Here is a 115,343-nt window from a genome sequence, read left to right as displayed (position 1 = left end):
AACGTTGGGATGCAGGCTACTTTCAACAGATTGGTCTATCTGAACTTGCCGATGAAAACTTCGCACGTATTGGTCAGCTTATTGTAGAACCAGGAACGCCTTGTGGTGAAGGCTTAACGGAAACCGCAGCCCAACAAATGGGATTACTAGCAGGGACACCTGTCGCTGCAGGCATGATAGATGCTCATGCAGGCGGTATTGGTACCGTTGGCGTAAATGGTGATGCAACCGCTAATATGGCATACGTATTTGGCACATCTTCATGCACGATGACAACGACTAAAGAACCCGTATTTATACCGGGTGTATGGGGTCCGTATTTCAGTGCAATGGTACCGGGCATGTGGCTAAATGAAGGAGGCCAAAGTGCGGCTGGTGCTGCAATTGACCAGTTACTTTCCTTACATCCCGCTTCAGTACAAGCAAAACTTACGGCAAAAGAGCAAGGTAAACCCTTGCCTGTGATGTTAGCGGATTTAGTATTAGAAAAATCATCGTCACCATCACAGTCTGTTGAACTAGCTGAAAAAATACATGTGGTTCCTGAATTTTTAGGGAATCGAGCACCTTTTGCTGACCCTCATGCCAGAGCTGTCATTGCTGGATTAACCATGGATAACAGCATGGAAAATTTACTTTCTTTCTATGTTGCTGGTCTGTGTGGAATTGGCTATGGATTACGACAAATCATTGAAGCACAAGCAAAATCTGGTGCTGCTATTGAAAATATTGTTGTTAGTGGCGGTGCAGGACAGCACCCGTTGATCCGCCAGCTACTTGCTGATGCTTGTGGCGTTCCTGTGATTTCAACACAAGCCAGTGAACCAGTATTGCTAGGTTCTGCTATCCTTGGTGCCGTTGCAGGGAAAGTCTGTGAAGATGTCTCGCAAGCTATGGACCAATTTAGTGCTATCGACTTAACCTACCAAACCAATGAAGCATATAAAAACCGCCATGATACAAGATTCGCCTCTTTCTTGCATTTGCAACAATGTGCTAGAGAATTAAAAGGTTAATCACGTTGATATGACACTCAAGTAATATTTGGACTAAAGAAAGCCGTAAACCGGCTTTCTTTAATAGAATTCGTTTTGCTTATCGAGCTTAATTTAATAGAAAAACCTGCGCTATAGCTCACTTTTAGAAGCAATATCTTGTCCATAACGAATCGACCATTTCCTTTGGTACCAAATCGTAATCTCCCTCGACCATTGGAATAGACAAGGAGACCTTCCCTTGTTTATCACTGTAAGCTTTCACAATGAATTTTTTATAGCCTTCTAGCCTTGCATTCTTAACTCGAAACACTTCGCCACATACATAACCTAAATCCCCTTTATCCGCAGTTTGGCGAATAAAATTATATTTCACATTTTTAAATGAAGCAGATTCTGGATAAGATAAATAGTCTTCAACGCTACTCTTAGCCATTTTCACAAGATCAGGTGTAGGGGTATAGTTCAATGTCACACCTAAGATAAAAGAGCCCCCAGTTAACAATAAAATTGTGAGCAACTTTATGATATTCATATTACTAAGCTCTCATTTATTCAATAACAAGCCAATTGACCAAAATGACCTAATAATTTCGCCCCAAAATATACTTAAGCAGTTATCTTCAGCCAATTGTAAATAAATAATAATTATTTTAATAACAACCAACCTTATCTATATAAGAATACCTTATTAGATAACTTGTTTTTCTAATTATTACCCCAGATAACTGCTACCAACAAAGCGAATAAGTACAATTAGATTGATATGGGCTATTCGTATTTATACTTTATTTTACACACCTAATGAGTAAGTATACCAGTATTAAACTAAGAATATAAATAGTACTCGAAACATTAACTGTTTCAATTTGTATTTTTTTAACTAAAATAGTTTCAATTACCCAAAAACAGAAACAATAATAAGCCTTAACTGTTTATCATAACTTAACAAAAATAAACAAAAATATGTAATAAAACAATTCAATTCAATAATAGTCATGTCTAAATGTTAATTAACCCACTTAATGAGTATTTTCACTCAATATAAGCGTAAAATAGAATTAATTAATAATAAATCCGTTATTTTCAATTAAAATTCATCTAGCTTATTTAGATATTATAAAAACAAAAAATACCTAAAATTCAATTCACTACGAAATAACATATTAATTTGCATCATCTCTTAGCTTAATTTTTAGCATATCGTTAACGAGTATCTTTATTTCAGGCTAAATTAGCAATTTTATAGTACCCGTTAAAATGCAACGCAACCTAATCAATTGATTAATAAAACAAAAATAACAAATAAATTGATTAAAACGACGTTAACCATATGATAAAAAATAGTTAAAACCATCAACCCACCTTAAGAAACATAAGAATATTTAACTATATGCATATTGTAATTTACCATTGAATGCCTCTATATCTCTTCTTTTACACAATTTTTGATATATCTGACCAATCAAAATTACAGAATATTCCTAGGATAATTGATGCATTTAACCAATACATAAAATTATCCGGCTAAATTTGACAAAATATTTTTTTTATCTCATGTAGCATTGCTTTCCAAAGAAAAAGGGTTAACCATGACAAATACTCAATTACTATTACTTGCAACTAATAACATCAGAAATAACGTAGATCTAAGCCACACTCAGGAATCTTATGTATACCAGTTTTACTATGCTAACGTCGTAGGTCACTTCGACAGCATTCAAAATTTTCTTACTGTATTTAAACAGCAGACGAGCGCAATATTAGATGCATCACAACAATTAGCAGAACAGCGGCAGCAGATATACTCAACAGTTGAGTATTATTTAGAAATAGCTGAAAAACGCTATATTGAAAGGAAAAAAATACTAGGCAATTAACTTAGCATTACAGTTGGAAAGGCCTACAAACCAAATGAGGCCTTTTATCGAAAATTTCTCTGTAAGTGTTTATTGCTCTTGTAGCTCTAATTCAGCAATTATAGGTAGGTGGTCGCTAACACTTGACCATTGAAACTCTTTACTATCCGTTGGAATTTCCATTTTTTTCACATCCCAAACTTGCCCTTTAAATGTAAAAATATGGTCGATGTCTATGGCTGGGTTTACCGCTGGCCAACTACGATAATCAACACCTTTAAACTCAACTGGGTTCCACATATAACGAATTTCTTGGATAGGCTGTTCATTAGCTGTTGAATTGAAATCTCCCGCTAATATTTTTATTGAGGCCGCAATATTATCAAACCCCGTATCTGTATCCCCAATACTCGCATCTAAAATATGGCGCACTTGCCCAATGCGAATGGTTGGATCTTTCTGCCAATCCAGATGTGTTCCCATCACAATAATTGGTGCATCAAAACCTGGCTTTGATATTTGAGATATTAATACAACCCGTTGTTCTGCATCACCAGAAGGTAAATTAATTACTTTAGATTTATCAATTTTATATTTTGATAAAATTCCTACACCGTACTCTCCACCATCAAAATCTAATGCCTTACCAAAAGCAAAATCCATCTTATTGGCTTTAGCTATTTCTTCTAGCTGGTGAACTTTTTTACTACGAGCGGTTTTATTATCAATTTCAGTTAAAACAATCACATCAGCATCTATTTTCGCAATCGCCTTATTTAGCTCATCAAGATTACTGACATCTGGTGACAACTCATTTTTACCAATGTTATACGTTGCGACTTTAATGGTCGGCTTGTTCGAAGTGTAAACTTTATTCGGAGTTCCTCCATCCTGTACTTTCAGAATTTCGGAACCCGACATTGTTGCCATCGCACCACAAGAAACTAGAATTGTGGTGGAAATAACTGTTTTTAGTAATTTCATTGTTTTCCCCTGTTAATGACTAATACAACAGAATAGTGCAAGTATTTAATAAAATTCTCGCGGAGCTAACCCCCGTTAACTTGCAGTTTTCATACATTAACAGAGAATAAAAAAGATATAGTGACCCAGTCTACAATCTTATTTCGAGAGAAAAAAAAACATCTTTTTGACCGTCAAAATAGAGAGCTATCGCACTCCTATTCACTTAAGGATAAGCAATAAATTCAAGAAAACGAGATCAACATACGATAAATTATATTTCACGCACTTTGTCTTGCTTCAAATTTATATGGGAAAACAACCCCTTCTTTACGTTCAACAAAGTCACAATCGACATCTGCAAGCCATTTTTGTAGCCTTTTCGCTGTTTCTCGTGCCATTTTACTGTAATCAATTCGCACAGATGTCAGTGACGGATGGATATGATCACAATTTGAAGTACCTTCAACACAAGCAATTGCTAACATTTTTGGTATCTGAATTAAACGTCTTTGGCACTCAAAAATGACACCAAGTGCAATCATTTCATGACTGCAAATCACAGCTTCAAGCTCAGGTTGGCGGGTCAACATCTCACTAATTGCCTGACGACCAAAATCCATCGTTGCGACATACGGAGTTGTAATACTTTGATCTGCACTTTGGTTATACGCCAGCATCGCTCGGTTCCAGCCACTTAATTGCTGACTTTGCATTTTACTGTCCATTTGAGCACCAATATAACCTATCTTCTTATACCCTTTTTGTAACATATAGTTGGTTAAAAAATTAACCGCATCTCCAACGTTACTTTTTATGTTCAACGTGACTGGATGATTAGATTCCCCCGCAACACTGACTACAGGGATATCTAAATTCTTCAAATAATTTGAAACGCTTTCTGAGTTTATCGCCCCAAAAACAATCAAAGCTGCGGGGTTACTCTGCAATAATGTCGATAAAACCTCAGACTCTTTTTTTTGCTGGTAATCATGGCTACCAATAACAACTTGATAACTATTTTTGTTCAGTGCTTCTTGTAAAGATTGCAGAAAAACTGAACTGGCATTATCACGCAAAGACGGAATTAAAACAGCAACGGTACGGCTTTGGCCTGACGCTAAAATACCTGCCGCGGAATTAGGTATATAACCAAGTTCTTCAACAGCAGCATTAATTTTTTCACGTAACTTATCAGACACTAATTCGGGTGTACGCAAAGCCCTAGATACCGTCATGGACCCAACGCCTGCGAATTTTGCGACGTCCTGCAACGTGACTCGCCCTGTATTTTTTCTTTTTCGTATTTTTTGCATGTAATACTTTTACTTAGCCTAAACTGATTATTAACCCTAAGGTTATTGATCTTTGATGGTCAATTTTCATTCGAATCAAGCATGTTTTTTGCTTTTTCTCATGTTCTAGATTAAATGCGCTAAAAATAGCCAATATGGTTCTATTAAATCTAAAGAAACAGTCAATATCACCAGTCCTAGTTAACTTACCACAGGTTGAATTTGTTAATCAGCAGAGAAGTGTGTTCATTTCATATTTGCTCGCTATATTTTTTTAAAATGATAGCGCTATCACGAAAATGAAAGATTCAACTAGATAGCGCTACCATAGAACACTACTATTCATTCAACCATTACAAAGATAATAATTTCACTCTACCAGGAGCAACCCGATGCTAACGACATTACTGACCCCTAACGTCATTCAAGTCGTCGACAGTGCCAATAATTGGCAAGAAGCGATAAAAATCGCCTGTAATCCATTAATTAATAATAAGTTCATCGAGCCAAGATATATTGATGCAATAATTCAATCACACGAAAAAATCGGCCCTTACTATGTATTAGGCCCAGGTATTGCCATGCCGCATGCACGTCCAGAAGACGGAGTAAACCAATTATCTCTTGGGTTAACCGTTATCAAACAAGGTGTTGAATTTGGCTCCGATGGCAATGACCCAATCAAATTGTTAATTGTACTGGCAGCAACTGATAGCAATAGCCATATTGGTGCTATCGCGAAACTCGCAGAACTATTTGATAATCAAGACGATGTAGATAACATCATGCAATCAGAAAACGTAGATGACATTCTAAAAATCATCGCTAAATACGAATAAGCTAAATATTAAGGTAAACATTATGAAAATTACTGTTGTTTGTGGAAATGGTTTAGGTACTAGTTTGATGATGGAAATGAGCATCAAAAATATCTTAAAAGATTTGCAAGTTAATGCAGATGTTGACCATGTTGATCTAGGCTCAGCAAAAGGCACTGTGAGTGATATCTTTGTTGGTACAAGCGATATTGCTGAACAATTAGTCGCTCAACAAGTTGGTGGCGAAATCGTTGCTCTCGAAAATATGATTGATAAAGTTGCAATGAAAGAACGTCTCACCATTGCTTTACAAAAACTCGGCGCGATGTAAGCGGAGGCACTATGTCATTTTTTCGTTTTCTGATGCAGGATGTTTTATCTGAACCAGCCATTCTTGTTGGTCTAATCGCACTTATTGGTTTGATCGCGCAGAAAAAACCCGTCACTGAATGCATTAAAGGCACCATTAAAACCATAATGGGTTTTGTGATCTTAGGCGCTGGTGCTGGCTTAGTTGTCAGCTCTTTAGGTGATTTTTCCGCTATTTTCCAACATGCTTTTGGTATTAATGGTGTGGTACCAAATAACGAAGCTATTGTTTCTATTGCACAAAAAAGCTTCGGTCGTGAAATGGCAATGATTATGTTCTTTGCGATGCTAATCAATATCTTGATTGCTCGCTTAACACCATGGAAATTTATATTCCTTACTGGGCACCATACGTTATTCATGTCCATGATGATAGCAGTTATCTTAGCTACCGCTGGAATGGAAGGAACTCTATTAGTCACTGTTGGCTCACTGATTGTTGGCTTTTGTATGGTATTTTTCCCAGCAATTGCCCACCCTTACATGAAAAAAGTGACAGGCTCAGATGATGTTGCGATTGGGCATTTTTCAACGATTTCTTATGTCCTAGCTGGGTTCATTGGAAGCAAATTCGGTAATAAAGAACATTCAACAGAAGACATGAATGTCCCGAAAAGCTTACTATTTTTAAGAGATACACCTGTCGCTATCTCTTTCACCATGTTCATTATTTTTATCATTACATGCTTATTCGCAGGCGGTGATTTCGTTCGCGAAGTCAGTGGTGGTAAGAATTGGTTCATGTTCTCATTAATGCAATCCATTACATTTGCTGCAGGCGTATACATTATTCTGCAAGGTGTACGTATGGTTATTGCAGAAATCGTCCCTGCGTTTAAAGGTATCTCAGACAAATTAGTCCCTAATGCGAAGCCTGCTTTAGACTGCCCAGTGGTATTCCCATATGCACCAAACGCCGTATTAGTCGGATTTTTAAGTAGTTTCGCTGCCGGTGTTTTGGGAATGTTCGTTCTGTATGCATTAAATATGACGGTCATTATTCCAGGCGTTGTACCGCATTTCTTCGTAGGTGCTGCTGCCGGTGTTTTTGGTAATGCAACAGGCGGTCGTCGTGGAGCTATCTTGGGTGCATTTGCTCAAGGGCTGCTTATTACCTTCCTACCAGTATTCCTATTACCTGTTCTTGGGGATATTGGTATTGCTAATACTACATTCAGTGACGCTGACTTTGGCGCAATCGGAATTTTATTAGGCATTATCGTCCGCTAAAACAGAACTCCCCATGGCAAATTTGCTAGTGGGGAGTTTTTTTACAACGCCCCTACTTTCCCAACCAAGCACCATCCCTAAATAAGAATTCCTGTAATAAAATTAAATCATCAGGTGTTACGTGGATCATACCTTCACCAGGAACATCAATTTCTGCAATCATAAATAGAGCCAACGTGGTTAATGACGGCAATATGAGTATCAACCAATTTTTCCCTTTTGTCCCGCGTATATTGTAACCAATAAGAATATTTGAACAGATAGCAAAAAAGATCAGTAAAAACCAAGTTGCATTTGGAATTTGGTGTCGCCAACTTGCCATCGTTTTTTGTTGAGAAAGATAAAGGTCGCTAAATGCACTGAGTACAGAAGCCACAATAGGGTTTGGTGTTTGACTTGCTTCTTTTACCGCGATTTCCCATAATTGACTCTGCTTTTCCAAAGAAGTCATCCGCCATTGGTTATTTTCGTCACTGATACCTGACTTAAAAAACTCAATCCGAGCTTCCAAGTATTGTTGAATAAGCTGAGAGGCTTTTCCTCTATCATCAGTGCTCAATAACTGTGCTCTCTGATATGCCGTACCAATAGCAATAGCTTCATTTTCTTCTGTTTGCTGACGGTTGTTATAGCCATTAATCGAAATTGATAAAACAAACCCTATCAATAAACCCAATAAAGATAAAATCGCCCCTAAAATAATTTTAGCTTCATCATCCGTCGCTTCTTCGTGGGCTGATTTACGCTTAAAAATATATTTACCAACGTAGGCAGAAATAACTAACAAGATAAATGTGATAACAAATAAAAGAATGGAATCGATTGGAGAATCATTGATCAACTCAGAAATATTAAACATCGTATAAACTCATGAAATTTATTTCCTGATGATATAACACAACTGCAATACAATTATCTAGACAGTACTATTTTTTTGCTAAATTTCAGATAATAACAACAATCAGGCATCATAATACGACATCCAATTAGCTAACAATAAAGCACACCCCCCCTAATACAGAATTCACTCACTATATTTACCTTAAGTTGATTATCAAAATATATTTTCATTACATTTTTTCGAAATAACCCCTAATTTTCATGATTAAATCAGGTGAGTTCTCATCCAATATATCAATATGGTGCCGTTTAAATAGTGCAGCACAGACCCCCATACCGACTTTTAAAGTGCCATCAAACTGACCATTATAGATATGCTGACTACCGCACGAGGGGCTATTACTTTTGAGTACAACCAATCTCACATTCATTAATTGAATTTTTTCTAAAGCAATATACGCACCACGAATAAATTCTTGAGTGACATCGATATTATCGCTTCCGACCACACTAGCTCGCCCAGCGAGTACATCATCACCATTTCCCCCCATTATTTCTGCAGATGCTCTCGGTGTTGGTAACCCGCCAAAAACTTCAGGACAAATACTGATGACCAGACCATCCTCATAGAGTTTTTTCAAAGGAGTATATAATTGATGCTTCCCATCATACCTTACACAATACCCTAACAAACAAGCGCTTACTGCAATCATAACTAATCCTATTAATAGACCTGACTTTTTAAGGTATTTTTCATGGTTATATTAGACAATAAGTTTACAAAATACTTCGCGCTAATAGTGCTCGTAGAACAAATAAAAACGCTTACAGCTTCATAGATCTGTAACTTGTGGCTGTTTACACCCATAACGCGGACTAAACTTATCTTAGTTTATTGACAATTAAAACGGAGACCTGTATTGTCCTTGTTTATAAATAGATGCTTAGGAAATTTAAATAAATGGCACACATTACTGTCAGTGTTGAATATGGTATCCATTGTCTACTTTGGTTTGTTGATAATCCCGAACGCTCTCTTAGCAGTAGAGAACTTGCAGAGCTACAAGGCATCTCTCCAAGTTTTCTAGCAAAAATTTTACCTCGGTTAGAAAAAGCAGGGATCGTGAGTTCGAATGAGGGAATTAGAGGTGGATATCGATTAGCATTACCCCCTGAAAAAATCACATTTCTATCTATAATTGATGCTATAGAAGGTTATAAACCGCTTTTCGAGTGCCAGGAAATACGACGCCGCTGTGCTGTTTTCGAAGAAAATGGTCTACCACAATGGGCCATTTCAGGTACCTGCTCCGTACATAAAGTCATTCTTCAAGCCGAAAATGCCATGAGAGATGTATTAGCTAACCAAACCCTCGCTGATGTGGCGCAGCGTCTATGTCAAATCGCCCCTAATAGTTTTTATAGAGATGTAAACTCATGGATGGATCAAAAAATTGAAGCTAGAACAGTGCGTTCGAGCAAAGGAGGTCGAGGTAAAACATAACATATAATCCGATAACCATAAATTATATCGTTTGTACCTAATTTTAATAACATCCTCACTGGTGCGGTTTTTTATTATTTAAAATTTGCAACTGAGCATTTAAAGTTAAACTCCAAAGGAATTCAATAATGACAGCTAAAATTGTTATTGCAGGATCTGGTTTTGCTGGCTTCTGGGCAGCTATTTCAGCAATGCGGGTAATTTCACAAGAAAATAAAGAAAATAGCATCAAAGTTATTTTAATTTCACCAAGACCGAATCTCACTATACGGCCGCGTTTATATGAAGCAAAGCTGGATAATATATCCCCTGATATTTCAAAGCAGCTAGCTGCCGTCGGTGTTGAATATATTGCAGGTGAAATCCAGAATATCGATACAGATGCAAAGTTATTAACCGTTAATCTAGCTAATGGCAACCAAACTACGTTAGTCTATGAGCGCTTTATTCTGGCAACTGGTAGCCAATTAAATGTACCTCCCGTTCCTGGATTTGATAGGTATGGCTTTGATGTTGATTCATTAGAAACTGCACATCGTCTTGAAACACATTTACAAGCACTAAAGAACAAACCGGAAACTTTAGCTAGAAGCACCGTTGTTGTTGTCGGTGGAGGATTAACAGGCTTAGAAAGTGCTGCTGAAATGCCAGCCCGACTAAAAGCAATTCTTGGTGAAACAACAGAGGGCCGAGTATTTATAATTGACTCAGAATCCACTGTGGGAGCAGGAATGGGAGCCGAAATTTCACCTGTAATTCAACAAGCTCTAACTGAATGCGGCGTTGAATTGCGCGCGGGATTACGAGTCGAAGCACTAAGCCATGATGGAGTTACTCTGTCAAACGGTGAGTACATCGAATCAAATACTGTCGTATTAGCGACAGGAGTAAAAGCAAGTTCTCTAACGGAACAGATTCGCGGTGAACGTGACGCTAGTAATAGGATTATCTCGGATAATTATTTACACGCACAAGCTGTCTCAAATGTTTTCGTCGCAGGAGATACTGTCAAAGCACCCACAGATGAACAAGGAAATCATAATTTAATGACTTGCCAACATGCCCTAAGTTTAGGCCGTGTTGCAGGGCATAATGCAGCCGCTGAACTGTTAGGGCTTCCTCTTCATCCTTACAGTCAGCCTAAATATGTAACCTGCCTTGATTTAGGGGCTTGGGGGGCTCTTTATACCGAAGGTTGGCAGAGAGAAATACATTATATTAAAAAGGAAGGGAAAAAAATAAAACAAGAAATAAATACTAAGTGGATATACCCGCCTGAATTAGAAAAAAATGAGCTATTTGCTATCGCCGCTCCAGATTATGTCATCGTTCCTTGAGGTAAAATTTAGATTTAATATATTCAAGTAAAATAAATCGGAATAACCGCATAAAAATACAATAAGTATGATTTGTATTGCTTTGTGTCGTTTATTTTTCAATACTGATAAATAACTAAATATTAATAAGGTTTAAATATGTATATTAAAAAAATTATATTTGCTTTTTCATTAATTACTTTTGGGGCAGTATCACAAGCCCAAGTTGTTAATAATAATAACCCTTTAAAATATAGGCATTTTAAAACAGATTACGCTACGATGGTCGAACTAGCGAATAAAGAACGTTTACCTTGGAGAGTCTTCTATGAAAGTCCTAGTGAAGGCGTCAATGCCGAATGGTTTGATGCCGTAAAGCAGGGAGATTTAGACAAAGTAAAACAAATGGTTACTGAGGGGCAAGATATAGAAGCCAAAGACACCGGTAGCTTAGACCAAACGGCTCTGGGATGGGCGGCCTTTATTGGTGATGAAGCAATGGTTGATTATCTTATATCCCAAAATGCTAATCTTTGGGCAACCGATACAGGTGACGTATATAACGTACTAAAATCCGCGGTACTCGGTAATAATGTCAATGTTGTAAAAAAAGTCCATCAGCTAATGAAAGACGAAGTAGACTTGAATAATCAGCAAATTGAAAGTGATGGTGAAACATTAGTCATGATAGCTGCAAGTAATAATAGAATGGAAACGGTTAAATACTTATTATCGCAAGGCGCAGATATTAACCGGAGCACAACGACTGATGATGTAACCATGTTTTCTTATGACCAAAGTGCATTAACTTATGCATGTAAGAATAATCTTCCAGAAATGCAAAAATTCCTTATTGATAATGGAGCTCTAAATCATCGTACTGGTAAACCATCTTGTGATTGATTTATAGAAATATAGGGTAATAACAGAAAATTTTGCGTCAATCATGTAAAAATTATTTTCAGTAGCTCAAGAAAAGTATGTATTGTTAACATTCCTATGCATTTAAGTGAATATTCTAAAAAAGATATTGTATCACTTAGCATAATAAAAAGAGAGTATTGAGCGTACCCTTCCATAAATTGAATGGCCTGATTCCGGTTCAATATCGAAATCAGGCCTTATAACCCGTTGACTAAAAGTGCATAACCTTATGTGGTCACCTCAAGCTTAATAGAACGAGTTTTAACTGTGGTAATTCTTTTAAATTAATATTACTGGCTATTACGCATATCCATAATCATTTTACCATCGTAATCTGCACCAACAACAATATTAGGTACCTCACCTTTATATTTATGAGCTTTAATCTGCTCAATCTCTAACTGTTTCCAATTGATCATTTCACGGGTAATAGTACGTTGTAATATCGCATTCGCTTCAGCTTCTTTCTGAGCAGCATACAATTTTGCATCTGCTTCTTGGCGCATCGCAAATGAACTTGCTTGTGCGTTACGTTCTCTGGCGATGGCTTGTTGTTCAGCAGACTCTCTTTCCGCTTCAGCAATAACAACCTTTTTCTGAGCTAATTCACGCTCTTTTTCTGCCTCTGCTTTTGCTTGGTTGATTTGCTCTTGGCGCATTTTGGTATTAACCACTTGCTCTTGTACAACCTCAGGCAAAGTAATATCTTGGATCATGATTTCTTTTATTGTATAGCCATAAGGGGAAGCATACCCTTGAATAGCATCACGAATAGATTCTTGTAATTTTCTTTGTGTATCTGCAGTATAAAGATCTTGTGCATTAGCAACATCTTTACCAAATTCTAAAATCGTTGAGATCAGCTTTTGGCGTACATATTTATCTAAAGCTTCGCTTTCTGTACCACCATTAATACGTAATACAGGAGCTTTCGCACCGTCAAATTGAAGCATTACCGTAATATCAACAATAGATTTTAATTTATCTTGCGAAGGTACTCTTAGCTCTTTTAGTGATACTCGAATATCTTTTGTTGAGTACGTATCAAATGTTGTAAACGGATTAATTGGAAAATGTAAACCTGCATCATAAGCAACTGGGTCGACTTTTCCTAAAAATGTCCCCACCTTAACCGAGCCATCTTGTACAATAGTATATGAATTGATCCCTACGAGACCAATAACTAGAAGTAATGCAGCACCGACAACCAATTTAATCATTGATTTAAATTGCATGAGTTAATCCCTATCAAATTAATAATTATAATAAAGCGCCTTATTGTCACCACTTATTTTCTAACTACAAGTCTAATAATCCTAAATTTAAAAGCACTAAATCTGCTGTTTCTATCTTGGTAAAAATGAATCGCTGACCCATTACAGATAATTTTGTTATAAACCTAGTTTTATCCTTTTAAATTATTAGTGCTTATTTTCAATCATAAAACACAGGTATGATTATTTATAATCACTCTCTCGATCAGTTTAAACAACATCCATTCCATCAAAAAGCCAAATTATCATTACTTTAAGCCAAATTAGTGATGAAAGTTAGAGTATAGTTTCAATTAATGGTAAATGGAATTATTGCGATCTTGATCACTGTTGTTTTTAATTGATTAAATATAATCATAATGACTAAAATAAATCATGGCGGAGAAAACCATGCAAATAAAAAAATCGATTGAACGTATACCTGGTGGCATGATGGTTGTGCCATTAGTACTCGGTGCCCTAATCAACACCTTTGCTCCTCAAGCCCTCGAAATCGGTGGCTTTACAACATCACTGTTTAAAAATGGTGCCCCTGCTCTTATTGGTGCATTCTTGCTTTGTATGGGTGCAGGAATTAGTTTTAAAGCGGCGCCACAAGCTTTATTACAAGGAGGTACAATTACCTTAACAAAACTAGTCGTTGCGATTGCTCTTGGTCTAGGCGTCGATTATCTCTTTGGAATGGAAGGGATTTTTGGTTTAACTGGTGTTGCAATTATTGCAGCAATGAGCAATTCAAATGGTGGCTTATATGCCGCTTTAGTTGGGGAGTTTGGTAATAAACGAGACGTTGGTGCTATCTCAATTTTATCTCTTAATGATGGGCCTTTCTTTACCATGATTGCGCTAGGCGCAGCTGGTATGGCAAATATCCCTTTAATGGCATTAGTTGCGGTTCTTGTTCCGTTAATTGTTGGCATGATCTTAGGAAATCTAGACCCACATATGCGCGATTTTCTAACAAAAGGTGGGCCAATATTAATTCCTTTCTTCGCTTTTGCACTAGGCGCAGGGATCAACTTAGAAATGCTATTACAAGGTGGACTCGCAGGTATCTTGCTCGGTGTGCTGACTACGTTTGTTGGCGGCTGGTTTAATATTCGAGCAGACCGTCTAGTAGGAGGTTCAGGTATCGCAGGCGCTGCTGCCTCAAGTACCGCAGGAAATGCTGTAGCAACACCACTCGCTATCGCACAAGCCGACCCATCCTTAGAGGCTATTGCGCTTTCTGCGGCTCCTTTGATTGCTGCATCCGTGATCACCACTGCTATTCTAACCCCTATCCTGACCTCTTGGGTTGCTAAACGTCAACAAGCAAGACATCCCCAACAAACTGAAGAGTAAGGAGTTATTTATGAAGCTATTAGTTATTGCGGATGACTTTACAGGGGCAAATGATACCGGTGTTCAATTTGCTAAAAAGCATGCGCGCACAGAGATACTTCTTGATAATACACAAAAACATTCTTGGTTTGCTGATGTCGTTGTGCTTAATACAGAAAGTCGTGCATTAAATGCACAAGTTGCTTCAGAAAACCTACGAAATAGCCTGAAACCTTTTTTATCTCAGAAGGATAAACCTGTCATTTATAAAAAAATTGACTCAACATTTCGCGGTAATATCGGGGCAGAAATAGAGACAATTATGTCAGAAACAGGCTTAAAACTTGCTATTGTTGCCGCAGCTATTCCTGCGGCAGGACGTGTAACGTTAAATGGTGAATGTCTCGTTCATGGAAAAGCACTTATTGAAACTGAATTTGCTTCTGACCCTAAAACACCAATAGTTTCATCACGTATCCAAACTATTCTCCATCAACAGACTACCCTGCCCGTTATTGAAGTGAATCTAGACCAAATACGTTCAGGGCGATTCGCAACATGGTTACAAGCACAAGCGCCAACGCAAGGCAGTATCATCGTCACGGACGCTGAAAATGATGAAGATTTAGCACTAATTGCTGAAGCCGTATTTTCAATAGATCAACCTTGCCTACTCGTTGGAGCTGCGGGCTTTGCAAATGCATTGCCTGAGAATATTTTCATGGATAAAAAGCAAGGGCTACCGTTATTTATTGTCGCTGGCTCAATGAGCAGCGCAACAATTGAACAGGTAAACTATGCACAAACACATTGTGATGCCAGTGTCATTGATGTTGATGTCACACAAGTACTTGCAGCCACTACACAAGATAACTACATGGCTGCGCTCATCAAAGAAATTAGTCAAACATTAAACCAACAAAAACACACCATCATACGAACCAGCCGAGATGTGCAAGATAGGCATCATATTGATGACCTATGCAATACCTACGGTATGACTCGTAATGAATTGGGGAAAAATATCAGCGACTTTATTAGTTTGCTGACCTTAAATACGCTGTCTGTTGCCAGCATCGGGGGACTTTTTTTAACAGGTGGAGATATTGCGATTGCGGTTGCCAATACTTTGGGAGCAAAAGGTTATCGAATTCAATCTGAGGTGCTGCCATGTATACCTTGCGGCACTTTTATTGACAGTGAAATTGATGACTTACCCGTGATCACCAAAGCGGGAGGGTTTGGTCAAATAACCACTTTATGCGAAGCCATCAAATATATTGAGGAAATTTATTGTGAAAAATAATGTTGTTGCTATTACCATGGGAGATCCTGCAGGTATTGGCCCAGAAATTATCGTCAAATCCCTTGCAGAAGGTGAACTGGCAGGAGCCTCTGCCGTTGTTATCGGTTGTGCATCAACAATGCAGCGATTAATTAAATCAGGGGTAGTTCCTCAGATAAAAATCAATGTGATACAAAATATCAAAGAAGCTCAATTTTCAGCGGATACCATCAATATTATTGATGAACCCCTAGCCGACCCTAGCGCACTTATTGCGGGGAAGGTCCAAGCTCAAGCTGGTGACTTAGCATTTCGTTGTATTAAACGTGCGACTGAACTAGCTCTCGCAGGTGAAGTGAAAGCGATTGCCACTGCACCTTTAAATAAAGAAGCATTGCACCTTGCCGGGCACAACTACCCAGGTCACACTGAACTACTTGCCCAGCTAACCAATACCAAAGATTATGCCATGGTGCTTTATACCGAAAAATTAAAAGTCATCCATGTCACAACACATATTGCATTGCGTAAATTTTTAGATACATTAAATAGCGAGCGTATCATAACCGTGTCTCGTATCGCATCAGACTTTTTAAAACGCGTTGGCTATGAAAAACCACGTATTGCGATCGCTGGCGTTAATCCTCATGCTGGGGAAAATGGTTTATTTGGTGATGAAGAAATCGTATATTTACAACCAGCTATAGAACAGGTAAGGTCTGAAGGTATTAATGTTTATGGCCCTTGTCCTCCAGATACTGTATTTTTACAAGCCTATCAAGGGCAATATGATATGGTCGTTGCCATGTATCACGATCAGGGTCATATTCCTTTGAAATTATTAGGTTTTTATGATGGTGTTAATATCACTGCGGGCCTTCCGTTCTTGCGCACTTCAGCCGATCACGGAACCGCATTTGATATTGCTTGGACGGGTAAAGCAAATCCTGAAAGTATGGCCATCTCACTTAAACTTGCGATGAATGTAGTATAACTAATGAGCACAATGGATAGATTAGATTTAATACTTGAGTATCTTAAACAGCATAACCTCGTCACTGTTGAAGAACTAGTACAAGCATTATCCGTGTCAGCGGCCACTATCCGGCGTGATCTCATTAAACTTGATGAAACTGGGGTTATCTCTCGCACGCATGGCGGTGTAACCCTAAACCGTTTCATTCCTGTTCAGCCCACTACGTCCGAAAAAAACCAGCGTAATCTAAGAGAGAAACGGGCTATTGCGAAAGCGGCAGCCCGTTTAATTGAACCAGGTAGCACGGTTCTACTTGATGCAGGAACAACCATGCTTGAGCTAGCGCGAGAGCTCACTCATATGCCCCTGCGTGTTATCACCTCTGACCTCCATATTGCCCTTTTTCTTTCTGAATTCAAACAAATTGAAGTCACAATTGTTGGTGGAAGAATTGACGATAGTAGCCAATCTTGTATTGGTGAGCATGGGCGTGTTTTATTACGTAGCATTTATCCTGATATCGCATTCATTAGTTGTAACTCTTGGAGTTTAGAAAAAGGAATTACAACACCAACAGAAGAAAAAGCAGGTCTAAAACGTGACCTAATAACAAATGCTACACGCTCTGTTATGCTTGCTGATAGTAGTAAATACGGTAAATGGTCATTATTTCGTGTCGCTCCAATAGACGAATTGACAGATATTATTACAGATAACCAACTTCCACTCGATATTCAGCAAAAATTTATAGATTCTTGTCGTACTAATCTAATATTGGTTTCCACAAATGCCACTTAATGCTATTGAACTTGATTTCTTTATAAAATAAAGTAGCTCAACCTTCCAACCAAACCGCACCAAACATTACATTTCATCTGACAACAAAATATGTAAGGAACCCCCATGAGCGAACTGAGATTAGCTTATAACAATTTATCACCTGAAGCGTATAAAGGGCTTATTGAATGCAAAAATGCATTGGATAAAAGCGGGTTAGGTAAAGAACTAATAGAGCTTGTTTATTTAAGAGTTTCACAAATCAATGGCTGTGCATTTTGCCTAGATATGCATGCAAGCTCATTACGTTCAAATGGTGTCAGTAACAAAAAAATAGACACACTCGCTGGCTGGCAGGTTAGTCATCATTTTAATTCATTAGAGCGCGCTGCATTAGCTTGGACCGAAGCTGTCGTTAATATAGCTACCAGTGGTACATCAGATGCTCTCTTTAATGAATTAAAACACCATTTTTCTGATGAACAAATTTCTGATTTAACTATCGCTATTGGTTTAATGAGTGCCTTTAACCGTATAGCAATAGCACTGAGACAATAGTAAAAATTTGTATAAAAAAAGCTTGCTACCTTTATGGCAGCAAGCTTGTAAATTCTACTTTTAACACTATTTTTCTTCATCACGTAATGTTAAAACTTCATACCCATCTTTAGTGACTAATACCGTATGTTCAGATTGAGCAGATAATTTTTTATCTCTTGTTACGACCGTCCAACCATCTTTCTTTGTTTTAATTTTCATCCCACCCTGGTTAATCATTGGCTCTATCGTAAATGTCATTCCTTCTTTTAATTCAACCCCTTTCCCTCGTACGCCGTAATGAAGAACTTGCGGATCTTCATGCATTTCACGGCCAATACCATGCCCACAATATTCGCGTACGACACTGTAACCTTTAGATTCCGCATAATGTTGAATAGCGGAACCAATATCACCCAATGTCGCACCCGGTTTAACTTGTTTTATTCCTTCCCACATAGCAGCATAAGTATCTTTAACTAATTTACGTGCTAGTGGTGAAGCTTCTGGCATTACATACATTTTACTTGAATCAGCGATAAAGCCATTTTTCTCTAGCGTAATATCAACGTTAATGATGTCTTTTGCTTTTAAAATTTCATCTGTTTTTGGAACACCATGACAAACGACTTCATTCAACGATGTATTCAAAACATATTGGTAGCCATATTGCCCTTTACTAGCAGGCCTTGCTTGTAATTCATTAACGATATAGCTTTCAACTTTATCATTAATCTCCATTGTGGAAATACCCGGTACAATAAATGAATCCAACATTTTAAAAACGCTAGCCAAAAGTCGTCCAGACTCACGCATCAGTTCAATTTCTTCTGCTGTTTTAATTGTAATATTATTCATGAACTTTTCCTTTTAATTCAATTGACTCTTTTTCTAACATTTCATTGACTAACATAGTAAATGTCTTATTCGGGTTTAGTTCAGCTTGCATACCAATTTTAATCCAAAACTCTGCCTGTGAATTAATCGAACGGGACATAACCTGGCTCGCATGGCGCAGATAATCATGCAATTCATCTGAAATTTTTACGATACCCAAAGCAACCTCAACAATATGATGTGTATACAAATCATGTATAGATCATATAACAGGAAGATGATGATTCAAAGCATTCACGTTTTGTATAGCACAAAGCGCATGAAAAACAGCCCATAAATACTACTTTAAGTTGCTTAAGTTGATTCCGCCGTCAAAGTATTTGAATCGTTGATCCGCTATCATAAATTCCGAAAAATGTAATGATTATACGTAAATTAGCATTATTTTGATTAACTCGGCCATGTGCTGGTTTAACTGCCGTACTATTAATAAACTAATGATCCGATTACAACATGAGCTCAATAAATAAAAGCTGGAGAAAAACATGTATAATAAAATTTTAGTTCCTATTGATATAACAGAAAAAAGCTTAGCACATTTAGTTATGGCTCATATTCAATACCTTGCTGAATATGAAAAAGCACATATTCATTTTTTGGCAATTATTCCTACTGTTCCTTTCTATACCACAATGGGATTTGGTTTTGCTGAAAAAGCGGATAGTGAACAAGAAAACGTCACGAAGCAGCTCGCTGAAATAATTAAAGAATTTAATATTCCAAATGATAAATACAGTGCTCAAGTTTTAATGGGAACACCAAGAGATGAAATCTTACGTGTTGCAGAGGAAATTTCTGCTGATTTAATCGTTATTGGGTCAAGGCGCCCAGGTATGTCCACATACTTTTTAGGTTCAACAGCATCAATGGTTATTCAAAATTCAAAAATTTCTGTTTTGACTGTCCGATAGCCGCTATTAATTATAGTAATCTAGGTAGCCTATTATTGGGTTACCTTGTTTTTTCGTGTTAATCTTACATACATGAATTATTCACTCCACTAAGCTATGTATTGCAGATTTATTTTTCACTCAAGGAATGTAATGAAAAAACACTTACTCTGGATCAGTATTAGTATCAATATAATTTTAGCTATCGCTTTAATTACAGTTATCTACTCGTTTTTAAATATGAAAAATCAGGTGATGACTATAGTTGAGCAAGCAAAGTCAGGAAAGTATATCGAGCAAGTACAACAGCATACGAAACAACTTATTCCAAATACTCTTAATGAACTAAAAATCTTAGAAACGGGTGGCAACTCGTGTGACCAGTTTTATCAAAAAGTCGATGGAGTTATTGAATACTTACATAATAATCCAGAGATTATTGGAGCACAAACCTACACCGAACAGTTATCTTCAGTAAAAATGGCCATTGATAAAACCCCGATTGTTTTAAAAAATAAAGCTTGTAAGAGTGGCGTTTCAAGTATTAATTATATCATTGAGGCACTACAACCGGATGAGCCATAATTGGCTCATTTATTAACAACATTAGAATGCTCAACATCCAACCAGCTGATAAACTGGGCTAAATATTTCAAAAATTCCTCATCAGCAAAAGGCTCTATACTTTGACGTAAAAAATAATTTATTTCATTTTGTCGTTCTGGATAATATTGAACGAATTTTTGTATATATTCAAATAATGTTTCTGGCCAGTCACTATCATTTTTCCAACGTAATATATTAGTGGAACGAATGAGCTTTCTCGATGCCGCCCGATATAATAACTTTAGCTCAGAGTCATCATGACAATGATTAATTTGATCGATATAATCATTCAATACATTAACAAAATCGCCATTAACTGCTTCTGCTATTTCTCGCGAAGGAACAAATTGGCTAAAATGTGTTGCTAAGTCATATCCATAAATGCAACGGCAATGATGCTTAATCCAATATCCCCAACTATATAGATTAGCCTCACTCATCACATCCGTAAGAATACCAATATCAAAATCAATTTTGCTGACCTCAATATGATTAACTGTTAATTGAACTTGTATTTCATTCAATCTGGTTGTTTCTAATTGAGTAAGGGCACCACATAATATAATGCATAGATCTAAATCCGATTGCTGTGGCTTCGCACAGCCTTTTGCAACACTACCATACACATAAATGCTATGGAGCTTGTCTTTTAATATGCAACTCAGCCAATAAATAGATTCTGTTATTATTGACTGAAATTCTGGTTGAAACGGCCTCTCTTCAGGAACAGGAATATACTTATAATCTTTTAACTTCATAACCACCTAACTCTCAAAAATAAGTGTTTCTGCTTGTACTAACCATTCATAGTAGCCAATAACCTCGCGACCATTTAACCAACGAGACAACATATCTAATATTAACATTACACTGACTTCTTGTTTTTCTTTCTGTGAATGATTATTTGGTAAATAATGAATTCTCTGCGCATAACACATATCTGGTGTTGATAGAGCAACGTTTAAATATTGCTCATTATATTCGCCAACCACTAAACCAATAGATAGAGGATGATTAATTGCTATATTTTGAGCTCTTTGCGCTAAAATTTTCAATGTTTGTTCCACGTCAGATGGCAAAATTTGACTGGAAGAAATAGCGATCCCCGCTGAATCTAATGTCCAACTTAACAGCCCTGCGCTAAATTGTTCACTGACTATTATTTGTAATTTCCTTTCTCTTAGGGATTTGCCAATTTTTTGCGCTAAACCTTCTGTCCCTTCAAATATCAAGTTGTCCCCTACTCCTTGCTTCACTAATTGCCAATCTCTTTCCATCAATTCTTTTTGTGACGCAGGTCCCGTTAGCTTTAATTCAATAATAGGCATTGAAGAACGATAGCCTAAAACACAGTTTTCAGGTAAAGGTAAGCTATCAAATTGCTTCGCAAGACTACTTTCACTACGGCCAAAACTGGTTAGGCGCAAACAAACTGGTGGCTCTGGCAATGTAAAATGTGCTCGTAACCTTGGCAAAATTTGCTCATTCACCATAACCTTAAATTCAGAAGGAACACCAGGAGTAAAAAAAATCAGACAATCATTCAAGACTAAAGAAAAGCCACAAGCCGTTCCTACAGGGTTATCAATTAATTCAGCATTTTCAGGGAGTAGTGCTTGTTTACGATTCGTTTCAGGCATAACCCGCCCTCTGGCAATAAAATAACGCTCCATGACTTCAACCCACTGAGAATGTTCAACTAATGGAACTCCCGCAGCTTTAGCCGCCGCCAAAGCGCTTAAATCATCACTTGTTGGCCCAAGCCCGCCGTTAACAATGAGAATATCTGCAGATAAACTACGCTCAAGGAAAGTAGCGACTAAACAATCTAAATTATCACCAACCGTTGTTCTGCTACTCAAAGGGAGACCTTGTTGAAAAAAACAGTCTGCCAACCAAGCGGCATTTGTATCAATTATTTGTCCGTGTAAAACCTCATCGCCGGTACTCAACATTTCAACAACTAACATCTATGACTCCCTGATTATATAAATCACATTAACTGACTAAATTACCTTATTATCAAGATGACTAACATCAATTTTTATTCACCTGAGTTCCCCTTTTAAAATATCCAGAACTCATTAAAAATAAATGGTTTAGGATAATTCTCACCCTATGTGGTCATAAAAAGGCTATAGTTTTATATGCAATTGAATCCATTATTTTTTCACAGCAATAATAGAGGCTACATGTTCAAACTAAAACCAATTAAATCTGTTGCATTATTTTCTTTAGTTTTATTAGTTTCTGGGTGCCAACTTGGAGGATCTCCAAATTCTAATTCAAACTCAGATTCAAAATTTGGAGATTTAAGTGAATTAAAAAGAATAGACTTTCCTTCCACAGAGGCACCTAAAGGTATTTCTGAAGGAGCATTTGAAGTTGAGTACGATAATGGTCAGCCAAAATTTAAAACATGGGTATCTAAAGGATGTTTTGATAAATATATCAAAACCTACTATGAAAATGGCAAGCCTGAATCCCATATTGAACTCAAAGACTGCAAGGTACATGGAACTGTCCGCACTTACCATGAGAGTGGCCGTAACGATATCGAAGTCAACACACTGCAAGGTAAATTATCAGGGCCATTTATAATTTATCACGACACACCTAGTAATAAACCCAATATTACGGGCACATTTAAAAATGAAAAACTCGTTGGAATAGTGACCGAATTTGATGAAAATGGAACGGTTATTTCTAAAGCTCTCATCCGCGATGGTGAAATTACCGTATTGCAATAATTCAACGAACAAGATAAAACAGATGCGTATGATTTACAAAGATAGCTAAAAATAGAAACCCGCAAGTAGCGGGTTTCTAATAAGTTGAAAATGAAGACGAATATAACTAAATTAGCTCTTTCACTTCAAAATTCACTTCACCGCTGAGATCAGCATCATAATCAACACCATTTAGGCCAAAGCCAAACAGACGGAGAAATTCAGCTTTATAGCCTTGGTAATCCGTTAATTCATTGATGTTGTTATCATTAAGCTGCTGCCAAATTTCACGGCATGTGTTTTGTACGTCATCACGCAATTCCCAATCATCTAAACGTAGACGATGTTTTTCATCGGTCTCTGGCACTGCGTCATTGAATAACTTAGTGGCAAATAAGCGTTGAATTTGTTCAATACAGCCTTCATGGATCCCTTTTTCTTTCATAATCTTAAAGACAATAGAGATATATAACGGCATGACAGGAATTGCAGAGGAAGCCTGTGTTACAACAGATTTTAATACAGCGACATACGCTGCCCCACCCTTAGCTTGCAATTTTTGATTGATTGCATGAGCCGCACGGTCCAAATCTTCTTTTGCTTTACCCAATGTACCATGCCAATAAATTGGCCATGTTAAATCCGTACCAATATAAGAATAAGCTACAGATTGTGCGTTATCGGCTAAAACACCCGCTTCATCTAACGCATTCATCCACAGCTCCCAGTCTTGGCCACCCATGACTTTCACTGTATCTGCGATTTCCTGTTCATTGGCGGGTTCAACAACAGCTTCAATCAACACATCTTTGTTGGTATCCAGCGCAACAGATTTGTACGGTTCACCAATAGGTTTCAAGGCTGAACGTACAATTTCACCTGTTTCAGGCATTTTACGCACTGGTGATGCCAATGAATAAACCACTAAATCAATTTGGCCTAAGTCTTGTTTAATCAAATCAATAACGGTTTGACGGCATTCATCAGAAAAAGCATCACCATTAATGCTTTTTGCATACAGGCCTTCTTCTTTCGCTGCTTTGTCAAAACCTGCGGAATTGTACCAGCCCGCAGAACCAGTTTTACTTTCACTGCCTGGTTTTTCAAAAAATACACCAATGGTAGCGGCTCCGCTGCCAAATGCGGCGTTGATACGAGAGGCCAGACCGTAACCGGTGGATGCACCAATAACTAAAACTTTCTTAGGGCCATTTTTCAGCTCGCCACGTGATTTCACGTAGGCAATTTGCTCACGAACATTGGCTTCACAGCCTGCTGGATGAGCTGTAGTGCAGATAAAACCACGAATTTTAGGTTTGATAATCATAGTAATTTTTTCTTGGTAGCTAACAATCAGGGTCTAATATACCTGATATTATCCATTTACTTAAGACAGAGTGAAAATAAATAGGGTGAACAGACCAGTTTATTGGTTACTTTCCCACTAATTACCTATTTTAAATCATTGAGAGTTTCAATAACACGGCGTAATAAATCTAACTCTCGCTCAAGGTTAGTTGCTTTCTCTCTAGAATAATGACCATATATTTTTGTGACGCCAAGGCGACTGTCATTATAGCACTCATCACCCCAGCAAATATAAGACATTGAAATATAATTTTTTAAATATCAGCTGTTGAGATTAAGGAACGTATCATCATGTTTCCAGAGCAATCCTATGACGCATTTGGGAAATACTGCAAGATATTAAAGAACTCACCCAGAGATAAAAAATATGCCTAAAACCATTACCAAGAGAAACAATAAACAACCATAACCTGTACTAAATAATTTACTAGCCGCTTATTGCGGCTTATTGCGGCTTATTGCGGCTTATTGCGGCTTATTGCGGCTTAGGGGGTATTAAATTATGTATAACCATCACTGAGTAAACAATATCTTTTTTATTGTGAATTTTGCGAAAATGGGCATTACTAACAATACCGACCATAATCTGCATGCCATCTTTCTCATAAACCCGCTTAAATGGTGTTGTTTCGTCATCAGATATTTTATCTAAGAAATAAACATTTCGTTTATAGCGTTCAATTGTTTGCTTTGGCAAACCATATACTTCAAACATTTTCTGGTTAATCGCATCATACTCAGCCAAAATGACTGATTGGTCACGGCTATCTTTTCCTTGGGAGGAAACGAGCATTAGAGTATTTTTTTCCCGAGAAAACATCAATAAAAACAGTTTATTTGCTATTTGAGGAGAGTTTGCTGATGAACATAACGCACCTCCTTCTTGAAACTCAGTACATTGCAATCCTTTTAACTGTAATTTTTTTATATCTTCAGGGGTTTGCCCCCACTTAAACCCATAAGGGGCATCTAGCTTTTTCGTTGTGCAGCCAGAAGCGAGTACGAGTATTAACGTAAACAAAATTCCTTTTATCATCACTTCTCAAATTCCAATTAAGTCATCTAATTTGATACTATCAAAAATGAATAATTAATCAAAAATTAACTTTTCTATCATCATATTAAATGACTCGATTGATTTCTGTACCGTTAAAGCTGCCTTACTCTTCTTTGTTCTCCTGTTGTTTAGCCTCTGCCATAGCAATTTCTTTCAACCAATCTGCTAATAACGGTTTTGTTTTTACTGTATCTAATAACGCTCGTTCATGTTTAGTTAATCGTACAACTACAACTTCAGTTTTCATGTTAGACATAGCCTGATCCTCTTTAAGAATCAGAATAGTGACACAAAACACTAACAGAACGGTCTGACTTACGGTTTTTTACACGAATTTCGCGTTAGTTGACACAATCAAAAATACTTATGCTATTTCAAAAGAAACACATTGAATATAAAGAATAAATACACCTAATTAAACGACATCAGTTCAGCAGATACTAAATATTTGAAGGGAGTTAGATACAAAAAAACCACCTAAAGGTGGTTAATTGCTAATTTTAATCATTTCTGATTAAAATTGAGATGGTGCCCAGGGCGGGACTTGAACCCGCACAGCCTAAAGGCCGAGGGATTTTAAATCCCTTGTGTCTACCGATTTCACCACCTGGGCTAAATTGTCTTTCTCAAAAACTTGGATAAATTATTAATCTACCCGACTAACCCATGCATTTAATAAAACACATCGTGATTAGCTAACTTAAAATAAAACACTTAATAGCGTTTAATTACTTTAAGATGGTGCCCAGGGCGGGACTTGAACCCGCACAGCCTAAAGGCCGAGGGATTTTAAATCCCTTGTGTCTACCGATTTCACCACCTGGGCTAAATTTTGGAGGCGCGTCCCGGAGTCGAACCGAGCTACACGGATTTGCAATCCGGTGCATAACCGCTTTGCTAACGCGCCTTATCCGAATTTCTTTCGAAATTTGGAGCGGGAAACGAGACTCGAACTCGCGACCCCGACCTTGGCAAGGTCGTGCTCTACCAACTGAGCTATTCCCGCGTAAAGCTTCACTTTTCAGCTTATGCTTTTCAAACTGGCTGATTTACTTATTTATTTTCGTAAACCATGTTGCCGTTCGATGCGTTGCATTCTACTGATTTCACCTATCGAGTCAATACAATTATTGAAATAATTGGATCGTTCGCTGTTTTTTCAATCATTTCGATCACGCTTCGCTCAAATCACCCCATGCAGCCTTTAAATATTGGAACATTGACCAGAATGTTAAGATAGCTGCAACATACATTAGTGCGATTGAAAGGTTTTCAATCAATGGCGTTGGACGCCACAATAAACCGACCAGTGACATCATCTGAGCAGTGGTTTTAAATTTACCAATCCAAGAAACAGACACACTACTACGTTTTCCTATCTCTGCCATCCATTCACGTAAAGAAGAAATGATAATTTCACGTGCAATCATGGTTGCTGCTGGCAAAGTCACATACCAAACATCGTAACTTTCAGTGACTAACACTAACGCTGTAGCAACCATAACTTTATCAGCAACAGGATCTAAAAAAGCACCAAACTTTGTAGTCTGCTTCCACAGTCTTGCTAAAAAGCCATCAAACCAATCAGTTACCGCTGCGATAACAAAAATAAGCGCGCATGCAAACGGCCCCCAAGTAACAGGGAGATAAAAGGCTAATACAAAAAACGGTATTAGGATGACGCGAAATAATGTCAACCACGTTGGTATGTTTAATTTCATCACGCTCACTAACTTTTTGACCAAGTTGGATATTATGAATATGTTGCCCTAAGACACTCACTGTTTCAATGCATTATAAATCTTTTCTGCAAGGGCGTATGAGATCGAGGGCACTTTTGCGATTTCTTCTATACTTGCATTACGTAAAGGTTGTAACCCGCCCATATATTTTAGCAACATCTGCCGACGTTTCGGGCCAACCCCCTCAATTGACTCTAATGCACTCGTACTTTTGACTTTTGCTCGTCGTTGTCGATGCCCCGTAATCGCATGATTATGTGATTCATCTCGAATGTGTTGGATTACATGCAAAGCTGGGGAATCAGGTGGTAATGAAAAACCTTCGCCTTCTGGTTTTAAAAATAAGGTTTCAAGCCCCGCTTTACGGTCGCTACCCTTTGCAACGCCAATCAGCAATGGGTGTTTTTTATCCCAATCAACCTCTAGTGAATTAAACACATCCCTTGCCTGCCCTAATTGGCCTTTACCCCCATCAATAAAGATAATGTCAGGAACTTTGCTTTCATCAATGTGTTTACCATAACGCCGTGTTAAAACTTGATGCATAGCCGCGTAATCGTCTCCAGGGGTGATCCCTGTAATATTATAGCGCCGATACTCTGATTTCACCGGGCCCGATTTATCAAACACAACACAAGAGGCGACTGTTTGCTCCCCCATCGTATGTGAAATATCAAAACACTCCATACGATTAATGTTTTCTAAATTAACCACTTTTGCTAGTGCTTCCATACGTTGTTGCACCGTCGAGTGTTGCGCTAATTTTGTTGAAAGCGCAATTGATGCATTCGTTCTCGCTAATTTTAAGTAACGAGCCCTCACACCACGTGGCTGACTTTGAATATGAATTTTACGTCCCGCGATCTCAGAAAGAGACTCAGCTAATAATTCTTTTTCTGTTAATGCAAAATCTAATAATATTTCGCCAGGTAGAGTTCTATTTTCACTTCCTTGCAAATAAAACTGACCTAAGAAGGTTTGAACCACTTCCTCAAGCTGTGTATCTGCTGGAATTTTAGGGAAATAACTGCGACTACCAAGGACTTTGCCTTGACGAATAAAAAGTACATGCACGCAAGCAAGACCAGATTCAAAAGAAACACCAATAACATCTAGGTCATCGCTATCACCAGATACATATTGCTCTTCCGTGACAGCTCTTACCGCTTGGATTTGATCTCTAAAACGCGCTGCATCTTCAAAGCGTAGTTCTAAACTTGCCTTTTCCATACGGTCAACTAAACCAGCCAAAACTTGTTTATCTTTACCCGTTAAAAATAAACGTACATATTCCACTTGTTGATTATAGTCTTCATCGGAAACCAATCCTTTAACACAGGGACCTAAGCAACGACCAATTTGATATTGTAAACAAGGCCTTGAGCGATTTCGATACATGCTATCTTCACATTGACGTATCGGAAATAACTTCTGCATTAACGCTAATGTTTCCCTTACCGCATAAGAACTCGGGAAAGGGCCGAAGTACTCGCCTTTGGCATGTTTCGCCCCCCGGTGCATCGAAATTCGAGGATGAGTTTCACTGCTTAAAAATAGGTAAGGATAAGATTTATCGTCACGTAACAATACGTTATAACGTGGCTGGTACAACTTAATATAGTTGTGCTCAAGTAATAGCGCTTCTGTTTCAGTATGAGTCACCGTCACATCAATAGAGGCGATTTGCTTTACCAACTGCTCTGTTTTGCGGCTACCCACATTTTCACGAAAATAACTTGCTAAGCGTTTCTTAAGATCCTTTGCCTTTCCTACATATATAACCGTTTCCCCAGCGTCATACATACGGTATACACCAGGTTGATTAGTAACTGTTTTTAAGAAAGCTTTCGGTTCGAACTGTTCTGACACTCGAGTAAACCCTGTTTTGCTGTGATTAAACCATAACTGATAGCTATATGAGTTAATTCTACATCACTACAGATATTAAGTTTACTAAACATTCGATATCGATAGGTATTTACTGTTTTAGGGCTTAAGGAAAGGGACTCCGCTACCCGTTTTATAGGCATTCCCTGAGTGATCATTAACATGATTTCTAACTCACGCCCCGATAATAAATCATATAAATCTTGTTGATTATTATAAACTAACCGCTGTAGAGCAAGGTCTTGGGCAATATCCGGCGATATAATTTTCCGTTTAACACTTACAATTTGTATAGCTTCAATAATGTCTTCTTCTGTCACATTGATACTCAATAAACCGAAAATGCCAATATCTAATGCTTTTAAAAAAAATGCAGGGTTATTTCTTACATTGTAAATAATGATCCCAACATCTGGTTGAGTTCGACGTAATGTCTGGATTGTTTTTAGTGAGTCATAACGAAAACTATCACTACTGATTAAAATCATATTTGCTTTTTGGCATCTATTCCATGTAATCACGTGTTCTAGTGATGAAAAAGAAGCAACAATTTTATAACGTATTTGACGTGAAAAAATAGCCTCAAAACCACGAATTGCAATATTACTGTCGTCAATTATTATAATATTAATCAATTAATACCCCTATTGGATTTTAAACCTAATAGTGAAAAATAATAAATGAATAAATAAAAAAGTCATATACACTTTTTTATTTATTTTTGTTTTATTAAAAATAACTAAATTATAATTTACATGAATGAATTATGGGTATTAATAATTAAAGGCCACCTTATTGAGTGGCCTTTATATTAAGAATAAAATGATATGTTATTTTTTTCCAACTAAACGACAAATGGTTTCTGATACTAAGTAGCTTTTCTCAAAAGAGCTGATTGGTAAAAACTCAAAACATGAGTGGAAATTAAGTGCACCAGTAAAATAATTTGGGGTTAAGATACCTCTTGCTGATAAAGCAGAGCCATCCGTACCACCGCGCATTGGGATCACCTTAGGTTCAACCTCTTGAATTTTCAATGCATCAAAAATTAAATCAATCGCTGTACGGTCATCTCCTAATGAGTCGCTAATATTGCTATACACATCTACAATGTTGCACTCAATTTTTGCACGCGGATGACGCGCCTTTATTAACTCAATCGCTTGTTTTATAAAGTTTTTTCGAGCTGAAAAACTATGACGGTCAAAATCACGGATCGCCATTTTAATTTTAGCATTATCAGGATTTGCTATTAAATCTGTCACATAAAAGTAGCCTTCGCGATGCTCTGTATGTTCTGGGGTATCAAAACGATCAAAGCAACCAATAAAATCATGAGCCACACGAATAGGATTCAACAATACATTCTTAGCTGACATAGGATGTGCGGTAATACCTTTAATTGAAACTTCAATAGAAGCAGCATTAAACGTTTCGTACACAACCTCACCAAGAGCACAACAGTCAATGGTATAAGCAAAATCAACGTTAAAACGAGATAAATCCATAATTTTAGAACCGCGTAGGCCAATTTCTTCGTCGGGTACAAACGCAACGTAGATATCCCCACAATCAAAATCGGCATATTGCAGCTTATTCATTAATTCCATGACAACCGTTACAGCGGCTTTATTATCTGCGCCAAGTACGCTAGTTCCATCACTAAAAATAATCTCTTCACCGATATAAGGTGCAGCTTCAGGGTGCTCATCTGATTTAAACCAAATATTTTCTTTTTCATTTAAACATAAATCTTTGCCTTCATATCTTAAGGTTTGAGGCTTAACGATGGGAGATAACCCAACATCAACAGTATCTAAATGAGTCACAAAACCTATTTTTGGCGCTGAAGGCTTATTGCCTGGGCGCATTGCATATAAGATGGCACGGTCATCGATATAAACATCTTTCAAGCCATAACTTTCAAGCTCTTGCGCTAATAATTTTGCCAGCTCACGTTGCCCTTCTGTGCTTGGAACAACCGTGCTTGCTGCGTCACTTTGGCTTTCAATAGCGAGATAGCGGTAAAAACGCTGCTCTAATTGCTTACCTAATTCGTTCATTTTATATTCCTTGCATTAACTATATTTACCCTACCTATTTAATAGATAGGGTATTGGCCCTACTTATGGTGCAGGATGCCAGGTGTAACCGCTGTCGAAACCAATTGGGATATCAAAAGCCCAGAATAAATATAATGTTGAAGTTAAAATAATTAATAGCCCAACGGTGAATGGGATCATCATTGAGCACAATGTTCCTATTCCTGCATTTTTATAGTATTTCTGGCAATACATCAGGATTAATGGATAAAACGGAAACATCGGTGTGCTCACATTCATTGCAGAGTCGCTGACACGAAATGCCGCTTGTGTTAATTCAGGTGAAATTCCGACTGCCATTAGCATAGGCACTAATACTGGCGCCATAATTGCCCATTTTGATGTCGCAGAAGTAATCATAATATTTAAGATAGCCGTTAATAGAATAACGCCAAAAACGGTCATTCCAGATGGCATATCAAGTGTACGTAATAACTCTGCCCCTGAAAGCGCTAATAATGTGCCTAAATTAGAATGTTGGAATGAATATAAAAATTGGGCAGCAAAAAAAGCAAAAACAATAAATGGGATAAGTGACTTAGTAATATTTTCCATTGCCTTGACAACATCTTTTGTTGATGTAAAAGATTTCGTCATATAACCATAAACAATGCCTGGCAAAGCAAAGAAAATAAATAATAAAGGCACAACAATTTGCATGATAGGTGCTTTAGGGCTAGTTAAGCTACCATCCGGCCCACGTAATGGAGAGTTCTCTGGCCATAATAGTGCAAATAATCCGATACCTAAAGCAATTAGTACTAAACCTGAAATACGAAAAGCACGATTCTCAGCAGCAGTAATTTTACCTAAATTTTTTTCAGAATCAGTATCAACTTCGTTTGAACTGATTGGGCAGTTTTTATTTAGCCATGGTTCAACAATCTTCTCAGTGATAAACCAACAGGTAAAAATAACCCCGAATGTACCACCCAAACTAAAGAAATAGTTACATAAAACATTTACGCTATAACCCGGCGCTAGCATTTGTGCAGCATCTTGCGTAAAACTTTGCATTATTGGGTCAATAATTGATGGCGTATAGCTTGCAGTAAATCCCCCCGCTAAGCCTGCAAATGCAGCAGCAATCCCAGCTAATGGATGACGACCACTCGCATAAAACATCATTGCTGCAACTGGCATTAAAATGACATAGGCAGAATCTGAAGCAATATGAGAAACAATCCCCACAAACACCACTGTAGGCGTTAACATTTTTGGTGAAATAAACGACAACATTTTTTTCAATGCGGTATTAATGAAACCACTGCTTTCAGCAATACCAATACCTAATGTTGCCACTATCGTGATACCAAGAGGAGGGAAATTAATGAAGTTTTTAACTGCCGCAGTGATAAATAATATGATTTCCTCATACTGAAACATATTAACTATAGCAATTTTTTCTTTTGAAATAGGATGGTAATAACTAAAATCTACGAAAGAAAGCAGATAAGATAAAAACCAACATATAATCAGGGCGTACACAAACAGCATAGTCACATCAGGCATAACATTACCGATGCGCTCGACACGGTTTAAGAACCCTTTTTTCTTGGGAAGTGTTTTTGTTGTCATATTTACAAGCTACTTATGTTATTAGAATAGAAACTTTATAACAGTAAATAACCTATATATAAAAGTAAAATATTTTTGTGATTAGTTTTTACAGGATAAACCAGTTACAAAATAAAATATTAGAATTATTTATATTAATTTTAATTACCAAAAATTACATATCTTAAATTTTATTAACTTATAGATTTAAATGCAGGGTATATCACTTAAGTATTTGACTTCGAGTCTGCGCATACAAAAAAAGGAATAATAATTACACTTTTTTTGTATGCAAGTAAATTACACTAATGTATGTTATTCACGCTTTAATTTTTCAGTATTTGCAATATAAAGTGCAACGACTAGTACCAAAATCGCCCCTGCATGCAACAAAGTTGTCATAGGGTCACTATGATCAACGATAATTAAACGAATAATCGCAGTAATACCAATATAGATAAAATACCTTAACGGGAAATGATAGCCCGACATAAAATATTTTATTATCAAGGCAATAAACTCAAAGTATAAAAAATAAATGACAATGCCTTCTAACAACTCATAGGCCGTCGCCCCTTTTGAGCTACCAAACATTAATGAAGCCATTGTCACCGTTTCTTTAGCTAAAAAGAATACAAGTACGGCAGCGAGTGAGATCAAGCCAATATTTAATATCCATTGTAGTACCCACGCGATATTACTCGCATGACGCATTCCTTTCATACTATTCATTTGTTATTCCTCTGAACAACTTCTAAACCTAGTCATTACCTTAATTGTAAAACAAATTTAAGTCGACCGCATGACAAATAAGAGGTCAATTTAACGAATAGAATCAAAAAATATAGTCTGATCGACTGCCACTGCATTCCTTATTACTTACTATTAAATCTATAGCCACAGAGTTTAATCCGATGATGGGGACATCATTTCCATAATATCTTTCTCTGTCAACATGGGTGTTCTTTCAACAAAGTTATAATATTTGGGCTTACTATCTATGTAAATTTGCATACTCATTTGCGCATCTTTACTCTCTTTAAATAAAGCTGCTGATGCATAATATGTTGAAGGTGTGAGTAAATGATAAAAAAGGTGTGAACCACAATTCTTACAAAATGCACGTTCTCCCCATTGAGATGATACAAAAATTGACACAGACTCTTGCCCCTCTACCATTAAATCGTTACCACAATCAACACTAAAGCCAGGGCCGCCATTCCATTTTTGACACATTCCACAATGGCATACACTGACATGACTAATATCTTTTGCTGTTGTGATTTTTACAGAACCACACAAACATTGGCCTTGATGCATAGAATTTCCTTTATGTAGGTCGTAGATTTATTACTCAATATACGCATGTTTACAGCAAAAAATTCAGATATGACTTACTTTTCCTGTATTCTGAATTGTCGGCCAGTAAAACGTTTATCGTTAACAATATTACGCAACTGAGAACTATCAAGTTCTTTCGCTTCCCGTTCAAACTCTATATCTGCTTCATTTTGATCTGTATTTTGTAACACATACTCATACGCTACTTTATTGTGCGCTATAATTTCTGTTAATACTGTATTATTCGCAGCTTGAGCCGCTATTGAAAAGCCAGTCAAAATAACGATCATAATAAATATACGAGCTAGTAATGTTTTTTTCATCATTATCTCCTATTCCGTTATGACTGTTTTAGCGCAAATCCCTGTCAGAAAAAACAGGCTATAAGTAAGTGTTCTCATGATTAAGTAAAGAGACGTCAGAACTGTCAATGACGTAAATCGAAACCAAATAGGGTACTATTCCCTATTTGGTTAATACCAATATCTAGTTATAATTCTTCATGATTCGCCTTATCTGTAGAATTGACTTCTCTTAACAAATACCAGCAGAAATATATTAATACTAATATTCCAACAAATAACAATACCCATAAGGTAATCGTCAACCAGTTAAAACTACCGTCAACCACTTCCGTTATAGTTAGCCTATCTACACCACCCAACTCAATGATTGTATTATCAAGAAATAGCTGAGGATAATTTGTCATTAACTCATCAACGCTATCTGTTTTCCCTACAAGCTGGCTTGTGGTCAATTCATCAAAACTAGCTTGTTTATTCCCCCAAACAAGTAAATACGGAGCGGGACCTTGCAAATTAAAAATAAGGTTATAAGCATCTCGTTTTCCCGTTAGCCTTGGTGGCTGATCTTCCCAACTCCCTTTGAGGGCTGAAATTCTTACTTTCCCCACCATTTCACCATAGAGCGCTGTGCTCGGATTGCTAATTAAATCACCATCTATTGTTTGATTATATGCAACAATGTTAGTGAGTAATTTCCAGCTTTCACCTCTATCAGATGAATACTCTATTTTTAGTGGGATCACGCGGTTTGATTGTTGCAATTGTATTTGTAATTCACTCAGTGGCTGTGCTCTTGGTAATTGATAGATTATATGATCTTTTGAAACACCATCATTCGTCATCTCAAAATGAAATAGTTCTTGACGATAAGTTGAATTAAGCACGCTAGAGGTCGCATTGACCTTTAATAAGTCAGGTATAACAATATCTGGACCACTTACTATTACAGCCATAAGATAAGGTGCATTCAATGCCTTTGAGTTGCCATTTAATAACTCAATATTATTGCTTGCAATAGTTTCTGAATTTAACTTCAAATTCATAATCGGCTGATTTGTTGCTATATTTAGCCAATTTTCTTTGTCGTCACTGGCAAAAACAAATACCTTTGCCTGCCATTCTTTCTCGCTTTTAGCCCAGTCTAATACTAGGTTTTTAATTGGCGTATCTTTAGTTTGACTTTGATTTTTCGTTAATAAATAAGCCTGATAAGCCACGTTGTCTTTAACTTGCATACTAGGCAACTCAATTCTATTCACTTTGCCAGGGATAGATTCTACTAATAGATGTTGCTTTTCTCTACGCACATCATCATGGGAGTTAACGCTATCAACCTGAGTGACCAAACGCTGTGGTGTAAAAATGATCTTTTCATTTGAAACGGATTTTTCCGTATCAGAAAATAATACTGAAGGTATTTCATTACCAGTACCATTAAAGACTCGAACATCTTGCAACGTTTTGGGGTACGCTGAGTTCATATACGCATTTACGGGAAGCTCTAACCAGTAAAAAGGAGCCGATGAATCAAGCACATTTATTTCTGAGCCTTGATAAAAACTATAAGGAGTAACCTCTTCTACTGCCTCTGCATTCAAATGACTTGAGAACAATAATGACAATGAGAAGACTGCAATGAGCCTTACTAGTCCTGTATTTTTAATTAAACTCATGGTTGTATCTCCTTTTCAACTTTCCCTTTTGTATCTTTTGGTGGTAATGGCGAAAAATACCCAACAATTAAAATTAATAATGCAACACCAATAAAAGAAATTGCACGAGAAATACCACCTTGCCCGTATATATCAATTAAGAATAACTTGGCAATAACACAAGCAAAAATACCAGCCCCCATAAACCACCAAATTCGATTTTTCTTAATAGAGGCAATAATAATGCAGGCTAAGGCAGCCAGTGCCCAACTGATAGAAAGTACAGTTTGCACTAAGCGTGAATCATAAAGTGTGTCATAGCTCCAATTTAGCTCAGCAAAATCTGCTATTGCACGAATTAAAATACCGTTAAACCAATAAGCAGAAAGTGCAATTGTGACTACTAACAAACTACGTAAAACCCAAAAGTTAACCGCTGTTACTTTACGTATTTTTTGAGAAAGCCCTTTACGTATTAAAACTAACGTAGCGATACTAAATAACCCAGCTTCATCTAATGGATTGATTAACGGTATATAATTCCAAAATGTCAATTTACCATCTTCTAAATTAGCATAGCCGGATAATATAATTAGCCCGATAGCAACAGGAGTCATCGAATACCAATAAATCAGTCCATTACGTTTCATCGGTGGCATTCTATTTTGTTGTAGCCAATAGAGAACAATAACAGTTAGCGTTATGGCCATGACATAAATAAAATATCCCATTTCGTGCATGCCCCAAGGTAAAATGGAGACGAACCAATTTACTTGGGTAGCAATGAACGCAAGAATTAGCCATAAATTGGCGCTATGGAGTATTCTTTGCATCCAACGGTCACGAAGCTTATATGCATGAATAACAAATAAAACAGAACTACCTAAAACAACTGGCCATATGAGAGAACCTTCACCACGCCCCATTGGGTTTTGGTCGTTTAAGAAATCTAAACCAAGATAATAATAACCTGCAATCCATAGAATAGACTGGCAAAGAAGCAAAGGAACCCAATTAATATAGATAGCATATAAACGCCAGAACCAAACCGAAATAACAACCAAGACTAGAATAATAAAGCCTTCAGACTCACGACTCCATGATAAAATATCAGTAAATAACGGTAACCAGCACAACCAAGTCACCAAACCAATAATTAAGAATCCATAACTAAATAAAGTAAAGTTACTGTCTTCTTTACGACGAATATGGAAAAGCCCACCAGCCATAAAACAGGCTATTAATAGCACTGGAACCATATAAGTACTACTACGACTCCAATATAAATAAGGATAATCACTTAACAAAGTGATTGCGCTAATAACAATTAATAACGAGCCGATAGCCGCCATTTTTTTCTGGTTTTGCTGTAAACCGAACCAGAGGATTAACAACCCTTCTAATGACCAAATAATCGAGGTCCACTCAAATGTTAGCGCTAATGGAATAGCTAAAGTGATAAACCCAGCACCGATAATAATATTTGCTAACGCCATATTCTTGCCAGCGGATTTATAGCGTTTATGCACTTGTAAACCAGTAATCAGATATAACAAACCTACTATCAGTGAAATAAAGGCTGGCAGTAAACCTTCCCCTTCTGAAATAAAGAATTGAAGTGCAATACTGATAAAAGGAGGGACAAATAGAAGTGTATTATCAACAACCAATTGCTTACTGTGTTCAAAGCGTAGTGAGAATAGCTGTGTTAAGGCATTAAATACCACTAAATTAGCGATAATAAAAAGTTGGCAAGATAAATAATAGTCTGACTGGTAATTATCTAACCCCCATAAAATGGCAACACCATAAGTCATCACCATACCAACTAAATTTAAAGGTCGCCAAGCTTGCAACACACTAATAACTAAGATACCAATTGATAACATCAAATAATAAGAAAATAAAACAACATGGCTTCCACCGCCAGTCGAAAGCAATATAGGTGCTAAATACCCACCTATCGATGCAAGAACAGCTAAACTAATTGTGCGTTGCAATAATGCCAAAGCAATACTTGCCGCGCAAATAAGTAACATAAAAGCAAATGCCATCCCATAAGGCATCATCGTATACAGTTTAAATGCAGCAAAAATAGTAATATACAAGCAACCAATTGCCCCCCCTTGTAAAATCAACCCAAATAATGCCTTTTTATTCCGTAGCCACCAGCCAGTACCTAATAAAGCTAAGCACCCTACTGCGCTGAAGATTAAACGCATTTGAGGTGAAATAATTTCATTTTGCACACTGTAATTCAGCAAATATGCGACACCTAGGAATAACAGTAGGATACCAATTTTAGCAACCGGGTTTCCTTTCATTAACCAACTAAAGAAATGATTGAATATTGATTTATCGTCACTGGCAGTATTTTGCTTTGTCTCAGGTTGATTTTGATTAAACCGATTTGCGTCTACTCGCTGTGCTTGCGTGTTATCAAACCTATTCGGATTGATACTTTCATTACTTAAAGGATGATTAAGGGAATTTTCATGGGTAGTTTGTTCCCTAATGAGAGGCGAGTTTTCTGTATCCGATAAATCATGCTCTTTTTCAACTGGCAGATAAGTCACATGGCTCATTGAGGAAATTTCTTGCTGTTTGTCTTGTTTAGCATCAACACCCGAAAGAGATTCGCTCCCCTCTTGCTCTATGTGCGTATTTTGTATTTCATCTAAACCTGATTGGGAAGACGTCACACTATCGACAGATATACTTGGCGTGTATTTAGCGTTTAAAAGCTGGGCTTCTAATGAAGAAACCTTCTGATTTAACAGCGAAATTTGGTACTGCATCCGACCTGTTCGATTGATGGCAATGATAGCAAGTATCGGAGCTAGCACTAGCAGGAAAACGAATACAAGTCCTATTAGTATCCAAGTGTCCACAAATAGGTTTCCTCATAAAAAAATTCACAATTTAGAATCTGGAAAATAAAGGCTGTGATTACTGCTAGTGTAGATAGCATTGATCCCCTTGCCAACTGAATGTAATAAACTGTTACAAAATAATTCATTACATCCTGCTTTAGGTATACTCCTGATAAAAGAAACAATACCTTTCTTTGATGATTTATTAATACTCTCGTCAGTCATTTTAGTAACTAAGAAAACCCTTAATCATCGTTTAATGACTATTTTTCTCATAAAAAAAACAAACAATTGATTAAGCGCCTATATTTTTTGATGCTCTGTTTTTGATGATCATAATAGTACTAATAAAATTTTATTAGTACTATTATTTTTATTATGTTATGTATACAACACCTTTAACATCAATATATTAATCTAATAATTACTATCCTTAAATGACTATGATTATTTAAAATCACATTAATTAGTTTCTTTATTAAACACTGCTAAAAATATATATTTTTTAATTTAAATAAAAGTAACCACAAGGGAAAATATTAACTGTCATTTCACTGACTTTTATAAAGCAAAACCTACCGAAAAATATCAGGAGAGTTTTTAATGCTAATTCACATTATACTTGCCGCTTTAGGGCCCATAGTTCTTGGATTAGCCGTTGGTTGGCTATCGGGTAAATATGGGTTTATCAAACGAGAGTATTCCCAAGCCTTTGCTGACTTTGTGGTTAAAATAGCATTACCGTTTGCATTATTTCTTGCAGCCGCACAAGCACCACCTTCAGTATTGCTCAATATTGACTATTTATTAGCACTAGCCGTAGGACTAATTGCAACGTATGTGATTGGTTTTATTTTTGGTAAGTTTATTTTTCGCCACACTAAAAAAGATGCGGCTATGCAAGCATTATCGGTGTCTTTTCCTGATATGGCCTACTGTGGGCCACCTGTATTACTTGCAACTGTCGGGTCATCAGGCTTGATAGCTATGGTATTAGGTAACCTGATTTATACCGTTATTATTATCCCATTTACTCTATTAATGATCAGCGGATCACAGCAAGGTAACAGTATCTTAAAATCAGTTGGTAAAGCCATTGCTCAACCCTTAGTTTTTCTCCCTATTCTAGGCGCAATACTAGCTATTTTAGGTGTTAAATTACCTGAAATATTACAAAACTCGGTAAACGAATTGGGCAAAACCGCGGGCGGAGTCGCTCTATTCTTTCTTGGTCTGCTCCTTTCAGGGATCAAACTTACAATTAGTAAGGAAATTATATTTAACGTCTTTATTAAAAATTTTGTTCAAGCCGCACTCATTTTAGGCACTGGACTCGCCTTAGGTTTACAAGATGATTTACTTAAAGCCGCGTTTATCATTGGTGTACTACCCACGGCGACCGCAGTTCCCGCATTGGCTATTAGCAACCAAGCCTATACTGAAACCTCAGCAGGAACCGTGTTATTAAGTACATTAGCCGCATTAATTTCGATTATCGGTGGTATCACTATCGTCGAAATGCTTTAATTATCAAATAAATAGTTGCCTATATTTAGGCGACTATTTCATTATGGCACCAAATTCTCTGATGATTTAATCACCCATTATTTGCCAGACAGATCACAAAAAACGTATCATAGTGATAAGTACTTTTCTTTTATACATCTGGGATATGAACAAAAAATGAAAATTAGTGATGAGTTAGCTTCTGCTATCGCTTCCGTTACCGAGGTTGCAGCAGTGGCTGCCTTCGATTGGGTGGGAAAACAAGATAAAAATGCCGCAGATAAAGCCGCTGTAGAAGCGATGAGAAATCGCCTAAATGAAATTGATTTTCACGGTAAAATTGTCATTGGTGAAGGTGAAATCGACGACGCTCCCATGTTATATATTGGCGAACAAGTTGGCAAAAAATCAGGTTCTATTGGCTTAGATATTGCGGTAGATCCTATCGATGGAACACGTATGGTAGCGTGTAATGAAAAAAATGCCATTGCCGTACTTGCCGCGGCTCCAACAGGAACACTACTTCAAGCACCTGATATGTATATGGAAAAACTTGTTGTTGGGGCTGCCGCTAAAGGGGCCGTTCATCTGGCAAATCCCCTAGAAAAAAATTTAGAATTCCTTTCTTCTGCACTTAATAAACCCATTTCAAATCTTTCAATCGCAGTGCTTGATAAACCTCGCCATCAACATATTATTAAAACTATCCGTAGTTTTGGTGCTAATGTGATTACCATCCCTGATGGTGATGTCCTCGCCTCATTACTTACTATCCTTCCTGAACATCCCATTGATATGATGTATGGAACTGGCGGCGCTCCTGAAGGCATTATCAGTGCAGCTATCGCTCGTGCTTTAGGCGGTGATATGCAAGCAAGACTAATTTCGCGAGATAAAGCCAAAGGAAATAGCGAAGAAAACAAACAACTCGCGGCACAAGAAATATTGCGCTGTCAACAAATGGGGTTAGAAATTGGTGAAGTGCTATCTTTAGACCAGATGGTGAGTACTTCTGATGTCATATTTGCCGCCACAGCTATCACACCAACCATCTTGATGGATGGTGTATCAATAGATGCGTACAGCCGTATTTCAAATACCATTTTGGTTAATGGTAGTGACCGCTCGCTAAAACTGATTAATAATCGCTATTTTAATTAATACGTCTATTACCGTATGTCACATATATCAAAAGGGCTTTTTAGCCCTTTTGATTACTGCGATTTAAGATGAAAATTAACGCTCAAGAGTCATACGATTTAACATCGGAGCGGTTAAAACCATCACAATTGCAATCACACCAGTCACTAAACCAATCTTCAAGAATACGTCACTGTACACAGCCAAAGATTCGACTTTGCTGGTAAGTTCACCTTCTGGTGCTGCTGCCATTGAAGCAACGTACCCTGCAATAAATGCGGCCGCTGAGTTTGTTAAGAACCATGCGCCCATAATAAAGCCCATTAAACGCTGTGGAACTAACTGAGCTACCATCGCAAGACCAAGGCCTGAGATCATCAGCTCACCAATACTTTGGAAACCGTAACAAATAACCAGCCATTCAACAGAAACAATCCCCGCTTCATTTGCAAATTTTGCACCTAATGGCAAAACTAAGAATGCAGCAGAACATAACAACATACCAATCGCGAATTTATGTGGCATTGGTAAGTTATCGCCCATTTTATTATAAATCGCGGCTAAAATTGGGCTTCCAATCATGATCCATAATGGATTCAGAGCTTGGTATTGTGCGGGTTCAATAGAAAAACCAAAAACTTCATGTTCTACGTTATGTAATGCAAAAAAGTTTAATGATGTCGGCATTTGACTATAAAGAACGAAGAATACTATCGCTTCAAGCATTAAAATTAATGCAACAATCATTCGACGGCGAGCCGTACCTTTCAGTGCTAATGTTTCTTTGATAAAGATAACTAGAATACCCAAAGAAATAATCGCTAATGCTGTACGAGCGATACCGAGGTTATGCAATAGCCATGTAGAAATCGCGATTAATGCAATAACCCCTGCTACTGTAGCAACTAATCTTGAAAGAACAACAGGAGCAAAGTCAGGTTTTGAGCCATGTTGAGAAACCCATTTTTTACACATATAGAAGTTAATCAATGTGATAATCAGGCCCACAACACTAAGAGAGAACGCGACATCCCAACCATAATGTTTTGCTAACCATGGCGTTGCAATCATTGAGAAGAATGAACCAATATTAACGGACATATAATACATGGTAAATGCGCCGTCTAACCGTGGGTCATCTTTTTCATAGCAGGTCGATAAGAGTGATGATGGATTCGCTTTAAATAAACCATTACCAACTGCAATGGTTGCTAAACCAACATAAACCATCGATACATCATGCCCTGAGAAAGCAACAAATGCATACCCTGCAATCAGAGTGATTGTTCCAAGGACAATGACACGTTTTGTTCCAAGGACTTTATCCCCTAACCAACCGCCAACTGCAACAAAGCCATAAACTAATGCTGCAAACGCTGAGAAAAGTGTAATTGATTCTGTTTCTGACATACCCAGCACTTGGCTTAGGTATATTGGAAGGATCCCTTGAAGACCGTAGTAACCAAAACGTTCCCAGAGCTCGATAGAAAAAATAAGATAGAATGAGCGAGGTTGCTTAAACGCGTTAAGACTAACTTCCTCTTTGTTATTTGTTGTGGACACAAGTTACCTCTAGTACAACCTGTACATATGCAAAAAAACCACGGAACGCTCTATGCGCTCTCGCATTGTTATGATCTCAAGAATTCAAAGTTGAAAAGATTCACTTTTGGTAGGAGGAGTATCATTCCCTGACCTCAAAACAAACAAAACTGTGTGTAGACTTGTTTATGGATCTCAAACATAAATTCAATGAGTTAAAGCATATTTGATTATTTATTCAACATTAACTGGCAGATAACCCGCCAAGAACGCAATAATCAATTAAGCCATATACGTTATTTATGCACCAAAATTAAAGAATTAGCTAGTATTAATTGCTACATCAATTGAATTTAATCGTGATTTACTTCAATTTTTTACAAAATTGCCAAATTATTATCGATTACTAATTAGTCATTTGTTTATTAAATGTTAAGAATATTGTTCTATAGTGAAACTATAACGCCCTATTTATAACCCTATGATTTATTGCTGTAAGCGTTATGGGAAACTAAAAATATCCATAACAAATGAGCACTTTTTTCTTTTATGATAAGAAAGGATTTAGAGAATAGCAGCTGAATAGACATTCAAACTGGAATTTTGGATAAAAAAAAGCCCAGTAACAAACTGGGCATAATGCATTCTACTCAAGGATCTTTTGCTAAATTCAAACTATCACTACGTAGGTGCATTATTACATTACTTCGTGTAAAGAAATGAATGATGAGGGTAAATATATGAATGTTTACGCAAGCAAACAGTATATAGATACTAATAAGACTGGCTAAGAAGGAAAAAAGTTCATCTTTTTTTTAAAATTTTTATCTATTCTTTGCCTAATGTGCTAATAGCAACAATTAACCATTTGATTTATTAGAATTAATATAAAATGTTTTTCATATCATTGCAGGAACTTATCTAACAAGATAACTTAGCCATTAAGAGCTTAGTCCAAAGGATGTCATGTGAAAAAAATATTTTTATTGTGTTTTATCTTTATTAACGTATTTTGCCCCCCTGCTTTTGCAGAAGAAACAACGCCACTAATAAATGAAAAAACACTAATTGCACTTGCGGAACAAGGCCAAGCCGAAGCTCAATTTAACTTAGGAATGTTTTATCAGTCTCATCAACAGTTTGACCAAGCTTTACACTGGTACCTTCTTTCTGCCAATCAAGGTTTTACAAAAGCACAAATTAACCTTGGCCTGATGTACCAGCAAGGAACTAGGGTAGAGCTAGATGAAAAACAAATGCTGCATTGGATGAAAATAGCAGCCGAAAGTGGTGACCCTATTGGCCAGATGAATATGGCCGAATATACCTTATATGGCATCAATGATTTATTAGAGAAAAACCCAGAAAAAGCTGAACGGTGGCTAAAAAAAGCGGCTGAACAACATTTTCAACCTGCGATGCTCACCCTCGCCTATTGGTATGAAGAGGGAAAAGCTATCACAAAAGACCCTCAAAAAGCCCAAAAAATATATCTTGCTCTTGCTGAAGAAAACCATCCACAAGCTCTGTATTTATTAGGCTACCAAGCAGCAGTAGGTATGTATGATAAGGTAAACTACCCTCTCGCGTTTCAATATTTTACCCGTGCCGCAGAATTGGGCTTTTCCCCCGCCCAAAACAGCTTAGGTATGTTGTTCTTAACTGGACAAGGTACCAAAAAAGATATCCAATCAGCTATAAAGTGGCTAACCCTAGCAGCTGAACAAGGTGAAGCTTCAGCTCAATTTAATATCGCGCTTATCTATGCGCGCGGTGATGGTATCAAAGCCGACCAAGCAAAAGCCTGTCACTGGTTTATCAAAGCCGCTCAGCAAAATAGTGCCGATGCGCAATATGCAGCAGGAGCTTGCTACCAATATGGTATGGGTGTTGAGGCCGATGATAAAAAAGCCCTACGCTGGTATCAACTCGCAGCCGCTAAAGGCCATGAGCGGGCTGAAAAGAAAGTGTTAATTTTAAAAAACCAGCAACAATAAACTCTATTTTTTCAACTTACTGCTGTGCCACTGATATAAGTAAGATAAAGAAAATCTGCATTGTTTATAACCAATGCAGAGCTTCTATCGATATATACTATTAATTCAAACACTCACAACTTGGCACGGTAAATCCGTTGCGGTCGGCCAACTTTGCCATACTCAATTTCAGCTTCAATTTTATCTTTCGCTAAACAATACTCCAAATAACGTCTTGCTGTAGTACGACTAAGTTTGATGGTTTCAGCAATACTTTCTGCCGTATATTGCACATCAGGTTCAGTAAATAACGCGAGTATTTTTTCAAGTGTAATGATATCAATACCTGTTGGAAGTTCTTCCTTTGATTCCCCTCTCGCATAGGTATTAAACATATCGTCAATTTTACTTTGATTGGTTTTGCTATTTTCCTGTACAACAGATTTACGTTGAATATACCTATCCAATGTTTGGCCTAAACGTTCATAAGCAATTGGCTTCACTAAATAGTCAAAAACACCTAAACGAATAGCTTCAGAGACTGTGTCCATATCACTTGCGGCCGTCGTAAATACAATGTCTGCATTATTTCTTTCTTGTATTAACTCATGAACTAGGTCAATGCCTTTTCCATCAGGTAAATAGTTGTCTAACAAGATAAGATCTGGCTTCATGTATTCAATCATTTTTCTCGCTTCCGCAAGATTACCTGCAAGCCAAACTTTGTCACATGCAGGATAGGCTTTTATATATTCGCTGTGCATTTCGGCAAGCAGCAACTCATCTTCCACTATGAGGATTTTTATCTTGATCATTTTATATCTTCACTTTCGGAATAAAAATTGAAAATACTGTACCATGCGGTTGATTTTCTTCAATAATCACTGCACCATTACAGCGTTTAACATAAGATGCAACGAGATATAACCCGATACCATGGCTATCTGCTATATCTGTTTTCGTTGTGACACCACGCTCAAACCATTTGTCTTGAATTTCTGACGGGAAACCACATCCCTGATCAGCGACTTCAATGACAATCTCCTTTCCTTCATCTGAAAGGTATAACTCAACTTGCTTATTACCCTGATTATTTTTCAAACTTGCTTCAAACGCATTATCGAGTAGATTACCCAAAATGGCACAAAATTCAGTACTATTTAATGAATCAGGTAATTCATGTAACTGACTACCCGCAGTAAATTTTAATTGTAAGCCTAGTTCTTTGGCTCGGTGGTGTTTACCAAATAATAAACCAGCAACTTGCTTATCAAAAAACTGCCCACGGAGTGTATCAATTAATTGTTGCTGAGATTCTGACTCCCCTTTAATTAGCGCCAACGCTTGGTCATATTCTTTCATTTGCAATAAACCGCTTAATGTTGACATCCAATTAAGGTGCTCGTGCCGTAACGTACGTAAACTTTCTATATATTGGCGAACTTGAGTCAACTGAGAGTTTAGCGATTCAATATCATTTTGGCTACGAAAGCTAATGACCGCCCCCACAAGATGTTCCCCATCACGAATGGCCACCCGGTTTGCAATCACGTTTAGACCATTAAATTCGCAAATCACATCATGCTTAGTCGTTTCAATATCGGTAATAAAAAAGTCAGCTGGCGAGATATGCTCCGACACAAAAGTCCCTGTTAACTGCCCTAGCGGCTTGCTTAGAGATAACATTTTCCGGGCATTAGAGTTAATATTAATAATCTGCCCTTGTATATTCACTGCGATAACACCTTCAAAAACAGCTTCAAATATCCCTTTTTGTACTAAGACTAATTGGGTTATTTCCTCAGGTTCCATACCCAACATTTGTTTTTGAATTAAACGTGAAAATGCCCATGATAAGAAGAGCAATATAATCAGTATCCCTAAAAAAGTGGCTCCTGTTTGTACGAATAACTCACTGAGTGATGTTTCTATTTTGTTGGATAGATAGCCAATAGAAACAACACCGATCACTTTACCTTGCTCATCAAAAATGGGGGTTTTTGCTCTAACAGCATTCCCCATTGAACCTTCGCCATTGATAAAATAGCTTTCCCCTTTCTCTAAGGCTCCTGGTTTGTTCCACTGCATTTGAAAACCAATTTTTTGACTATTTGGGTGATACAAACGAATCGAATTTTCATCACCAATAACAACATAATCGTAGTTAGAATCTTGGTTTAGTTTGTCAGCGATAACCTTCAACCCAGGAATATCTCTATACTTTACGGATTGAACAACACCATCAATAGAAGCAATCAGCTTTGCTTGGCTCATTGCTAACGATTGAATGTTCGCAATCAATCGATTTTCAGCTGTGTCCGTAAAATATTTACCCAGCCCGAGAGTTAAAAAAACAGAAACTATTAATAACAGAAAAAATACTCGTACTGAAAATGAAACTGAATTTACTTTTTTCAATGAGGAGAACGTATATTCTTTTTTCATGTTATATCTCGTTACTGGCTGAAAAGTAAAAATTTTGTTAACTCAAAAATGGTAGAATAACCGATAAATCGGATTCAAGCCAAAGATATAATACACATATTAATAATTAAACACATTAAAACCAAGCAATAAAAAACATATTCAATAATTAAAAACTTTAAAACCATTAAACAAATACAATCTCATTTGAGAAACATGAAATAGGTCAAATATATTAAATACAGTATCTTTAATATAAATATCAGAGAGGGTAATTAAATAAAAATTTATATTTGTTTTTATAAAAACAACCTAAGAGAATTTATTTAATTAACTTTAACATTAGCAACATTTTAAAAACATCTCTAAATGAGATGCAGGATACTATTATGTTCGAAAACATAACGTTTAACCAAGTAAAACGTCATGAGAACAGGAAACTTGCTGAAATAACTCAGTTTTTAAAGGAAAACGATTTAGAACTTGATTCAAGTATTGACGTTTTCATTACGATTTCTCGCAATGAAAAATTAATTGCGTGTGGAGGATTAGCAAAAAATGTTATTAAATGCGTTGCTATTAGCGATGATGCTCGAGGTGAAGGCCTTGCATTAAAATTAGCAACAGAACTGGTTAATCTTGCTTACGAAAATAATACAACTCATTTATTTATTTATACCAAATTTCAAAATGAAAGCTTATTCCAACAATGTGGTTTTCATACCATTGCCACAGTTCCTGATATTATGGTATTGATGGAAAATAGTTGCTGTTATCTAAAACGTTATATCGAAAGTTTAAAAGCACAACGTAAGGAAGGAAAAAAAGTTGGCTCAATCGTTATGAATGCCAACCCCTTCACTCTTGGGCATCGTTATTTAATAGAGCAAGCTGCGAAGGCCTGTGATTGGCTACATCTATTTGTTGTCAAAGAAGATACCTCACGTTTTCCTTATAAAGTTAGATTAAATTTAATTGAAGCAGGAACCAAAGGAATAGAAAATCTTACTATTCATAAAGGTTCGGAATATATAATTTCTCGAGCGACTTTTCCTTGTTACTTTATTAAAGATAAAACAGTTGCTAATAACTGTTATACCGAAATCGATATTAAGATTTTTCGTCAATATATTGCCCCTGCTTTAGGGATAACCCATCGATTCGTAGGCTCGGAACCTTTTTGCCAAGTCACCAACCAATATAACCAAGACATGCGCTTTTGGTTAAAAACCGATGCTATGAATTTTCCACCTATAGAACTCATTGAATTTCCGCGAACAATCATCAATGGAACGGCTGTTTCTGCCTCACAAGTTAGACGATTGCTCGCTAAAAAAGATCTTGCGGCGATTAAGCCGATTGTGCCTGAGGCAACCTATCAATATTTACAAGAGATGGTCGCCAATCAAGTCGCATCTGCTCAAAGCCACACCGAAAGTTCTGAATTAGCCATAGGTGAAATATGAAGATAAAGCATGCAGCAGTAGCTGGCACACTTGAATCAAGTGATGTCATGGTTCGCATAGAGCCACTAGAAGACACTCAAGAGGTCTCAATACAAATTACCAGTAGTGTTGAAAAACAGTTTGGGGATGCTATCGCAAAAATCGTACAAGAAGTTATCCAGCAACATGATATTCAAGGGGCACAAATCATTGTAGATGATAAAGGAGCACTAGAATGCGTACTCAAAGCCCGCTTAGAAGCCTTATTGGCTCGCGCTTGTGATATCGACTATCTGCCTTGGGAGGATAAATAATGACTCCAGAACAAAAATCACGCACACGCAGAAGTATGCTGTTTGTTCCCGGTTCCAATGCAGCTATGTTGAGCAACTCCTTTATTTATAAAGCAGATGCTTTAATGTTCGACCTTGAGGACTCCGTCACTTTGCGCGAAAAAGATACGGCTCGTCGCTTGGTTTACCATGCATTGCAGCACCCACTTTATCAAGATATTGAAACCATTGTACGGGTCAATGCATTAGATTCCGCTTTTGGTGTTGCTGACCTTGAAGCCGTTGTTCGCGGTGGTGCGGATATCGTCCGCCTTCCTAAAACGGATACGGCACAAGATGTTATTGATATTGAAAGTGAAATCTTGCGTATAGAAAAAAGCTGTGGCCGCGAAGAAGGCAGCACAGGTTTGCTAGCCGCTATTGAATCACCAATGGGCATCACTCAAGCTGTGAATATTGCTCATTCATCACCAAGACTTATAGGCATCGCATTAGGTGCCGAGGACTATGTCCGCAATTTGCGCACCGAGCGGTCTCCAGACGGCGTAGAACTCCTCTATGCTCGGTGCGCCATTTTACAAGCCGCTCGATCAGCAGGTATTCAAGCGTTTGATACCGTTTATTCTGATGCTAATAATGAAGAAGGTTTCCTACGCGAAGCCGCTCACATAAAACAGCTCGGCTTTGATGGCAAATCATTAATTAACCCAAGACAAATTGAGTTACTTCATAATTTATATGCACCAACTCAAAAAGAAGTCGACCATGCGCAGCGTGTTGTTGAAGCCGCTGATGCCGCAGCCCTTGAAGGTAAAGGCGTAGTTTCATTGAACGGAAAAATGGTCGATGGCCCAGTTATTGACAGAGCTCGCCTCGTATTATCACGAGCAGCATTATCAGGAATTAGGGAAGAGTGAGGCAATAAAAATGACAAATAATACTCAGCGCCAGGCTCGCGTATCCGCCTACTTACAACCATATACTGACGATGTACTACGTGAATTTAAAGATATTGGTAAAGTACAACAGCAGGTACAAAAGCCGAGAAATCGCAAATTGTGTGATGACTTGCAAGTCGCTATTCGCCGTTCTGGTCTTAAAGACGGTATGACCATTTCTTTCCATCACGCCTTTCGTGGTGGAGACCTTACGGTCAATATGGTGATGCAAGTCATTGCAGAGATGGGCTTTCGCAACTTAACACTTGCATCCAGTTCATTAAGTGCTTGCCATTCACCACTTGTTGAACATATTCGTCATGGGGTTATTCGTAAAATTTATACCTCTGGTATCCGAGGCCCGCTCGCTGAAGCCATTTCACGTGGTGAGTTAGAAGAACCCGTACAAATCCATTCACATGGTGGAAGAGCAAATCTAATTCATAGCGGTGAACTAGTTATTGATGTGGCATTTATTGGCGTGCCATCATGTGATGAATACGGTAATGCAAACGGATATACCGGAACGGCCTGCTGTGGCTCTTTAGGTTATGCCAAAATTGACGCTGAAACTGCGAAAAAAGTGGTAATGTTAACGGAAGAGATACGCGATTACCCCCATAACCCATCCAGTATTAAACAAGATGAAGTCGATTATATCGTCAAAGTTAAACGCGTGGGTGATGCGGATAAAATCGGGGCAGATGCAACTCGTATGACATCGAACCCTCGTGAACTTCTGATTGCGCGTACCGCAGCGGATGTTATCGAAAAATCCGGTTATTTCAAAGATGGTTTCTCATTACAAACCGGTACTGGTGGCGCCTCTTTGGCCGTTACTCGCTTCCTTGAAGATAAAATGAGACGCCATAACATTCAAGCTGGTTTCGCACTTGGCGGTATTACCTCAACTATCGTTGATTTACATGAAAAAGGGTTAATTCGCAAATTATTAGATGTTCAAAGCTTTGATAAAGCGGCAGCTGAATCACTTGCTCGCAACCCGAATCATATTGAAATCAGTGCTAACCAATATGCCTGTTTTGATTCGAAAGGTGCTTCCGTTGATATGCTTGATGTCGTCGTACTCAGTGCGTTAGAAATCGATACACGCTTTAATGTCAATGTGTTAACAGGGTCTGACGGTGTTATTCGTGGTGCATCTGGAGGTCATAGTGATACTGCTGTAGCCTCAAAACTGTCAATTATTGTTGCTCCGCTTGTCCGAGGACGTATTCCAACGTTAGTGGATGAAGTTCTCACTTGTGTTACACCAGGTTCCAGTGTCGATATTCTTGTCACTGACCATGGTATTACGGTTAACCCTGCACGCCCTGAATTAAAACAGCAACTTGAAAGCCAAGGTATTAAAACCGTTTCAATGAGCTGGTTAAGAGAGCGAGCACAATTATTAACCGGTACTCCTAACCCAATTGAATTTACAGATAAAGCTGTTGCGGTTGTCCGTTATCGTGATGGTTCAATCATTGATGTTGTTCATCAAGTGAAGGAGTAAATATGTTTTACCCACTGCCTGATACTCAAGAGCAATTTGAAATTTCTTTACCTGAACTGTTGGATAGCCGTGATGCCCGTCAGGCTCGCCAACAAGCGTGGATTGGTCTCCATCAGGTAACCTTGATTTCATTTACTGTCGTTTTTCCTGGAGCTGTCAAAGACAATTCTCTTGTTAGACATGTGTTTAATCAGGGCTTAAATGCGCTTGAACAAATTGCTTCATGCGGGCAGTGGGTGTTTTTATCACAACAATCTTGGGCATTCAAAACGGGGCCGGAATGCTTGGTCGCCGTTGATGGTGATGCTATCGAGATAAAAAAAGCGTTAATTCACCTAGAAGGATCGTCTGCTGTTGGTCGGTTATGGGACTTTGATGTGTTTGATGCGAATGGACAGCAATATTCGCGATCTCAATTAAATTTGCCACCAAGACGATGCTTAATTTGTGAAAATGAAGCAAAAATTTGTGCTCGTCAACGGACACATTCATTGGTTGAGATACTTGATCGTATCGAGGAGTTAGCAAATGCAACCTATTAAACAACTCAGCCATATCAATGAAAAATTAACTCGCTATTACAGCCAATTAGCATGGCAAGCGATGTTGGCCGAAGTGAATTTAACCCCTAAGCCCGGGTTAGTTGATAAACACAATACCGGTGCCCATAAAGATATGGCATTGACTGACTTTCATTTAAGTGCCAATGCCATCGCGACACATTTTCCACGATTTTTACAGGCAGGCGCTCAATATAAAAATTGCCCTATAGCGCAACTATTACCTTACATTCGCCCTATTGGAATGGATTGCGAAAGGTCGATGTTCCGTGCAACAAAAGGCGTTAATACCCATAAAGGCAGTATTTTTTCCTTAGGTTTAGTCTTAACCGCAATAGGTCGTTTGATTGCACAACAACAATGTGTCTCACCGGAAAATGTCAGCTTATTGGTTGCTAGTATGTGTAAGGGAATTACCAATGAACTTAAACAAAAAACCGAAAAACCCACCGCAGGCCAGCGTTTATACCAGAGCCATGGGCTAACGGGTGCAAGAGGTGAAGCCGAAGGCGGTTACTCGTTAGTAATCAAACATTCACTTCCTTATTATTTACAGCAACTTGCTAAAGGCAAACTAGCCGATATTGCCCTACTTGATACCTTGATTCTATTAATGAGCCTGAATGACGATACGAATATTGTCAACCGTGGGGGTGTCAACGGCTTAGCATGGGTAAAACAACGCGCGGAACAGTTATTAATTGCTGGTATCAATACCTGTGATGACTTAGTTAAAGTTAAACATTTTGATAATGAATGTATTCAGCTAAATGTGAGCCCAGGGGGAAGTGCAGACTTATTAATTCTGACTTGGTTCTTTGCACGATTACCCAATCATTCTTTTATTTAACATTAAGTAATTTTTTAATACTAATAAAATAGGAATAATTTAAAGAATAAAAAAATTTAACCAAATAAAAACCAATTAACTATTTAACTAAATTATATACCTTAGGGTGAATTACTAATGAAGAATTAAAATCATTTTATTCACTCAAGATACAGCCATATTTAAAATATCGTCATTTTAACAAATTCCTAATATTAAAGTTCATTCAATTTAATATTAAATAAATTTAATATTGATTTAATCAAGGAAATTGGCTTATGCAAAAAGAAAAAATATGGAAGCTATTCGTGTTAATAGCCATTCCAATTATTATTGCTTTAATACCAACACCAGCGGGTCTACCACATATTGCGTGGTTGCTATTCGGTCTTTATCTTGCCGCTATTGTTGGGCTGGTACTTAAACCATATTCAGAGCCTGTTATTTTATTAGCCACGATTGCTGCAAGTGCGGTAATTATTGGGGTAACGGGTACTAAAGATGTCAAAGCAAGCGAAGTTTTAAGCGGATATGCATCCGGTACGACATGGCTTGTATTTGCTGCATTTACTCTGAGTGCTGCCTTTGTTATTACCGGTTTAGGTAAACGTCTTTCTTATATTTTGATTGGTAAATTAGGCGGTACAACATTAGGCCTCGGTTATGTAACCGCAATCCTTGATTTAATTATCGCTCCTGCGACGCCATCGAATACAGCACGTGCTGGGGGAATTGTTTTTCCAATCATCAATAGTGTGGCCGTTGCTTTAGGGTCTGATCCAGAAAAAAGCCCACGTAAAGCAGGTCACTACCTCCTCGTCAACGTGTATATGGTGACCAAAACCACCAGCTATATGTTCTTGACAGCAATGGCGCCGAATGCACTCGCCCTTGCCATGATGAGTGACATTATGGGCATCCATTTAAGTTGGGGCGGATGGGCACTTGCCGCCTCTGTACCGGGTTTAATCATGCTGATTTTGACGCCGTTAATGATCTACAAACTGTATCCGCCTGAGTTGAAAAAGGTGAATAACAAAGAGATCGCAGCTAAAGGTCTTGAAGATTTAGGCCCAATGACTATGCGTGAAAAATTGCTGGGGATTGTCTTTGTTATCGCGCTGTGTGGCTGGATTTTCTCTGACCTTATCGGTGTTAGCGCGTCTAGCGTCGCGATTGCGGTCATGGCATTAACCCTGATCCTCGGTGTTGTAACTTGGGATGACGTACTGAAGAATAAAGGCGGCTGGAATACCCTGATTTGGTACGGTGGTATTATCAGTATGTCAGGCGTACTCACAAAAGCAGGCTTCTTCAAGTGGCTCGCAGATACCATGAGCCAATACCTTTCTTTCGGTGACCAAGCGATGCTGGCGTTCTTTGTCATCATGTTCATCAGTGTTGCCATTCGCTATTTATTCGCCTCTGGTGGTGCCTACGTTGCAGCCATGGTGCCGGTATTTGCCACTGTAGGTATGGTTGCAGGGGCTCCTCCGATGTTGCTCGCTCTGGGCTTGCTGTTCTCGAATGCTTATGGCGGAAGCGTAACGCACTATGGCGGTGCAGCAGCACCTATCGTATTCGGTGCAGGTTATAACGATATCCGTTCTTGGTGGATCATCGGCGGGTTAGTTGCCTTCATTAGTTTATTCGTTCACATGACTATCGGTTTAGGTTGGTGGGAAATTTTAATTAGTACTGGATTAATTTAATTCTTCGTTAATAAACCGACACGACGGGCACAATCATGATTGTGCCCTATTTAACAACAAAATTATTAATTTCTCGCTGTTCCAGAGTTATTTGCAGTCTTGGCGCTATAACGTGAACTTTATTGGAGCAACCTTAATTCAGACTTAAGTTTACCCTAATAATATGAGTTAAGTTTACCGTAATAATACTTGACGGGTTTAACCTAATCGAATTCATAGGGTTACCTAATAATATTAAGTCAGTTTACCCTAAATAGTTCGCGTTGTAGCAAGGCGGCAAAACGAAGGCATCCCGAGGAGCATACATCAGTATGTGACTTGGGGGGCTGAGTGCAGCCAACACAGCTACAGCGTGAAATATGACGGGTAAACAGATGAAAAAAATTCCTTGTACACTAATGCGTGGCGGCACCTCGAAAGGCGTATTCCTTTTAGCGGACTCTCTCCCTAAAGACACTCAACAACGGGATGAACTGATCCTTGCTATTATGGGTTCTGGTCATGCTTTGCAAATTGATGGTATTGGTGGGGGTAGCCCACAAACCAGCAAAGTCGCTATTATTAGCTCTTCAACTCATCCTGATGCTGATATTGATTATTTATTCGCTCAGGTTTCTATTACTGAACGTATTGTTGATACCGCACCAAATTGCGGAAATATTCTTTGTGCCGTGGGTTCTTTTGCGATTGAAAAGGGGTTAGTTCCTATTACTGGTAAAACAACCACTGTCAGGATCCGTAATGTCAATACGAACACTTTCGTCAACTCTACGGTGCAAACACCTGATGGTCATGTGGATTATGATGGTGATACCGAAATTGCTAGTGTACCCGGCCATGCCGCGCCTGTTGCCCTGACATTTTTAAATGCGTGTGGAACAAAAACAGGAAAATTGCTTCCTACTGGTCATGCTATTGATACCATTGAAGGCATTGATGTCAGTTGTATTGATATGGCAATGCCTGTGGTATTAATTGATGCTCCTCAGCTCAATAAAACTGGTTATGAAACTGCGGAGCAACTTGAATCCGATACCGAATTTATGCAAAAGCTGGAAACTATTCGTATAAAAGCCGGGGCAGCGATGGGACTTGGTGATGTGAGCAAAAAAGTTATTCCTAAACCCATATTGATTTCACCCGCCATTCACGGTGGAACCATTAATGTCCGCTATTTTATGCCGCATAAATGCCATGGCGCTCTTGCCGTGACTGGTGCTATTGCCATTGCCACAAGTACTATTGTTCCTAATAGTATTACCCAGCAATATGTTCACTCTGTTGATATGAAAAACATTGCTATTGAGCATTTAAGTGGCAAATTTGATGTGTCGTTAAACCAACAAGGCAACTCACCGGAAGAGCTTCAAGCTTCAATTATTCGAACTGCAAGAAAACTCTTTGAAGGCGATGTCTACGTTCCTTAAAACTAATATCTTGGCCTGCCTCTTATCTAGAGGCAGGTGATTAATTTTATTTTTCTGCAAATAACGGTTCAAAATTACCATCAATATAATAGGAAACTTGATGTGCCTCATCTGGCGTTGGCAACTCCAACTTCCCTGCCATTTTTTCCATAACTTGCTCCGGCACTGCATACTTACGTTGTTGATTTTGTTGCCGCCACTGTTTAAATGGCACTTCCAAGTAAACTAAATGGATTTTGGCTTGATAACGTTCAAATAAGCTGATCATGGTTCCCCGTAAAGAGGCACTTAATGATGTTGCATTCCAAATAAAATGTGTTTTAGTGCGTAACAATCGTTTTGCTTGCTCTTTAGCTTGCTGAGCCACCCACCCTTGTGCATTTTTATCTGCTGGGTTGATTTTATGTTCTCGGCGAATATCATCTAAACACACGACTGCCGTTTGTGGGTAAAACTGTTTGCTAAAATGGTCTTTTCCCATCCCCGGCAAACCACATAGCATAATCACTTCGCTCCCTATCTCTTCAAAAGGTTGGTAATCCGTAGTGCCTTTTTGATGATGAAAATAATGGAAGCGCCCAGCTGGTGAAGCGAATGATTTAGGTTTGTCCCAACAGCCCTGCTCACGACAAAATAATTCAAATAGCTCGATTCTAACTAATAATTCCGCTTTATCTTCACATGTACGCCCTATCGCATCAGCTTTCGCTAACATGCACAATAAAGGCATTTCAACGCGCAATGATGCCGCAAATAATGTACGTTCAGGATCTGGCTTTTCCATTAACCAAAGCGGTAGACCATGAAATCGAACTAAAGCCGCAATCTGTTCACGAATAGCAAAAGGTGTTTCTATTTGTCGAAATAATATATTTCGTACAGATAATTCACCTTTTTTAGCATGTCCAGGCGAATGAATCCGCCCCTCTTCATCTTCTTTTGTCGTACTGCGTTTTTCAACATCATGTAGCAACGCTGCCGCCCAAACGATTTGTTGTTTAAGTTCTGGAAGCTGTTGATATTCAGGTAAATCTTCCAAAGCCGCTAACACCATTTGAGTGTGAATGGCCACATTACCTTCCGCATGGTGCAAACGGTCTTGCGGCACATATTGCATATCACGCACAAAATCGAACTGTTTTTCAAGCTGCGCCCAATCACGACATTGGGTTAATTGCCAACTCATGGTTGTTCTCCTTGTAATTCAAAGGCCAACTTGGCTCTCTGCCAATGCCGTTTCCAGTGGATATCTGTTTTGACATGGTTTTTACGCACATATTTAAAAACATGCGCCATAAAATCATCCACATGAAATCCTTGGCTATCACGGCTCACAATCCCTTCCATGCTACAGGCTTTCCCTGTATGTGTATCACGCGCAATAAATTGACTATCTAATGATGCCGCAGTAATTAATGAACTTGCATACTCTTGCTTATCCATCTGTTTACTGAGTGATAAATCTAATTGTGGGACAGTTGGAAAATCAAATAAAGCCGCATAAAATTGCACCTCTTCCCAACTAAGCCAATACTCCCCTTGCCTAACAGCAAACACATAGAAATAATCTTCAATATGTTGATATTCAATGGAATGTATTGCATAAAGGTTTTCGCCGAAGAGTTCGATATCCCCTAAATCATCTTTAATCAGCTGCCAACGTTGGCGAATTTGCTGGCTCCATGCCGATTGGGTTGGGGCACCATGAGAGCGTGCAAAAACTCCATGGCGGTTTAAGCAATTATTTTCACCATCCAGTTTTTCTGTGTGAATCAGTTTGTTTATATTTTGGATGTGCGACCACCAATCGCTATTGATGCGATCATCACTAGTCGTACCAGGGGAGAACGGATAGTGATACGTTCTACCATACTTTCTTGATTGCATATTCATCATGCTTTCTCTAAAGAAATAGAAATAACCACAAATCTTTTGTTAGATTTGCGTCTTTAATTGTTGAGAAATCAAGAGTAGGTATTACATATCTATTCCGAGTAACGGCCTCATTTTTGCTTGGCTAATAGTTAAAATTAGCGAAATTGAAGGAAAACAGTTGAATTTTAGTCTAATTGTCAAGAAAAAGGCTATCAATTTATTCCTAATCTCATTACTAACGCAACTATTCAACTGTTATACAATTTTCATCTAGGGAATATTTCACTACCACTTTATTACGATACAAACAATTATCCTGCAGAGTGATAGGTTCTTGTCCTTTGGTTGTTACTTTTTGCCAAATTTCATTATGACGGTATATAACTTCATTCTCTCGGGTAAATTTATGGTTTTTCTCATAAATATGGTATTTGTGTTCACGAGGAGTGCAGCTCAATAACTCCCCTTCGAGTTGATGTTCTGCAATATTAAATACCAACTGAAAAGCACTTTGTGTCGGATTATAAAAAAACAAATCGATATAATTATAAAAAATTGCCGCCCCAGAACCAAAAGGCAATACCCGCCCTTCATCTGGAAATGGATCAAAACTATGATTAGCACGCTCAACCACTTGTAATGGAGAATGCAATACCATCCAATGAATTAAATTACTCAGTTGACAAATTCCCCCGCCAATCCCTGAACGAGCCTCACCAAACGAAAGTTCCATACCTTCAAGAAAACCTCTGCGCGCAGTTGGTTTTCCAACGAGCCGACAAAATGAGAAGTATTCCCCTGGGTAGATGATGACTCCATTCATCGCTTCTGCAGCAATACGTAAGTTTGTCACTTTGTTGTATTGTAAACGTAGGTCTGACTCACCTAATTTACGGATCAGCTTAGATGTGTGTTTGTTGTAGCGATACTCAAGACGTTCATTGGATTTTAATTTCGCATAATATTTGGCGGAAAATGCCCAATGCAATCGTCGAGCTAAACGTTTTTGGGTGACACGCAGCCAATAGAGAATAGGATGATAAGAAGAAAGCGGCCTACGCATAACAAACCTTATTGATATCATTAACCAATAAATCATGTCATAGCCCTTTGCTTTACGACATAGTAACTATCTGATAAACCCAATAATTGATAAAAGGAAATAATCCAGCACGCAAAATAAAAACCATTTGTTCTAAAGATTTCATGTCCCAGCTAGGCGGCAAAAAAGTAAATCCCTAGGCGCATACACAAGTATGTGACTAGGGTTTACTTTTGAAGCCAACAACGCTATGGCGTGTAGGATGACAATAATTTTCCCTTCTGAATAGACCATTTGCTCTAAGGATTTCATGTCACAGCTAGGCGGCAAAAAAGTAAATCCCTAGGAGCATACACAAGTATGTGACTAGGGTTTACTTTTGAAGCCAACAACGCTGTGGCATTAAAGCCGACGAGCAAATTAATACAAGCCGATTAACGCCCCAGCAGCTAATAAAAAGAAACTAAACAACCAAATCCAGCCAAACGAATAACGTAAGTGGCGGCCCATATCAATTCCAGCCAACCCCATAGCTAGCCATGCCGCTGGAGAAAAAGGACTCACGAAGGTCCCTGCGTTGTTACCTATCGCCATGGCGTAAACAACAGAAGATGGATCAACACCAGCTGTGGCGGCAATTTGTTGAATTATTGGTAGTAAGGCAAAATAGTAAGCATCGGTACTGGTAAAAATATCCATCGGCACACCTAAAATACCAACAAAAATATGGACTTTAGAAACCCATTCGGTTGGTAAGATAGCCGTTAAGTCTGTTGCGATTGACTCAAGCATGCCACCTTCCGATAAAATACCCAAAAATGCTCCCGCCGCTAATATAATAGCAACCATTCCCAACGCTTGTGGTGCATGGGCGGCCAAAATTTTCATTTGGTCTCTAGGATTAGGGAAATTCACCATCAAGGCAATGGAAAGTGCAATCATAAAAACATAAGGTGCAGATAATAAACCAAATGCTAAACACACAACGGAAGCAACAATTAACCCACCATTGATGAGTGGTTTTTTAGGTTTTTGAACCGTTTCTGTTATATCTGCAGTGTCGTCACTGACAGGTAACAAAGAATCCATTTCATATGGCGTAGTTCCTTTCAAACTTGCCGCTGCAATACGTCGTTTCTCACGTAACCCCATCAGAATAGCAAATACCACTGCGCCACCCATACCAATTAGTTGTACTGGGATCAAATGTTGCCAAAGGGTCGAAGCATCAATTCCGGTTACAGCTGAAGCTCGGCCTAATGGCCCGCCCCAAGGTACCATATTCATGACACCCATACTGGCGCACATCAGTAGCAACATTAAATAGGGGCTCATACCAAGTTGACGGTATAAAGGTAACAATGCAGGAATAATAATTAAGAATGTCGCAGCGCCTGACCCATCGAGATGGACAATACCCGCAATTAACGTTGTCATAATACAAACAACAATAATATTCCCACGAGTCATTTTAACCATTAAACGGATCAACGGGTCAAAAATATGCAGATCTTTCATTAAGCTAAAGAATAAAATCGCAAATAAAAACATAGCTGCGACTTTTGAGACTTTATTAATGCCGCTTTCAAAGAATACTGAAATTTCAGCAACAGAATAACCGGCAAATAAAGCACCAATAAAGGGGATACAAGACATTGCGATAATTGGGCTAACTTTTCCCATCATCAATAATGTTACTATCGATATAATGATTAAAATACCAATAATTGTCAGCACATCAATTTCCTTCTTAGAATTATATTTTTCAGGTGAACACAAAGCTTAGGATTAGCTAGTATCAGCTTAATAAGCTTGTTTCTTATATAAACCATTTAATATAACCGCAAGGAATATTTTATATTTTTGCCTCACAAACAATGCATTAACGCTTATTTAAATTATCATTTAAAATAAAAAAATAGTTTTATTCACTATTAGAACCATTAAAACCATAAGCAGGCATTAACGCCATTTTATATTGGTGATTATTAATTTTATTTATAAGTTACAGAATTATAACAATCAAAAAATAATAGTTATTATTATATTTTATTTTTTATCTCATTTTTTTATATTTTTTCCCTCTTTTTGCATCATATTGCTAGGGAAATATACTTTTTATGGTATTGATCAAATCTGTAAAAATTTACTTGATTTTCCTTCAATAATTCGCTGTAAAACAAATTTTCCCCCTTAATACCACACCATCTCACAAAAAAATTTTGGCTAACTGGATATAATATTAAAATAATTTAAGTTTGCTAATAAGGAAAGTTCCAATGAGCCACCTTTTTTCACCCGCATCAATAGGCCAAGTTTCGCTGAAAAATCGTATTATTGTTCCCCCAATGTGCCAATATTCTGCAGAAAATGGTATGCCAACAGCATGGCATAAAGCCCACTACATGAACCTTGCTTTATCAGGTGCCTCTTTAGTTATTGTAGAAGCCAGTGCTGTTGTTCCTGAAGGTCGTATTACCTACAAAGACCTAGGCTTATGGAATGAAGAGCAAATGGCAGCAATGCAACAAATGCTCAGCGATATCCGGCAATATTCAGATGCACGCTTAGGAGTACAAATCGCTCACGCTGGTAGGAAAGCATCAACAGATTTACCTTGGTTAGGAGGTAATAGTATTCAGTCCACACAACCTAATGGCTGGCAGACTGTAGCACCATCAGCACTGGCTTTTGGTAATAATACAATTCCACATGCATTAACTATTGAAGAAATTTCGCAGCTCAAACAGCAATTTATTGAGGCAGCAATTCGGGCAGAAAAAGCAGGTTTTGACGTTATTGAGATCCATGCTGCTCATGGATATATACTGCATGAATTCCTATCGCCAGTTTCAAACTTACGACAAGATGAATATGGTGGATGCTTTAAAAATCGTACTCGCTTACTGATTAATATTTTCCATGAGATGAGAGAAGCCATTAGCCCTAATGTTGCAATTGGTGTACGGATCTCCGCAACAGATTGGCTTGAATCGGGTTGGAGCGTACCTGAATCAATTGAGCTAACAGAATTATTAGAAGATTTAGGTTGTGACTATATCCACGTCTCATCTGGCGGGTTATCAACTGAACAACAGATACCATTGAGCCCAAATTACCAAGTCCCTTTAGCACAAGCTATTCATGAGAATACTATGATGCCTGTCATTGCTGTCGGTCTTATCACTGAACCTTTACAAGCAGAAGCCATTGTGGCAACTCACCAAGCAGATTTTGTGGCAATCGGTAGAGGTATATTATTTGAACCACGCTGGCCTTGGCGAGCAGCAAGTGAATTGAACGAACAAATAGACGTTGCACCGCAATATCTACGCAGTGCCCCACACCAATTCAAACACTTATTTAAGTAAAAATAATAAATTCGCAGCTATTGTTGCTTGATAATCAATAGCTGCGAGTAATAAATAATTAACGTGCGTTAGTCGAGCACTGCTGAACAAATTCAATCATGGTTTTTTGGAATTCAGGCTCTGCAGTACCTGATTTTTCTAATTCCGCATCCATACGTTTAAATTCAGCCAAACCATATTTTTCAATTGTTTTATCATAGGCACAGCCACAAATTGCGGTAACTGCTTTTGCTGTTTCACCTTGAGGATTACCAGATGCAACGACACAGGTATTAACAAAGTTGTCTTTGTATTCAGCAATTTCTGATTTTTCATCAGAACATGCAGACAACACAACCATTGCTCCTGCCATACCTAACATTAATGCTAATTTTTTCATTTTATGCCCGTTTCCTATTCAGCTTTAACTAAGGTGATAATATTAAACCGCTATTATTCCTAGTTCACGCTATTTTGGATATATCGTTTATGTTTTCAATACCATTAATCTTAATATGCTAAATAAGAGGTTCTTATTAAGATTAACATCCCTATCACTGACTATGCATATTAATCATAGCTGTTTTCTTATAAAAAATCTGTATTGACCCATTGTTTATTATGTGTATTTTACCTTGGTAATGAATTAGAACAACGCCATCGGTAATAGAATAATGCCGATAAAATTAGCACACAACCAACAATTTGGACAAAAGGCATTCTTTCATTGTACCAAATAGCCGCTACAAATACGGTCATAACAGGTTCAAGGATCATAATAATTGCAGCATTGCCGGCAGTGGTATTTTTTTGACCAATAAGTTGCAATACAAAGCGTAAACTCGTTGCTATTACAACACTAGCAATAAACCACATCATGGTAGGTACGGTGATGCTACTTGGCCACTCTTCTAAAAAAAATGACAAAACTAACCCAGTCATTCCTGTACAAGCAAGCTGAATGGTCGTTAACGGCAAAAGAGGGATTGTTCGAGTATATAAACTGGTATAACAAAAATAGATAGCTTGGACAATTGCCGCACCAAGAAACCACAGTTGGCTTGCTTTAAATTCAAGCTGTGCCTTAAATAGTGTTAAACATGCCAACCCTAATACAGCGACCGGAAGTGCCTCCCAGAAATAACGTACAGGTTTATTTTTTAAAATAACCCATGCGACTAGCGGGACAAACAACATAGCAAGGCTCATGATAAAAGCCCCTTCACCAATTGAATCTGTTATCGCAACTGCGTGGATCCAGAGCACCATATTTAATGACATCCAACCGCCTGTCATTAATATTTTTGGTAATTGCTTCGCCGTTATTCTATTTTTTTTCCCTCGACAAAAAGGGGCTAAAATGATGGCTGCAAATAAAAAACGGCTACCAAGAAAGGCAAAAATAGGCATTCCCTGCACTGATTCTCGGGAAAATACCCACCCCCAAGCCGCGATTATCGTGGTAAGCACCAAGAAAAATTCTGCCTTTCTTTGTGAATACATGTGTTCCTCTGGATAAATTAACTGACTCGCAGATACATCATACTGGCTTTTGTATGTAAACCAATCACATTTATGGCCTTTCTCTCCGACTTCCCTAAATAAAAAATATCTCGCCAAAGAACGATAAATATGCCCTTAAATTAAGAGCCATTTCCTCTTAATAAAGATAATTTTACTTCTTGGCTGCTTTTTTCTTATTAACTAGACTAAGTCTGATTTTAAACGCGATAAATGGGGAAGTTTGCATAGAATCTCATCAATTTATCTTCTTACATAGCCTGAGATAATCAAGGGCAGACAAACAATGCACAACTTGATGAAAGGTTATATCATGGTTATTCAAAAAACATTACTGATAGATAATGATAAAATCAAAAAAATTAAGACTGCGATCAATAAGAGAAAATATGCACATGCCGATGAAATAAGTTTGTTATGGCAGCACGCTTTAAAATCATCGTCAGTCTTCAGTTGGGGAAAAGTGATGCTAATTTCTATCATTAGTGGTCTTGTTATCACAATAGCCACTTATTTGTAGGATGAGCTTTTAAAAAGAAGAAATCGAGCCTATCGCCCGATTTCTATTAACTTTCTTTGATATAGCTAAAATAGCTAATTCAACTAATTACCAGTAACCTAAGAATTTCCACCAAACGCTACCAATAAAGAACCAAATGGCTAAGTTAACTACGCTCATCACGAAACCTGTTTTCCACCATTCCGCAAGGGTTGCATAACCCGAACCAAAAATAATAGGTGCAGTACCCGTACCATAGTGTGTCAATGACATCATTAGTGATGATGAGAATGCTAATGTTAGAGCTAATAACATTGGTGGAGCACCAAGGGCTAAACCTGCCGAGAAAAATGCTGCATACATCGCCGTAATATGCGCAGTTGTACTCGCAAAGAAATAGTGAGAATACACATAAATTAAAACAAGAATTAGCATTCCCCATACCCAGCTAATGCCTAATCCATCAATAGTTGCACCGACGGTTAATGACATCCACTTTATGAGACCGAGCTTACCTAAAAAACTCGCCATCATGACTAAGGCAGAGAACCAAACGACAGTATCCCATGCCCCTTTGTTTTTCAGAACATCATCCCAATTAATAACCCCTGTCGCTAATAGAACACTCAACCCAATAAACGCCGCGGTGGTTGCATTAACACTATATGCAGGCCCAAAAATCATGGCAGGAACACCAGCCCACAACAAAAGTAACAACCCAAAAACACCGAGAGTTATTTTTTCAGGTAATGAAACTGGGCCTAATTGTTGTAAACGTTCTTTGGCAAAATTTGGCGCATCCGGTGTTGAAGTAATTTCCGGCTTATACATCAAATAGATCACCAAAGGCATTAATATTAATGACACGATGGCAGGAACAAACGCCGCAATCGCCCACATACCCCAAGTTAATTCATTTTCTTGGCTTGTTTCACTAATAATCAAACTGACAATTAATGGGTTTGGCGCTGTCGCCGTAATAAACATTGCAGAAGTGATTGGGTTAATATTGTAGTTAACGAGCGATAAATAACGCCCTATCTTACCTGCGGTTCCATCTTCAGCCTTTGACCCAAAACTATCCGAGATCGAACGCATAATTGGGTGAATAATTCCCCCACCTCGAGCAGTGTTACTTGGTGTCACAGGTGCCAATATTGTTTCTGCTATTGCCAATGAATAAGCAATACCCAATGTTTTTTTACCGAATAAAGAAATGACATAATAACCTATCCTTGCCCCCAGGCCTGTTTTATTCAAGCTCATGGAAACCATGATAGAAATACCAATTAGCCAAATTAGATCATTAGAAAAGCCACTTAAAGCATCCGCAATTGCCCCTTTAGTTGATTCAGGGTTAGTGACCCCGGTTACTGCAACTAATGAAATAGCGACAATAGATACACCTCCTATTGGTAAAGCTTTACCAATAATAGCAGCGATAGTACCTACAAATAATGCTAAAAGATGCCACGCATTTGGATTAACACCTTCGGGAACAGGAATTAAGAACCAAATAATTAATGTTATTGCAACTGCGATTAGAGTTGGTACAGGTTTTAAAGGTGTTAGTTTATTCATAAGGTTATCCATACACGTATAAAGATGGAAATACAGAGTAATTTCAGTTATATATTCTAATTTTATCTTTAGATTAACAATATATAGCTCAAAAACCTTGATATTTATCAGTACGTGAATTCTTTTATGATAAATTTTAAGCCAGTTTGTAACGATGTGTAATATATTATTTCAGATATCAATCGTTCCATATTTCTTGCACAAAAAGATAAGCCTACACTTACATTAATAAGAGTAAGAATAAAACTGGGATTATTATTTGCTCTGTTACTAGGTTAACAGCACACAATCACATTTGTCACATAATCAAATTTGGTTAGTAATATACTAAAATTTCAATTTTTTTTATAGTTCATCCTCAATTTATGATTGCTGAATCGAATTAATAAAATAAAACCAAGAAATATTCAAAATTATATTGAATATATAAAAAATTATAACAATGACAACATTGATTAAAAAACACGCATATTACTATTAAATTAATACCTCTGCTTAATTAACATTAGTTATTATCTTATCTGATAATTTAAAAAACACTTATAGTGATTATGCTCTGTTCTCAATACCATTTTTATCTCTAATCTAAATGTGAGTAATCAAACTTATCAAAATATGACTAATAAGGAAACGAAATGCCCACTGATAACATTTACATCACAAATTCTCAACAACCATGTATTGTATTATGTACAACCAATAGCCATGAAAGTGCAATTAAAATTACCCAACACTTACTCGCTAATCGCTTAGCAGCATGTGTTTCCCTACTGCCTGAAATAACATCTGTTTATCTATGGCATGGTAATATCACGCAAGATAAGGAGGTTTTACTCTTGATCAAAACGACCCAAGGAAACCAACTTAATCTATTTAATGCAATAAAAGAAATACACCCATATGAAACCCCAGAACTCATTCGCTTAGACCCAAGCCAAGTTGAAGACAATTATCTGCAATGGCTGATTAACTCTGTCAAATAATAGGTATTAATCTGAATTTAATAACTATAGCGTTATAAATTGTGAGCTAATATCATTTTTGTATAAATTAATTCAACTGGTCGGCTATGGTTTACCGTAAATTAGTGCTATATAAATAAGCTCGCTTTATATTTATTTTCCCTCCTTAATATTTGGAGGTTTTTTTTGTCTAAAATTGACTAGCGTATATTCCTTCAACCTGCTAAAAGTCCGATTTATTCGCCCCTTTGGCATTACATGGTTAGACAGCTATTATTATTATCGGCATTCTCCTTAAAGAAAAAAGCGACTGATATTAATATCAATCGCTTTGTGTATAAAAAATAGCCTGAATAAGCTAGTCTCGTAATGGCGGGTTTCTCACTTGCCTATCACCTGCTACATAATAATCTGCATTGCTTGTGGGTAACGAAGGACGGTTTCGAATTTTATCGGCAATTTTCTCTGCAATCATGATGGTCGTTGCATTTAAATTCCCTGTAATGATCAACGGCATAATCGATGCATCGATAACCCGTAGATTTTCAATACCGTGAACTCGCCCTGCACCATCCACGACTGCCATATCATCGTAACCCATTTTACAGGTTCCACACGGATGAAAAGCGGTTTCTGCTCTCTCGCGCACAAATGCATCTAGCTCTTCATCAGTGCTAATCTGTTTGCCAGGGCTTATTTCATCCCCACGATATGGGTCAAGTGCTGGCTGAGCCATAATTTCACGAGTAATACGAATGGCGGCACGAAACTCTTCCCAATCTTGCTCCGATGACATGTAATTAAACAAAATACTTGGATGCTGCTTTGGGTCTAGGGATTTCAAGCGAACACGCCCTCGACTAGGCGATCGCATTGAGCCTACATGGGCTTGAAAACCATGCTGATTGACTGCATTACTACCATTATAGTTAATCGCCACAGGCAAAAAGTGGAATTGAATATTTGGCCATGCGAATTTTTCACTAGTGCGGATAAACCCACCTGCTTCAAATTGATTACTTGCGCCAACTCCAGTCCCTTTAAATAGCCATTCAGCGCCTATTTTGGGTTGGTTTATCCATTTTAAGGCTGGATATAATGAAACTGGTTGTTTGCATTCATATTGCAAATACATTTCAAGATGATCTTGCAAGTTTTGCCCAACACCAGGTAAAACGTGCACAGCTGGAATATTGAACTCAGCCAAAACATCCTCAGGCCCAACTCCAGAACGCTGCAAAATTTGCGGTGAGGCGATCGCACCTGCACATAAAAGAACCTCTTTACTCGCCTTCACCACCGTAGGCGTAGTGCTATTACCTTGATAATATTTAACACCAACCGCTTTTTTCCCTTCAAACTCAATGGTATCTGTCGTGGCATGGGTAAGAATAGTCAGGTTATTACGCTTTTTCGCTTGGTCCAAATACCCTCTTGCTGTACTTGCTCGTCGCCCTTGCGGTGTGACTGTACGGTCCATTGGGCCAAAACCCTCTTGTTGAACCCCATTTAAATCATCTGTTTGCGGGTATCCTGCTTGTACTCCAGCTTCCACCATCGCATGAAATAGCACATTATTGCCATTTTTCGGTGTTGCCACACTAACGGGGCCATCTCCGCCGTGATAATCATTCGGGCCAATATCACGTGTTTCCGCTTTTCTAAAATAAGGTAAACAATCAAGGTAACGCCAGTCTTCTAACCCAGGCGCTTCCGCCCAACCATCAAAGTCTAGAGCATTCCCTCGGATGTAACACATCCCATTAATTAATGATGAGCCACCAAGCCCCTTTCCACGACCACACTCCATACGGCGGTGGTTCATATGCGGTTCAGGGTCAGTTTCATAAGCCCAATTATAACGTCGCCCTTGTAATGGGTACGCTAATGCCGCTGGCATTTGTGTGCGAAAGTCGAACCGGTAATCCGGTCCTCCTGCTTCAAGGAGCAGCACAGTAACATCAGGATCTTCTGTCAGGCGGGTAGCAAGAACGTTACCGGCTGAACCAGCACCGATAATAATATAGTCATAGACCATTGTTATCTCCTCTGTTTCAGTCAAATTAAAATGATGTGATTAAAAAACGGATGCAAATTCCCCCAGTTCCACTTGAATGGATTTCACTTGTGTATAATTTTGCAGTGTCATAACGCCATTTTCGCGGCCAACGCCGGAATGCTTATATCCGCCCACAGGCATTTGTGCTGGTGATTCACCCCATGTATTAATCCAACAAATCCCAGCCTCTAATTGATGAATAACACGGTGTGCACGTGTTAAATCTTGTGTCACCAATCCTGCTGCTAACCCGTACACACTATTGTTCGCACGAGCAATCACTTCGTCTTCCGATTGATAACTCAAAATACTCATAACAGGGCCAAAAATTTCTTCCTGTGTGATTTGCATTTCATCGTGGCAATCGGTGAATACGGTTGGTGCAACATAAGCTCCCTGTGCAAAATCGCCATCCATTAAGCGTTCACCACCGCACAATAACCTCGCGCCTTGTTGTTTGCCTAACTCAATATAACGCAACACGTTTTCCATATGAGCAAAACTAACTAATGGCCCAAAGTTGGTGTTTTCGTCAACGGGTGAACCTATTTTAATGCGAGCCACACGTTCAGTGATCTTGTCCTCAAACTGTGATTTAAGCGATTCAGGCACAAAAACCCGTGTTCCATTGGTACACACTTGGCCTGAACTATAAAAATTCGCCATCATGGCAATATCCGCGGCTTTATCTAAGTCTGCATCATCAAAAATAATTAGAGGCGATTTACCGCCTAGTTCCATCGTCACCTCTTTTAAAGAAGAAGCTGATGCATTCGCCATCACTTTTTTACCGGTTGCGATCCCCCCTGTGAATGAAACTTTGGCAATATCAGGGTGCTCTGTTAACCATTGCCCCACTTCACCGCCTTGGCCTGTCACTACGTTAAATACCCCTGCTGGCACGCCCGCTTCAGTGTATATTTCAGCCAACTTTAACGCTGTTAACGAAGTAACTTCACTGGGTTTGAACACCATAGCATTACCTGCTGCTAGTGCAGGAGCTGATTTCCATAACGCAATTTGGATAGGATAATTCCATGCACCAATACCTGCCACAACCCCAAGAGGTTCACGACGAGTATAAGCAAACGAGCTATCACGCAAAGGGATTTGCTGCCCCTCCAGCATCGGAATTAAACCTGCATAGTATTCAAGAACATCCGCCCCTGTAACGATATCCACATAACGAGTTTCAGAAAGCGGTTTGCCCGTATCAAGGGTTTCGAGGTAAGCCAATTCGTCGTTACGTTCCCGTAAAATATCCACTGCACGGCGTAAAATACGTGAGCGTTCCATCGCAGTCATAGCCGCCCAGACTTTCTGGCCTTGTTTGGCGCTTTCTACCGCCCATTGGATATCTTCAAGGGTCGCAGATTGCAGATCCGCGATAGTTTCCCCATTGGCAGGGTTGATTGCAGGAAATCGCCCGCATTCAGGTTGTGAACTGTCGACATAACCACCATGAATATAAAGCTTATGTATCGGTGGATGTTGCATATTATCTCCTCTGAATTGGTTATTAGGTTCCTAAAACCTCAGCACGTTGTAGTTGCATATCGATGTATTCGTTAGTGATTTTGAGTGCATCCTTAACAGGAAATTGTTCATTACTCAAAGCACTACGTAGCCATAGGCCATCAATTAAAGCAGCCAGCCCCTTCGCTGCCATCCGCGCATCTGCCTTGTTTAATACCCGCCCAAACTCATAGCTTAAGTTTGAATACAAACGCCGGTCATTAACCTGTTGTAAGCGGTTTAAATTCGGTTGATGCATACTGCTAGCCCAAAAGGCTAGCCACGTTTTCATCGCGGCCTCACTGGTTTGCGTTGGATCGAAGTTGCCTTCAACAATCGCCTGAATTCGTAGTTTTGCCTCCGCCCCTGTTAACATGCGTAAACGTATTGCCACCGCAAAACCCAACTGGTATTGAATATGGCGCATAGTGGCTTCAAGCAAGCCATTTTTATCACGAAAATAATGGCTGATGATCCCTGTAGAAACCCCGGCTTTACGGGCAATTAACACAAAACTGGCTTCCTGCATTCCAACTTCATTAATCACAGCCAATGTGGCTTGAATTAACTGTTGTTTACGTATCGACTGCATTCCTATCTTCGGCATGGTATTTGAACCTAAAAAATACATTGATCCCTTTTATTAAACGTTTTTTTGATTGAATGTTCAATCAATATTAACTATTGTTTACAACAATTCATTCACAATCAATATAAGAGAGAAGATAACAAAAACCAAATCTTGGCTAATAAATCAATAGATTAGCTTAGAAAGTAATTTTAACCTGTTAAATAAATAAAAATGTGGAATGTCCAATGACAACTCAAAATAGCCCAAAAAATAAGCAGAAGGATAAATTGAATTCTGTGGTTTTTTTTACTTCCGCCGGTCTTATTCTGGCGTTTTCTTTTTTCACCATCTTGATGACTGAAACAGCAAATCAGTGGATCGTTGCCGCGCTTGGGTGGGTATCTAAAACCTTTGGTTGGTATTACCTGCTAGCAGCAACGCTTTATATTGTTTTTGTCATTTTCGTTGCTACCTCACGCTTTGGTAATATCAAACTCGGCCCTGAACAATCTAAACCTGAATTTAGCGTGCTCAGCTGGTCTGCGATGCTATTCGCGGCAGGAATTGGTATCGATTTAATGTTTTTCTCCGTCGCTGAGCCGGTCACCCAATATATGCTGCCGCCAACGGGCGAAGGCGAAACCTTAGAAGCAGCTCGTCAGGCGATGGTGTGGACACTGTTCCACTATGGCCTAACGGGCTGGTCTATGTATGCCTTAATGGGGATTGCACTGGGTTACTTCAGTTATCGTTATAACTTACCGCTAACCATTCGCTCCGCACTCTATCCTATTTTTGGTAAACGGATTGACGGCCCAATTGGCCATACAGTAGATATTGCGGCAGTACTAGGGACGATTTTCGGTATTGCAACAACTCTTGGGATCGGGGTTGTTCAGCTGAATTATGGCCTCAAAGTATTATTCGACTTACCTCAAGGGCTCCCCGTGCAAAGTGGGTTAATTCTGCTATCAGTGATTATGGCCGTGATTTCTGCCACATCTGGGGTAAATAAAGGTATTCGGGTGTTATCCGAGCTCAATGTGCTTTTGGCATTTGGCTTGATTTTATTTATCTTATTTGTCGGCGATACCGAGTTCTTACTCAATGCCTTAGTACTGAATGTGGGGGATTATATCAACCGCTTTATGGGTATGACCCTCAATAGCTTTGCCTTTGACCGCCCAACGGATTGGATGAATAGCTGGACGCTGTTTTTCTGGGCGTGGTGGGTAGCATGGTCGCCATTTGTTGGGTTATTCCTCGCTCGTATTTCTCGTGGTCGGACCATTAGACAGTTTGTGATCGGTACTTTAATTATTCCGTTTGTTTTCACACTATTGTGGTTATCTATTTTTGGTAATAGTGCATTGTATGAAATCATTCACGGCAATAGCGAACTTGCCAAAACCGTCCTCGACGCCCCCGAAAAAGGCTTCTATTCACTACTTGAGCTTTACCCTGGCTTTGGCCTAACCGCTTCTGTTGCAACCATTACTGGGCTGTTGTTCTATGTCACCTCTGCTGACTCCGGCTCATTAGTATTAGGTAATTTCACCTCAAAACTCAGTGATATTAACAACGATGCTCCTAATTGGTTGCGAATTTTTTGGTCTGTCGCAATTGGTTTACTCACCTTAGGGATGTTAATGACAGATGGCGTCGCTGCTTTACAAAATACAACGGTGATCATGGGCTTACCATTTAGTTTTGTGATCTTCTTTATTATGGCTGGGCTATATAAATCATTAAAAGTTGAGGACTTTAGACGCGTTAGTTCGCTAAATACCAATGCGCCAGCACCGCTGTATGGCAATGGAACACTCAATTGGAAACAGCGTTTGGGACGAGTGATGAATTTCCCGGGAACGACTTATACCCAGCGGATGCTTGATTTGGTGTGCATTCCTGCTATGCAAGAAGTGGCAAAAGAGCTCAGTTTAAGGGGAGCGAAAGTGGAATTTAACACCTTGCCACCCATTGCTGATGAGCGCTTAGACCATTTAGAGCTAACTGTTGACCTTGGTGAAGAACAAAGCTTTATTTACCAAGTGTGGCCACAGCGCTATTCCGTTCCCGGTTTTACCTATCGCGCACGTTCAGGGAAATCCCATTATTACCGCTTAGAAACCTTCTTATGGGAAGGCTCACAAGGGAATGATTTAATGGATTACACCAAAGAACAAGTGATTAGCGATATTCTAGACCAATATGAAAAACATATGAATTTCATTCATTTAAGCCGTGAAGCTCCCGGTGCAACCTTAACATTCCCTGAATCTGTATAATTTGACCTCTAAGGGGGCGATGCTCCCTTAGAGTCAACAAATGAACAACTTATCAATAAGGGCGGCCCGCTTGCTCTAACATTTTTTTCATTTGCTGGCGATCATTCATCCAAGCCATTGAATTAGGGCACCCTGCTCCCGTCGGGTTAACATCACACACATTAAAATGTTTTGAAAACGCATTTTCATCTGCATTTCGCTGCTCTAACAAAGCTTGATAACTTTGTTCTTCTTGTGGAAGTTTCTTTTTGGGATCAAAGACAAACTTTTGTTGTATCTGTAATTTTTTAATTCCTTGGTAGTCTTGATTAAACTCGCGATCAGCGGGTGACTTTTCTTTAAATGTAAAGTCGCTGGCAAAGCCATAAGAAGTAAAACAAAGAAAAATAGCAATAATAACCTTTTTAAACATATCAATTTCCTGCTGTATCCATAAGTAAATATTATATGTCAGCAGAAACACATGGTGTTGAATAATAATAAGTGAAATTTATAAAATCCTTAATATTCAAATAAATAATTTACATAGGTTATTAAATCAATTGATTGATACATCATTGAAATTGGCTTAGTCTTGTTATATCAACCCTATGATGGATATTGGTGATAGCCCATTTTCTCTGAAATATTACGCCCCGCCGTTTTCAGTAATTGGACATAGTCATCAATACGCTGCTCATCAAAACGAATCGTTGGGAACGAAATCGATAGCCCTGCAACCACATGACCTAAGCGGTCATACACTGGCACAGCAATACAGCGCAGTCCTAACTCTTGCTCTTCTCTGTCTTGTGCATAATGGCATTCACGAACGGTGGCTAATTCCGCCAGTAGGTCTTCTATCGTTAAAATTGTTGTTGCCGTTTTTTGACTAAAAGTTTCATCTTTCAATGCCAAACGAATGGATACTTCATCTTGCCAAGCGAGTAAAATCTTACCGATTGCGGTGCAATACAATGGGTTACGACGCCCAACCCGTGAATACATGCGTAAATTATAACTCGAGTCGATTTTATGGATATAAATAATGGCATCTTCATCTAATGCACCCAAATGCACCGCTTCATGGGTTAATTGGCCAATACGGCGCATTTCTTTATCTGCAATTTCTATCAGGTCAACATACTCGAGGGATTTTGCCCCTAATTCGAAGAGTTTTAAGGTCAGTGAATACTTATCTGCTTCACCTTCTTGATCCACATATCCTAACTGTTTCATCGTTTGCAGAAAACGAAATGTCGTGGCTTTTGACATCAATAAACGCTGTGAAAGCTCAGACACACCAATCTCTTTTTGCTCACCAAGGGCGCTAAGAATGCTAAATACCTTAACCACTGCTGAAACAGCATCCGTTTGAGTCGTTTTATCCATTATTTTTCCATCATCCTATAATCCTATAATCCTATAATCCTATAAATTGATATCGACATTACACCCTAACTAATAGCATAAGTGGCTATCATGATAAAAACAAGAACGACGATTCGATATTTTTAAAACGGCGTTTCATTTTTATTGAAGTTCTATTTAAAATGGGTTTTAATAGCATCATTAAGTAGCAATAGTTTACTAAGTCGTAATCGCGCAGGTGGTGAAAATGAATACACATCCGCAAGTTGCCGTTATTGGCGAATGCATGGTTGAGTTGCAAAAATCGGGTGAACTTTATAGACAAACATTTGGTGGGGATACACTCAATACCGCGCTATACCTGTCTCGTTTAACTAAAGATCACGGTGTGACAACCCGTTACATCACCGGTTTAGGTCAGGATCCATTCAGCCAGCAAATGCTAGCAAGCTGGCAGCAAGAAGGCATCAATACCGATGAGGTATTTATTTCTGATAAACACCTACCGGGTATGTACCTAATTGAAACCTCAGCAGATGGCGAACGCCGTTTTTTCTATTGGCGCGATAATGCCGCCGCAAAATTTTGGCTTGATGCCGTTTGTCTTGACCACAACAGCAAAGCCCACACACAGCAAATCCTAAATTCGCAACAATTTATCTATTTAAGTGGCATCAGCCTAGCCATTTTACCTAGCGCTTCACGCCAGTTGTTATTTGAAATGTTACAGCAAGCTAAACAGCATGGTGCCCAAATTGTGTTTGATAATAACTATCGCCCCGCACTTTGGTCTTCCAAACAAGCGGCACAACAGGCTTATCAGCAAATTTTAAGCTTAACCGATATCGCTTTTCTGACCTTTGATGACGAACAACTGCTTTACGATGATATTGATGAAACTGATGCAATTGCACGTACCCAACAATATGGTGTGAACGAAATAGTGATCAAGCGCGGTGCTGATGCCTGCTTTGTGATTATCGATAACGAACGTATTGAAGTCCCTGCGAATAAAATCAACCACGTGGTTGATACCACTGCAGCAGGGGATTCTTTCAGTGCCGGCTACCTTGCTTGCCGTATTTTAGGTGGCAACCCATGCGAAGCGGCAAAAACAGGTCATTTACTGGCTGGAACCGTCATCCAACACCGGGGAGCGATTATTCCATCCGAAGCTATGCCAACCACTGCTTTAGAAACATGTTAAGAGGCTTTAACCATGAATCAATTACTTGAAAGAATTAAGAAACTCAATGTTGTTCCTGTTATCACCATTAATAATGCAGAGCATGGTGCGCCATTAGCAAAAGCTTTAGTGGAAAATGGCCTGCCATGTGCAGAGGTCACCTTCCGCACCCCTGCCGCGGTACAAGCGATTAAAAATATGCGTGCTGCTTACCCTGAATTATTGATTGCCGCAGGCACGGTATTAACCACAGAGCAAGTTGACCAAGCCATTGAAGCGGGTGTAGATTTTATCGTCAGCCCGGGTTTTAACCCAAAAATTGTGGCTTATTGCCAACAAAAGAACGTGATTATTATTCCTGGGGTGAATAACCCAAGCTTAGTGGAGCAAGCCCTTGAATTTAATCTCACCACATTGAAATTCTTCCCAGCCGAAGCCTCTGGCGGGGTTGCCATGCTCAAAGCACTCAGCGCCGTTTACCCGGTTAAATTTATGCCAACTGGCGGTATCGGTGTGAAAAATATAAAAGAATACACCGCATTACCATCTGTATTAGTGTGCGGCGGTTCATGGATGGTACCGAATGAATTAATTGACAGTGAAAACTGGCAAGAGCTCGGCAAACTCATTGCCGAAGCCGCAACCCTTTAATTAACAATAAAAATCTCGTTGTTGTTATTGTGCCCTTACTGGATGGTAAGGGCTTTTTTGTTGTTCGTGTTTATTAAAATATTGTTTCATTATTAGCTTTATCAAATTAATCAAAGAATATAATACAATTTACTAATAACTTAGCTTTTAGATTTATTTAAATAACTGACAAATAAATAAGAATTGAATGAAACTGCATACATTTTATTTTCGCAGAAGAAAACCAATAAAGTTTATTTTATTAATACTACTTATATACCCCATTAAAAATCTTATTAACTATCTAATAATATAAAATTCAAATAACACTTCGGCAACGAGATATAACTTCCTTTATCGCTTCACCAAGTTCTTCATCAGAAATACTATCCGGCAAAACAATATAGTCATCCTCAGTAAATCCATCCCCCGTCCATGTTTCTAGTTTTTTATGGAGTGTTGGCGTAATTATTATATGATCACCCTCTCGACAAATGTGGCATAACATCATTTTTAATAAAAAACTTTTACGGTTTTTCGACTTGCATATTTTTTTCCCATCATCAATCCATTTTTGATAGGCCAAAGATACACCATCACGACTAAAAATATCCTCGGGCGTATTTATATCAATTATTCTACTATTATCCAGCGCTAAAAATATTGTTTTGCCTAACTCCCGCGTATCAACCTCTTTCGAAAGATGATAAATAGGCATTTTATAGTCCAAAACACGGAGATTATAACGCGAAATGGTATGTATAAAATAATACTCCTCATTAAAGTAAATGCTTACCCAAGACTCTTTAGTAGAAGAATTACTCATCTATCCTCCTTGCTTTACAATTATTACTCTAAGACTTATATTCTTTTCTGCTGCATATATTATTGACTGATTGATTTCCAGCCATTGTGATGCTGTTGTTTTATCTAGAACTCCTAGCTCTATTGTTTTAGTTTTTATATCTGAGCTTTTCAATTCAACGCCGGACTTACTAGCACCTTTAAAATCATTTACTTTATTAATGTAACTGTTAAGTACTCGATTTATTTCATTCTGCTTTTGGTGTGTCTTTGCACTGGTATTTAAGGTTTTCACACTTACAGCTTCTCCCTTTGAAAAATAATCGAAAGTTTCAAACCCATATGACATTCTTTCTGCTTTCTTAAAATTTCTATGTACACCAATATAATCTTCAAATGGATAGCCTTGCTTGTAAACGCCTTCACTACAGCCTAGACATTTTACTTGACCACACTTCGGCAACGAGAAAGCACTTCCTTTATGGCTTTACCTAATTCTGCGTTTGTTACTGTATCCGGTAAAATAATATCATCATCATCACTATATCCATCTCTCGTCCAATCTTTTAGTTTTTTATGCAAACTAGGTTGCAATATAATGTTACCATTAATTCGTTTAATACTGCATGACATCATATTTAAAAAAAGTGATTTTATACTTTTAAACTTACATTTAATTAACACATCACCAACCCACTCTTTATAGTCTTCATCAATCCTCTTCCTATCAAAAAAATCAGAATTTTCATACGGATCTATAATTCGACACTGACTTAATGCTAACTTTAACATTTCACCTAACTTTTCTTCAGCAGTATTTTTTTCCAAACAATAAACGGGCGTCTCATTATCTCTAACAAAAAAATGATATCCCGAAAGAACAAATATAAAATAAAATCGTTCGTTAACTCGGATTGATACATTATCCCCAGAATCATAATCAAGCATATATTGTTCCTTACTTAACAACCGTTATATTAAGTTTTATGTTTTTATCATTAGCGTAAATTATTGATTTATTAATTTCAATCCATTGTGCTGGAGTAGTTTTACACGGTATAGCTAACTCTATCGTTTTATTTTTTACACTTGACTTTTCAAGCTTAAATTTAATGCTGTTTATTCCTTTGAAATTAACCACATCATTTATATATCCGTTTATTTTTGAACTGATCTTAACTGGGTTTTGATATGTTTTAGCTCCCGTATCTAATGTTTTTACACTTATCGCTTCTTTATTTTTTGTAAAATAGTCAAATGTTTCCGTCCCCGCAGGTAACCTTTCACTATCCGCTAGTTTTCTAGATTTACCAATATAATCTTCAAATGGATAGCCTTGCTTGTAAACGCCTTCTCCAAAAGCCATATAGGTTTTTCTACCGTCCGGCTCAATTCTATATATTTCTTTGATATCTATAATAGGCCAAGATTTTTTACCATTCAATAGCGCATCAACATATCGGCCTGAATTCGCTGATATGCTAGCAGCACTTTTAACAGTAACAATATATCCTGCTACCTTAGTAAATAGTTGACCAGTTTCTAAACCCGCATTAAACGCACCATCAGCTCCAGCTTTCTGATATTCGATTTCAATTTTATTAATTCGATTTAGAATATCTTGTTTTTCACCCTCAGCTATATCACTGAACATTGTTTCACTTGTTAATAAAGCACGTATCCCATCCCATGTTTCTTCATAATTTATTGTTCCATTTACAACATCTTTTAATGTATCCCATAACTCTGCAGGAACTCCCGCAACGAAACCGGCAGCAAAAATACCATCCTGATGACTACTGGCTAATCCCCATTTGATATGGATCCCAGCACGCTTAAAAAGATTAGGCTCAGCAGCTAGCTCTTTTTCCATTAACTCACGTTACTTGTGAGATAAATAGTTATAACGAAAAGTATTCTCAGCACTATTTGCTGCGCTATAAACCCCTCCGGGTTCGCCAGTAAATATCGCACCTGAAAATCCGCCAAAAGCTTTCGCCATTTGAGCTTTTTGTTCTGCTTTCTTTTTCCATTCATGCGCCTGAATTAAATTATCATCTAGAGCAATCGCTGCAAATTCCGCAGCGAGAGCACCAACAACAGCACCTTTTGTATTGTTACCTGAAAGCTCAGCAGCAAGCCCGCTCACAGCAGCGTGACTGAGCATTTTACCTGATTGACCTAAAATTTGCCCATTATCGCCAATTAGCCTAGCACCCTCTGCATTCAGTTGATTAGCGACATTACCTAAAAATGCATTTTTTAAATTTTGAGTAAAACTGCCACCTTGAATTGATGTATTAATGCTTGAACTAACAACAGATTGTGCCGCAACACGTTGTGCCACATTACTCCAATCACCATCACTCAATAAAGGTAGCTTAGCTTCAGCCCCAGTTCCTGCTCCCCACTCCATATGAACATCTAAACCACTGAGTGCGCCGGAAACAGCCATCTGGGTAATAATCGATTTAACCGTTTCGCTCCGGCCTAATGCATTAAATGTTTTTGTTAAATCTCCTTTATTTTCAACCAATGCATTAGCTGTTTGAGCTGATAAAGCCATCACGCCACTATAAGCCGCTCCGGATATTGCACCTCCTGTCACACCACTAGATCCGGATGATGCCCAAGCTGCAAACTCGGTTGCCGTTCCGTGAGTCATTGCTGCAATTGAAATCATAATCAATGCTGACACTACAGGGTTTAAATGCTGACTTTCATAATCCCATTGCTCATAAGCATCTTTAACAATATCCCATTGGATATCTTTACGATCTTTTAAACTGGCTAGCCATTTAGTTTCATCCCTTTTCCCTAATTCATTAAGGACACTTTCTAAATTTTGAGCATTTTTAGCTTTAACATCTGCACTCACACCATTCGCGGCACCAACAGTCAACGCACCACCAATATGTAATGAGGGTAATACCCATGAGTCCTCTTTATATCCCTTATCCCGGTGAGTAATATAAAAGCCAGTTGAATTAGAAATGACTTGCTCAAACTTACTATTTTTAACTGCTTTAAAATTCACCTTACCAGTCTGGCTAGTTATCTTTGCATTTTGTCTGGTGTTGAGTTTTGTAGCTTCTAATGTGATATCGTCTTTGGCAAATAAGTTGATATCTTTATTTGCGACAAATTCAGAGACTTTATTCGTAGCAGATTGAAAGTTTTTTATTTCATGGGTCGAACCCCAGAAGCATGATTTTATACCTAAAAAACGATTGCAATATTTGCGCTCTTCCTCCCACTTAGTCGTTTCAATCATAGATTGTGCGTAAAGGATCCCCCCCTTAGCTGCAATATCAATAAAGCCTTTCGCTGCAAGTTTTGTTGCTTGAAATAATGTACTACCATTTGACAATAAAGTGATATTTTTCCCGCTATGAATTTCTGATCTACGTTGTTCCCTTTTATCTGTATTATTTTTTCGACTTTCCTCTGTTAATGCTTCAAACTTGATATTGTTATCACTTGTAATTGTGATATTTTTACCTGCTTCTAACTTAGCGCCTCGACTAACAAAATCTCCAGCAGAACTTAAAACAATATCTTTACCACTCTCTATTGAAGTGACTAAATTTTTCCTTTCATAAAAATTCCTAGTTGGAAAGTCAGTCAAGGAATATGATGTAGAATCAAGAGTAAGTTGTTTGCCCGCTGATAGTGTGATGTTTCCCCCACTCGAAAGGTTAGCTGAAATAATCCCCATATCTTCACCACTCATCATAGTGAGATCTTTTTTAGCGGAAATGGGAGCAATTAGTTTCTGTATTTGTGAATGAGATAATACTCGCGTTAATTCATTCGCTTTTTCTGGTAAAAAATATGCATCTAGTGTGTCCGTAAGAACAGCATCATATTCACCAGACGAGAATCGAGGTCTAATTGAAAGCTCAGAGCCATTTATAAAATTAATGTTATTATTAGAATAAAAACCATAACCTGATGAAAATAAATTATCACCCGCTTGAAGCAATAAGTCTTTATTTGTTTGTATTTTCCCTCTATTGTTAAGAAAGTTATTAAAATTAGTTTTATATTTTTCACTATCCCATAACTCTTTAACTCGTATCTTAGGGGTATTTATATCGTTTTCCAAAAACAATATATTTTCACCTGCATTTACAGAGAAATTATTTAGAGGTTTTATCACTGAATCGAGGAAAATTACATTTCCTTTTGCTTGCACTAAGATATCATTTTTAACTGAAATATTTCCTTCATATGCTTTCCCATTTTTATTGTAATATCTTTCAGGCGTGTCATTTGAAATCAACACACTGCCTTGTAAAGATTTTATAAACGCATTATTTGCATTTACTTGACTATTTTTCCTTACTTCTATATTTTTATCAGCTGAAAGAATAAAATCATGCTTTGTATCTATTTCTGCATTTTCTAAATCAATATTTGTATTAGAAAATATGTATACATCCTGTTCGGATTTTAACCCATGATTAATTTTAACATTTCCCCCCTTGATAAAAACATTTTTAGCAGTAACAATATTAGGTACATCCTGAATGATTTCTTTATCTTTTGGTAGAACGATGAAAGGTTTATCATCATAATAATCAAGGTGAGAATAGCGATTAGATGGATATAGCTTACTTGCTTTTGAGTTGCCATAATCAGGTTTATTAATAATGCCTTTAACAAAGCCATTACCTAGTGATATTCTATCATTGGATGTATATCTAAAATCCACATCCTCTAAGAAATCACTCATAAAATTATTACCTGCGAAAATACTGGCAGGAGCATAAATAGGGTAGTCTATTTGGCGTAATGCAAAAGTCTCATCAGGTAGTCTATACCCAGTAATACTATAATCTATAAATTGATTGCTAATGGCAGGGCTATCTGTGAATGTTAATTCATTCCGCATGGCATTTGGTGTAAACCTATAATAACGCTCATGTTCGTTTTGAACTAATAAACTACTATTTATGAAGCTCCTCCCTGTCAATATCATATTTTCTTTTGATTTTATATTACTACCATAGTTTAATAATTCATTAGCGGATATATATAAGTTCTTACCAGCCAAGATATCACCTGTTTTACCAATGGTTTTATAGGCATATTTATAATTTCCTAGGTTAATAACAGGTAGGGAAGAAATGGGAACTGTACCACCAAGCAATCTATTTAAAAACTCCAAGTTTCTTTTTGGGTCACTAATCCCAGAATTGACAAAATAACTATTTTGCCAGTCTCTAAAATCATAGGCGGGCACATCATAATTATGTGTCAGAAAATAAAGAACTCCATCATCTGTTATTCCTTCTTTTATCGGGTTTAAAATAATGGGATTTTTAAATTCCTTACCCACTGCATCATTGGAAAAAACAGATTTTTTATCATCACTACCTTGAGCGGTAAAATATAGTCCCTCTAAGCTTCGGTTATTTGCAACCTCTTTCGCTCTAACAACCAAGTCTCCCTTTTCTGTTTTAATCGTTGCGGACTTGTTTACGATAGATTGACTTAAATCTCCAATTGCATTTTTCTGTATCCACAAATTTTCTTTCGCTTGAACAAGTGCTTTTTCACCCGTATTTTTAATTGTATTAGAAAAAATACGCATGTCCTTACCTGCTATAATCTCGCCTTCATTGATTAAAGAATTTGTCGCAAGGGTAATATCATTTTCCGCATTTAATTTTGCATTTTTCTTAATATAGAGTTCTTTACCACTAACATTAATTTCATTTTTTGATTGAATATTACCATTTGTTGTAATTTTCCCATCAGCAGTTAGTATTAAGCTTCCTTGAGTGGTGTAAATGTTATTTAAATTGACTCCTATACCTGATGCTGTACTCGTTAATTTTATTTGGCCAGCATACATGCCTCCAAGTGCTTTTGTATCAATAGCAATAATAGGGCTTTGTATTTCGCCATTAATTGATGTTACAGTTCCTTTTTGGAAATCAATACGATTATTCCCATGCATCAATGAGACATTTTTCCCTTTAATTTGTCCATTAAGAACCATTGCTTGGCTAATAATATCCGTATAATTTGGGGTTTCGGCATTCATTCCTTTATTGCCAATGGTGATCGTCCCTTTTTTTACTTCAATAGCAGATAATTGACCGTCGCTACCAAGAAATGGTTTTCCTGTTGTTAGGGTGAGCGCGGGAACATTGATAAAGCTACATCCATTGCACGTTATTCCATTTGGATTTGCTATAATCACATTCGCAGATTTTCCCGCCACTTCCAATTTTCCAAGTAACTGGGACTGACTATCACCTACAACTTCATTAATAATCAGTTCTGCATTAATTCCTCTTAACTTATTGTTTCCATTTATGTCCCCTGCGAGTTGAGTTTTTACTGTATTCTTTGAATTATTTAATATAATACCTTTTTCAAGTACATTAAATTGTTGGTATTTATTATGCGAAATACCATTTTCATTTGGAGTAGCTATATTAACAATAGTGGTGCTGTTTTTTTGATAAACTGAAGAGTCATTCCCTGAAATTAAAACATTACTACCCCAAGATGGATTAATCGAAAATAATATAAATAAACACATCAGATAGTAGATAATAAAACGCTTCAAACGTGGTATTTTATGTTCAACCATAAACTTCTCCTACACAGATTATGGGTTAGCTTGAATATTCCAATGTAATGACCAATTATTTACCTTTAATTTCGATGGGTAATACAAAGGAGTGCTAGAATTCCTTGTGTTCTAACTTCATTAACTAAAACATATGATGAGTTTGATTCCATTTTTCTAATACTATTTTCATTTCTTCCTTATTTTTTAACGGCAGGTTTTATAATTCTTTTCTTTGATTTAATTCTGATATCAATCTTTGATTTTTCTCTTGAGCATGGATATCCCTGAAAATTGATAGTGATGTCAAAAAAGAATAAGCACATTTATTAAAATGTGAATACCAAGCCAATTATTTTCATGAAAATGATAATAGTATTTTTCATGTATATATCCCTATGTGTTCCAACATGAAAAAAAAAATAACAGTGACATATATATCCAACAAGCATCAAATTTATTATATGTCTTATAAAAATTAAAAACATGATTAGTTTAAAAAACAAATAGCAACTATAACCACCACAAACCTAATTTACTTATTAAGGCTTGTGGTGGTGAATAATTAAATTATTGGCTAACTAACCAATAAAACGTTTTAACTGTAAACGCAACATCTCATTTTCGCGTCGGAGTATTTCATTTTGATCCATTAGGCTCATAGCCATTGCGATGCCCGGCCAGTCAATTTCTAATTCATGGTAAAGACGCACGGCTCTTCTCACAATGACTACCGCTTGGTCGTCAAACAACCATTCATTAGTAGTTTCAATAGGTTGAATTATCCCAAGGCCGACAATTTCCTGTAATTCATCTTCAGCAATACCGGTATGAACGCAAAAATCAATAACGGTTAATGTGGTTAACTGTTCCATTATTTTCCTCCCCAATTTTTACGCGGGTCAAAGTGCGTATGGCTCTCAGCCAACTTCTGCCATAGTGCATCCGACTCTGCATTACTGCTATTCGGCATCACGATTTTTATAATCGCATACAGATCCCCAGCTGTGCCTTTATGTTTCAGCCCTTTGCCTTTAAGGCGTAATTTTTGGCCAGCTTGGCTATTAGCAGGAACGGTGATCACAATCGGGTCTTTTAATGTTGGAATGGTGACTTTAGTTCCGAGGGCTGCCTCCCATGGCGCAAGCGGCACGACCACTTCTAAATCATGGCCTTTGATATCAAATAATGGATGTGGTGCAATGCGGATGGTTATCCATAGATCGCCATTTTCACCGCCATTTTCCCCCGCTGTGCCTTGCCCTTTTAAGCGAATACGTTGCCCATCAATCACCCCTGCCGGGATAGTCACATTAAGTGTTTTGGGAACTTCATTTTCGATAAAACCAAAAGCGTTATAGACGGGTAAGTTATAGCTAATGGTACGTTTATGTGGTTCTTGGGTTTCTTCAAGGAAAACAGCCAGTTCAACTTCTAAGTCCTGCCCGCGGTGACTGCGTGCTTGCCTTGTGCCACCACGTGTACGTTGGGAAAACATCGATGAAAAAATGTCATCAAAACCACCCGCATCAAACCCTTGCTGAGAATATGTGTGGCTTTGTTGACCTTGGTTGGCTTGGTTAAAATAGGGGTCATTTCTGTGCTCCCACATTTCATCGTATTCCGCGCGTTTTTCTTTGTCGCTGAGTACCGCCCACGCCTCTGCAATTTCTTTAAATCGCGCTTCTGCATTTGGCTCTTTACTGACATCTGGGTGATATTTTCGCGCTAAACGGCGATACGCGGTCTTAATGGTTTTTAAATCATCGGTGCGCTTAACACCCATGATGCTGTAATAATCCTTTAGTTCCATAGTCATATCTCGTTCACTTATCTGTTGAATAGAATTCTTATGGTATTTACCCAATTGGGTTAAACATCACAACGACCTTGAATTTAACTTAGGACATTTACGCAGTAATTGGAATAGCTAGGCCATGATAAAATTCCACAAAAAACAGGAAATTTACGCTATTTCAGGCTAAACCTATAAGAGTGCCGTTTGATTAATAGGGGAACTCTATGGATGCTCTTGCCAATCGCCTGAACTATAAAGTCAATTTTGCCATATCTATTGAGGATTTTATTCGATTAATTCGCCAGTCACCATTTAAAGAAATGGTGCCAACCGATAATCTCACTCAATTAGATGCAATGTTGAATAACGCGGATTTATTGGTTAGTGCATGGGATGAGGAACAGGTGGTCGGTTTTGTCCGCACGGTGACGGATTTTAGTTCTTGCTGTTATATCTGCGAACTGGCCGTTGATATGCATTATCAAAAACACGGTATCGACCGCCAATTAATGCGCCTCGTCGCTGAAGAACTCCCCGCCGACTGCCAGATTTTATTTTTCTCCACCGACAGCAACCTCACCGAATATTTAAAACTGGGGTTCTCCCAATCCCCAAGAGCATGGCACACCACGGCAGAGAATTTTTTGGTTAGATCGGCAGAGCTGGATGAATAATAGAAAGTAAAATTACTAAAAACGTAGAAAATGATAGAGTGATAAGCAACTCATCTCGTTAGTAAAAGACTGACATAGACACATAAAAACAAATTTAATTTAAATGAGTATTAAAATATCTCAATACTGATGCTCTAAATAATTCGTGCTACAGCTAGGCGGCAAGCTAGTTTAGCCCTAGGAGCATACATCAGTATGTGACTAGGGTGAACTAGTGAAGCCAACAACGCTGTGGTGCGAAGTATGACGAGCATCTATCTGAGGCGGCCGCGGAGGCGCTTAATAGCCTGACTATGCAGCTGACTCACCCTTGACTCCCCCACCTCCAACACCGCGCCAATCTCCTTCAAATTCAGCTCTTCTTGGTAATACAGCGTCAGCACCATTTTCTCGCGCTCAGGCAGCTGCTCAATCGCCGCCGCAATTTGGTCACGCAAGCTGGAGTCCAGCAACAAGCTCAACGGGTTACCGCCGTCATCTTCATCCATTTGTGGCTCACAGCTTTCCCCGTGAATTTCATGCCACTCATCATAGGAAAACAGTTGGCTATTATTGGTGTCTAGTAGCGCTTGGCGATACTCAGCAAGGTCAATATCCAGCGCTTTGGCGATTTCCGGCTCAGTCGCACTTCGCCCTAAAGATTGTTCCAGCACACCAATGGCTTTGGTCATTTCTCGTGCTTGGCGGCGCACACTACGCGGCACCCAGTCACGACTACGCAATTCATCTAGCATTGAGCCACGAATACGCTGCACCGCATAGGTAGCGAACGATGCCCCTTGAGTCACATCGAAACGTTCCAATGCATGCAATAAACCAATGCCCCCCGCTTGAATTAAGTCGTCGATATCAACACTGGCGGGTAGTCTGACTTGCAGTTTTAGGGCTTCATGGCGTATTAGAGGGTAATAACGCTCCCATAGGCTATTTTTATTAATCACACCTTCGGCAGTATACAAATCACTCACAACCTGAATCACCCTTCAAGCTCTATAAAAGTTATTCATTATCTGTGTTGGTTTTGAATTCAATCCGTAGAGTAAGGCACTAAATGTGGCTTTATTTGCCTTATCCTAAATAGGTAAAATTTGAATGATTGCAATGTTAACGATTGTTTTAACACAATTTTTAGGGAATTTTACTGGTAATACAAGAGGGAGTAGTTGTTTTGTTGAGATGTGATTTTGTCATTAAATTGCAGATTTGGGCTTTAGACTTTGTTATTGACTAAATTAGCCTTCTTAAAGCAAGTAAAGTTATCGGTAAGCAGCAAGCTAGCTTAACACTAAGCATGAGAACCAAAGTAAACATAGCACTAGATATGGAAAATAATGACAATGAAAATAATCAGATTAATGGATTATATATAAATAATATCATTATTAAATACAATTAATATTAATTAAACATTAAGTTAATTCGGACTAACAAAGTAAACAACTTATTATTTGACAGATTTAACTTATATAATGTATTTTTACATTCACTAATGTAATAGCATATTAGTTTAATTAAAAAGTAAAATGACATATAGATATTTTGAAGTTATTATCTTTTAATTTAAACTTAAATAATTAAGAAGAAAAATGATATACAAAATATATTTCTTTTATTTTTTCTTTCTTTTCCCGATGTGGATATCCAAAACATTACAACCCATCTATTGGGAACAGCAAGCGCAATTGAAGTTATTTTCAATTTCATACGTAATGATGGCGGTTGCGGGGGCGTGCTCACTACTTTATGCCAAAGGGCTATCCCGATTTGGTACTAAGACTGGTTTAATTGTGGGCTTTTTACTGTATGGGTGTGGCCTTGTTCTTAGAGCCTATCCCACAGGGATGGCTATCGCCGTGACTTCAGGTTTGATGGCAGGGATGGGTGCAAGTATTATCGCTATTGCGCTAAAATCACTGATTTTTAATATTGATAAACAGGAACAAAATAAAGTCCTGTTGCACACTGATAATTTAAGCACAATTGCACAAAGCCTTGGGGCTTTTATTGCAGGAGGGCTAGTGACGATTTTATCAATTATCGATCAAACTCCATATCGTTCCGCCTTATTGATTAGCGGGGTCATGGTATTAATCGCCATTGTAGCCATTCCTTCATTAAAAATACCAAAAACTGAGAAACCATTAGTAAAAAAAGGCTCCCAAAAAGGCACTTCATTTTTTCATTTTCTCAATAAAGCAGATTTAGTTTTATTTATTGCATTTATTCTCAGTGGCACCAGTTGGGCGTTGATCTTACCCATTATTCCGGTGTATTTAAAAAACATGCACTTTTCAGATACAAATGTTGGCCTAGTGCTATCATTAGGTGTGATCACCGGGCTAGTACTCAAGAACCTTTTTATGTTTATTTTTTCTGACAAAGATAAACCTATCTCATTACTCGTTTTTTCTGGTTTATGCATGCTGATGCTCTATGGTATGTTTTGGTCAATAAAATTTAGTTCCCCGATTGTTTTCGCCATCTCGGTTATTGCCATGTATATGTTTAGAACCGTTTGCTCACTATTAATTAATTTGGTTGAGATGGAGATTGCACGCAAAAGAAATGCCGAGCATATTTTTGGTTTAATACAAACCGCATTTTTGACAGGGGATATCTTTGGTGGAATTGCCCTACCCTATGCTTATGAGTCTGGTTTTCTGGTCAACACCCCTCTCGCTATTATTATTTTTATTCTGTTATCAAATATATTAATTTACAGCTGTGCCAAAACCAGCGCTAAAAGCCATACAGAACTTGTCTGAAAATGCTTAAGCGAGCCCTAAATAATTCGTGGTGCGGCTAGGCGACGAAGGAGATTATCCCGATGAGCGTACATAGGTACGTGATTCGGGTGAGCGACTGAAGTCAACAACGCTGCGGCGCGAAGTATGACGGGCAAAGAAAAGGCCAGCATTGCTGGCCTTTAATCAGGAATACAAGTCTAAATTAACGTAACAGACTTAAAACACCTTGTGGAACTTGGTTAGCTTGCGCTAACACAGCAGTACCTGCTTGTTGCAGGATCTGACCACGGCTCATGTTAGAAACTTCTGTCGCGAAGTCAGCATCTTGAATACGACTACGTGCTGCGCTCAGGTTGTTAACAGAGTTGTTCAGGTTGTTGATAGTAGATTGGAAACGGTTTTGAATCGCACCTAATCTAGAACGGCTTTCATCAACTTTATTGATTGCGTTGTCTAACGTTGCTAAAGCATCATCTTTAACATCTAAAGATTTTACATCTTTACCAGCACTTGCTGTAAATTCACGAGCAGTAACTGCTACACCAGTTTTTAGGTTTACTTGAGTTGCAGTTGTACCATCAGCCTCAAAATCTGCATCAGTTACTAAATAGCTTTTGCCACCCTCTGTTGCAACATATTTACCAGGTACTGCTTTACCATCTTCAGTGTATTCTTTCACTGTCAAACCAGTTTTATAAGTAGTACCACCAGCAACACCAACATCTTTTGCATCGATATTTGCTGAGCCTGCCGCGGTTACTCCTTTCTTAGTTGTGGTTTCAGTAAACAGTTTATCACTTGTAACTTCTAATTCAGTTGTATCAACTTTATCTAATTTAAATTTGATAACTTCGTTATCATTCGTACCTACTTGGATACTCATATCTGTTTTTTCGCCGCTAAGCACTTTAACGCCGTTAAACTGGGTTTCTTTAGAGATACGGTCGATTTCAGCTAAACGCTCTGTCACTTCATTTTGAATTGAAGTTAAGTCAGAGTTAGAGTTAGTCCCGTTTTTAGCTTGAACAGTCAGTTCACGAATACGCTGTAAGTTATCATTGATTTCGTTCAATGCACCTTCAGTGGTTTGCGCGATAGAAATACCGTCGTTAGCATTACGAGATGCTTGGGTTAAACCTTTAACGTTTGAAGTGAAACGGTTAGCAATCGCTTGGCCTGCTGCATCGTCTTTAGCGCTGTTGATACGTGAGCCAGAAGATAAACGCTCAATCGCAGAACCTAATACGCCTTGTGAACGGTTTAAGTTGTTCTGAGTAGTCAGAGACAGAATGTTAGTGTTGATAACTTGTGCCATGATGTGATCCTTATTATTCAAATTAATGCGTTAAGCCAAAATGCTTAACTTGATGAATTTCGTCAGCAACTAAGTTATCGGCTACAAAAAAGTCCCCTTTAGGCTTTTTAATGAAAATTTTTATCCGCAAGGGGGCAAATGGCTTTACAGCCCGCTTTTAATACCGTTTTTTTAACAAACTTATTGGTTTTTATTAATTTTCTTATTATTTAATTTCAATAGTGATAATTAACGGCTTTTACCTCATCAGTTCTCGCCATTACTCTTTTTCAGAATAGTCTAAAATTTTGCTCCGTTTTGCCGATAGCACTCTAAATAAATTTTATTTCAGAGTTTATGTCACAGACATAGAATAGGAGAAAATATGGCAGGAATATCCACTCTCGGTATCGGGGCAAACTTAGATTTAAATGTGCAAATGGACCAAATTGAGGCAATGGAGCGTCGTCGCCTTGACCCATTAACTACACAAAAAGCCAGCTATGATGCGCAAATTAGCGCCTATGGCAAAATGCAGTCATCATTAGAGAAACTGAAAAAAGCGGCCGAGGACTTAAAAAAATACGGCGATATCAGCACCACCAAAGTCACTGGTGAATATAAAGCTTTTGACGTAAAAACCGATGGTAAAGCCGTAGCTGGTGTGCATGATGTGTTAGTGACGCAACTTGCTAAAGCACAAACTATCGCCACTAAAGGCCACGCTGATAATAAAGAATTGCTCGGTAGTAGTGCCAAAGAACGGACTATCACTATTACCCAACCCTCACAGAAAGAAGAAAAAGATAAAATCGTTATCAAATTGGATAACCAGAGTACTTCTTTAATTGAGCTGGCAGAGGCCATTAATAAAACCGATAAAGGCGTGACAGCCTCCGTCATTAAAGATAAAAATGAACAATATCACCTTGTTGTAACATCTAAAAAAGAAGGCACAGATAACCGTATTAGCATTAATGTTGAAGGTGATGATGAACTGGCTGCAATCTTAAACGTTGAATCAGAGTTAGATGCCAGTAAAAATGTCGTGCTGAAAAACCCTACCGGCATTGGTATGGAGCAGAAAGTCGCCCCCCAGAATGCACATTTAACTATTGATGGATTCGAACTTGAGTCTCAAACCAATGAAGCCAAAGATTTGTTCCCTGGCTTAACGCTGACACTGAAAAAAGAAAGCGAAGACAATAAAGCTGACCATTTAATGGTTTCAGAGGATATCGAGCCCGCTAAAGGTAAAATTAAAGCATGGGTAGATGCCTATAATGAATTCCAAACTTTAGCCAAAGAACTCACCAAATATACACCAAATGAACGCGGCACAACCCCAGATAAAACCAATGGGCCATTAATCGGTGATTCTACTCTGCGCGTTATTCAAAGCACCCTACGTACACAAGTTCGTTCACCACAAAATAGTGGTGAAATCGATACGCTCAATAAAATGGGGATCAAACAGAAAACAGATGGCACCTTAGAAATTGATAACAAGTTGCTGGATAAAGCCCTCAAAGAGAACCCATCGAGTGTCAAAGTTTTTTTTGCCGGTGATGGTGAAAAAACGGGTTTTGGCACTGAAAATTTTAACTTTTTAAAAGGGACTTTAGATACAAAAGATGGCTCATTACACAATGCCACTGATGGTATTCAGAAGAAAAAGAAAAGCTTAGACAAACGTATTGAGCAGACCAATAAACAAATCGAAAACACCATGGATATGCATCGCCGTCAGTTCCAAAACCTCGATAAAATGATGAGTTCGCTCAATAGTACAACGAATTCTTTAGGCCGGTTATTAGGCTAATAAATACTTTTAGGTTAAAAACATGTATCAACGACACGCACAGCAAGCTTATCAACAGGTCGATTTAGAGAGTGAAATCACCAATGCGACCCCATACCAACTGATCCAAATCCTGTTTAAAGGGGCCCTTAGTGCCCTAAAACGCGGGGAGATTTTTATGCTGCAAGGTAAGGTGGCGGAAAAAGGTAAAGAAATCTCAAAAGCTATCGACATCATTGACACTGGGTTAAAGCAGTCGTTAAATTATGAAGCTGGCGGCGAACTTGCAGAAAATTTAGCAAGTTTGTATGAGTATATGACTATGCAGCTACTCCGTGCCAACCTCGAAAACAACGTGGCTTATGTCCAAGAAGTTTACCAATTACTCTCCGATATCGCCTCTGCGTGGCAACAAATCGGTGCAAATGTGGATGAAAGATAATCAGGTGGACAATAAAAATCCTATCGATTTACATGAAATATACCGTAATGTCTTAGTATTAAGTGAAAATTTAGTTGCCTTAGCGCAATCCGGGGAATGGGAGACGTTGGTCTCCCGAGAGACAGAATATGTCCTTGCGGTGGAAAACCTCACCAAGTTAACGCAAGCGTTCGAAAAACAGCAGCCAATAACTGAAGAGTTTATTCAGTTATTGCATAAAATTATTGAAAATGAACGCGTTACTAAAGAATATTTACAACAGCATTTAAACTTTTTAAGCAAAGAAATTAAGCAATTAGACCAAAAACGGGTACTCAATAATAGCTATGGTCAATTTGATGAGCCAGACACCCCGTTAGTCGTTCGCCCCATGGAATGAATTTAAGTGTCAGGCCAACAAGCCTGACACTCTCTTCCCTTCGGGATTACAGCCTATTGTTGCTGCTTTAAACGTTGCTGCTTTTTCAGTTTTTTCAACAGCATATTGCGTTTTAACGGCGATAAGTGGTCAAGAAACACTTTACCGTGTAAGTGGTCAATTTCATGTTGCATGACAATTGCTAAAAACTCGTCACTATCCACTTCAAACGCTTTACCGTGCCTATCGTACGCTTTCACTTTAACGCGCAGGAAACGGTCTACATCCGCATAGATTTCCGGCACAGACAAGCACCCTTCTTGATAACTGGTTTCCCCTTCACTTTCGACGATTTCAGGGTTAACAAATACCATGGGCTCATCACGGTTTTCTGAAATATCAATCACCATAATGGATTTAGTTTCAGCAATTTGCGTGGCAGCGAGGCCAATGCCGTTATCCGTGCTGTACATGGTATCTAACAAATCGTCGATTAAGGTTTGTACCGCAGCGAAATCCGTCACTGGGCTGCATTTAATACGCAGTCGTTCATCTGGAATTTCAATAATTTCTCTTACTGCCATAATTTAAACCCTATAAATTCAATTACTTTTATTCAAATATCAATAATTCAAAATATTTTAAGCGGCAGTAGCGATATTCGATAGCCGCTAACTGCCATCACAACTCTGCCAGTGATGTATGACGAACAGATAAAATATTATCGTCTTTCTATTTCATCAACAACATGCAAAAAATGGCATTGTTAATCAGAAAGAAAATTTCACTTTAAACATCAATAAATTATCACTAAGCTGTTTAGTTTAAACCCTTATGCCACACAAGGTACATAAAATTTCACAGAAAAATAACACGTTATTTGGAAAAAAACATCTAAAATAGAAAAATGGTGCTCCTTTGTAGGTTTCCAACTGTTTTTGTTTTTATCGGCTAGTCGCAGTTATTTGCCTATAGATATTTAATTTTATGTTTTTTCATCATAAAAATTCAGTTAGGCCACATTCAAATTATTTTCAAATTAATATACAATAAATAATAAGCAGAGTATCTTATAATTTAATTAATTTAAAAATTCAGATGTATTTATAATAAAAATTTCACCGCCTTTATTCCAATCAAACACGAATATCCCGAATAATTATAATTTAAAAAATCGATTTTACCCGCCAGAAAAATGACCCTATTATAAATAAGTTGAGAAAAACAAATCCCCTCTTCATTATTCTTTAGATAATATTTTAAATAATACGGAAATTAACACATGGAAAAGAAAGCATTAGCTCGTTATTTAGCTGCTATATTACTCAGCGGTTTGTCTTACACTGCAGTAGCCAACACTACACATTCAAATCCCGCACCAATATTAAGTGATATCAATGCACAAGGGATTAGTAATAATACTAAAGGTATTCATAATAATACTAAAAGAATCATTTATATCAATAAAAAAATCGGTGAGATTGATAGCGAAATTAACCAGATGACCTCAAATTTTAGTAATGATATTGAAAAATTAAATATAAGGCATCTTAATCTTAAATTAGAAACGGGAGATATACGAAATGAGTTAGTGGAGTTACAAAACACCGTAGACAGCTCTATACTCACTTCTTACAACATAAACGCCGAAAAAATACAAGACAATACTGATTTAATTAATGACCAAATCACATCAATACAAAAAGATAATGAAACAGAACACCATGCGTTTGACTCAAAATTAAAAGAAGTCGAATTATATGTACAGGGTGCGTTAATTGGTGTAAATGCGGCGGACCAAGTCACCGAACAATTAAATACCAATATTCAGAATCTTGATAAAAAAGTTATTGGAAACACCTCGTCAATAAAAACCCTAAAAAGTGACGCGGCCAAAACACAAAAAGCGAACGAAGTTAAATTCACAAAGTTAGAAAATAAATTTGACCATGGGGTCAACCAGCTTGATAGCAAAATAGATAAACGAGCCCAAGAAGCCAATTCTGGTATCGCATCCGTTGCTGCAATGAGCAATATCCCTTATGCAACAAATACCCGTTTTAGTGCCGGTGTTGGCGTAGGTAATTACAAAAATGGTTCTGCGATCGCTGCTGGGGCTCAATATCAACTAAAAGAAAATATCAACTTACGCAGTTCTGTTTCTTGGAATAACTCTGATTCTGCCGTTATCGGAGCGGGCGTCGCCTTCGGTTGGTAACTATCTAGCCCCTATTTTTCATATAACCTTTATAAATAATTTATAAGCATTAACCAATAGTACCAATGATACATTGGTACTATTTTTAATCGCCCTAATCGGCCAATATCTAAATTAACTAGCTCTGCGTTGTAATTAATCTTGGTGATAAGTCACAATCGCAATTGGTGTTGGATTAATGGTAACCCAAAGATTAGACATACCGACATGAGTTAGCGATGACTCACTTACTTTATTACAACTGGTTTCAGATTGGCATTTCGAGAGAAATCCACTGGCAACTTGCGGGCTAAGCCCTTGCTTTGTCAAATAACCCATTTCATTTTCTAACTTTTGTTGGAAGTCCGTAAAATCTGGTTTTGGCGAGGTATAATCTTCAACCCCAACAAGTGTAGTGGCAACTTGAATGAGTGCACCATCATCAAAAGTTAGTTGGTTTTCATAGCTCCAATCATTAAAAGGTTTTTGCTGCCCAAAAGTACAAACTGTTTTACTGCCATTTGTTTGGCATTTCCCCGCCTTAATAAAACTGATGCTATCCATACTTTGCCCCCAGTTTAGGCCAAATGGTGCAGTCGATGTGGTATCACACCCTACTAATAACAACGCAGCAACCCCACCTACCATCCATTTCATACTCTCACCTCACTAGTCAATTTATCTCATGCTACAGGGTGAGGAGGCTAAATTGAAGTAAAAAAGTCATCAGCTATTAACTCAATCAACATTAATATTTATATTTTAAGTTATTTATTTAACACTAAATTTACATACAATTAATTATTATCAAAAAGATAAAGTTAATACAGATAAATCATCGTATACAGATTGCCAGATTTACTTTGGGTCTATACAATGCTCCGCTTTACAGGATCCCAGTACCACTGCAATACAGATAACTATCATATTATTAGTCAGTTACCCCTCTAGCAATACTTGAAACTCTCTAGATGGTTCTTGAATAACAAGATAGCTGAATCGTTACAACTTAGCTTTATAATTAATTGCTTTTGTAACGAGTGGATTCTGTAACTAACTGGTGGACTAACAAACATTCACCAATCTCATTGTTAACAAATAACCATAACGTAAAGTACAAATTGTGAAATTATTATTCTCTCTTTCTTTAACAACCGCCATTCTCTCCGGTATATGGGCTTGGGTTGCAGATAGCTTAGGGTTAATCGGCTGGGCCGGCTTTTTAGGCTGTACTGCGTATTTTGCTTACCCCAAAGATGGGCTTAAAGGATTAGGTATTACTGCACTAACCGTCAGTAGCGGTGTAGTTTGGGGGTTGGTGATCCTGCATAGCGGTGACTACCTGCAACACTTACCTCATTTTGTTGGGTACTTTGTTACGGGTATTGTTGCCTTTTTGATGTGTATGCAAGCTAAAAAACAGTGGCTTTCTTATATACCAGGCACGTTTGTGGGTACCTGTACTATTTTTGCGGCTGAAAGTGCTTGGTTGGTAACGATTCAATCACTATTAATCGGTGTGCTATTTGGCTTTGCAATGAAAAAAAGTGGGCTTTGGTTATTTAAAAAGTACTTATCGGATAAAAACTAAAAAAAACCGCCAATATGGCGGTTTAAATAAATCAATGAAACCAAGGGAATTTCAAACAGATTCGATATTACATTAAAATTGTCTAACAGCAATACATAACATTTTGATTTAACTAGTAATTAGTCAAACATTAAACTAAGTACCCTTACTTATACCCACAAATATAATAATGATAAGTTTGTTAATAAAATGATAAAATTCGGACTTGAAATTCCAATTTAGATTAATAAAGCTTATACAACTGGTCAAACATCAGTCGAATTAATTCTTTTTAATATAATCATATAGTGAAATTCAGATTTTTCTGCATCCTTATATTATCAATAAAAAAGTAAAACCTTTTCTAAGTACCAATATGTTTTTCTTTTATTAATTGATAACTTAGACTATTAAACCAATCAAAAGTGAAATAAAAGCGTAATAAACTAATTAAATTTACATGGCTAGAACGTAAAATCAGAATCGTTTGAAAAACACACTTTCATTCCTCTGCTATACTTGAATAAGAATATCTTAAGACCTATAACTGAATGTAACGAAAGGAAGAAGATATGATTAAAAAAATTTGCTTTTTAGCCTGTTCATTAGCTGTCGTATTCTCTTTAAGCGCATGCAACACCACCAAAGGTGTTGGTGAAGATATAGAAGCAGGTGGCGAAGCCATACAAAGAGCAGCTAAATGATGGCTAACAACCATCATCCTTAAATATTAGCTACCTCGACTAGAACTGACATATATACCAAACGGTGACAGTTTCGCCGTTTGGTATATAAATTAAAGAGCCTATAAATTCCTAAACCTTACTCTATTGAAATACAGAACATTTTAATATTGGCTAACAGGATCACAATTTAATTATGCCTCTCTTTTACAATGGAAGCCATCCAGCTAGGAGAGCATAATGAACCCGAAAAATAAAATTAATGTGTTAGACCACATTTCACCTGAAATGCAATCTGTAATGCAATTTTATGCAGAAAACCCATCCCCTTCCCCTATTGACACCAGCTATTACGGAATGCGACAAGCGTATATTGAAGATAGAAAATATTGGAATGCAGAAGCGCCAATGATGCACAATATTTACGATATTCAAATACCAACTCAATATGGCAATATTTTGACTCGTCTATTTCAACCCCTGAAGTCACCACCAGCAACTTTATTTTATATTCACGGAGGCGGGTTTATTTTAGGTAATTTACAAACTCATGACCGCATAATGCGGTTACTAGCCTGTTATTCAGGCTGTACCGTTATTGGAATAGATTATTCGTTATCCCCTGAAGCTCGTTACCCCCAAGCCATTGAAGAAATATCCACCGTTTACCAGTATTATCAACAAAATGCCGCAGAGCATAATATCAATATGCAACAAACTGGCTTTGCAGGTGACTCAGCTGGCGCAATGTTATCTCTTGCTTCTATACTTTGGTTGCGTGATAACACTATAGAAAGTGCCAATATTAAATCCGTTTTATTGTGGTATGGGCTTTATGGCTTACAGGATTCAATCAGTCGGCGGCTATATGGTGGGGAATGGGATGGGTTACAAAAAGAAGACTTAGAAAATTATGATAATGCCTATCTCGGGGAAAATGGTGATAGAGAAGCCCCTTATTACTGCTTATTCAATAATGACTTAACCAATGATATTCCACCTTGCTTTATTGCTAGTGCAGAATTTGACCCGCTATTAGATGATAGCTTGGCTTTATTCCGAACACTCGACGCTAACAATATATCTTGTGAATATAAAATGTACCCAGGAACTTTGCATGCTTTCTTACATTACTCTCGCATGATGCAAATATCAGATGAAGCAATTCGTGATGGTGCGAATTATTTTATCAAACAACTTTTATAATATTAACTCTATATTTATTGAAGATAATAGACGATAAAACGAAAAAACCTCGCATTTAGCGAGGTTTTTGAATGCTTAGCGATTCGTTTATCGTTATTTAGCGATAACGTTAGCTGCTGCTGGGCCTTTAGCACCATTTTCAATGGTGAATGAAACTTGTTGGCCTTCTGCTAATGATTTGAAGTTATCACTTTGAATTGCAGAAAAGTGAACAAATACATCTTTGCTGCCGTCTGCAGGAGTGATAAAACCAAAACCTTTATCATCGTTAAACCATTTTACTGTACCAGTCATTGTATTAGACATAGAATTTCCTTTAATTTTTTAAAATTGCCATAAGGCATGTTGCGGTTTGTTCTTGTGGTACTTATGGGAATTAATTAGAAGGAATTCGCAATGAAGTGGTATCTGAGATAACGCTTAATGGTGAACATCTTAAAACTGACTAACATAAATAGGCCTGTACTTCCAAACCAGTGAGCATATTAAGCCACACTTATAACCAAATGGCAAATTTTATTTTCACATCAATTCAAGAAACAAATAGTTTGCTATTTATCCGAACCTAAAAGAAAACATCTTCAGGTTTAATACCTATCAAAAACACCATAATCAGGCCTTTCGCCCCTCATCACCGCTCGCTGTTGCTCATGTACCGCTTCTCTATCGGCTCTTTTTTGTTCGGATGAACGGGCGTCTTTATGTGGCTTTGGCCATGTTGGTTTATCAGGCTCGAAAGAAGGCGTAAATGTACAACCCGTAATTAAAAATAGACAAAATAGCGAAGAGATTACTTTCATAATGGCCTTTATTTTTCCAATACAGTAATTAAGTAAAAACACTTAATCATGATACCGATATTTATCATTTATCTAAATCATTATTTGGATACTACTTTGGTAAAATGACCATTGATAATTCACAATAACAATATATAAAGTAGGATTTAAGATAACAAAAAAGCCGCATCACGCAGCTTTTAAATCTTGTAATCCATTACAGTTATGATTGACTACTTTTTTCAGTTGGGTCAAACGGAAGCCCACCAGCAAATACAAATGATAACCCAACAATAACGAACGAAACCATAACAAAATACTTATCAATAAATCGTTTCATACTGTTATTCCTATGCTCAATCATCGAATTAAAATATGCGAACCGATTATTATTGGCAATAAAAAATTACCCCATTACTTTCCCAACAGAGTACTAAAAAATCAATTAATTTATTACATTCAAATAGATAGTAAAATCATACTGGCATAGACATAATTTCTTGATACGCCGCCACTAGCTTATTACGTACTTGAATTCCCATTTGTAAACTTAAACTTGCTTTTTGCATATCAACCATCACGTCATTTAAGGAAATATCTTGCTTTCCTAACGTGAAGTTTTCAACTTGCTTAGCTGAATCATTACGTGTTTTATTAATTTGATTTACGGAAGCAACTAGGTGATCAGCAAATCCAACTGGCTCTATTACGGGTTTAATTGGGTTAGTGGCTTGGGTTGCCACGACATTTAATTGTGAAATAACCCCTTCAATCGCTTGAACTGTCATTCGATTCTCTTCTTATTAAATTAATGTGAATTTTTCACTAACCTATATTGGCTAGCTTACCCTATCACACCCTTTTTAACTTGAAGCCGATAAATAACACCAATTTTATAGGCTGATTCCGTCATTAGAACCCCTTAAAACAAGAAATAATAGCAAAGTGAAAAAGTGACGTTACGAAGAGGGAAATAACATTGTTTCACCAAAAGTATTTTCATCCGTCTAGTAGTCTGCCAAGCAGGGAATATTTATGAGTGCCGCATCTAAAGACACGGGGGAGGCCAAAAAGGGTTTTGCCTCTATAGTTGAAAGGATTAAAGCTGATCCTAAAATACCGTTAATGATTGCGGCGGCTGCGGCTGTTTCAATTATTGTCGCCCTTCTCCTCTGGCTACGCAGCCCTGACTACCGTGTACTTCTTAGCAATTTAAGTGCTAAAGATGGTGGCGATATTGTTGGCCAGCTAACTCAGATGAATGTGCCATATCAAATTGCTGATAATGGTAGCGCTATTTTAGTTCCTGCAGATAAAGTGCATGAATTACGTTTAAAGCTCGCTCAATCAGGTTTACCTAAAGGTGGCAATACTGGTTTTGAATTATTAGATAAAGAACAATTCGGTATCAGCCAATTTAGTGAGCAAATCAATTACCAACGTGCATTAGAGGGTGAACTCTCTCGTACTATTGAGTCCCTAAGCCCAGTACAAAGTGCTCGGGTGCATTTAGCAATTCCTAAACCCACCTTATTTGTGCGTGAGCAAAAGCTACCAACGGCTTCTGTGACGGTCGGTTTACTACCGGGAAGAATGCTTGATGAAGGGCAAATCAGCGCCATTGTCCATATGGTATCAAGTAGCGTAACAGGCCTAACCGCTAGTAATGTCATTATTGTTGACCAAGCGGGTCGCTTACTCACCAATAACGATAATAGCCAGCAATCGGCAAACAGCGCACAAATCAAAATGACTAAAGAGATGGAGTCTCATCTCAAACAGCGCATAGAAGATATTCTGTCGCCGTTAGTCGGTCGTGCCAATATTCATGCCCAAGTCACCGCGCAAATGGATTTCTCGAAAGTCGAACAAACTTCAGAGGAATATAAGCCCAACCAAACGCCAGATAGTGCGGCTATTCGTTCCCGCCAAAACAGCCAAAGTATGCAAAATAACAATGGCGGAACCGGTGGAGTGCCAGGTGCGCTTTCAAATCAACCCGTTAGTGCACCAAGTGCACCTATTGAAACCAATAAAGACAATAAAGATGGCGCTCAAACGGCGAATAACCGTAATAGCGTCTCGAACTCGCAAAGCGATGAAACCACAAATTACGAAGTAGATCGCAAAATTAGTCACACTCAACGGCAAATTGGTGTCGTCGATAGGCTCTCGGTCGCAGTTATTGTCAATTACCATTCACAAGATGGTGAAAATGGTCCAGAAATGAAGCCATTGCCACCAGAGATGCTGCAACAAATTGAAGCATTGACACGCGAAGCAATGGGCTTTTCCACTGCACGTGGGGATTCTCTCAACATTACTAATTCATTGTTTACCAATGAGGCTCCGGTTGAAGAAACACCTTCGTTACTTGAAAGCCCACAATTTATTGCTCAGTTACTGGATTACGGAAAAATACTGCTTATTGCCATTATTGCTTGGTTTATGTGGCGTTTCGGTATCAAACCTCAATGGGTTAAATACCGTAAAGCACAACAAGCCCAAGCTGAAGCCGAGGTTTTTGTTGCCACACAACTGAAAACCCCGCTCGTGGTTGATGAAGCGATTGATGAAGAAATGGATGAGCAAACACGCCGTCGCCTGACTCGTCAACGTGTTAGTGCTGAGATCCAAAGCCAACGTATCCGTGAAATGGCAGAAAAAGACCCACAAATCGTGGCAATGGTTATCCGTCAGTGGTTAGGAAAATCCCAATGAGTTTAAGTGGAACAGAAAAAAGTGCCGTGATGTTAATGACGCTCGGTGAAGATCAGGCTGCGGAAGTATTTAAGCACCTGAATCCTAAAGAAGTTCAGCAATTGAGTATGGCAGTGTCAAACATGCGCCAAATCTCAAATAATGAATTGGCAGAAGTATTAACTGAATTTGAAGAGTCAGCGATTCAATTCGCGGCTCTCAATATCAACACGAATGACTATCTGCGTTCTGTATTGGTGAAAGCACTTGGCGAAGAACGCGCCGCAAGCTTACTTGAGGACATCTTTGAAAAACAAGAAACCACGTCAGGGATCGAAAGCCTCAACTATATGGAACCCCAAACCGTTGCCGATATTATCCGTGATGAACATCCGCAAATTATCGCGACTATTTTGGTTCACTTAAAACGCAATCTTGCAGCGGATGTCCTCGAATTATTCGAAGAGCGCCAACGCAACGATATTATGCTACGTATCGCCACCTTTGGTGGTGTCCAACCTGCTGCATTGGCGGAATTGACCGAAGTATTGAACAACTTACTGGATGGCCAAAACCTCAAACGCAGTAAAATGGGTGGCGTGAGAACTGCGGCAGAAATCATCAACCTGATGAAAAGCCAGCAAGAAGAAAGCGTTATCGATGCAATGCGTGATTACGATGGTGAGCTTGCTCAACGTATTATTGACGAAATGTTCCTATTCGAAAACCTTATCGAGGTGGACAACCGCAGCATTCAACGTATTTTGCAGGATGTTTCGACAGACTCGCTGGTTATTGCCCTCAAAGGCAGCAACCAAGCACTACGTGACCACTTCCTCAACAATATGGCCGCTCGCGCTGCAGAAATCGTGCGCGACGATTTGGAATCACGTTCTCCTGTGCGTATGTCTCAAGTGGAAAACGAACAAAAAGCCATTTTACTTATCGTTCGTCGTTTAGTCGAAAAAGGCGAAATCGCTATAGGTGGTGGAGACGACGTCTATGTCTAAGTCAACAATTCCAAATGACCAATGGCAGCCTTGGCAGCTTCGTGAGCTTAATCAATGGGATCTCAACTCAGGCATTCCTGCATTAAGTGATGTTCCTGAGCCTGACGCGCCAAAAGTCCCGTGCCTTGAACCAAAAGAAGTGTTAGAGCAAATTAATTTGCTCGATAACATCAAGGAAGATGCACAGCGGACGGGTTACCAACAAGGGCATGAAAAAGGCCAGCAAGAAGGTTACCAAGCTGGTTTTGAGCAAGGCTTACGAGCTGGAGAAGAACAAGGGCGTGAGCAGGCACTTGCTTTGCAACAACCTGTGATTGAAACATGGCAAAAACTGCTGTCTGAATTCAATTATTCTCTCGATACCTTTGATACGGTGGTGACCACTAAACTGTTGCAGATAGCGTTGACTGCGGCTAAGCAAGTTTTAGGTCAATCCACCGTTTGTGATGGCACTGCATTGTTGGAGGAAATCAGCCAGTTACTCCAACAAAAACCAATTTTTGCTGGGCAACCTGAGCTGCACGTCAACCCAAATCATTTTGAATTAATCGAGCAGCATCTCGGTTCCCTACTCAACTTGAATGGCTGGCGCTTAGTGGCTGACCCTAAACTGCATATCGGTGGTTGCCGAGTCGTCGCAGAAGACGGTGAAATTGATATGACTGTGGCGACACGCTGGCAAGAATTGTGTCGTTTATATGCACCGGAGAGCTTTTCATGACGGCACGATTGGGACGCTGGATTGCCTCGTTGGACGATTTAGAATCGCGGATGAAAGGGATCCCGATGGTGCGTCGTTATGGCCGCCTCACAAAAATCACTGGCTTAGTGATGGAAGCCGAAGGTATTAAAATGCCTTTAGGGGCAACCTGCTTTATTGAGCGCTCTATTAATGGCGGTTCAGACGAAGTGGTATGTGAAGTTGTCGGTTTTAACGGCCCAAGAATGTTATTGATGCCCCTTGCTGACCTTGAAGGAATTGCACCTGGTGCACGTGTTTATGCGCAATCAACCGGCGATGACGGGCAAACTAGCCGCCTATTACCCATTGGTAATGAGTTATTAGGCAGAGTACTTGACGCGCAAGGTAATCCATTAGACGGAAAAGGCCCATTGGAGGTAAAAACACGTGCTCCGTTAATCACTCCACCAATTAACCCATTGGAGCGAACGCCCATTAGCAGTGTATTGGATGTCGGCGTTCGTGCAATCAATGCGTTATTAACGGTTGGTCGAGGCCAGCGCATGGGGCTATTTGCAGGCTCTGGTGTGGGGAAAAGCGTGTTACTTGGCATGATGGCACGCTTTACACAAGCCGATATTATCGTAGTCGGGTTGATCGGTGAACGTGGTCGTGAAGTCAAAGATTTCATTGAAAATATTTTAGGGGCTGATGGCTTAAAACGTGCTGTTGTCGTTGCAGCACCAGCCGATGTGTCCCCTTTATTGCGCATGCAAGGCGCCTCTTATGCCACTCGTATCGCTGAATATTTTCGCGATAAAGGTTTAAGTGTGCTGTTGATTATGGATTCACTCACCCGCTACAGCATGGCACAACGGGAAATTGCCTTAGCCGTAGGTGAACCACCAGCAACGAAAGGCTATCCGCCTTCTGTATTTGCCAAATTACCAGCATTAGTTGAGCGTGCAGGGAATGGGAAAAATGGTGGGTCAATTACCGCGTTCTATACCGTTTTAACGGAAGGGGATGACCAACAAGACCCAATTGCTGACTCGGCTCGCGCCATTTTGGATGGCCATATTGTTCTTTCACGTTCACTGGCAGAGTCAGGGCACTACCCTGCGATTGATGTCGAGGCATCCATCAGCCGAGCAATGACGGAGCTCATTCCTAAAGAGCATTACCGAAAAATTCAACGTTTCAAGCAGTTAACGTCTAGTTATCAACGCAACCGAGATTTAATTAACGTCGGTGCGTACGCCATGGGCAGTGACCCCATGTTGGATACAGCAATTCAATATTACCCACGGATGTCGAAGTTCTTGCAGCAAGATATTGATGAGCGATGTGATTATCAAACCGCATGCGAACAGTTGACTCAAGTGGTTCCCAACGAATAACGAGGGGATAAATGGCCCAAAATAATGCCTTAACAACATTACTCACCTTAGCTGTTGAAGCCTCGGAAGAAGCGGCGAAAGTGTTAGCTCAAGTGCGCCAAACCCACACCCAAATGGCGCAGCAACTAAATATGTTGGAAAACTACCAATCCGAATATCGTCAAAAACTCAACCAAACCTTGCATACGGGTATGGAATCGGATAAGTGGCAGAATTATCAGCAATTTTTGGTCACATTGGAACTGACCATTGAGCAACAGCAGCAACAACTGAATTTATGGGAGCAACGCGTTAACGAAGCTAACCGCCATTGGCAAGAAAAACAACAGCGTGTCAACGCGTTCGATACGTTAATTCAACGTGCTGAACATACTGAATACCAACGTCAAAACCGCTTAGAACAAAAGCAAATGGATGAATTTGCTCAACGAGCGACTTTACGGAGACCTCAATAAATGGACATCAACGCCCTGAATGTGCCAACCGCATCATCGACTAAAAATGGCAATATACAACAAAATGAATCGCGCGCTGATGAAAATCAAGCCCCTGCACTCCCCTTTCAAGCCATGCTTGATAACCAGCAACCGATTGAAAAACAAAATGTCACTAATCAACCGATCAATGAAGAAGCACTTAACAAAGGCATTGTTGATAACAAACTGGCAATAGCGAGTAAAGAAACGATTGAACAAACCAAGGTTGGGCAAAAAACGGCTGAAAATGCCATTGAGCAACTGAACTTTAGCCGTAACTTGCGTGCTGATAGCGTGCAAACTGCACTTAACACTGAGTTATTAACAGGCAAAGATGCTAACGAGCAAGCGTGGTTAAATAGCCTAAAACAGTCATTAACTGGCCAAGTACAAGCAACGGCAAATACAACTATTAAAACAGAAGCACACTCGGTTTTAGGCGCATTTACCCAAAAAATGCAGCACCTAACGGATAATGCAGATGGCATCATTAATGAAGATGATGCCAAACATCTGGAAGGTTCACAGCAACAAATCGCAGGCGAAGAAGATGGCCCAGAACTTGGGGTATTTATTAAGAATGAAAAAGAAGAACGTCGTGACCAGCCTCTTTTTCCCCTTGATAACCCACGAGATATACGCAGTAAAAATTTAACTGCTGATTTCATGCCATTGAATAAAAAAGTGAGTGATAAAGGCCCAGTATTAAACCTACAAAATGTTTCAAGTGAGGCCCTGAACCAAACCGCGAAAGGCGCATTTACACTACAAACTGAAACGGGCGCCTTTACCACCACATCCTCACAGCATACAACGACCGCGCCAGTTAGCATGATGCCAACGACATCAACAGCCCAAGCGGCAACCATAAATGCGCCAACAGCAGCTCCAACCATGCATTTAGCCAGCCAATTAGGTAGCGAAGCGTGGCAGCAGCAATTAAGCCAACATATGTTATTTTTCTCTCGCCAAGGGGTGTCTCAAGCACAAATTCGTTTGCACCCTGAAGAGTTAGGTTCACTAAATGTGCATTTACGCATCGAAGATAACCAAGCAGTAATGCATTTTGTCTCTCCACATAGTCATGTACGTGCTGCCATGGAATCCATGATGCCAGTGCTACGCAGTGCGCTACAAGAAAGTGGTATTCATCTTGCTCAAGGCTCTGTTGGCCAAGATAACTTGAACCAGCAATCCGATAGCTCGCAGCAAAATGCGCACCAAAACGATGGCCAAATTCAAGCGACACATCCATCCGTTGGTGCTGTTGGTATCAGCGAAGCAAATGCCACTGTTTCACCTAAAAATGTAGCATCAAGACAAGGTGGCATTAACACTTTTGCATAAAAAACAAACGAATCGCGGTAATTTCCTAGCTAAAGCGCCGAGTTACCGCCTTTTTGTTTCGTTTTTCACTCCTTTAACTCTTGGCAACCAAGCCATAATGCTAGAGATCATAACGTAAAAACCCATTTGGGTTTAGCATCCAAGAAACAGGAATTCAGCTAAATGTCGTCGAGCAAAAAATCAAAAAGTTCCAACAAAGGGTTGCTTATTCTATTTGCCCTTCTTGCCCTTGCTGGCGCAGGGTTTGGGGGTTATACCTGGTGGACGACACAACAAGGCACGCAAACGGCGAGTGAGGAAGAAAAGCGCCCAAACATGCCACAACCCATTTTTATGGAGTTAGAGCCATTTACCGTCAATTTGGCAGGTGCAGCTAATGCACCTGATCGTGTGCTTTATATCCATGTGACTTTGCGACTTGCGAACGAAAAATCGCGCAAACAACTTCATGAATACCTCCCTGAAGTGCGTAGCCGTTTGTTACTGCTACTTTCAGAGCAAAAAGCAAAAAATATTGAGACGCATGAAGGTAAGTTGCAGTTAATGAAAGATATCAAGCAAACGCTCACCCCTACCCTGATCCCAGGTGATACCGATCAGGATATTTCTGATGTGTTATTTACTACTTTTATTCTGCGGTAATATTCATGAGCGATAATATTTTATCTCAGGCCGAAATTGATGCGCTGCTTAATGATGATGCACCATCAAGCAATACGCCTGTGCCAGAGACTCAAGGGAAAGATAATGTTCGCCCTTACGACCCGAATACTCAACGTCGAGTTATTAGGGAGCGAATGCAGTCTCTCGAAATCATTAATGAACGTTTTGCTCGCCAGTTCCGTATGGGTTTGTTCAATATGTTACGTCGCAGCCCAGATATTACGGTGGGCGGTATTAAAATTGAACCTTACCATGAGTTTGCGCGTAATTTACCCGTACCAACTAACTTAAACTTAATCCATATGCCGCCTTTACGGGGTACGGCACTGTTTACCTTTGAGCCCGCATTAGTTTACATCGCTGTCGATAATCTGTTTGGTGGAGACGGCCGCTTTCCTGTACGGCAAGAAGGTAAAGAGTTTACCAATACTGAACAACGCATTATCAATCGCATGCTCAAGTTAGCCTTAGGGGCTTATCGCGATGCTTGGAAGCCAATCGCTGATATTGAAGTGGAATATGTACGTTCTGAAATCCAAGTCAAATTCACTAATATCACCACCTCCCCTAATGACATTGTCGTTACCACACCGTTTTTAGTGGAGATAGGCAATACCGTTGGTGAATTCAGTATTTGTATTCCGATCGCCATGATTGAGCCATTACGTGAACGTTTAATAAACCCACCAATGGAACAAGGCCACCAAGAAAATGAAACTTGGGTCACCAACCTTGTCACCCAAGTGAAACGTTCTGAACTTGAGTTGGTTGCCAACTTTGTTGACATTCCAATGCGAATTTCTCGCTTACTGCAACTGCAAAAAGGGGATGTGATCCCAATTGAGAAACCTGACCGCCTCATCGTTAATGTTGATGGCGTTCCCGTATTAACCAGTCAATACGGTACTCAAAATGGCCAGTATGCATTGCGTGTAGAACATTTGATTAACCCTGTATTAAACACTCTAGATGAGGAAAGTACCAATGAGTGAGGCGAAGAACTCTCCTGATGCATCAACCAATCACGACAGTGAAGACCTGTGGGCTGAAGCGCTGGAACAGCAAAAAAAAGCGGAATCCGCCTCAGCTGGTGCACAGGCTTTCGACAACTTTGATGGACAAAACCCGCTAAATCAACTGTCTGATATCGATATGATCATGGACATTCCTGTCCGTCTTTCAGTTGAATTGGGGCGCACTAAAATGACCATTAAAAAACTACTGAGCTTATCCCAAGGCTCTGTGGTTTCACTGGATGGCTTAGCGGGTGAGCCACTGGATATTTTAATCAATGGCTATTTAATTGCGCAGGGAGAAGTGGTCGTGGTTTCAGATAATTACGGTATTCGTATTACTGACATCATTACGCCTTCCGAACGTATGCGCCGTTTAAGTCGTTAATTAACTTCGTGAGTCGCTGATAATGGCAATACCCAATCAAACTGAGCAGGCACCGATATCTGTGCCTTTTTTATCAACAACCGTTTCCTCTGGTGAACCTAATACTCCTGCTATTGACCACAATGATAGCTTAACGCAGATATCAGGGGCTTTAGGGGGGATCATTTTATTGATACTAGCAGGTGCTTGGTTGGTGAAAAAATTAGGATTTGCTCCCCAAAAAATGGGCAAGGAGCAAATCGTAAAAGTCAAAAGCCGTTGCTCATTAGGTAATAAAGAACGCGTTGTGGTTGTTGAGGTGAATAATGAGTGTTTGGTATTAGGTGTTACCACACAAAATATCAGCCTCTTACACCAATACCCGGCTGCACCTGAAGTCACTGAGACATTGCCAACTGAACCGCTCACCTTTCAGTCTTTATTAAAGAAAAAACAAGAGGCTGCAAAATGTGCGGCTTCAGTTACACTTATGCATAAGTAATCGGAAGGGCTCATGTTACCTCTAAAATCTTTACTCACGATTACTACCCTCTTGTTTTTATTGCCAAACTCCGCTTCTGCGGCACTACCAGCTGTTATTAGCCATTCAATGGCTGATGGCGGACAAACTTGGTCTTTACCTGTTCAAACGCTTTTATTTTTGACCTTATTGGGCTTTATTCCCGCCTTATTATTAATGATGACCAGTTTTACTCGCATCATTATTGTTTTAGGTTTATTGCGTAACGCGCTCGGAACGCCCTCCGCTCCACCGAACCAAGTCTTATTGGGTTTAGCACTGTTTTTGACCTTTTTTGTGATGTCACCCGTTGCCGACCAAGTGTATCGTGAAGCCTACCAGCCTTTTAGCGAAGACAAAATTAGCCTCGAAACCGCTTTAGAGAAAGGGACAGCACCGTTAAGAACCTTTATGTTAGGGCAAACACGCGAATCCGACTTAGCCCTATTCGCAAGAATAGCCAAGGTAGGTGAAATTCAAGAAGCGAAAGATGTTCCATTACGTATTTTAGTCCCAGCCTTTATTACCAGCGAACTAAAAACCGCATTCCAAATTGGTTTTACTATTTTTATTCCATTTTTAATCATCGACTTAGTCGTTGCCAGTGTCTTAATGGCATTAGGGATGATGATGGTTCCCCCCGCAACAGTTTCCTTGCCATTCAAATTAATGTTGTTTGTATTAGTTGATGGTTGGCAACTATTGCTTGGCTCATTATCGCAAAGCTTTTTTAATTAGGATTATTTTACTCGGAGTAGTTATGACACCTGAATCAGTAATGGCGATGGGAACTGAAGCGATGAAAATTGCGCTGATGCTAGCTGCCCCTTTGTTATTAGCCGCTTTAGCGGCGGGTTTAATTATCAGCTTACTGCAAGCCGCCACGCAAGTGAATGAAATGACGCTATCTTTTATCCCTAAAATTTTGTCGGTTATTTCTGTGATTATTATTGCAGGGCCCTGGATGCTGAATCTGCTTACCGACTATATGCGGTCATTGCTTAGCAACTTACCGTTTATTATTGGCTAACAATGCTAACCATTACCAGTGAAACACTCACGCTGTGGCTAAGCCAAGGTTTTTACCCTTTCATACGCCTTTTGGCGCTGCTTGGTACAGCGCCCTTTTTTAATGAAAAACAGGCAATTACCAAAGTTCGTGTCGCTCTGGCCTTTTTTGTTGTGTTGATTGTTTCCCCACAACTTCCTGTCGTGAATATTCCTCTATTCTCTGCTATGGGATTATGGGTTATCGTGCAGCAAATGGTGATTGGTGTTGCGATGGGGCTCACAATGCAAATGGCATTTGCTGCCGTGCGTCATGCGGGGGAAGTGATTGGTTTACAAATGGGGTTATCGTTCGCCACCTTTTTTGACCCAACAGGTGGACCCAATATGCCTATTTTAGGTCGTATATTTAACGTCATCACCCTTTTATTGTTTCTCGCTTTCGATGGGCACTTGTGGCTTATTTATATTGTGGTCAATTCATTTGAACTGCTCCCAATTCAAACCGCACCATTAAATCGCGATGGTTTTTGGGTATTTGCTCAATTTGCTAACACTATATTTATTAATGGGTTAATGCTAGCACTGCCGTTCATTACACTATTTCTCATTCTTAACCTTGCTCTCGGTATTCTAAACCGAATGACCCCACAGCTATCCGTGTTTGTAGTAGGTTTCCCCCTTACATTAACCATCGGTATCAGTATGTTAGGGGTGATTATTTCCATACTTCCCCGCTACACGGAACGGCTTATCCACCAAGCATTTGAGCAGCTATCATTGATGTTTAATTTGTTTGTTTGAGAATAGATAATTAATCAATTAATTAATTATCAAAGTAATTTTTCGAATTTAATAATTAAAGTAGCCCAAGAAAAACTGATTTAATTTCCTATTTGTAGTCTATATTAAAAGCAACTAGTATAGTTGTAAATATCACCTATTATTTGATACATTTCTAAACTATCTAATGACAGTCTCAGTAAATACCCAATACTAAACCTAACTAAAATTTAGGTATAAAATTAATTTATTTTCGCAAGTAAATTTATATGCCAGTGTCGCTCTGAACATGTCACAATAGCCATTCTCTCACATCATTGACTTCTCATTAATATTTTAATAAACAAAATAAAAAATTATTTATTTAAAAATATAATTTTTTAATAAGTGTCATTATATTTTGTGTATTGTTTCATTTCTTTAATGAATGTATTTAAATATTGTAATTTATTTATATTTTCATAAAGAGGAAATCAGATGAATGATGTAATGGTAGTTACCCCACATAGTAGTTTCCGTGATAATTTGATATACGATGGAATCGCTCCCACAGCACATGGTAATATTTCGTTAAGTGATGCTGCTAATGTATATTGCATGAAACCTGACATGATCTGCCCTGTATGTGGTGAGCCGAAATGTATTTATTTCAGAAAACTATGCGAGGAATTATTAAAAAGCCCCAATGAGCAAGATGTAAAGAAGGCAATGGTAAAAAGTATGAGTGTTGGTGTTCCATTCGTTAGAGTTTATGATGAATACCGTAATAAAGTAGAAAACCAACTCGCTAATACCCTTCATAAGAATGGTATTATTCCTACTAAAAAAATTAGAAATGAAATGTTCTCAAAGTATATGAACCTATTTGATCTATTACATAGAAGAGTGGCGAATGGGAGGGTTCAATACATTGACAGGGATATTAAAAGTACAATATTTAGTAAAATAAACCCTAAAACGGCTACGGTTTTAACGTACTTAAATACTTTAGGTGGCACTAAAAACATTAAAAACTACCCAAAAATGATAGAGGCAATTAAAAAAGGCAACTTCAATGATGCTTCTAAAGAGTTTTACAAGAAGATGCCTCAAGATCTTGAAAGTTATTCAGCATTAGATACCCTTATTAATGAAGCTATAGCTAGAAGTCAAGCTGATAATGACTTAAAAAAAATTCAGAGTAAAGTTAAAAATGAGATTGAAAAATTACAAACAAATGAGGCAATTAAGTCTGCATCAGAAATAATGACAGATGTAGGTGAAAAAGCATCTAAGTTTTTTGGTGATAAATATAAGTCTACATCTAATAAAATCATTAATGAATTAAATACATTTAAAGGTAAAAAAATAAAAAACACAAATGATGCATTAAGAATTCTAGGAAAATCACTCAGCAATCCTTATCTTAACATCCATAAAAAAGATCTCCCCGCCATAACTCAAGCGATTAAGGCAGTTGACGGAAAAAAATTATCTGAAAATTTATATAAATTAGGAACTACCTTTAAAATTGCTGATAAATTTTTAAAATTTGATAAAATAAAAAACAAAGTTGAAGAAGGTTTTGAAACTGGTGACTGGAAACCTTTACTTTTAGAAGTTGAAGCTATGGCTTTAGCTGGAGTAGCAACACCAATTGTATTAGCATTTACCGCTGGAAGTTTAAGCTTATTATTACCATTTACCCTTTCAGCAACAGCCATTTCTGTAGCTACTATTGTACTAACAAGTGTGGTTACATCTTTTATTGATGCTAACTTTGCTGATGCTGTCAACAAAGAGCTTATTCCCTTGGCTAACTAAATTCTAGAAGAAAGAAAGGGGAAATTTTATCCCCATCTTTTTAATTTATATTTTACAGGTAAAAATATAAATGCATTTATGGCCAAACAAGTAACAATGAATATAGAAATAAAAATCGCATAATAATAAATGAAAGAAGTAAATTCGAATGCAGAGATTGAACTTAATTTTTTATTTCCAGATGATATATTATAATCTAAGAAATAATTTATATATGTCATTATACCGATAATAAAAATAGAACTTAAATAACCAAAAATTAGCGTGAGAATTCCATCATTGTATAACTTAAAGTGTTCTTTTTTTATTTCTATAGAGTTCCACATAAGTATGTAATATAACACAGAAATTAAAGGAGTTATTTTACAATATAATGCTGACATGTAGCTTTCATTTGGAAATTTATCTGAGTAAATTACAGGTAACTCACCCAACCAGTTATTAATATTAGTTACAGTAGAATTTGAGAACACATTTAGCCATATTGCAGCTAAAGGAATAGCTCCTAATAAAACAATAATAGTGAAAACCCATTTAGTATTTACCTTAAAAACTCGCATAAATCTCCTATATCACAAAACACTCAAATGAGAATAATACATATTATCATTTAATTATTAAAGTTTATTGCGTAATAAAACATTAATTCAAATTTTTTACATCAAATCTATAACATATTGTCTAACATAGCATTTTTAAAGCTCAAAAAAACCGCGCTTGGATCACTCCAAAGCGCGGTGAGTAAAAAGAATATTAAATAATTAACGGCTGCCGAAAAGTGACATGCTGTTTAAGTCTTTAAAAATACTTTGTGAGGCTTCAAACATCGCTTTTTCTTTATAATAATCTGTGGTGGTGCCAGTCCAGTTAGTTTCTAACAACTCACTTTTGCGGGCCGCATTTTGAATCGAGCGCGTATCCGCTAAAAAATCTAATTTATCAATTTCTTGTAATTGTAAGCCTTGCTTAGCTTCAATATTAGAAATTTGATCTAATGCGGACTTGATGGCTCGGTTCGCTTCACCTAACTCAGTTTGCGCTTGGTCTAAATCTGCTTGTGGTGCGCCTTGCAATGGCTTTTTCAGTGATTCGATACCGGTGTTCAGCGCTTTAAAAATATTGACCACATTATTGCTATCGGTTTCAAACACTTGTGCGCCAGTGAAATAAGTCGTCATCTCACGGTCACTCGCCACATTCTGCATAATCGCTTTATCGCCACCGTGATACAACACATCACCGTTAGCATCAATTTCAAATGGCGGTTTATCTGATTTAAAACCTGCGAAAATATATCGACCATTCCCATCAGTCGAATTACCTAACGCCACTAATTGTTCTTTCAAACCCGTGAGTTGCTCAGCCAAAGTATTACGGTCTTTATCGCTTAAAGCACCTTGGTTTGATGCCTGAATAATGGTGGTATCAATTTGCGTCGTCACATCTGTCATCTGAGTCAAAATACTCATCTGCAGCGTCATTCCTGTTTTGGCAAACCCACGACTGGCAACATACTGTTGATTTCGGTTCTCTGACTGGTTAATCCGCACCGCTTGCGAAGACGCTTGAGGGTCATCAGAAGGCTTGCTTACACGCTTACC

110 protein-coding genes and 4 tRNA genes (2 of these 114 running past the window's edge) are annotated in these 115,343 nt (G+C 38.3%); 56 read left to right on the top strand and 58 right to left on the bottom strand.

Annotated elements, in window-relative coordinates; translation table 11 throughout:
- Positions 1-1,016 carry the 3' portion of an FGGY-family carbohydrate kinase gene (locus PSE83_RS01125; RefSeq protein WP_004263510.1) on the top strand. 613 nt of this gene lie to the left of the window's left edge, so 1,016 of the gene's 1,629 nt are visible here — the last part of the coding sequence; its start codon lies beyond the left edge, outside the window; its stop codon occupies positions 1,014-1,016.
- 124 nt (positions 1,017-1,140) lie between these two features.
- Here PSE83_RS01125 and PSE83_RS01120 read toward each other — a convergent pair whose 3' ends face one another.
- A complete protein-coding gene (locus tag PSE83_RS01120; RefSeq protein ID WP_004263505.1) occupies positions 1,141-1,530 on the bottom strand; it encodes a hypothetical protein in 390 nt (129 codons plus the stop codon).
- A gap of 1,057 nt (positions 1,531-2,587) precedes the next feature.
- Between PSE83_RS01120 and PSE83_RS01115 the strand changes: the two genes are divergently transcribed.
- Positions 2,588-2,875 carry a hypothetical protein gene (locus PSE83_RS01115; protein ID WP_140170657.1) on the top strand — a complete coding sequence of 96 codons (288 nt, stop codon included), beginning with the start codon at positions 2,588-2,590 and terminating at the stop codon, positions 2,873-2,875.
- 69 nt (positions 2,876-2,944) lie between these two features.
- Here PSE83_RS01115 and PSE83_RS01110 read toward each other — a convergent pair whose 3' ends face one another.
- Complete coding sequence (locus tag PSE83_RS01110) at positions 2,945-3,838, bottom strand: endonuclease/exonuclease/phosphatase family protein (protein WP_094961234.1); 894 nt, start codon at positions 3,836-3,838, stop codon at positions 2,945-2,947.
- 260 nt (positions 3,839-4,098) lie between these two features.
- Positions 4,099-5,133 carry a LacI family DNA-binding transcriptional regulator gene (locus PSE83_RS01105; protein WP_004263493.1) on the bottom strand — a complete coding sequence of 345 codons (1,035 nt, stop codon included), beginning with the start codon at positions 5,131-5,133 and terminating at the stop codon, positions 4,099-4,101.
- Between the two features lie 371 nt (positions 5,134-5,504).
- Here PSE83_RS01105 and PSE83_RS01100 point away from each other — a divergent pair, with 371 nt between their 5' ends.
- Genes PSE83_RS01100 through PSE83_RS01090 form a run of 3 tightly spaced genes read left to right on the top strand, consistent with a single transcriptional unit; the run spans position 5,505 to position 7,529 of the window.
- Positions 5,505-5,951, top strand: a complete 447-nt coding sequence (locus PSE83_RS01100) for a PTS sugar transporter subunit IIA (protein ID WP_004263485.1) — start codon at positions 5,505-5,507, stop codon at positions 5,949-5,951.
- A gap of 22 nt (positions 5,952-5,973) precedes the next feature.
- On the top strand, positions 5,974-6,261 hold the full coding sequence (locus tag PSE83_RS01095) for a PTS sugar transporter subunit IIB (protein ID WP_004263481.1): 288 nt from the start codon (positions 5,974-5,976) through the stop codon (positions 6,259-6,261).
- A gap of 11 nt (positions 6,262-6,272) precedes the next feature.
- Positions 6,273-7,529, top strand: a complete 1,257-nt coding sequence (locus PSE83_RS01090; protein WP_036958647.1) for a PTS ascorbate transporter subunit IIC — start codon at positions 6,273-6,275, stop codon at positions 7,527-7,529.
- A 52-nt stretch (positions 7,530-7,581) separates the two neighbouring features.
- On the opposite strand, the gene PSE83_RS01085 is transcribed toward PSE83_RS01090, so the two are convergent.
- On the bottom strand, positions 7,582-8,388 hold the full coding sequence (locus PSE83_RS01085; protein ID WP_004263474.1) for a bestrophin-like domain: 807 nt from the start codon (positions 8,386-8,388) through the stop codon (positions 7,582-7,584).
- Positions 8,389-8,599: 211 nt separating this feature from the next.
- Positions 8,600-9,082, bottom strand: a complete 483-nt coding sequence (locus PSE83_RS01080) for a DUF523 domain-containing protein (RefSeq protein WP_004263471.1) — start codon at positions 9,080-9,082, stop codon at positions 8,600-8,602.
- 248 nt (positions 9,083-9,330) lie between these two features.
- Here PSE83_RS01080 and PSE83_RS01075 point away from each other — a divergent pair, with 248 nt between their 5' ends.
- From PSE83_RS01075 to PSE83_RS01065, 3 genes are all read left to right on the top strand, one after another.
- The gene (locus PSE83_RS01075) at positions 9,331-9,873 is read left to right on the top strand and encodes an RrF2 family transcriptional regulator (RefSeq protein ID WP_004263467.1); all 543 of its coding nucleotides are present in this window, start codon (positions 9,331-9,333) and stop codon (positions 9,871-9,873) included.
- 128 nt (positions 9,874-10,001) lie between these two features.
- Positions 10,002-11,210, top strand: a complete 1,209-nt coding sequence (locus PSE83_RS01070; protein ID WP_004263465.1) for an NAD(P)/FAD-dependent oxidoreductase — start codon at positions 10,002-10,004, stop codon at positions 11,208-11,210.
- A 138-nt stretch (positions 11,211-11,348) separates the two neighbouring features.
- The gene (locus PSE83_RS01065; protein ID WP_004263461.1) at positions 11,349-12,092 is read left to right on the top strand and encodes an ankyrin repeat domain-containing protein; all 744 of its coding nucleotides are present in this window, start codon (positions 11,349-11,351) and stop codon (positions 12,090-12,092) included.
- 311 nt (positions 12,093-12,403) lie between these two features.
- Here PSE83_RS01065 and PSE83_RS01060 read toward each other — a convergent pair whose 3' ends face one another.
- Entirely contained in the window at positions 12,404-13,348 is a 945-nt protein-coding gene (locus tag PSE83_RS01060; protein WP_004263460.1) for an SPFH domain-containing protein, read from the bottom strand.
- A 429-nt stretch (positions 13,349-13,777) separates the two neighbouring features.
- On the opposite strand from PSE83_RS01060, the gene PSE83_RS01055 reads away from it, so the two are divergent.
- The 5 genes from PSE83_RS01055 to PSE83_RS01035 all read left to right on the top strand — a co-directional run bounded on the left by PSE83_RS01055 (position 13,778) and on the right by PSE83_RS01035 (position 18,306).
- Positions 13,778-14,731, top strand: a complete 954-nt coding sequence (locus tag PSE83_RS01055; RefSeq protein WP_096863928.1) for a 2-keto-3-deoxygluconate permease 1 — start codon at positions 13,778-13,780, stop codon at positions 14,729-14,731.
- A gap of 10 nt (positions 14,732-14,741) precedes the next feature.
- Entirely contained in the window at positions 14,742-16,016 is a 1,275-nt protein-coding gene (dtnK, locus tag PSE83_RS01050; protein ID WP_004263457.1) for a D-threonate kinase, read from the top strand.
- 16 nt (positions 16,017-16,032) lie between these two features.
- A complete protein-coding gene (locus PSE83_RS01045) occupies positions 16,033-16,989 on the top strand; it encodes a D-threonate 4-phosphate dehydrogenase (RefSeq protein ID WP_036958696.1) in 957 nt (318 codons plus the stop codon).
- 3 nt (positions 16,990-16,992) lie between these two features.
- Positions 16,993-17,769 (top strand): DeoR/GlpR family DNA-binding transcription regulator, encoded by a 777-nt coding sequence (locus tag PSE83_RS01040; RefSeq protein ID WP_442960076.1) that lies wholly within the window; start codon positions 16,993-16,995, stop codon positions 17,767-17,769.
- Positions 17,770-17,874: 105 nt separating this feature from the next.
- Positions 17,875-18,306 carry a carboxymuconolactone decarboxylase family protein gene (locus PSE83_RS01035; RefSeq protein WP_004263450.1) on the top strand — a complete coding sequence of 144 codons (432 nt, stop codon included), beginning with the start codon at positions 17,875-17,877 and terminating at the stop codon, positions 18,304-18,306.
- A 66-nt stretch (positions 18,307-18,372) separates the two neighbouring features.
- On the opposite strand, the gene map is transcribed toward PSE83_RS01035, so the two are convergent.
- Positions 18,373-19,143 (bottom strand): type I methionyl aminopeptidase, encoded by a 771-nt coding sequence (map, locus tag PSE83_RS01030; protein WP_004263445.1) that lies wholly within the window; start codon positions 19,141-19,143, stop codon positions 18,373-18,375.
- Entirely contained in the window at positions 19,136-19,342 is a 207-nt protein-coding gene (locus PSE83_RS01025; protein ID WP_036958645.1) for a ParD-like family protein, read from the bottom strand. The genes map and PSE83_RS01025 overlap by 8 nt, the downstream gene beginning before the upstream one ends.
- Positions 19,343-19,667: 325 nt before the next feature.
- On the opposite strand from PSE83_RS01025, the gene PSE83_RS01020 reads away from it, so the two are divergent.
- Both PSE83_RS01020 and PSE83_RS01015 read left to right on the top strand, forming a co-directional pair.
- Positions 19,668-20,093: a universal stress protein gene (locus PSE83_RS01020; RefSeq protein WP_004263436.1), complete on the top strand. Its 426-nt coding sequence runs from the start codon at positions 19,668-19,670 to the stop codon at positions 20,091-20,093.
- 132 nt (positions 20,094-20,225) lie between these two features.
- Positions 20,226-20,657 carry a hypothetical protein gene (locus PSE83_RS01015; protein WP_004263434.1) on the top strand — a complete coding sequence of 144 codons (432 nt, stop codon included), beginning with the start codon at positions 20,226-20,228 and terminating at the stop codon, positions 20,655-20,657.
- 5 nt (positions 20,658-20,662) lie between these two features.
- Here the strand turns inward: PSE83_RS01015 and PSE83_RS01010 are convergent, their stop codons facing one another.
- Both PSE83_RS01010 and PSE83_RS01005 read right to left on the bottom strand, forming a co-directional pair.
- Positions 20,663-21,436: a nucleotidyltransferase domain-containing protein gene (locus tag PSE83_RS01010; RefSeq protein WP_036958644.1), complete on the bottom strand. Its 774-nt coding sequence runs from the start codon at positions 21,434-21,436 to the stop codon at positions 20,663-20,665.
- A 6-nt stretch (positions 21,437-21,442) separates the two neighbouring features.
- Entirely contained in the window at positions 21,443-22,648 is a 1,206-nt protein-coding gene (locus PSE83_RS01005) for a nicotinamide mononucleotide deamidase-related protein YfaY (RefSeq protein ID WP_004263428.1), read from the bottom strand.
- 222 nt (positions 22,649-22,870) lie between these two features.
- On the opposite strand from PSE83_RS01005, the gene PSE83_RS01000 reads away from it, so the two are divergent.
- Complete coding sequence (locus tag PSE83_RS01000) at positions 22,871-23,428, top strand: toxin-antitoxin system YwqK family antitoxin (RefSeq protein ID WP_004263425.1); 558 nt, start codon at positions 22,871-22,873, stop codon at positions 23,426-23,428.
- Between the two features lie 106 nt (positions 23,429-23,534).
- Here the strand turns inward: PSE83_RS01000 and fabV are convergent, their stop codons facing one another.
- From fabV to PSE83_RS00915, 17 genes are all read right to left on the bottom strand, one after another.
- Positions 23,535-24,734 carry an enoyl-ACP reductase FabV gene (gene fabV / locus PSE83_RS00995; RefSeq protein ID WP_004263421.1) on the bottom strand — a complete coding sequence of 400 codons (1,200 nt, stop codon included), beginning with the start codon at positions 24,732-24,734 and terminating at the stop codon, positions 23,535-23,537.
- A 516-nt stretch (positions 24,735-25,250) separates the two neighbouring features.
- Complete coding sequence (locus tag PSE83_RS00990; RefSeq protein ID WP_141395902.1) at positions 25,251-25,814, bottom strand: hypothetical protein; 564 nt, start codon at positions 25,812-25,814, stop codon at positions 25,251-25,253.
- Between the two features lie 121 nt (positions 25,815-25,935).
- A complete protein-coding gene (locus PSE83_RS00985; RefSeq protein WP_036958643.1) occupies positions 25,936-26,088 on the bottom strand; it encodes a hypothetical protein in 153 nt (50 codons plus the stop codon).
- A 270-nt stretch (positions 26,089-26,358) separates the two neighbouring features.
- Positions 26,359-26,445 (bottom strand) — tRNA-Leu (locus PSE83_RS00980).
- 126 nt (positions 26,446-26,571) lie between these two features.
- A tRNA-Leu gene (locus PSE83_RS00975) sits at positions 26,572-26,658 on the bottom strand.
- Between the two features lie 7 nt (positions 26,659-26,665).
- Positions 26,666-26,739: transfer RNA gene (locus PSE83_RS00970), tRNA-Cys, on the bottom strand.
- A gap of 23 nt (positions 26,740-26,762) precedes the next feature.
- Positions 26,763-26,838, bottom strand: a tRNA-Gly gene (locus PSE83_RS00965).
- Between the two features lie 166 nt (positions 26,839-27,004).
- Positions 27,005-27,553, bottom strand: a complete 549-nt coding sequence (gene pgsA, locus PSE83_RS00960; protein WP_272660598.1) for a CDP-diacylglycerol--glycerol-3-phosphate 3-phosphatidyltransferase — start codon at positions 27,551-27,553, stop codon at positions 27,005-27,007.
- 57 nt (positions 27,554-27,610) lie between these two features.
- A complete protein-coding gene (gene uvrC, locus PSE83_RS00955; protein ID WP_004263390.1) occupies positions 27,611-29,443 on the bottom strand; it encodes an excinuclease ABC subunit UvrC in 1,833 nt (610 codons plus the stop codon).
- Complete coding sequence (locus tag PSE83_RS00950) at positions 29,410-30,096, bottom strand: LuxR C-terminal-related transcriptional regulator (RefSeq protein ID WP_262960441.1); 687 nt, start codon at positions 30,094-30,096, stop codon at positions 29,410-29,412. The genes uvrC and PSE83_RS00950 overlap by 34 nt, the downstream gene beginning before the upstream one ends.
- A gap of 195 nt (positions 30,097-30,291) precedes the next feature.
- Positions 30,292-31,524, bottom strand: coding sequence for a peptidase T (gene pepT / locus PSE83_RS00945; protein WP_272660597.1), 1,233 nt, complete (start codon positions 31,522-31,524; stop codon positions 30,292-30,294).
- A gap of 63 nt (positions 31,525-31,587) precedes the next feature.
- Complete coding sequence (locus tag PSE83_RS00940; protein WP_262960443.1) at positions 31,588-33,141, bottom strand: AbgT family transporter; 1,554 nt, start codon at positions 33,139-33,141, stop codon at positions 31,588-31,590.
- A gap of 294 nt (positions 33,142-33,435) precedes the next feature.
- Entirely contained in the window at positions 33,436-33,843 is a 408-nt protein-coding gene (gene psiE, locus PSE83_RS00935; protein WP_172412229.1) for a phosphate-starvation-inducible protein PsiE, read from the bottom strand.
- Positions 33,844-34,026: 183 nt separating this feature from the next.
- Positions 34,027-34,440: a GFA family protein gene (locus PSE83_RS00930; RefSeq protein ID WP_262960444.1), complete on the bottom strand. Its 414-nt coding sequence runs from the start codon at positions 34,438-34,440 to the stop codon at positions 34,027-34,029.
- Positions 34,441-34,514: 74 nt separating this feature from the next.
- Positions 34,515-34,784, bottom strand: a complete 270-nt coding sequence (locus PSE83_RS00925; RefSeq protein WP_172767290.1) for a hypothetical protein — start codon at positions 34,782-34,784, stop codon at positions 34,515-34,517.
- 167 nt (positions 34,785-34,951) lie between these two features.
- Positions 34,952-36,439, bottom strand: coding sequence for a DUF3999 family protein (locus tag PSE83_RS00920; RefSeq protein WP_272660596.1), 1,488 nt, complete (start codon positions 36,437-36,439; stop codon positions 34,952-34,954).
- On the bottom strand, positions 36,436-39,309 hold the full coding sequence (locus tag PSE83_RS00915) for a DUF2339 domain-containing protein (protein WP_004263360.1): 2,874 nt from the start codon (positions 39,307-39,309) through the stop codon (positions 36,436-36,438). Before PSE83_RS00915 ends, PSE83_RS00920 begins: the two co-directional genes overlap by 4 nt.
- Before the next feature lie 585 nt (positions 39,310-39,894).
- Between PSE83_RS00915 and PSE83_RS00910 the strand changes: the two genes are divergently transcribed.
- Together PSE83_RS00910 and glpX are read left to right on the top strand one after the other, a co-directional pair.
- Positions 39,895-40,818, top strand: coding sequence for an AEC family transporter (locus PSE83_RS00910; RefSeq protein ID WP_004263353.1), 924 nt, complete (start codon positions 39,895-39,897; stop codon positions 40,816-40,818).
- A gap of 162 nt (positions 40,819-40,980) precedes the next feature.
- On the top strand, positions 40,981-41,958 hold the full coding sequence (gene glpX, locus PSE83_RS00905; RefSeq protein ID WP_405030019.1) for a class II fructose-bisphosphatase: 978 nt from the start codon (positions 40,981-40,983) through the stop codon (positions 41,956-41,958).
- 75 nt (positions 41,959-42,033) lie between these two features.
- On the opposite strand, the gene dtpA is transcribed toward glpX, so the two are convergent.
- On the bottom strand, positions 42,034-43,500 hold the full coding sequence (gene dtpA / locus PSE83_RS00900) for a dipeptide/tripeptide permease DtpA (protein WP_004263350.1): 1,467 nt from the start codon (positions 43,498-43,500) through the stop codon (positions 42,034-42,036).
- 947 nt (positions 43,501-44,447) lie between these two features.
- Here dtpA and PSE83_RS00895 point away from each other — a divergent pair.
- Entirely contained in the window at positions 44,448-45,476 is a 1,029-nt protein-coding gene (locus tag PSE83_RS00895; protein ID WP_272660595.1) for a tetratricopeptide repeat protein, read from the top strand.
- Between the two features lie 113 nt (positions 45,477-45,589).
- Here the strand turns inward: PSE83_RS00895 and dpiA are convergent, their stop codons facing one another.
- Together dpiA and dpiB are read right to left on the bottom strand one after the other, a co-directional pair.
- Positions 45,590-46,270, bottom strand: a complete 681-nt coding sequence (dpiA, locus tag PSE83_RS00890; protein ID WP_004263346.1) for a two-component response regulator DpiA — start codon at positions 46,268-46,270, stop codon at positions 45,590-45,592.
- A gap of 1 nt (position 46,271) precedes the next feature.
- The gene (dpiB, locus tag PSE83_RS00885; RefSeq protein ID WP_094961213.1) at positions 46,272-47,900 is read right to left on the bottom strand and encodes a sensor histidine kinase DpiB; all 1,629 of its coding nucleotides are present in this window, start codon (positions 47,898-47,900) and stop codon (positions 46,272-46,274) included.
- 368 nt (positions 47,901-48,268) lie between these two features.
- On the opposite strand from dpiB, the gene citC reads away from it, so the two are divergent.
- From citC to PSE83_RS00845, 8 genes are all read left to right on the top strand, one after another.
- A complete protein-coding gene (gene citC / locus PSE83_RS00880; RefSeq protein WP_036957829.1) occupies positions 48,269-49,345 on the top strand; it encodes a [citrate (pro-3S)-lyase] ligase in 1,077 nt (358 codons plus the stop codon).
- Positions 49,342-49,638 carry a citrate lyase acyl carrier protein gene (citD, locus tag PSE83_RS00875; RefSeq protein WP_004255457.1) on the top strand — a complete coding sequence of 99 codons (297 nt, stop codon included), beginning with the start codon at positions 49,342-49,344 and terminating at the stop codon, positions 49,636-49,638. The genes citC and citD overlap by 4 nt, the downstream gene beginning before the upstream one ends.
- The gene (gene citE / locus PSE83_RS00870) at positions 49,638-50,534 is read left to right on the top strand and encodes a citrate (pro-3S)-lyase subunit beta (protein WP_004255459.1); all 897 of its coding nucleotides are present in this window, start codon (positions 49,638-49,640) and stop codon (positions 50,532-50,534) included. The genes citD and citE overlap by 1 nt, the downstream gene beginning before the upstream one ends.
- A 10-nt stretch (positions 50,535-50,544) precedes the next feature.
- Complete coding sequence (gene citF / locus PSE83_RS00865; RefSeq protein WP_004255461.1) at positions 50,545-52,071, top strand: citrate lyase subunit alpha; 1,527 nt, start codon at positions 50,545-50,547, stop codon at positions 52,069-52,071.
- 2 nt (positions 52,072-52,073) lie between these two features.
- Complete coding sequence (gene citX, locus PSE83_RS00860; protein ID WP_004255463.1) at positions 52,074-52,613, top strand: citrate lyase holo-[acyl-carrier protein] synthase; 540 nt, start codon at positions 52,074-52,076, stop codon at positions 52,611-52,613.
- A complete protein-coding gene (citG, locus tag PSE83_RS00855) occupies positions 52,600-53,481 on the top strand; it encodes a triphosphoribosyl-dephospho-CoA synthase CitG (RefSeq protein ID WP_110591570.1) in 882 nt (293 codons plus the stop codon). Before citX ends, citG begins: the two co-directional genes overlap by 14 nt.
- 257 nt (positions 53,482-53,738) lie before the next feature.
- On the top strand, positions 53,739-55,172 hold the full coding sequence (locus PSE83_RS00850; protein WP_094961208.1) for an anion permease: 1,434 nt from the start codon (positions 53,739-53,741) through the stop codon (positions 55,170-55,172).
- Positions 55,173-55,546: 374 nt separating this feature from the next.
- Positions 55,547-56,599, top strand: a complete 1,053-nt coding sequence (locus PSE83_RS00845) for a 4-oxalomesaconate tautomerase (RefSeq protein WP_036957831.1) — start codon at positions 55,547-55,549, stop codon at positions 56,597-56,599.
- Between the two features lie 46 nt (positions 56,600-56,645).
- Here the strand turns inward: PSE83_RS00845 and PSE83_RS00840 are convergent, their stop codons facing one another.
- The 4 genes from PSE83_RS00840 to PSE83_RS00825 all read right to left on the bottom strand — a co-directional run bounded on the left by PSE83_RS00840 (position 56,646) and on the right by PSE83_RS00825 (position 61,253).
- Complete coding sequence (locus tag PSE83_RS00840; protein ID WP_004255475.1) at positions 56,646-57,785, bottom strand: AAA family ATPase; 1,140 nt, start codon at positions 57,783-57,785, stop codon at positions 56,646-56,648.
- Complete coding sequence (locus tag PSE83_RS00835) at positions 57,782-58,492, bottom strand: RNA ligase family protein (RefSeq protein WP_036958146.1); 711 nt, start codon at positions 58,490-58,492, stop codon at positions 57,782-57,784. The genes PSE83_RS00840 and PSE83_RS00835 overlap by 4 nt, the downstream gene beginning before the upstream one ends.
- 226 nt (positions 58,493-58,718) lie before the next feature.
- Positions 58,719-59,573, bottom strand: coding sequence for a VanW family protein (locus tag PSE83_RS00830; protein ID WP_272660594.1), 855 nt, complete (start codon positions 59,571-59,573; stop codon positions 58,719-58,721).
- 363 nt (positions 59,574-59,936) lie between these two features.
- Entirely contained in the window at positions 59,937-61,253 is a 1,317-nt protein-coding gene (locus tag PSE83_RS00825; protein ID WP_272660593.1) for a CitMHS family transporter, read from the bottom strand.
- A gap of 542 nt (positions 61,254-61,795) precedes the next feature.
- On the opposite strand from PSE83_RS00825, the gene PSE83_RS00820 reads away from it, so the two are divergent.
- Positions 61,796-62,887 (top strand): NADH:flavin oxidoreductase/NADH oxidase, encoded by a 1,092-nt coding sequence (locus PSE83_RS00820; protein WP_262960452.1) that lies wholly within the window; start codon positions 61,796-61,798, stop codon positions 62,885-62,887.
- A 58-nt stretch (positions 62,888-62,945) separates the two neighbouring features.
- Here PSE83_RS00820 and PSE83_RS00815 read toward each other — a convergent pair whose 3' ends face one another.
- Both PSE83_RS00815 and PSE83_RS00810 read right to left on the bottom strand, forming a co-directional pair.
- Positions 62,946-63,266, bottom strand: a complete 321-nt coding sequence (locus tag PSE83_RS00815; protein ID WP_272660592.1) for a hypothetical protein — start codon at positions 63,264-63,266, stop codon at positions 62,946-62,948.
- Positions 63,267-63,496: 230 nt separating this feature from the next.
- The gene (locus tag PSE83_RS00810) at positions 63,497-64,369 is read right to left on the bottom strand and encodes a DMT family transporter (protein WP_036957835.1); all 873 of its coding nucleotides are present in this window, start codon (positions 64,367-64,369) and stop codon (positions 63,497-63,499) included.
- Between the two features lie 331 nt (positions 64,370-64,700).
- Between PSE83_RS00810 and PSE83_RS00805 the strand changes: the two genes are divergently transcribed.
- Positions 64,701-64,907: a 3-oxoacyl-ACP synthase gene (locus PSE83_RS00805; RefSeq protein WP_226617192.1), complete on the top strand. Its 207-nt coding sequence runs from the start codon at positions 64,701-64,703 to the stop codon at positions 64,905-64,907.
- 87 nt (positions 64,908-64,994) lie between these two features.
- Here the strand turns inward: PSE83_RS00805 and PSE83_RS00800 are convergent, their stop codons facing one another.
- A complete protein-coding gene (locus PSE83_RS00800; protein WP_036957836.1) occupies positions 64,995-66,467 on the bottom strand; it encodes an anion permease in 1,473 nt (490 codons plus the stop codon).
- Between the two features lie 635 nt (positions 66,468-67,102).
- Here PSE83_RS00800 and cutA point away from each other — a divergent pair.
- Positions 67,103-67,450, top strand: coding sequence for a divalent-cation tolerance protein CutA (gene cutA / locus PSE83_RS00795; RefSeq protein WP_094961204.1), 348 nt, complete (start codon positions 67,103-67,105; stop codon positions 67,448-67,450).
- 337 nt (positions 67,451-67,787) lie between these two features.
- Here cutA and betA read toward each other — a convergent pair whose 3' ends face one another.
- From betA to betI, 3 genes are read right to left on the bottom strand one after another with little or no spacing between them, the layout of a single operon-like run.
- Positions 67,788-69,467, bottom strand: a complete 1,680-nt coding sequence (gene betA / locus PSE83_RS00790; protein ID WP_004255502.1) for a choline dehydrogenase — start codon at positions 69,465-69,467, stop codon at positions 67,788-67,790.
- Positions 69,468-69,506: 39 nt separating this feature from the next.
- Entirely contained in the window at positions 69,507-70,985 is a 1,479-nt protein-coding gene (gene betB, locus PSE83_RS00785) for a betaine-aldehyde dehydrogenase (protein ID WP_164565350.1), read from the bottom strand.
- Positions 70,986-71,007: 22 nt separating this feature from the next.
- A complete protein-coding gene (gene betI, locus PSE83_RS00780; protein ID WP_112308222.1) occupies positions 71,008-71,610 on the bottom strand; it encodes a transcriptional regulator BetI in 603 nt (200 codons plus the stop codon).
- 209 nt (positions 71,611-71,819) lie between these two features.
- On the opposite strand from betI, the gene PSE83_RS00775 reads away from it, so the two are divergent.
- Positions 71,820-73,862: a choline transporter gene (locus PSE83_RS00775; RefSeq protein ID WP_004255510.1), complete on the top strand. Its 2,043-nt coding sequence runs from the start codon at positions 71,820-71,822 to the stop codon at positions 73,860-73,862.
- Between the two features lie 52 nt (positions 73,863-73,914).
- Here PSE83_RS00775 and PSE83_RS00770 read toward each other — a convergent pair whose 3' ends face one another.
- Positions 73,915-74,274, bottom strand: a complete 360-nt coding sequence (locus PSE83_RS00770) for a hypothetical protein (protein WP_254366038.1) — start codon at positions 74,272-74,274, stop codon at positions 73,915-73,917.
- Positions 74,275-74,450: 176 nt separating this feature from the next.
- The gene (gene kdgR, locus PSE83_RS00765; RefSeq protein ID WP_272660591.1) at positions 74,451-75,233 is read right to left on the bottom strand and encodes a DNA-binding transcriptional regulator KdgR; all 783 of its coding nucleotides are present in this window, start codon (positions 75,231-75,233) and stop codon (positions 74,451-74,453) included.
- Between the two features lie 226 nt (positions 75,234-75,459).
- Between kdgR and PSE83_RS00760 the strand changes: the two genes are divergently transcribed.
- Entirely contained in the window at positions 75,460-76,419 is a 960-nt protein-coding gene (locus PSE83_RS00760; protein WP_164565354.1) for a sugar kinase, read from the top strand.
- A gap of 12 nt (positions 76,420-76,431) precedes the next feature.
- On the top strand, positions 76,432-77,049 hold the full coding sequence (locus tag PSE83_RS00755) for a bifunctional 4-hydroxy-2-oxoglutarate aldolase/2-dehydro-3-deoxy-phosphogluconate aldolase (protein WP_004255526.1): 618 nt from the start codon (positions 76,432-76,434) through the stop codon (positions 77,047-77,049).
- A 298-nt stretch (positions 77,050-77,347) separates the two neighbouring features.
- Here the strand turns inward: PSE83_RS00755 and PSE83_RS00750 are convergent, their stop codons facing one another.
- The 7 genes from PSE83_RS00750 to cbpA form a co-directional block, all read right to left on the bottom strand.
- Positions 77,348-77,854 carry a contact-dependent growth inhibition system immunity protein gene (locus tag PSE83_RS00750; protein ID WP_004255530.1) on the bottom strand — a complete coding sequence of 169 codons (507 nt, stop codon included), beginning with the start codon at positions 77,852-77,854 and terminating at the stop codon, positions 77,348-77,350.
- Positions 77,855-78,295, bottom strand: coding sequence for a hypothetical protein (locus tag PSE83_RS00745; RefSeq protein WP_004255533.1), 441 nt, complete (start codon positions 78,293-78,295; stop codon positions 77,855-77,857).
- A complete protein-coding gene (locus PSE83_RS00740) occupies positions 78,274-78,780 on the bottom strand; it encodes a contact-dependent growth inhibition system immunity protein (protein ID WP_036957841.1) in 507 nt (168 codons plus the stop codon). Before PSE83_RS00740 ends, PSE83_RS00745 begins: the two co-directional genes overlap by 22 nt.
- 10 nt (positions 78,781-78,790) lie before the next feature.
- Complete coding sequence (locus tag PSE83_RS00735) at positions 78,791-79,705, bottom strand: hypothetical protein (RefSeq protein WP_272660590.1); 915 nt, start codon at positions 79,703-79,705, stop codon at positions 78,791-78,793.
- Positions 79,706-79,714: 9 nt separating this feature from the next.
- Complete coding sequence (locus PSE83_RS00730; protein ID WP_272660589.1) at positions 79,715-84,442, bottom strand: two-partner secretion domain-containing protein; 4,728 nt, start codon at positions 84,440-84,442, stop codon at positions 79,715-79,717.
- Between the two features lie 560 nt (positions 84,443-85,002).
- Positions 85,003-85,296, bottom strand: a complete 294-nt coding sequence (locus PSE83_RS00725) for a chaperone modulator CbpM (RefSeq protein ID WP_004255543.1) — start codon at positions 85,294-85,296, stop codon at positions 85,003-85,005.
- The gene (gene cbpA / locus PSE83_RS00720) at positions 85,296-86,234 is read right to left on the bottom strand and encodes a curved DNA-binding protein (protein WP_110591563.1); all 939 of its coding nucleotides are present in this window, start codon (positions 86,232-86,234) and stop codon (positions 85,296-85,298) included. Before cbpA ends, PSE83_RS00725 begins: the two co-directional genes overlap by 1 nt.
- 209 nt (positions 86,235-86,443) lie before the next feature.
- Between cbpA and PSE83_RS00715 the strand changes: the two genes are divergently transcribed.
- Complete coding sequence (locus tag PSE83_RS00715) at positions 86,444-86,893, top strand: GNAT family N-acetyltransferase (protein ID WP_272660588.1); 450 nt, start codon at positions 86,444-86,446, stop codon at positions 86,891-86,893.
- A gap of 254 nt (positions 86,894-87,147) precedes the next feature.
- Here the strand turns inward: PSE83_RS00715 and PSE83_RS00710 are convergent, their stop codons facing one another.
- A complete protein-coding gene (locus tag PSE83_RS00710; protein WP_272660587.1) occupies positions 87,148-87,861 on the bottom strand; it encodes an RNA polymerase sigma factor FliA in 714 nt (237 codons plus the stop codon).
- A gap of 618 nt (positions 87,862-88,479) precedes the next feature.
- On the opposite strand from PSE83_RS00710, the gene PSE83_RS00705 reads away from it, so the two are divergent.
- Positions 88,480-89,658, top strand: coding sequence for an MFS transporter (locus tag PSE83_RS00705; RefSeq protein WP_272660586.1), 1,179 nt, complete (start codon positions 88,480-88,482; stop codon positions 89,656-89,658).
- 184 nt (positions 89,659-89,842) lie between these two features.
- Here PSE83_RS00705 and PSE83_RS00700 read toward each other — a convergent pair whose 3' ends face one another.
- Entirely contained in the window at positions 89,843-90,955 is a 1,113-nt protein-coding gene (locus PSE83_RS00700; RefSeq protein ID WP_004255557.1) for a FliC/FljB family flagellin, read from the bottom strand.
- A 364-nt stretch (positions 90,956-91,319) separates the two neighbouring features.
- On the opposite strand from PSE83_RS00700, the gene fliD reads away from it, so the two are divergent.
- The 3 genes from fliD to fliT are packed head-to-tail and all read left to right on the top strand — an operon-like array spanning position 91,320 to position 93,556.
- Positions 91,320-92,756 carry a flagellar filament capping protein FliD gene (gene fliD, locus PSE83_RS00695; RefSeq protein ID WP_004255559.1) on the top strand — a complete coding sequence of 479 codons (1,437 nt, stop codon included), beginning with the start codon at positions 91,320-91,322 and terminating at the stop codon, positions 92,754-92,756.
- 22 nt (positions 92,757-92,778) lie between these two features.
- Positions 92,779-93,177: a flagellar export chaperone FliS gene (fliS, locus tag PSE83_RS00690; RefSeq protein ID WP_004255561.1), complete on the top strand. Its 399-nt coding sequence runs from the start codon at positions 92,779-92,781 to the stop codon at positions 93,175-93,177.
- On the top strand, positions 93,167-93,556 hold the full coding sequence (fliT, locus tag PSE83_RS00685; RefSeq protein WP_004255564.1) for a flagellar protein FliT: 390 nt from the start codon (positions 93,167-93,169) through the stop codon (positions 93,554-93,556). Before fliS ends, fliT begins: the two co-directional genes overlap by 11 nt.
- A 53-nt stretch (positions 93,557-93,609) precedes the next feature.
- Here the strand turns inward: fliT and def are convergent, their stop codons facing one another.
- Positions 93,610-94,119 (bottom strand): peptide deformylase, encoded by a 510-nt coding sequence (def, locus tag PSE83_RS00680; protein ID WP_004255567.1) that lies wholly within the window; start codon positions 94,117-94,119, stop codon positions 93,610-93,612.
- Between the two features lie 698 nt (positions 94,120-94,817).
- Here def and PSE83_RS00675 point away from each other — a divergent pair.
- The gene (locus PSE83_RS00675; RefSeq protein WP_004255569.1) at positions 94,818-95,753 is read left to right on the top strand and encodes a YadA C-terminal domain-containing protein; all 936 of its coding nucleotides are present in this window, start codon (positions 94,818-94,820) and stop codon (positions 95,751-95,753) included.
- A gap of 135 nt (positions 95,754-95,888) precedes the next feature.
- Here the strand turns inward: PSE83_RS00675 and PSE83_RS00670 are convergent, their stop codons facing one another.
- Positions 95,889-96,389 (bottom strand): hypothetical protein, encoded by a 501-nt coding sequence (locus tag PSE83_RS00670; protein WP_004255571.1) that lies wholly within the window; start codon positions 96,387-96,389, stop codon positions 95,889-95,891.
- A gap of 466 nt (positions 96,390-96,855) precedes the next feature.
- On the opposite strand from PSE83_RS00670, the gene PSE83_RS00665 reads away from it, so the two are divergent.
- From PSE83_RS00665 to aes, 3 genes are all read left to right on the top strand, one after another.
- Positions 96,856-97,323 carry a DUF1097 domain-containing protein gene (locus PSE83_RS00665; RefSeq protein ID WP_004255576.1) on the top strand — a complete coding sequence of 156 codons (468 nt, stop codon included), beginning with the start codon at positions 96,856-96,858 and terminating at the stop codon, positions 97,321-97,323.
- Positions 97,324-97,874: 551 nt separating this feature from the next.
- Positions 97,875-98,006, top strand: coding sequence for an entericidin A/B family lipoprotein (locus PSE83_RS00660; RefSeq protein ID WP_004255580.1), 132 nt, complete (start codon positions 97,875-97,877; stop codon positions 98,004-98,006).
- Between the two features lie 219 nt (positions 98,007-98,225).
- Positions 98,226-99,191 (top strand): acetyl esterase, encoded by a 966-nt coding sequence (aes, locus tag PSE83_RS00655; RefSeq protein WP_004255582.1) that lies wholly within the window; start codon positions 98,226-98,228, stop codon positions 99,189-99,191.
- Between the two features lie 93 nt (positions 99,192-99,284).
- On the opposite strand, the gene cspE is transcribed toward aes, so the two are convergent.
- From cspE to fliE, 3 genes are all read right to left on the bottom strand, one after another.
- Positions 99,285-99,497 (bottom strand): transcription antiterminator/RNA stability regulator CspE, encoded by a 213-nt coding sequence (gene cspE, locus PSE83_RS00650; RefSeq protein ID WP_036957846.1) that lies wholly within the window; start codon positions 99,495-99,497, stop codon positions 99,285-99,287.
- A gap of 281 nt (positions 99,498-99,778) precedes the next feature.
- Positions 99,779-99,991 carry an AAA family ATPase gene (locus PSE83_RS00645; protein ID WP_071585855.1) on the bottom strand — a complete coding sequence of 71 codons (213 nt, stop codon included), beginning with the start codon at positions 99,989-99,991 and terminating at the stop codon, positions 99,779-99,781.
- A 455-nt stretch (positions 99,992-100,446) separates the two neighbouring features.
- Positions 100,447-100,758: a flagellar hook-basal body complex protein FliE gene (gene fliE, locus PSE83_RS00640; RefSeq protein ID WP_004255594.1), complete on the bottom strand. Its 312-nt coding sequence runs from the start codon at positions 100,756-100,758 to the stop codon at positions 100,447-100,449.
- Between the two features lie 247 nt (positions 100,759-101,005).
- Between fliE and fliF the strand changes: the two genes are divergently transcribed.
- The 14 genes from fliF to PSE83_RS00570 all read left to right on the top strand — a co-directional run bounded on the left by fliF (position 101,006) and on the right by PSE83_RS00570 (position 113,742).
- The gene (fliF, locus tag PSE83_RS00635; protein WP_198633440.1) at positions 101,006-102,691 is read left to right on the top strand and encodes a flagellar basal-body MS-ring/collar protein FliF; all 1,686 of its coding nucleotides are present in this window, start codon (positions 101,006-101,008) and stop codon (positions 102,689-102,691) included.
- Positions 102,688-103,680: a flagellar motor switch protein FliG gene (gene fliG / locus PSE83_RS00630; RefSeq protein WP_004255600.1), complete on the top strand. Its 993-nt coding sequence runs from the start codon at positions 102,688-102,690 to the stop codon at positions 103,678-103,680. Before fliF ends, fliG begins: the two co-directional genes overlap by 4 nt.
- Complete coding sequence (gene fliH / locus PSE83_RS00625) at positions 103,673-104,401, top strand: flagellar assembly protein FliH (protein WP_004255603.1); 729 nt, start codon at positions 103,673-103,675, stop codon at positions 104,399-104,401. Before fliG ends, fliH begins: the two co-directional genes overlap by 8 nt.
- Positions 104,398-105,762: a flagellar protein export ATPase FliI gene (fliI, locus tag PSE83_RS00620; protein WP_004909909.1), complete on the top strand. Its 1,365-nt coding sequence runs from the start codon at positions 104,398-104,400 to the stop codon at positions 105,760-105,762. The genes fliH and fliI overlap by 4 nt, the downstream gene beginning before the upstream one ends.
- Before the next feature lie 11 nt (positions 105,763-105,773).
- Positions 105,774-106,217, top strand: a complete 444-nt coding sequence (gene fliJ, locus PSE83_RS00615; RefSeq protein WP_004255609.1) for a flagellar export protein FliJ — start codon at positions 105,774-105,776, stop codon at positions 106,215-106,217.
- A complete protein-coding gene (locus PSE83_RS00610; RefSeq protein WP_004255613.1) occupies positions 106,218-107,585 on the top strand; it encodes a flagellar hook-length control protein FliK in 1,368 nt (455 codons plus the stop codon).
- A 162-nt stretch (positions 107,586-107,747) separates the two neighbouring features.
- Positions 107,748-108,227, top strand: a complete 480-nt coding sequence (gene fliL, locus PSE83_RS00605) for a flagellar basal body-associated protein FliL (protein ID WP_004255615.1) — start codon at positions 107,748-107,750, stop codon at positions 108,225-108,227.
- Between the two features lie 5 nt (positions 108,228-108,232).
- Positions 108,233-109,240 (top strand): flagellar motor switch protein FliM, encoded by a 1,008-nt coding sequence (fliM, locus tag PSE83_RS00600; RefSeq protein ID WP_004255619.1) that lies wholly within the window; start codon positions 108,233-108,235, stop codon positions 109,238-109,240.
- Positions 109,233-109,649, top strand: coding sequence for a flagellar motor switch protein FliN (fliN, locus tag PSE83_RS00595; RefSeq protein WP_004255621.1), 417 nt, complete (start codon positions 109,233-109,235; stop codon positions 109,647-109,649). Before fliM ends, fliN begins: the two co-directional genes overlap by 8 nt.
- A gap of 22 nt (positions 109,650-109,671) precedes the next feature.
- Positions 109,672-110,130: a flagellar biosynthetic protein FliO gene (gene fliO / locus PSE83_RS00590; RefSeq protein WP_004255624.1), complete on the top strand. Its 459-nt coding sequence runs from the start codon at positions 109,672-109,674 to the stop codon at positions 110,128-110,130.
- Positions 110,131-110,142: 12 nt separating this feature from the next.
- On the top strand, positions 110,143-110,886 hold the full coding sequence (fliP, locus tag PSE83_RS00585; protein WP_036957850.1) for a flagellar type III secretion system pore protein FliP: 744 nt from the start codon (positions 110,143-110,145) through the stop codon (positions 110,884-110,886).
- A 22-nt stretch (positions 110,887-110,908) separates the two neighbouring features.
- Complete coding sequence (gene fliQ / locus PSE83_RS00580; protein WP_004255630.1) at positions 110,909-111,178, top strand: flagellar biosynthesis protein FliQ; 270 nt, start codon at positions 110,909-110,911, stop codon at positions 111,176-111,178.
- Positions 111,179-111,180: 2 nt separating this feature from the next.
- Positions 111,181-111,960 (top strand): flagellar biosynthetic protein FliR, encoded by a 780-nt coding sequence (fliR, locus tag PSE83_RS00575; protein ID WP_102139614.1) that lies wholly within the window; start codon positions 111,181-111,183, stop codon positions 111,958-111,960.
- Between the two features lie 456 nt (positions 111,961-112,416).
- Entirely contained in the window at positions 112,417-113,742 is a 1,326-nt protein-coding gene (locus PSE83_RS00570) for a colicin-like pore-forming protein (protein ID WP_004255635.1), read from the top strand.
- A 26-nt stretch (positions 113,743-113,768) separates the two neighbouring features.
- Here PSE83_RS00570 and cui read toward each other — a convergent pair whose 3' ends face one another.
- On the bottom strand, positions 113,769-114,302 hold the full coding sequence (gene cui / locus PSE83_RS00565) for a colicin immunity protein Cui (protein WP_272660585.1): 534 nt from the start codon (positions 114,300-114,302) through the stop codon (positions 113,769-113,771).
- Positions 114,303-114,503: 201 nt separating this feature from the next.
- Positions 114,504-115,343, bottom strand: the 3' portion of a protein-coding gene (gene flgL, locus PSE83_RS00560; protein WP_164565361.1) for a flagellar hook-associated protein FlgL. Its footprint extends 96 nt past the window's final position; 840 of the gene's 936 nt are visible here — the last part of the coding sequence; the start codon falls outside the window, past its right edge — the gene reads right to left on this strand; the stop codon is at positions 114,504-114,506.

This window comes from Providencia sp. PROV150, from assembly GCF_028481025.1.
Taxonomy (GTDB): domain Bacteria; phylum Pseudomonadota; class Gammaproteobacteria; order Enterobacterales; family Enterobacteriaceae; genus Providencia; species Providencia hangzhouensis.
The sequence above is the reverse complement of the archived record's forward strand: the minus strand, read 5'-3'. Positions and strand labels throughout refer to the sequence as shown.

Bases quoted from the DNA above. Each gene is read 5' to 3' on its own strand.
- PSE83_RS01120 (WP_004263505.1), bottom strand. From the start codon at position 1,530: ATGAATATCATAAAGTTGCTCACAATTTTATTGTTAACTGGGGGCTCT.
- PSE83_RS01115 (WP_140170657.1), top strand. From the start codon at position 2,588: ATGACAAATACTCAATTACTATTACTTGCAACTAATAACATCAGAAAT.
- PSE83_RS01110 (WP_094961234.1), bottom strand. From the start codon at position 3,838: ATGAAATTACTAAAAACAGTTATTTCCACCACAATTCTAGTTTCTTGT.
- PSE83_RS01105 (WP_004263493.1), bottom strand. From the start codon at position 5,133: ATGCAAAAAATACGAAAAAGAAAAAATACAGGGCGAGTCACGTTGCAG.
- PSE83_RS01100 (WP_004263485.1), top strand. From the start codon at position 5,505: ATGCTAACGACATTACTGACCCCTAACGTCATTCAAGTCGTCGACAGT.
- PSE83_RS01095 (WP_004263481.1), top strand. From the start codon at position 5,974: ATGAAAATTACTGTTGTTTGTGGAAATGGTTTAGGTACTAGTTTGATG.
- PSE83_RS01090 (WP_036958647.1), top strand. From the start codon at position 6,273: ATGTCATTTTTTCGTTTTCTGATGCAGGATGTTTTATCTGAACCAGCC.
- PSE83_RS01085 (WP_004263474.1), bottom strand. From the start codon at position 8,388: ATGTTTAATATTTCTGAGTTGATCAATGATTCTCCAATCGATTCCATT.
- PSE83_RS01080 (WP_004263471.1), bottom strand. From the start codon at position 9,082: ATGATTGCAGTAAGCGCTTGTTTGTTAGGGTATTGTGTAAGGTATGAT.
- PSE83_RS01075 (WP_004263467.1), top strand. From the start codon at position 9,331: ATGGCACACATTACTGTCAGTGTTGAATATGGTATCCATTGTCTACTT.
- PSE83_RS01070 (WP_004263465.1), top strand. From the start codon at position 10,002: ATGACAGCTAAAATTGTTATTGCAGGATCTGGTTTTGCTGGCTTCTGG.
- PSE83_RS01065 (WP_004263461.1), top strand. From the start codon at position 11,349: ATGTATATTAAAAAAATTATATTTGCTTTTTCATTAATTACTTTTGGG.
- PSE83_RS01060 (WP_004263460.1), bottom strand. From the start codon at position 13,348: ATGCAATTTAAATCAATGATTAAATTGGTTGTCGGTGCTGCATTACTT.
- PSE83_RS01055 (WP_096863928.1), top strand. From the start codon at position 13,778: ATGCAAATAAAAAAATCGATTGAACGTATACCTGGTGGCATGATGGTT.
- dtnK (WP_004263457.1), top strand. From the start codon at position 14,742: ATGAAGCTATTAGTTATTGCGGATGACTTTACAGGGGCAAATGATACC.
- PSE83_RS01045 (WP_036958696.1), top strand. From the start codon at position 16,033: ATGGGAGATCCTGCAGGTATTGGCCCAGAAATTATCGTCAAATCCCTT.
- PSE83_RS01040 (WP_442960076.1), top strand. From the start codon at position 16,993: ATGAGCACAATGGATAGATTAGATTTAATACTTGAGTATCTTAAACAG.
- PSE83_RS01035 (WP_004263450.1), top strand. From the start codon at position 17,875: ATGAGCGAACTGAGATTAGCTTATAACAATTTATCACCTGAAGCGTAT.
- map (WP_004263445.1), bottom strand. From the start codon at position 19,143: ATGAATAATATTACAATTAAAACAGCAGAAGAAATTGAACTGATGCGT.
- PSE83_RS01020 (WP_004263436.1), top strand. From the start codon at position 19,668: ATGTATAATAAAATTTTAGTTCCTATTGATATAACAGAAAAAAGCTTA.
- PSE83_RS01015 (WP_004263434.1), top strand. From the start codon at position 20,226: ATGAAAAAACACTTACTCTGGATCAGTATTAGTATCAATATAATTTTA.
- PSE83_RS01010 (WP_036958644.1), bottom strand. From the start codon at position 21,436: ATGAAGTTAAAAGATTATAAGTATATTCCTGTTCCTGAAGAGAGGCCG.
- PSE83_RS01005 (WP_004263428.1), bottom strand. From the start codon at position 22,648: ATGTTAGTTGTTGAAATGTTGAGTACCGGCGATGAGGTTTTACACGGA.
- PSE83_RS01000 (WP_004263425.1), top strand. From the start codon at position 22,871: ATGTTCAAACTAAAACCAATTAAATCTGTTGCATTATTTTCTTTAGTT.
- fabV (WP_004263421.1), bottom strand. From the start codon at position 24,734: ATGATTATCAAACCTAAAATTCGTGGTTTTATCTGCACTACAGCTCAT.
- PSE83_RS00985 (WP_036958643.1), bottom strand. From the start codon at position 26,088: ATGTCTAACATGAAAACTGAAGTTGTAGTTGTACGATTAACTAAACAT.
- pgsA (WP_272660598.1), bottom strand. From the start codon at position 27,553: ATGAAATTAAACATACCAACGTGGTTGACATTATTTCGCGTCATCCTA.
- pepT (WP_272660597.1), bottom strand. From the start codon at position 31,524: ATGAACGAATTAGGTAAGCAATTAGAGCAGCGTTTTTACCGCTATCTC.
- PSE83_RS00940 (WP_262960443.1), bottom strand. From the start codon at position 33,141: ATGACAACAAAAACACTTCCCAAGAAAAAAGGGTTCTTAAACCGTGTC.
- psiE (WP_172412229.1), bottom strand. From the start codon at position 33,843: ATGAAAGGAATGCGTCATGCGAGTAATATCGCGTGGGTACTACAATGG.
- PSE83_RS00930 (WP_262960444.1), bottom strand. From the start codon at position 34,440: ATGCATCAAGGCCAATGTTTGTGTGGTTCTGTAAAAATCACAACAGCA.
- PSE83_RS00925 (WP_172767290.1), bottom strand. From the start codon at position 34,784: ATGAAAAAAACATTACTAGCTCGTATATTTATTATGATCGTTATTTTG.
- PSE83_RS00920 (WP_272660596.1), bottom strand. From the start codon at position 36,439: ATGAGTTTAATTAAAAATACAGGACTAGTAAGGCTCATTGCAGTCTTC.
- PSE83_RS00910 (WP_004263353.1), top strand. From the start codon at position 39,895: ATGCTAATTCACATTATACTTGCCGCTTTAGGGCCCATAGTTCTTGGA.
- dpiA (WP_004263346.1), bottom strand. From the start codon at position 46,270: ATGATCAAGATAAAAATCCTCATAGTGGAAGATGAGTTGCTGCTTGCC.
- dpiB (WP_094961213.1), bottom strand. From the start codon at position 47,900: ATGAAAAAAGAATATACGTTCTCCTCATTGAAAAAAGTAAATTCAGTT.
- citC (WP_036957829.1), top strand. From the start codon at position 48,269: ATGTTCGAAAACATAACGTTTAACCAAGTAAAACGTCATGAGAACAGG.
- citD (WP_004255457.1), top strand. From the start codon at position 49,342: ATGAAGATAAAGCATGCAGCAGTAGCTGGCACACTTGAATCAAGTGAT.
- citE (WP_004255459.1), top strand. From the start codon at position 49,638: ATGACTCCAGAACAAAAATCACGCACACGCAGAAGTATGCTGTTTGTT.
- citF (WP_004255461.1), top strand. From the start codon at position 50,545: ATGACAAATAATACTCAGCGCCAGGCTCGCGTATCCGCCTACTTACAA.
- citX (WP_004255463.1), top strand. From the start codon at position 52,074: ATGTTTTACCCACTGCCTGATACTCAAGAGCAATTTGAAATTTCTTTA.
- citG (WP_110591570.1), top strand. From the start codon at position 52,600: ATGCAACCTATTAAACAACTCAGCCATATCAATGAAAAATTAACTCGC.
- PSE83_RS00850 (WP_094961208.1), top strand. From the start codon at position 53,739: ATGCAAAAAGAAAAAATATGGAAGCTATTCGTGTTAATAGCCATTCCA.
- PSE83_RS00845 (WP_036957831.1), top strand. From the start codon at position 55,547: ATGAAAAAAATTCCTTGTACACTAATGCGTGGCGGCACCTCGAAAGGC.
- PSE83_RS00840 (WP_004255475.1), bottom strand. From the start codon at position 57,785: ATGAGTTGGCAATTAACCCAATGTCGTGATTGGGCGCAGCTTGAAAAA.
- PSE83_RS00835 (WP_036958146.1), bottom strand. From the start codon at position 58,492: ATGAATATGCAATCAAGAAAGTATGGTAGAACGTATCACTATCCGTTC.
- PSE83_RS00830 (WP_272660594.1), bottom strand. From the start codon at position 59,573: ATGATTTATTGGTTAATGATATCAATAAGGTTTGTTATGCGTAGGCCG.
- PSE83_RS00820 (WP_262960452.1), top strand. From the start codon at position 61,796: ATGAGCCACCTTTTTTCACCCGCATCAATAGGCCAAGTTTCGCTGAAA.
- PSE83_RS00815 (WP_272660592.1), bottom strand. From the start codon at position 63,266: ATGAAAAAATTAGCATTAATGTTAGGTATGGCAGGAGCAATGGTTGTG.
- PSE83_RS00810 (WP_036957835.1), bottom strand. From the start codon at position 64,369: ATGTATTCACAAAGAAAGGCAGAATTTTTCTTGGTGCTTACCACGATA.
- PSE83_RS00805 (WP_226617192.1), top strand. From the start codon at position 64,701: ATGGTTATTCAAAAAACATTACTGATAGATAATGATAAAATCAAAAAA.
- PSE83_RS00800 (WP_036957836.1), bottom strand. From the start codon at position 66,467: ATGAATAAACTAACACCTTTAAAACCTGTACCAACTCTAATCGCAGTT.
- cutA (WP_094961204.1), top strand. From the start codon at position 67,103: ATGCCCACTGATAACATTTACATCACAAATTCTCAACAACCATGTATT.
- betA (WP_004255502.1), bottom strand. From the start codon at position 69,467: ATGGTCTATGACTATATTATTATCGGTGCTGGTTCAGCCGGTAACGTT.
- betB (WP_164565350.1), bottom strand. From the start codon at position 70,985: ATGCAACATCCACCGATACATAAGCTTTATATTCATGGTGGTTATGTC.
- betI (WP_112308222.1), bottom strand. From the start codon at position 71,610: ATGCCGAAGATAGGAATGCAGTCGATACGTAAACAACAGTTAATTCAA.
- PSE83_RS00775 (WP_004255510.1), top strand. From the start codon at position 71,820: ATGACAACTCAAAATAGCCCAAAAAATAAGCAGAAGGATAAATTGAAT.
- PSE83_RS00770 (WP_254366038.1), bottom strand. From the start codon at position 74,274: ATGTTTAAAAAGGTTATTATTGCTATTTTTCTTTGTTTTACTTCTTAT.
- kdgR (WP_272660591.1), bottom strand. From the start codon at position 75,233: ATGGATAAAACGACTCAAACGGATGCTGTTTCAGCAGTGGTTAAGGTA.
- PSE83_RS00760 (WP_164565354.1), top strand. From the start codon at position 75,460: ATGAATACACATCCGCAAGTTGCCGTTATTGGCGAATGCATGGTTGAG.
- PSE83_RS00755 (WP_004255526.1), top strand. From the start codon at position 76,432: ATGAATCAATTACTTGAAAGAATTAAGAAACTCAATGTTGTTCCTGTT.
- PSE83_RS00750 (WP_004255530.1), bottom strand. From the start codon at position 77,854: ATGAGTAATTCTTCTACTAAAGAGTCTTGGGTAAGCATTTACTTTAAT.
- PSE83_RS00740 (WP_036957841.1), bottom strand. From the start codon at position 78,780: ATGCTTGATTATGATTCTGGGGATAATGTATCAATCCGAGTTAACGAA.
- PSE83_RS00735 (WP_272660590.1), bottom strand. From the start codon at position 79,705: ATGGAAAAAGAGCTAGCTGCTGAGCCTAATCTTTTTAAGCGTGCTGGG.
- PSE83_RS00730 (WP_272660589.1), bottom strand. From the start codon at position 84,442: ATGGTTGAACATAAAATACCACGTTTGAAGCGTTTTATTATCTACTAT.
- PSE83_RS00725 (WP_004255543.1), bottom strand. From the start codon at position 85,296: ATGGAACAGTTAACCACATTAACCGTTATTGATTTTTGCGTTCATACC.
- cbpA (WP_110591563.1), bottom strand. From the start codon at position 86,234: ATGGAACTAAAGGATTATTACAGCATCATGGGTGTTAAGCGCACCGAT.
- PSE83_RS00715 (WP_272660588.1), top strand. From the start codon at position 86,444: ATGGATGCTCTTGCCAATCGCCTGAACTATAAAGTCAATTTTGCCATA.
- PSE83_RS00705 (WP_272660586.1), top strand. From the start codon at position 88,480: ATGATATACAAAATATATTTCTTTTATTTTTTCTTTCTTTTCCCGATG.
- PSE83_RS00700 (WP_004255557.1), bottom strand. From the start codon at position 90,955: ATGGCACAAGTTATCAACACTAACATTCTGTCTCTGACTACTCAGAAC.
- fliD (WP_004255559.1), top strand. From the start codon at position 91,320: ATGGCAGGAATATCCACTCTCGGTATCGGGGCAAACTTAGATTTAAAT.
- fliS (WP_004255561.1), top strand. From the start codon at position 92,779: ATGTATCAACGACACGCACAGCAAGCTTATCAACAGGTCGATTTAGAG.
- fliT (WP_004255564.1), top strand. From the start codon at position 93,167: ATGAAAGATAATCAGGTGGACAATAAAAATCCTATCGATTTACATGAA.
- def (WP_004255567.1), bottom strand. From the start codon at position 94,119: ATGGCAGTAAGAGAAATTATTGAAATTCCAGATGAACGACTGCGTATT.
- PSE83_RS00675 (WP_004255569.1), top strand. From the start codon at position 94,818: ATGGAAAAGAAAGCATTAGCTCGTTATTTAGCTGCTATATTACTCAGC.
- PSE83_RS00670 (WP_004255571.1), bottom strand. From the start codon at position 96,389: ATGAAATGGATGGTAGGTGGGGTTGCTGCGTTGTTATTAGTAGGGTGT.
- PSE83_RS00660 (WP_004255580.1), top strand. From the start codon at position 97,875: ATGATTAAAAAAATTTGCTTTTTAGCCTGTTCATTAGCTGTCGTATTC.
- aes (WP_004255582.1), top strand. From the start codon at position 98,226: ATGAACCCGAAAAATAAAATTAATGTGTTAGACCACATTTCACCTGAA.
- cspE (WP_036957846.1), bottom strand. From the start codon at position 99,497: ATGTCTAATACAATGACTGGTACAGTAAAATGGTTTAACGATGATAAA.
- PSE83_RS00645 (WP_071585855.1), bottom strand. From the start codon at position 99,991: ATGAAAGTAATCTCTTCGCTATTTTGTCTATTTTTAATTACGGGTTGT.
- fliE (WP_004255594.1), bottom strand. From the start codon at position 100,758: ATGACAGTTCAAGCGATTGAAGGGGTTATTTCACAATTAAATGTCGTG.
- fliF (WP_198633440.1), top strand. From the start codon at position 101,006: ATGAGTGCCGCATCTAAAGACACGGGGGAGGCCAAAAAGGGTTTTGCC.
- fliG (WP_004255600.1), top strand. From the start codon at position 102,688: ATGAGTTTAAGTGGAACAGAAAAAAGTGCCGTGATGTTAATGACGCTC.
- fliH (WP_004255603.1), top strand. From the start codon at position 103,673: ATGTCTAAGTCAACAATTCCAAATGACCAATGGCAGCCTTGGCAGCTT.
- fliI (WP_004909909.1), top strand. From the start codon at position 104,398: ATGACGGCACGATTGGGACGCTGGATTGCCTCGTTGGACGATTTAGAA.
- fliJ (WP_004255609.1), top strand. From the start codon at position 105,774: ATGGCCCAAAATAATGCCTTAACAACATTACTCACCTTAGCTGTTGAA.
- PSE83_RS00610 (WP_004255613.1), top strand. From the start codon at position 106,218: ATGGACATCAACGCCCTGAATGTGCCAACCGCATCATCGACTAAAAAT.
- fliL (WP_004255615.1), top strand. From the start codon at position 107,748: ATGTCGTCGAGCAAAAAATCAAAAAGTTCCAACAAAGGGTTGCTTATT.
- fliM (WP_004255619.1), top strand. From the start codon at position 108,233: ATGAGCGATAATATTTTATCTCAGGCCGAAATTGATGCGCTGCTTAAT.
- fliN (WP_004255621.1), top strand. From the start codon at position 109,233: ATGAGTGAGGCGAAGAACTCTCCTGATGCATCAACCAATCACGACAGT.
- fliO (WP_004255624.1), top strand. From the start codon at position 109,672: ATGGCAATACCCAATCAAACTGAGCAGGCACCGATATCTGTGCCTTTT.
- fliP (WP_036957850.1), top strand. From the start codon at position 110,143: ATGTTACCTCTAAAATCTTTACTCACGATTACTACCCTCTTGTTTTTA.
- fliQ (WP_004255630.1), top strand. From the start codon at position 110,909: ATGACACCTGAATCAGTAATGGCGATGGGAACTGAAGCGATGAAAATT.
- fliR (WP_102139614.1), top strand. From the start codon at position 111,181: ATGCTAACCATTACCAGTGAAACACTCACGCTGTGGCTAAGCCAAGGT.
- PSE83_RS00570 (WP_004255635.1), top strand. From the start codon at position 112,417: ATGAATGATGTAATGGTAGTTACCCCACATAGTAGTTTCCGTGATAAT.
- cui (WP_272660585.1), bottom strand. From the start codon at position 114,302: ATGCGAGTTTTTAAGGTAAATACTAAATGGGTTTTCACTATTATTGTT.